Origin of the sequence: Pseudoalteromonas sp. SWN166 (genome assembly GCF_015864485.1) — a bacterium.
Taxonomy (GTDB): domain Bacteria; phylum Pseudomonadota; class Gammaproteobacteria; order Enterobacterales; family Alteromonadaceae; genus Pseudoalteromonas.
This window is the reverse complement of record NZ_JADYXB010000008.1, coordinates 1-115343: the sequence shown is the minus strand read 5'-3', so window position 1 is coordinate 115343 and position 115343 is coordinate 1. Positions and strand designations below refer to the sequence as shown.

At 39.2% G+C, this 115343-nt stretch carries 109 protein-coding genes, 1 tRNA gene and 1 other RNA gene (1 of these 111 running past the window's edge); 65 read left to right on the top strand and 46 right to left on the bottom strand.

Annotated elements, in window-relative coordinates:
* The 5 genes in view from mlaD to murA are tightly spaced (at most 13 nt apart) and all read left to right on the top strand, a layout consistent with a single transcriptional unit that may run on beyond the window.
* Nucleotides 1–317: the 3' portion of an outer membrane lipid asymmetry maintenance protein MlaD gene (mlaD, locus tag I6F49_RS07110; protein ID WP_197179463.1), read on the top strand. 232 nt of this gene lie to the left of the window's left edge; the window shows 317 of its 549 coding nt (coding positions 233–549); its start codon lies beyond the left edge, outside the window; it ends in the stop codon at nt 315–317.
* Between the two features lie 5 nt (nt 318–322).
* On the top strand, nt 323–1003 hold the full coding sequence (locus I6F49_RS07105) for an MlaC/ttg2D family ABC transporter substrate-binding protein (RefSeq protein ID WP_165727694.1): 681 nt from the start codon (nt 323–325) through the stop codon (nt 1001–1003).
* Entirely contained in the window at nt 996–1289 is a 294-nt protein-coding gene (locus tag I6F49_RS07100; protein ID WP_197179461.1) for an STAS domain-containing protein, read from the top strand. Before I6F49_RS07105 ends, I6F49_RS07100 begins: the two co-directional genes overlap by 8 nt.
* Nucleotides 1290–1294: 5 nt before the next feature.
* Nucleotides 1295–1552: a BolA family protein gene (locus tag I6F49_RS07095; protein WP_002957953.1), complete on the top strand. Its 258-nt coding sequence runs from the start codon at nt 1295–1297 to the stop codon at nt 1550–1552.
* 13 nt (nt 1553–1565) lie between these two features.
* Entirely contained in the window at nt 1566–2825 is a 1260-nt protein-coding gene (gene murA / locus I6F49_RS07090; RefSeq protein ID WP_197179459.1) for a UDP-N-acetylglucosamine 1-carboxyvinyltransferase, read from the top strand.
* 98 nt (nt 2826–2923) lie between these two features.
* On the opposite strand, the gene I6F49_RS07085 is transcribed toward murA, so the two are convergent.
* From I6F49_RS07085 to I6F49_RS07075, 3 genes are all read right to left on the bottom strand, one after another.
* Nucleotides 2924–4006: a trypsin-like peptidase domain-containing protein gene (locus I6F49_RS07085; RefSeq protein WP_166419369.1), complete on the bottom strand. Its 1083-nt coding sequence runs from the start codon at nt 4004–4006 to the stop codon at nt 2924–2926.
* A gap of 103 nt (nt 4007–4109) precedes the next feature.
* Nucleotides 4110–5462: a Do family serine endopeptidase gene (locus I6F49_RS07080; RefSeq protein ID WP_165739991.1), complete on the bottom strand. Its 1353-nt coding sequence runs from the start codon at nt 5460–5462 to the stop codon at nt 4110–4112.
* A gap of 131 nt (nt 5463–5593) precedes the next feature.
* Nucleotides 5594–6037, bottom strand: a complete 444-nt coding sequence (locus I6F49_RS07075; RefSeq protein WP_165739989.1) for a YhcB family protein — start codon at nt 6035–6037, stop codon at nt 5594–5596.
* A gap of 135 nt (nt 6038–6172) precedes the next feature.
* Between I6F49_RS07075 and zapE the strand changes: the two genes are divergently transcribed.
* From zapE to I6F49_RS07035, 8 genes are all read left to right on the top strand, one after another.
* On the top strand, nt 6173–7261 hold the full coding sequence (gene zapE / locus I6F49_RS07070; RefSeq protein ID WP_165739987.1) for a cell division protein ZapE: 1089 nt from the start codon (nt 6173–6175) through the stop codon (nt 7259–7261).
* 283 nt (nt 7262–7544) lie between these two features.
* The gene (rplM, locus tag I6F49_RS07065; RefSeq protein WP_007378318.1) at nt 7545–7973 is read left to right on the top strand and encodes a 50S ribosomal protein L13; all 429 of its coding nucleotides are present in this window, start codon (nt 7545–7547) and stop codon (nt 7971–7973) included.
* Nucleotides 7974–7981: 8 nt separating this feature from the next.
* The gene (gene rpsI / locus I6F49_RS07060) at nt 7982–8374 is read left to right on the top strand and encodes a 30S ribosomal protein S9 (protein WP_024595789.1); all 393 of its coding nucleotides are present in this window, start codon (nt 7982–7984) and stop codon (nt 8372–8374) included.
* A gap of 578 nt (nt 8375–8952) precedes the next feature.
* Complete coding sequence (gene petA / locus I6F49_RS07055) at nt 8953–9543, top strand: ubiquinol-cytochrome c reductase iron-sulfur subunit (RefSeq protein WP_007580333.1); 591 nt, start codon at nt 8953–8955, stop codon at nt 9541–9543.
* Entirely contained in the window at nt 9543–10808 is a 1266-nt protein-coding gene (locus tag I6F49_RS07050) for a cytochrome b (RefSeq protein ID WP_165741628.1), read from the top strand. Before petA ends, I6F49_RS07050 begins: the two co-directional genes overlap by 1 nt.
* On the top strand, nt 10805–11554 hold the full coding sequence (locus tag I6F49_RS07045) for a cytochrome c1 (RefSeq protein ID WP_166419367.1): 750 nt from the start codon (nt 10805–10807) through the stop codon (nt 11552–11554). Before I6F49_RS07050 ends, I6F49_RS07045 begins: the two co-directional genes overlap by 4 nt.
* A gap of 80 nt (nt 11555–11634) precedes the next feature.
* Nucleotides 11635–12261, top strand: a complete 627-nt coding sequence (gene sspA, locus I6F49_RS07040; RefSeq protein ID WP_197179451.1) for a stringent starvation protein SspA — start codon at nt 11635–11637, stop codon at nt 12259–12261.
* Complete coding sequence (locus tag I6F49_RS07035; RefSeq protein ID WP_197179444.1) at nt 12261–12698, top strand: ClpXP protease specificity-enhancing factor; 438 nt, start codon at nt 12261–12263, stop codon at nt 12696–12698. Before sspA ends, I6F49_RS07035 begins: the two co-directional genes overlap by 1 nt.
* 59 nt (nt 12699–12757) lie before the next feature.
* Here I6F49_RS07035 and dolP read toward each other — a convergent pair whose 3' ends face one another.
* The 4 genes from dolP to I6F49_RS07015 are packed head-to-tail and all read right to left on the bottom strand — an operon-like array spanning nt 12758 to nt 16216.
* Nucleotides 12758–13324, bottom strand: coding sequence for a division/outer membrane stress-associated lipid-binding lipoprotein (dolP, locus tag I6F49_RS07030; RefSeq protein WP_166419365.1), 567 nt, complete (start codon nt 13322–13324; stop codon nt 12758–12760).
* Nucleotides 13317–13910, bottom strand: a complete 594-nt coding sequence (locus tag I6F49_RS07025) for an SIS domain-containing protein (protein WP_002957968.1) — start codon at nt 13908–13910, stop codon at nt 13317–13319. Before I6F49_RS07025 ends, dolP begins: the two co-directional genes overlap by 8 nt.
* 32 nt (nt 13911–13942) lie before the next feature.
* Nucleotides 13943–14314 (bottom strand): YraN family protein, encoded by a 372-nt coding sequence (locus tag I6F49_RS07020; RefSeq protein ID WP_166419364.1) that lies wholly within the window; start codon nt 14312–14314, stop codon nt 13943–13945.
* A gap of 24 nt (nt 14315–14338) precedes the next feature.
* On the bottom strand, nt 14339–16216 hold the full coding sequence (locus I6F49_RS07015) for a penicillin-binding protein activator (protein WP_197179442.1): 1878 nt from the start codon (nt 16214–16216) through the stop codon (nt 14339–14341).
* A gap of 62 nt (nt 16217–16278) precedes the next feature.
* Here I6F49_RS07015 and rsmI point away from each other — a divergent pair, with 62 nt between their 5' ends.
* Complete coding sequence (gene rsmI, locus I6F49_RS07010; RefSeq protein ID WP_166419362.1) at nt 16279–17136, top strand: 16S rRNA (cytidine(1402)-2'-O)-methyltransferase; 858 nt, start codon at nt 16279–16281, stop codon at nt 17134–17136.
* A gap of 42 nt (nt 17137–17178) precedes the next feature.
* An RNA gene (gene rnpB / locus I6F49_RS07005) (RNase P RNA component class A) lies at nt 17179–17557 on the top strand.
* 284 nt (nt 17558–17841) lie between these two features.
* Here rnpB and I6F49_RS20565 read toward each other — a convergent pair.
* The 3 genes from I6F49_RS20565 to I6F49_RS06990 all read right to left on the bottom strand — a co-directional run bounded on the left by I6F49_RS20565 (nt 17842) and on the right by I6F49_RS06990 (nt 22877).
* Nucleotides 17842–19683 (bottom strand): ATP-dependent helicase, encoded by a 1842-nt coding sequence (locus tag I6F49_RS20565; protein ID WP_197179440.1) that lies wholly within the window; start codon nt 19681–19683, stop codon nt 17842–17844.
* Nucleotides 19684–19685: 2 nt separating this feature from the next.
* Nucleotides 19686–21434, bottom strand: a complete 1749-nt coding sequence (locus tag I6F49_RS06995; RefSeq protein ID WP_197179439.1) for an ATP-dependent nuclease — start codon at nt 21432–21434, stop codon at nt 19686–19688.
* Between the two features lie 363 nt (nt 21435–21797).
* Nucleotides 21798–22877: a mechanosensitive ion channel family protein gene (locus I6F49_RS06990; protein ID WP_197179437.1), complete on the bottom strand. Its 1080-nt coding sequence runs from the start codon at nt 22875–22877 to the stop codon at nt 21798–21800.
* Nucleotides 22878–23004: 127 nt separating this feature from the next.
* Between I6F49_RS06990 and I6F49_RS06985 the strand changes: the two genes are divergently transcribed.
* Nucleotides 23005–23958 carry a YihY/virulence factor BrkB family protein gene (locus I6F49_RS06985; protein ID WP_007582878.1) on the top strand — a complete coding sequence of 318 codons (954 nt, stop codon included), beginning with the start codon at nt 23005–23007 and terminating at the stop codon, nt 23956–23958.
* Nucleotides 23959–23966: 8 nt separating this feature from the next.
* On the opposite strand, the gene I6F49_RS06980 is transcribed toward I6F49_RS06985, so the two are convergent.
* Together I6F49_RS06980 and I6F49_RS06975 are read right to left on the bottom strand one after the other, a co-directional pair.
* Entirely contained in the window at nt 23967–24854 is an 888-nt protein-coding gene (locus I6F49_RS06980) for a LysR family transcriptional regulator (protein ID WP_166419359.1), read from the bottom strand.
* Between the two features lie 73 nt (nt 24855–24927).
* Nucleotides 24928–27942, bottom strand: coding sequence for a bifunctional diguanylate cyclase/phosphodiesterase (locus tag I6F49_RS06975; RefSeq protein ID WP_331461446.1), 3015 nt, complete (start codon nt 27940–27942; stop codon nt 24928–24930).
* Nucleotides 27943–28298: 356 nt separating this feature from the next.
* On the opposite strand from I6F49_RS06975, the gene I6F49_RS06970 reads away from it, so the two are divergent.
* Together I6F49_RS06970 and I6F49_RS06965 are read left to right on the top strand one after the other, a co-directional pair.
* The gene (locus I6F49_RS06970; protein WP_197179433.1) at nt 28299–29141 is read left to right on the top strand and encodes a pirin family protein; all 843 of its coding nucleotides are present in this window, start codon (nt 28299–28301) and stop codon (nt 29139–29141) included.
* Nucleotides 29142–29162: 21 nt separating this feature from the next.
* Nucleotides 29163–30137 (top strand): glutathione S-transferase family protein, encoded by a 975-nt coding sequence (locus I6F49_RS06965; protein WP_197179431.1) that lies wholly within the window; start codon nt 29163–29165, stop codon nt 30135–30137.
* Between the two features lie 3 nt (nt 30138–30140).
* Here the strand turns inward: I6F49_RS06965 and I6F49_RS06960 are convergent, their stop codons facing one another.
* From I6F49_RS06960 to I6F49_RS06950, 3 genes are read right to left on the bottom strand one after another with little or no spacing between them, the layout of a single operon-like run.
* Nucleotides 30141–30383, bottom strand: a complete 243-nt coding sequence (locus I6F49_RS06960) for a hypothetical protein (protein ID WP_197179429.1) — start codon at nt 30381–30383, stop codon at nt 30141–30143.
* Nucleotides 30384–30393: 10 nt separating this feature from the next.
* Entirely contained in the window at nt 30394–30840 is a 447-nt protein-coding gene (locus tag I6F49_RS06955) for a hypothetical protein (protein ID WP_197179427.1), read from the bottom strand.
* A gap of 6 nt (nt 30841–30846) precedes the next feature.
* Nucleotides 30847–31185 (bottom strand): DUF883 domain-containing protein, encoded by a 339-nt coding sequence (locus I6F49_RS06950; protein WP_197179425.1) that lies wholly within the window; start codon nt 31183–31185, stop codon nt 30847–30849.
* 497 nt (nt 31186–31682) lie between these two features.
* Between I6F49_RS06950 and mraZ the strand changes: the two genes are divergently transcribed.
* The 16 genes from mraZ to lpxC all read left to right on the top strand — a co-directional run bounded on the left by mraZ (nt 31683) and on the right by lpxC (nt 49429).
* Nucleotides 31683–32141 carry a division/cell wall cluster transcriptional repressor MraZ gene (mraZ, locus tag I6F49_RS06945; RefSeq protein ID WP_007582904.1) on the top strand — a complete coding sequence of 153 codons (459 nt, stop codon included), beginning with the start codon at nt 31683–31685 and terminating at the stop codon, nt 32139–32141.
* A gap of 28 nt (nt 32142–32169) precedes the next feature.
* Nucleotides 32170–33108 carry a 16S rRNA (cytosine(1402)-N(4))-methyltransferase RsmH gene (gene rsmH, locus I6F49_RS06940; protein WP_197179423.1) on the top strand — a complete coding sequence of 313 codons (939 nt, stop codon included), beginning with the start codon at nt 32170–32172 and terminating at the stop codon, nt 33106–33108.
* Entirely contained in the window at nt 33105–33431 is a 327-nt protein-coding gene (gene ftsL, locus I6F49_RS06935; RefSeq protein ID WP_007582915.1) for a cell division protein FtsL, read from the top strand. Before rsmH ends, ftsL begins: the two co-directional genes overlap by 4 nt.
* A complete protein-coding gene (locus I6F49_RS06930; RefSeq protein ID WP_197179415.1) occupies nt 33428–35245 on the top strand; it encodes a penicillin-binding transpeptidase domain-containing protein in 1818 nt (605 codons plus the stop codon). The genes ftsL and I6F49_RS06930 overlap by 4 nt, the downstream gene beginning before the upstream one ends.
* Nucleotides 35238–36716: a UDP-N-acetylmuramoyl-L-alanyl-D-glutamate--2,6-diaminopimelate ligase gene (gene murE / locus I6F49_RS06925; RefSeq protein WP_197179413.1), complete on the top strand. Its 1479-nt coding sequence runs from the start codon at nt 35238–35240 to the stop codon at nt 36714–36716. The genes I6F49_RS06930 and murE overlap by 8 nt, the downstream gene beginning before the upstream one ends.
* Nucleotides 36713–38095 (top strand): UDP-N-acetylmuramoyl-tripeptide--D-alanyl-D-alanine ligase, encoded by a 1383-nt coding sequence (locus I6F49_RS06920; protein WP_197179411.1) that lies wholly within the window; start codon nt 36713–36715, stop codon nt 38093–38095. The genes murE and I6F49_RS06920 overlap by 4 nt, the downstream gene beginning before the upstream one ends.
* The gene (gene mraY / locus I6F49_RS06915; protein WP_007582922.1) at nt 38095–39177 is read left to right on the top strand and encodes a phospho-N-acetylmuramoyl-pentapeptide-transferase; all 1083 of its coding nucleotides are present in this window, start codon (nt 38095–38097) and stop codon (nt 39175–39177) included. The genes I6F49_RS06920 and mraY overlap by 1 nt, the downstream gene beginning before the upstream one ends.
* Nucleotides 39178–40512 (top strand): UDP-N-acetylmuramoyl-L-alanine--D-glutamate ligase, encoded by a 1335-nt coding sequence (murD, locus tag I6F49_RS06910; protein ID WP_197179409.1) that lies wholly within the window; start codon nt 39178–39180, stop codon nt 40510–40512.
* Nucleotides 40509–41684 (top strand): cell division protein FtsW, encoded by a 1176-nt coding sequence (ftsW, locus tag I6F49_RS06905; protein WP_197179407.1) that lies wholly within the window; start codon nt 40509–40511, stop codon nt 41682–41684. The genes murD and ftsW overlap by 4 nt, the downstream gene beginning before the upstream one ends.
* The gene (gene murG, locus I6F49_RS06900) at nt 41681–42757 is read left to right on the top strand and encodes an undecaprenyldiphospho-muramoylpentapeptide beta-N-acetylglucosaminyltransferase (RefSeq protein ID WP_197139796.1); all 1077 of its coding nucleotides are present in this window, start codon (nt 41681–41683) and stop codon (nt 42755–42757) included. The genes ftsW and murG overlap by 4 nt, the downstream gene beginning before the upstream one ends.
* On the top strand, nt 42758–44209 hold the full coding sequence (murC, locus tag I6F49_RS06895; RefSeq protein WP_197179405.1) for a UDP-N-acetylmuramate--L-alanine ligase: 1452 nt from the start codon (nt 42758–42760) through the stop codon (nt 44207–44209).
* Nucleotides 44206–45126: a D-alanine--D-alanine ligase gene (locus I6F49_RS06890; RefSeq protein ID WP_197179403.1), complete on the top strand. Its 921-nt coding sequence runs from the start codon at nt 44206–44208 to the stop codon at nt 45124–45126. Before murC ends, I6F49_RS06890 begins: the two co-directional genes overlap by 4 nt.
* Before the next feature lies 1 nt (nt 45127).
* Nucleotides 45128–45913, top strand: a complete 786-nt coding sequence (locus I6F49_RS06885) for a cell division protein FtsQ/DivIB (RefSeq protein ID WP_197179401.1) — start codon at nt 45128–45130, stop codon at nt 45911–45913.
* Entirely contained in the window at nt 45910–47142 is a 1233-nt protein-coding gene (gene ftsA / locus I6F49_RS06880; protein ID WP_197118615.1) for a cell division protein FtsA, read from the top strand. The genes I6F49_RS06885 and ftsA overlap by 4 nt, the downstream gene beginning before the upstream one ends.
* Nucleotides 47143–47163: 21 nt before the next feature.
* On the top strand, nt 47164–48411 hold the full coding sequence (gene ftsZ, locus I6F49_RS06875) for a cell division protein FtsZ (protein ID WP_007582938.1): 1248 nt from the start codon (nt 47164–47166) through the stop codon (nt 48409–48411).
* Between the two features lie 106 nt (nt 48412–48517).
* Nucleotides 48518–49429 carry a UDP-3-O-acyl-N-acetylglucosamine deacetylase gene (lpxC, locus tag I6F49_RS06870; RefSeq protein WP_007582940.1) on the top strand — a complete coding sequence of 304 codons (912 nt, stop codon included), beginning with the start codon at nt 48518–48520 and terminating at the stop codon, nt 49427–49429.
* Between the two features lie 92 nt (nt 49430–49521).
* Here lpxC and yjjG read toward each other — a convergent pair whose 3' ends face one another.
* From yjjG to I6F49_RS06855, 3 genes are all read right to left on the bottom strand, one after another.
* Nucleotides 49522–50196: a pyrimidine 5'-nucleotidase gene (gene yjjG / locus I6F49_RS06865; protein ID WP_197179398.1), complete on the bottom strand. Its 675-nt coding sequence runs from the start codon at nt 50194–50196 to the stop codon at nt 49522–49524.
* Between the two features lie 13 nt (nt 50197–50209).
* On the bottom strand, nt 50210–50755 hold the full coding sequence (yjjX, locus tag I6F49_RS06860) for an inosine/xanthosine triphosphatase (protein ID WP_166419349.1): 546 nt from the start codon (nt 50753–50755) through the stop codon (nt 50210–50212).
* Between the two features lie 78 nt (nt 50756–50833).
* Nucleotides 50834–51733 (bottom strand): phosphoribulokinase, encoded by a 900-nt coding sequence (locus I6F49_RS06855; protein WP_166419348.1) that lies wholly within the window; start codon nt 51731–51733, stop codon nt 50834–50836.
* A gap of 157 nt (nt 51734–51890) precedes the next feature.
* On the opposite strand from I6F49_RS06855, the gene I6F49_RS06850 reads away from it, so the two are divergent.
* Complete coding sequence (locus I6F49_RS06850; RefSeq protein ID WP_197179396.1) at nt 51891–52766, top strand: hypothetical protein; 876 nt, start codon at nt 51891–51893, stop codon at nt 52764–52766.
* A gap of 76 nt (nt 52767–52842) precedes the next feature.
* Nucleotides 52843–53208: a hypothetical protein gene (locus tag I6F49_RS06845; RefSeq protein ID WP_007579906.1), complete on the top strand. Its 366-nt coding sequence runs from the start codon at nt 52843–52845 to the stop codon at nt 53206–53208.
* An 80-nt stretch (nt 53209–53288) separates the two neighbouring features.
* Here the strand turns inward: I6F49_RS06845 and I6F49_RS06840 are convergent, their stop codons facing one another.
* From I6F49_RS06840 to I6F49_RS06815, 6 genes are all read right to left on the bottom strand, one after another.
* A complete protein-coding gene (locus I6F49_RS06840) occupies nt 53289–55862 on the bottom strand; it encodes a M1 family metallopeptidase (protein WP_197179394.1) in 2574 nt (857 codons plus the stop codon).
* A gap of 148 nt (nt 55863–56010) precedes the next feature.
* On the bottom strand, nt 56011–56691 hold the full coding sequence (locus I6F49_RS06835) for a hypothetical protein (protein ID WP_166419345.1): 681 nt from the start codon (nt 56689–56691) through the stop codon (nt 56011–56013).
* Nucleotides 56692–56790: 99 nt separating this feature from the next.
* Entirely contained in the window at nt 56791–57141 is a 351-nt protein-coding gene (locus I6F49_RS06830; RefSeq protein ID WP_024599302.1) for a DUF2750 domain-containing protein, read from the bottom strand.
* A 17-nt stretch (nt 57142–57158) separates the two neighbouring features.
* Nucleotides 57159–57737: a glutathione S-transferase family protein gene (locus I6F49_RS06825; protein WP_197179392.1), complete on the bottom strand. Its 579-nt coding sequence runs from the start codon at nt 57735–57737 to the stop codon at nt 57159–57161.
* 64 nt (nt 57738–57801) lie between these two features.
* Nucleotides 57802–58083 carry a peptidylprolyl isomerase gene (locus I6F49_RS06820; RefSeq protein WP_002958009.1) on the bottom strand — a complete coding sequence of 94 codons (282 nt, stop codon included), beginning with the start codon at nt 58081–58083 and terminating at the stop codon, nt 57802–57804.
* 86 nt (nt 58084–58169) lie between these two features.
* Nucleotides 58170–58745: a glutathione peroxidase gene (locus tag I6F49_RS06815; protein ID WP_197179390.1), complete on the bottom strand. Its 576-nt coding sequence runs from the start codon at nt 58743–58745 to the stop codon at nt 58170–58172.
* Between the two features lie 81 nt (nt 58746–58826).
* Here I6F49_RS06815 and I6F49_RS06810 point away from each other — a divergent pair, with 81 nt between their 5' ends.
* The 3 genes from I6F49_RS06810 (at nt 58827) to I6F49_RS06800 (ending at nt 62611) form a co-directional block, all read left to right on the top strand.
* Nucleotides 58827–59315 carry a GNAT family N-acetyltransferase gene (locus tag I6F49_RS06810; protein ID WP_197179388.1) on the top strand — a complete coding sequence of 163 codons (489 nt, stop codon included), beginning with the start codon at nt 58827–58829 and terminating at the stop codon, nt 59313–59315.
* Nucleotides 59316–59434: 119 nt separating this feature from the next.
* On the top strand, nt 59435–61429 hold the full coding sequence (locus tag I6F49_RS06805) for a hybrid sensor histidine kinase/response regulator (protein ID WP_197179386.1): 1995 nt from the start codon (nt 59435–59437) through the stop codon (nt 61427–61429).
* A gap of 54 nt (nt 61430–61483) precedes the next feature.
* The gene (locus I6F49_RS06800; protein ID WP_166419340.1) at nt 61484–62611 is read left to right on the top strand and encodes a response regulator; all 1128 of its coding nucleotides are present in this window, start codon (nt 61484–61486) and stop codon (nt 62609–62611) included.
* Between the two features lie 47 nt (nt 62612–62658).
* Here the strand turns inward: I6F49_RS06800 and queG are convergent, their stop codons facing one another.
* From queG to I6F49_RS06780, 4 genes are all read right to left on the bottom strand, one after another.
* Complete coding sequence (queG, locus tag I6F49_RS06795; RefSeq protein ID WP_166419339.1) at nt 62659–63792, bottom strand: tRNA epoxyqueuosine(34) reductase QueG; 1134 nt, start codon at nt 63790–63792, stop codon at nt 62659–62661.
* Nucleotides 63793–63858: 66 nt separating this feature from the next.
* Nucleotides 63859–65079, bottom strand: coding sequence for a methyl-accepting chemotaxis protein (locus I6F49_RS06790; RefSeq protein WP_166419338.1), 1221 nt, complete (start codon nt 65077–65079; stop codon nt 63859–63861).
* 45 nt (nt 65080–65124) lie between these two features.
* A complete protein-coding gene (locus I6F49_RS06785) occupies nt 65125–65829 on the bottom strand; it encodes a glycerophosphodiester phosphodiesterase (RefSeq protein WP_166419337.1) in 705 nt (234 codons plus the stop codon).
* Nucleotides 65826–66692 carry a DMT family transporter gene (locus I6F49_RS06780; RefSeq protein WP_166419336.1) on the bottom strand — a complete coding sequence of 289 codons (867 nt, stop codon included), beginning with the start codon at nt 66690–66692 and terminating at the stop codon, nt 65826–65828. The genes I6F49_RS06785 and I6F49_RS06780 overlap by 4 nt, the downstream gene beginning before the upstream one ends.
* 324 nt (nt 66693–67016) lie before the next feature.
* On the opposite strand from I6F49_RS06780, the gene I6F49_RS06775 reads away from it, so the two are divergent.
* From I6F49_RS06775 to rlmB, 5 genes are all read left to right on the top strand, one after another.
* Nucleotides 67017–68120, top strand: coding sequence for a sensor histidine kinase (locus I6F49_RS06775; RefSeq protein ID WP_197179384.1), 1104 nt, complete (start codon nt 67017–67019; stop codon nt 68118–68120).
* Complete coding sequence (locus I6F49_RS06770; RefSeq protein ID WP_197179382.1) at nt 68117–68731, top strand: response regulator transcription factor; 615 nt, start codon at nt 68117–68119, stop codon at nt 68729–68731. The genes I6F49_RS06775 and I6F49_RS06770 overlap by 4 nt, the downstream gene beginning before the upstream one ends.
* 100 nt (nt 68732–68831) lie before the next feature.
* Nucleotides 68832–69566, top strand: coding sequence for an enoyl-CoA hydratase/isomerase family protein (locus I6F49_RS06765; RefSeq protein WP_197179380.1), 735 nt, complete (start codon nt 68832–68834; stop codon nt 69564–69566).
* A 409-nt stretch (nt 69567–69975) separates the two neighbouring features.
* Complete coding sequence (gene rnr, locus I6F49_RS06760) at nt 69976–72471, top strand: ribonuclease R (protein ID WP_197179379.1); 2496 nt, start codon at nt 69976–69978, stop codon at nt 72469–72471.
* On the top strand, nt 72468–73211 hold the full coding sequence (gene rlmB / locus I6F49_RS06755; protein WP_007378377.1) for a 23S rRNA (guanosine(2251)-2'-O)-methyltransferase RlmB: 744 nt from the start codon (nt 72468–72470) through the stop codon (nt 73209–73211). The genes rnr and rlmB overlap by 4 nt, the downstream gene beginning before the upstream one ends.
* 203 nt (nt 73212–73414) lie before the next feature.
* Here the strand turns inward: rlmB and I6F49_RS06750 are convergent, their stop codons facing one another.
* Together I6F49_RS06750 and I6F49_RS06745 are read right to left on the bottom strand one after the other, a co-directional pair.
* A complete protein-coding gene (locus tag I6F49_RS06750) occupies nt 73415–75571 on the bottom strand; it encodes a TonB-dependent receptor family protein (protein ID WP_197179377.1) in 2157 nt (718 codons plus the stop codon).
* Nucleotides 75572–75759: 188 nt separating this feature from the next.
* Nucleotides 75760–76611, bottom strand: coding sequence for a LysR family transcriptional regulator (locus I6F49_RS06745; protein ID WP_024607170.1), 852 nt, complete (start codon nt 76609–76611; stop codon nt 75760–75762).
* 126 nt (nt 76612–76737) lie between these two features.
* Between I6F49_RS06745 and I6F49_RS06740 the strand changes: the two genes are divergently transcribed.
* The 9 genes from I6F49_RS06740 to I6F49_RS06700 all read left to right on the top strand — a co-directional run bounded on the left by I6F49_RS06740 (nt 76738) and on the right by I6F49_RS06700 (nt 87527).
* Complete coding sequence (locus I6F49_RS06740; protein ID WP_002958026.1) at nt 76738–77337, top strand: hypothetical protein; 600 nt, start codon at nt 76738–76740, stop codon at nt 77335–77337.
* A 114-nt stretch (nt 77338–77451) separates the two neighbouring features.
* A complete protein-coding gene (gene gcvT, locus I6F49_RS06735; RefSeq protein WP_166419329.1) occupies nt 77452–78534 on the top strand; it encodes a glycine cleavage system aminomethyltransferase GcvT in 1083 nt (360 codons plus the stop codon).
* Nucleotides 78535–78607: 73 nt separating this feature from the next.
* On the top strand, nt 78608–78997 hold the full coding sequence (gene gcvH / locus I6F49_RS06730) for a glycine cleavage system protein GcvH (protein WP_165727660.1): 390 nt from the start codon (nt 78608–78610) through the stop codon (nt 78995–78997).
* 161 nt (nt 78998–79158) lie between these two features.
* Entirely contained in the window at nt 79159–82050 is a 2892-nt protein-coding gene (gene gcvP / locus I6F49_RS06725) for an aminomethyl-transferring glycine dehydrogenase (RefSeq protein ID WP_197179375.1), read from the top strand.
* A 326-nt stretch (nt 82051–82376) separates the two neighbouring features.
* Complete coding sequence (locus tag I6F49_RS06720; RefSeq protein ID WP_007579952.1) at nt 82377–82661, top strand: addiction module antidote protein; 285 nt, start codon at nt 82377–82379, stop codon at nt 82659–82661.
* 843 nt (nt 82662–83504) lie between these two features.
* Nucleotides 83505–84710 carry a metallohydrolase gene (locus tag I6F49_RS06715; protein ID WP_197179374.1) on the top strand — a complete coding sequence of 402 codons (1206 nt, stop codon included), beginning with the start codon at nt 83505–83507 and terminating at the stop codon, nt 84708–84710.
* Nucleotides 84703–86493 carry a ThiF family adenylyltransferase gene (locus I6F49_RS06710; protein ID WP_197179372.1) on the top strand — a complete coding sequence of 597 codons (1791 nt, stop codon included), beginning with the start codon at nt 84703–84705 and terminating at the stop codon, nt 86491–86493. Before I6F49_RS06715 ends, I6F49_RS06710 begins: the two co-directional genes overlap by 8 nt.
* Nucleotides 86465–86968 carry a Mov34/MPN/PAD-1 family protein gene (locus tag I6F49_RS06705; RefSeq protein ID WP_197179370.1) on the top strand — a complete coding sequence of 168 codons (504 nt, stop codon included), beginning with the start codon at nt 86465–86467 and terminating at the stop codon, nt 86966–86968. The genes I6F49_RS06710 and I6F49_RS06705 overlap by 29 nt, the downstream gene beginning before the upstream one ends.
* Entirely contained in the window at nt 86958–87527 is a 570-nt protein-coding gene (locus I6F49_RS06700) for a hypothetical protein (protein ID WP_197179362.1), read from the top strand. Before I6F49_RS06705 ends, I6F49_RS06700 begins: the two co-directional genes overlap by 11 nt.
* 239 nt (nt 87528–87766) lie before the next feature.
* Here I6F49_RS06700 and I6F49_RS06695 read toward each other — a convergent pair whose 3' ends face one another.
* The 4 genes from I6F49_RS06695 to I6F49_RS06680 form a co-directional block, all read right to left on the bottom strand.
* Nucleotides 87767–88915 carry a hypothetical protein gene (locus I6F49_RS06695; RefSeq protein ID WP_197179360.1) on the bottom strand — a complete coding sequence of 383 codons (1149 nt, stop codon included), beginning with the start codon at nt 88913–88915 and terminating at the stop codon, nt 87767–87769.
* 306 nt (nt 88916–89221) lie between these two features.
* A complete protein-coding gene (locus I6F49_RS06690) occupies nt 89222–89530 on the bottom strand; it encodes a hypothetical protein (protein ID WP_197118629.1) in 309 nt (102 codons plus the stop codon).
* 404 nt (nt 89531–89934) lie between these two features.
* A complete protein-coding gene (locus I6F49_RS06685) occupies nt 89935–90180 on the bottom strand; it encodes a DUF4235 domain-containing protein (RefSeq protein ID WP_024593336.1) in 246 nt (81 codons plus the stop codon).
* A 153-nt stretch (nt 90181–90333) separates the two neighbouring features.
* Nucleotides 90334–90717, bottom strand: a complete 384-nt coding sequence (locus tag I6F49_RS06680) for a hypothetical protein (RefSeq protein WP_197179358.1) — start codon at nt 90715–90717, stop codon at nt 90334–90336.
* Between the two features lie 459 nt (nt 90718–91176).
* On the opposite strand from I6F49_RS06680, the gene I6F49_RS06675 reads away from it, so the two are divergent.
* The 6 genes from I6F49_RS06675 to I6F49_RS06650 all read left to right on the top strand — a co-directional run bounded on the left by I6F49_RS06675 (nt 91177) and on the right by I6F49_RS06650 (nt 95697).
* On the top strand, nt 91177–91482 hold the full coding sequence (locus I6F49_RS06675) for a helix-turn-helix domain-containing protein (protein ID WP_166377973.1): 306 nt from the start codon (nt 91177–91179) through the stop codon (nt 91480–91482).
* Nucleotides 91472–92782: a type II toxin-antitoxin system HipA family toxin gene (locus tag I6F49_RS06670; protein ID WP_197179356.1), complete on the top strand. Its 1311-nt coding sequence runs from the start codon at nt 91472–91474 to the stop codon at nt 92780–92782. Before I6F49_RS06675 ends, I6F49_RS06670 begins: the two co-directional genes overlap by 11 nt.
* Nucleotides 92783–93036: 254 nt before the next feature.
* A complete protein-coding gene (locus tag I6F49_RS06665) occupies nt 93037–93531 on the top strand; it encodes a hypothetical protein (RefSeq protein ID WP_197179347.1) in 495 nt (164 codons plus the stop codon).
* Nucleotides 93532–93685: 154 nt separating this feature from the next.
* Nucleotides 93686–94300, top strand: coding sequence for an acyl carrier protein phosphodiesterase (locus I6F49_RS06660; RefSeq protein ID WP_197179346.1), 615 nt, complete (start codon nt 93686–93688; stop codon nt 94298–94300).
* 85 nt (nt 94301–94385) lie between these two features.
* Nucleotides 94386–95318: a hypothetical protein gene (locus I6F49_RS06655; RefSeq protein WP_197179344.1), complete on the top strand. Its 933-nt coding sequence runs from the start codon at nt 94386–94388 to the stop codon at nt 95316–95318.
* A 37-nt stretch (nt 95319–95355) separates the two neighbouring features.
* Complete coding sequence (locus tag I6F49_RS06650) at nt 95356–95697, top strand: YajD family HNH nuclease (RefSeq protein WP_007378464.1); 342 nt, start codon at nt 95356–95358, stop codon at nt 95695–95697.
* A 110-nt stretch (nt 95698–95807) separates the two neighbouring features.
* Here the strand turns inward: I6F49_RS06650 and I6F49_RS06645 are convergent, their stop codons facing one another.
* On the bottom strand, nt 95808–96278 hold the full coding sequence (locus tag I6F49_RS06645) for a YHS domain-containing (seleno)protein (RefSeq protein WP_024599510.1): 471 nt from the start codon (nt 96276–96278) through the stop codon (nt 95808–95810).
* A gap of 126 nt (nt 96279–96404) precedes the next feature.
* Between I6F49_RS06645 and I6F49_RS06640 the strand changes: the two genes are divergently transcribed.
* Nucleotides 96405–97226 carry an AraC family transcriptional regulator gene (locus I6F49_RS06640; protein WP_197179342.1) on the top strand — a complete coding sequence of 274 codons (822 nt, stop codon included), beginning with the start codon at nt 96405–96407 and terminating at the stop codon, nt 97224–97226.
* Nucleotides 97227–97390: 164 nt separating this feature from the next.
* Here I6F49_RS06640 and I6F49_RS06635 read toward each other — a convergent pair whose 3' ends face one another.
* A complete protein-coding gene (locus I6F49_RS06635; protein WP_197179340.1) occupies nt 97391–98749 on the bottom strand; it encodes a serine hydrolase domain-containing protein in 1359 nt (452 codons plus the stop codon).
* A 183-nt stretch (nt 98750–98932) separates the two neighbouring features.
* Here I6F49_RS06635 and I6F49_RS06630 point away from each other — a divergent pair, with 183 nt between their 5' ends.
* Nucleotides 98933–99586 carry a hypothetical protein gene (locus I6F49_RS06630; RefSeq protein WP_197179338.1) on the top strand — a complete coding sequence of 218 codons (654 nt, stop codon included), beginning with the start codon at nt 98933–98935 and terminating at the stop codon, nt 99584–99586.
* 25 nt (nt 99587–99611) lie between these two features.
* Here the strand turns inward: I6F49_RS06630 and I6F49_RS06625 are convergent, their stop codons facing one another.
* On the bottom strand, nt 99612–100382 hold the full coding sequence (locus I6F49_RS06625; RefSeq protein ID WP_197179336.1) for a DUF1223 domain-containing protein: 771 nt from the start codon (nt 100380–100382) through the stop codon (nt 99612–99614).
* 177 nt (nt 100383–100559) lie between these two features.
* On the opposite strand from I6F49_RS06625, the gene I6F49_RS06620 reads away from it, so the two are divergent.
* Nucleotides 100560–101237: a glutathione S-transferase family protein gene (locus I6F49_RS06620; RefSeq protein WP_197179335.1), complete on the top strand. Its 678-nt coding sequence runs from the start codon at nt 100560–100562 to the stop codon at nt 101235–101237.
* A gap of 215 nt (nt 101238–101452) precedes the next feature.
* Here the strand turns inward: I6F49_RS06620 and I6F49_RS06615 are convergent, their stop codons facing one another.
* The 6 genes from I6F49_RS06615 to I6F49_RS06590 all read right to left on the bottom strand — a co-directional run bounded on the left by I6F49_RS06615 (nt 101453) and on the right by I6F49_RS06590 (nt 110851).
* A complete protein-coding gene (locus tag I6F49_RS06615; RefSeq protein WP_197179333.1) occupies nt 101453–103192 on the bottom strand; it encodes a SulP family inorganic anion transporter in 1740 nt (579 codons plus the stop codon).
* 243 nt (nt 103193–103435) lie between these two features.
* Nucleotides 103436–106375 carry a TonB-dependent receptor gene (locus tag I6F49_RS06610; protein ID WP_165727645.1) on the bottom strand — a complete coding sequence of 980 codons (2940 nt, stop codon included), beginning with the start codon at nt 106373–106375 and terminating at the stop codon, nt 103436–103438.
* A gap of 624 nt (nt 106376–106999) precedes the next feature.
* Entirely contained in the window at nt 107000–107524 is a 525-nt protein-coding gene (gene dps, locus I6F49_RS06605) for a DNA starvation/stationary phase protection protein Dps (RefSeq protein WP_010553097.1), read from the bottom strand.
* 236 nt (nt 107525–107760) lie between these two features.
* On the bottom strand, nt 107761–108129 hold the full coding sequence (locus I6F49_RS06600) for a DUF2237 family protein (RefSeq protein ID WP_165727644.1): 369 nt from the start codon (nt 108127–108129) through the stop codon (nt 107761–107763).
* Between the two features lie 136 nt (nt 108130–108265).
* Nucleotides 108266–110134, bottom strand: coding sequence for a bifunctional glutathionylspermidine amidase/synthase (gene gss, locus I6F49_RS06595; protein WP_197179331.1), 1869 nt, complete (start codon nt 110132–110134; stop codon nt 108266–108268).
* Between the two features lie 330 nt (nt 110135–110464).
* On the bottom strand, nt 110465–110851 hold the full coding sequence (locus I6F49_RS06590) for a hypothetical protein (RefSeq protein WP_165741090.1): 387 nt from the start codon (nt 110849–110851) through the stop codon (nt 110465–110467).
* 370 nt (nt 110852–111221) lie between these two features.
* Between I6F49_RS06590 and I6F49_RS06585 the strand changes: the two genes are divergently transcribed.
* Together I6F49_RS06585 and I6F49_RS06580 are read left to right on the top strand one after the other, a co-directional pair.
* Nucleotides 111222–112055, top strand: a complete 834-nt coding sequence (locus I6F49_RS06585) for a mechanosensitive ion channel family protein (RefSeq protein WP_197120322.1) — start codon at nt 111222–111224, stop codon at nt 112053–112055.
* Nucleotides 112056–112204: 149 nt separating this feature from the next.
* The gene (locus tag I6F49_RS06580) at nt 112205–112675 is read left to right on the top strand and encodes a GFA family protein (RefSeq protein ID WP_197179329.1); all 471 of its coding nucleotides are present in this window, start codon (nt 112205–112207) and stop codon (nt 112673–112675) included.
* Between the two features lie 300 nt (nt 112676–112975).
* On the opposite strand, the gene I6F49_RS06575 is transcribed toward I6F49_RS06580, so the two are convergent.
* Nucleotides 112976–113060: transfer RNA gene (locus I6F49_RS06575), tRNA-Leu, on the bottom strand.
* 390 nt (nt 113061–113450) lie between these two features.
* On the opposite strand from I6F49_RS06575, the gene I6F49_RS06570 reads away from it, so the two are divergent.
* Entirely contained in the window at nt 113451–114443 is a 993-nt protein-coding gene (locus I6F49_RS06570; protein ID WP_166421293.1) for a fatty acid desaturase, read from the top strand.
* Between the two features lie 66 nt (nt 114444–114509).
* Here I6F49_RS06570 and I6F49_RS06565 read toward each other — a convergent pair whose 3' ends face one another.
* Entirely contained in the window at nt 114510–114803 is a 294-nt protein-coding gene (locus tag I6F49_RS06565) for a hypothetical protein (RefSeq protein WP_197179327.1), read from the bottom strand.
* The gene (locus tag I6F49_RS06560) at nt 114803–115201 is read right to left on the bottom strand and encodes a DUF4405 domain-containing protein (RefSeq protein ID WP_231615051.1); all 399 of its coding nucleotides are present in this window, start codon (nt 115199–115201) and stop codon (nt 114803–114805) included. Before I6F49_RS06560 ends, I6F49_RS06565 begins: the two co-directional genes overlap by 1 nt.
* Between the last annotated feature and the right edge of the window lie 142 nt (nt 115202–115343).

Here is a 115343-nt window from a genome sequence, read left to right as displayed (position 1 = left end):
TTTTACCCGTGGTTAATATGACTATTGATGCGCAGTACTTATGTCGTTTTTCAGACACAAGTTCAATCTCTATTTTAACATCGGGTATACTAGGTGAACAATATTTAGGCATTCATCCAGTTATTTCACCAGACTCTGCCAAACAGCGTTGTTTAGGCGAAACAGTGACTGAAAATAAGCAAGATGAAGCAATTGACGATTTATTTGGTGTAGAAAGTAAAGCACTAGGTGATGGCGATTCAATCACTGATACTAAGTCTGCCATTGTACTTGAAGAATTAATCGGGCAGTTTTTATTCAACCAAGGTAGTGAGTAATTATTATGTTGAAAAAGTTTTTAGCTATTGTAGCAATTGGCACAATGATGCTAACGCAAAGCGTAAGTGCAGCAGATGTTAAACTGGTGGATCCGAACAAAATGGTACGCCAAGTTGCCGATAATACATTCGCACGCATTAAAAAAGATCAGCCATTAATTGTTAAAAATCAAGAGCATCTTCGCGTAATCGTTGAAGAAGAATTAATGCCTTATATCGACTACAAATATGCAGCACTTCGTGTGTTAGGTAGCGAGGTTTCTAAAGTACGTGCAATTACCGACGAAGCTGAAAAAGCCAAAGCAATTAAAGAAATTCAGCGCTTTATTGGTGTATTCAGAGAGTACTTAGTAGCTACTTATGCCGGTGTGTTTACTCAATATACAAACCAAAAAGTTGAGTTTGGTGCCGAGCAAGCATTTAAAGGTAAAGATGTAGTTGTCGTTAAAACTAAAATTATTGAAGACGGTAAACCTGATATCAGAATCGATTTTAAAGTACGTGAAGACCGTGATGGTGAATGGCGCGCGTACGATATGATTGCTGAAGGCATTAGTTTACTAGATGCAAAACAAAGTGAACTACAAGGTATTTTGCGTCAGCAAGGTATTGATAATGTAAGTAACCTTTTAGAGCAAAAGAGTCAGCTACCAGTTCAGTTTAGAGGCAGTAACTCGAATGACTAAATTGGCAATAAGCCAAGTTGATGGACAACATTTTCGAGTAAGCGGTGAGCTTACTCGAAATTCAATTGGCGATGAACAGCTTCTGAACAACAAGTTATTAACTAAGCATAAAATCATCTATTTCGACCTAAGTCATGTATCTAGGGTTGACACAGCGGGCTTAGCTTGGTTAATTCACTCTTTTGCAGAATTAAAGCAGCAAGGCATTCGCCTTGAGTTGCAAAACCTACCTGAGCAATTGCAAAATTTAATGCAATTAGGCCAGGTTACAACCCTATTTGAGTGAGAGTTATGGAAACTAGCCAAGTCGAAACATTATTACGCGAAGAACTTCAATTAGCTGAAGTACATGTAAAAGCCAATGGTAGTCATTATGAAGTTGTTGCAGTCGGTGAATGCTTTGACGGTTTAAGCCGAGTTAAAAAGCAGCAGCTAGTTTATGGCCCATTAATGAATACAATTTCAGATGGCACAATTCACGCAGTATCTATTCGTGCATTTACTCCTGTAGAGTGGAAGCGTGAACAAAAATTTATTTTACCGCAATAAATAGGGCCTCTTAATGGATCAATTTGTAATTCAAGGTGGCACTTCACTTGCTGGTGAGGTGACTATTTCAGGCGCTAAAAATGCCGCACTTCCTATTTTGTTTGCTTCATTATTAGCTGATGGAAAAAGTACATTTTCTAATGTACCGCGCCTTCGCGATATAGTGACTACTGAAGCATTATTAAAAACGTTAGGTGCTGATGTTAATTGGCACGGCGATACGCTAGTGATTGACGGCGCAACGGTTAATAAAACATTAGCGCCATACGACTTAGTAAAGCAAATGCGCGCCTCAGTGCTTGCGTTGGGTCCTTTGGTTGCACGTTTTGGTGAAGCTCAAGTGTCTTTACCTGGTGGGTGTGCTATTGGTGCTCGCCCTGTTGATATACATATTCAAGGTTTGGAGCGCATGGGCGCACAAATAAACGTTGAAAATGGTTATATTAATGCCAAGGTAAGCGGTCGCTTAAAAGGCGCTGAAATCTTTATGGAAATGGTAAGCGTAGGCGCTACCGAAAACCTATTGATGGCAGCTGCTCTTGCTGATGGTAAAACCATACTTGATAATGCTGCACGTGAACCTGAAATAATCGATTTAGCTAATTGCTTAATTGCTATGGGCGCTAAAATTATGGGTGCTGGCACTAGCCGCATTGAAGTTGAAGGCGTTGAGCGTTTAGCAGGATGCGAGCACAGTATTTTGCCAGATAGAATTGAAACAGGTACGTTTTTAGTCGCAGCAGCAATGGCAGGCGGTGAAGTACTTTGTAATAATACTGACTTTCATTCCCTTGAACCTGTGATTGAAAAATTACGTGCAACTAATGCACACCTAGAGGTGCATAACGACAGTATTTATCTTGATATGCGCGGTCGTGAACTTAGAGCCGTAAATATTAAAACAGCTCCACACCCAGGTTTTCCTACCGATATGCAAGCTCAATTTACAGCATTAAATGTAGTAGCAAATGGTAGTGCGACTATTACAGAAACGATTTTTGAAAACCGTTTTATGCATGTACCTGAGTTGCAGCGCATGGGTGCTAATATTCGTTTAGAAGGACATACCGCAATTTGTGGTGAGACTGAGAGCCTAACAGGTGCGCAAGTGATGGCAACCGATCTACGCGCTTCAGCTAGCTTAATCTTAACGGGTATAGTGGCACAAGGTGAAACGGTTGTTGACCGTATTTATCACGTTGATAGAGGCTATCAACGCATTGAAGATAAGCTAAGTGCGTTGGGCGCAAATATTAAACGTCGAAGTAGTTAAGTAGATATTTAACTAGGCTATTTTTAAAAAGGTCGGATATGCAAATTGCTATCCGACCTTTTTATTGACGATTTATGCAGGTTAATATTATTTTTTAATTAAAGCTTTGTTTCAAGCTCTGCGACAGTCACCATAATCTTTTCTATTTTACCATTGCGGTAAAGCTCAAATTCTATTTCTTTACCGGGCTCTGTATTACCTATTTCTTCAAGCACTTTTTGTGGATTTGCTACCGAAAGCCCTGCAATTTTAATAACAATATCTTGCTCTTCAATACCGGCTTGCCATGCAGGACCTAAAGGGTCTAAGTTCGTAATGCGCATGCCAGTAACCGGGGTTAGACTGTCGTTTACTTCTTTACCTGTGCTATCTACTGCAGTGCCTTCAAAGCCTAAATAGCCACGTACAACGCGACCATGACGAATGAGCTTACCCATTACTTTTTTAGCAAGTGAGTAAGGCACCGCAAAGAATATTCCTTGAATATTTAAGTTTTCACGCGTTTTAAACTGCGCAGAAGTAATACCGACTAAATCACCATTGGAGTTAACTAATGCGCCGCCAGAGTTGCCCACGTTAATAGCCGCATCCATTTGTAATAAGTTATTGTACGGACTGTCAGTAATTTTTTGCTTACCCGTTGCGCTAATGATGCCTTGGGTGATTGTTTGACCTAAGTTAAGCGGGTTACCTATAGCAAGTACCACATCGCCTACGCTCGATACATAGCTATCGTTTACAGGAATTACCGGAAGGTGATCTGCATTTATTTTAAGTAAGGCTAAATCAGTAATGGTATCAAAACCAATTAGCTGCACATCAAAAAAACGTCGACCATCGGTTAAAATAACCATAATTTGATCTGCATTATTAACAACATGGTAGTTAGTAAGAATATAACCGTCTTGCGACATGATGACGCCAGAGCCTAGCTCTTGTACCGTGTTTTTTCTTTTATAACGGGGTTCTTTGGAAATGCTTTCTGAAAAAATAGTAACCACAGAAGGGGCCGCTCGTTTAACAGCGTCAGAAAAGCTCAGATGACTCGCACTCATAGCGCTTGGTAGGGGAACATTTGGAAGTAAAGCTGCTCGCATATTAGGGCTGAAAAAAACCACTAAAAAAGCAATACTTAGGCCTGCAAATAAAGGGGGAAGAATAAATTTTATTAGTTTAAGCACGATTTTCTTATTATGTAAGTGAGCAATCTCTTTATGATGACATAAAAAAAATAACAGCGGCAAGTGCCACTGTTACTTTTATTACACTAAATAGTGCTATTTATTACTGAATTAAAATAAATATAGACTCACGACCACGTTGCACGCCAAGTACGATATTACCTTTTGTACTGTCGATGATTTTATTCATGTCGCGAATCGTTTCTACTCGTTGGCGATTCACTTGCATAATAATATCACCTTCTTCAAGGCCAACACGGGCAGAAGGTGAGCGAGGATCTACTGAAGTAATCTCAACACCTTTGTTACTGTTTTTTTGCACGTTTTCGAGCTCTGCACCTTGGAATGCGGGGTGTAGTTCTTCGCCTGTTGCTGTAACACCAGATGCGCCATCAAGCGTTACTTTTACTGTTTTAATTTTACCATCGCGGTAAATACCTAGTTTTATCTCACGGCCTTCACCTAGCGTAGCAATTTTGCTGCGTAGTTCGTGGAAACCACTAATATCGCCACCGTTAATACTAACAATAACATCACCAGCTTCAATACCAGCTTTACTTGCGGCAGTGTCATCCATTACTTGCATTACATAAGCACCTTGTTTCACATCAAGTTGCTGTGCTTTGGCAAGTCCTGCATCAAGTGGACGACCAGAAATACCCAGCGAGCCACGACGTACTTCACCATGCTCAATAATTTGATCAACTAGATTTTTCATCATATTAGATGGAATGGCAAAACCAATGCCCACGTTACCACCAGAAGCACCTAAAATAGCGGTATTAATACCAATCAACTCACCATTTAAGTTAACGAGTGCACCGCCAGAGTTACCTTGGTTAATAGCAGCATCGGTTTGAATGAAATCTTCGTAACCTTCAATGTTTAAACCACTACGACCAAGCGCACTAACAATACCAGAGGTTACTGTGTGACTAAGTCCAAATGGGTTACCAATCGCAACCGCGAAGTCGCCTACGCGTAAGCTATCGGAGTTTGCGAGTTTTATTTCAGTTAAGTCATCAGCGTCTATTTGTAAAAGAGCGATATCAGACTCTGTATCGGTACCAATTTTAGTTGCTTCAAATTCACGTCCATCTTCAAGGGTAACCACCATTTTTTCGGCGTCTTGAATAACGTGATTATTAGTCACTACATAACCTTCATCGGCATCAATAATAACTCCTGAACCCAGGCCACTAAATTGGCGTTTTTGGCTACGAGGCTGCTGTTGTCCAAAAAAGTATTCGAGTGGATCTGCACGGCGGCGTACTTCTTTAGAGCCTGAAACTTGGATACTGACAACACCAGGAGATATTTTCTCTAGCATAGGGGCTAGAGTGGGTAGTTGTTGACCATTTACTGCAATTGGCATTTTTGCATAAGATGCTACAGGGCTCATTAATAAGCTTGTAGATAAAATAGCTGCGCTGATAAGTGATAATTTCATTTTCATAGTCAGGGATAACTCCACTTAAGATAAAGCAAAAACCAAAAAGGGCTACTTTGCAGCAGCCCTTTTTGGTTTGTTAAGATAAAACAACAAAGCTGTTATATCTAAAGACTATGGGGTCTAAAAAAAGTTCATCAAGATGCTTTAGAATGTTCTGAAACTTTATTTTGACCAGCAAATAAACCAGATTCACCCGATACGTAATCAGCTGGTTGTGCTTCTGCAGAAGAACGGTCTGAACGACGCTCTTTTAAAGATGCTTGTAATTGTTCTGTTGTTTCTTTAGAGAAATAAGGTTCTGCTGGTGCTTTATTTCTATCTTCTAAAAGAAGCTGGTTTGTGTCCTCAACATGACTAAGCAGTTGGTCATAGTTCTCTTTCATCTTATTTACGAGCTTACCTGTATTCGCTAAATGATCAGCGACATCTTGGCGATACTGCTCAAGCGCGCTTTGTGCTTGTTCAGCTTGCTCTTTTAGTTCATCTTGCTTGAATTGTTTTTTAGTAACAAATGCACCAATAAAAAATGCTACAACAGCAACAATAACAATTAAACCTACCCACATAACTGTGCCCATAAAAACTACCCCTTTGGGAAAATAACTAACGAATGCTTGATTCAATTATAAATCATATTAAGTGTAATATACCCCGAGTTAAGATGCGTGTTAATATGCTTTACAAATTAAACTGCGTTTTTACTGTAAATAGATATGACTCCTTGGCAAACATACCAACAAGATTTGAAGCGAGATGACTTTGTACATGACGCAGCGCAAGAAAATGCTGTGCGCCATTTACAACGCCTATACGATGACTTAACTCAGGCAAAGCCAGCACCAAAAGGTTTTTTTGCTAAGTTATTTAACAATGATGAGCCAACGCCTATTAAAGGTTTGTACTTTTGGGGCGGAGTAGGGCGTGGTAAAACCTATTTAGTTGATACTTTTTACGAATCACTGCCGGGCACACGTAAAATGCGAGTGCATTTTCATCGATTTATGCATCGAGTCCATAACGAGCTTAAAAAATTAAACAACACGGCTAATCCATTAGAAAAAATAGCCGACACTTTTAAAGCTGAAACAGACATAATTTGTTTTGATGAATTTTTTGTTCAAGACATTACCGATGCCATGTTACTTGGTGGTTTAATGGAAGCGCTATTTGCTCGCGGTATTGTACTTGTTGCTACCTCTAATATAGTGCCTGATGATCTTTACAGAAATGGCTTGCAGCGCGCACGATTTGTACCTGCTATAGAGCTGGTTAAGCTCAATACAGAAATAGTTAATGTAGATTCAGGTATTGATTACCGGTTACGTACTTTAGAGCAAGCCGAAATTTTTCATAGTCCGTTAGATGAAGATGCAGATAAGAACCTATTTGAATACTTCGATAAGCTATCGCCAGAGCCTGGGCAATTAGATGAGCCTATAGAAGTAGAAGGACGCCTAATCAAAACACGCAAAGTAGCTAAATGCGTTGTAATGTTTGAATTTAGTGAGTTATGTGAAACGGCACGTAGCCAAGTAGATTACATGGAGATTAGCCGTTTATATAATACGGTTATTATTTCTAACGTAAAACAGCTTGGGCAAACTAATGATGACGCAGCTAGGCGTTTTATTGCTTTAGTAGATGAATTTTACGAGCGTCATGTAACTTTAATTATATCGGCCGAAAAGCCTATTACCGAACTTTATACTCAAGGTAATTTAAACTTTGAATTTAAGCGCTGTATAAGCCGCTTGCAAGAAATGCAGTCTTTAGAGTATTTAGCTAGAGAACACTTAGTTTAAATAAGTAGGCAAAAGTGTAATAGGTCGGCCATTAAAAATAAGAAGTTTGTATATAGTACTTCTTATTTTAAAATTTCTTGTGGAAAAAACAACCGAGAGTAGCAATGTGTTTTAAGTGCTGGTATACTCCCGCGTCTGCCACGTTGCGTTCTATGCCCTCATATAGTCTAGCCACTTGTGAGCGGCGCAAAAGTCTAAAACTCGAAGGGGTTATAGCAAACTTAGAGCAGTAGTTAATATTAACTACTTGTGGTTTTAATTGAAAAACATTGGATTTTTATAAATGAAAACGTTTGTTGCTAAACCAGAAACAGTAAAACGTGACTGGTACGTAGTTGACGCTGAAGGTAAAACTTTAGGTCGCATCGCTACTGAAATCGCTCATCGCCTACGCGGTAAGCATAAAGTTGAATATACACCGCACGTAGATACTGGTGATTATATCATCGTTATCAACGCTGAAAAAGTTACTGTAACTGGTAACAAATTCAAAAACAAAGTGTACTATTCACACTCTGGTTTTCCAGGTGGTCTTAAGTCTACTACTTTTGATAAACTTCAAGCTGCAAAGCCTGAAATGATCATCGAGAAGGCTGTTAAGGGCATGTTGCCACGTGGTCCTTTAGGCCGCGCTATGTACCGTAAACTTAAAGTTTACACAGGTACTGAGCACAACCATGCTGCACAACAGCCTCAGGTTCTAGACATTTAAGGAGCACCATCATGGCAAATCAATACTACGGTACAGGTCGTCGTAAAAGTTCAAGTGCTCGCGTATTCTTACGCCCAGGCACTGGTAACATCGTAATCAACAAACGCTCTCTAGAAGAGTATTTTGGTCGCGAAACAGCACGCATGGTTGTTCATCAAGCTCTAGAGCTAGTTGATATGACTGAAAAATTTGACCTTTACATCACCGTTTCTGGTGGTGGTACAACTGGTCAAGCTGGTGCTATCCGTCACGGTATCACTCGTGCACTTATGGAGTTTGACGAGTCATTACGTCCACAACTTCGTAAAGCAGGTTTTGTTACACGTGATGCACGTAAAGTTGAACGTAAGAAAGTGGGTCTTAAGAAAGCGCGTAAGCGTCCACAGTTCTCAAAACGTTAATCTATACGTTATCAAGAATTCAAAAACCCAGCTTATGCTGGGTTTTTTGTTTTTAAATCAAAATATTTACATTTGCAACTTAATGCGATTTTTCAATATCGCTGCCATACTTGGTGATTGCAGCAATTAATGATGATCAAATTAATTAATAACTGCGTATTAATTAAACGAAAGTTAAAAAACACTCAGATAGCTGCAAAAAAGTTAAATAATTATCGTAATTAGTTTAAATCCATCAGTTAATTGGTGGAATTTTTTGCTACAATTGTCCGGTAAGTAAAATGAGCGGTTTAACAACACTATGTACAGTTTTTTACTGTTTCTTCTTAGTGGTGTTGATCTTGGTCAGTATATTGTTTTTACAGAAGCGTTATTATAGTCGTTCGGCTTTATTCTCGAGCTAGCTTAATCAAATTTTTGATCAAGTCAGGTTTATGAGCATGGGGCTTTGAATAACCTTGTTTTAATCAAGGGTTTTAATTATGATCGCTTCTATTTTAAAAATTTCGAATAATTAACCTGCTGTAACTGATGTTCTCAATATAGCAAGTGTTGAGAATCATAGTGGAGATAAGTGGATGAGCAATGCGCCTGTAGACAATGGCCGACGTCGCTTTTTAACCATAGCTACCTCTGTTGTAGGTGGTGTTGGTGCGGCTGGGGCTGCTGTTCCTTTTATTGCGTCTTGGAATCCAAGTGAGCGAGCTAAATCTGCGGGTGCGCCTGTAGAAGTAGATATCAGCAAACTTGAGCCTGGACAATTAATACGTGTCGAGTGGCGTGGTAAACCTGTATGGGTTGTATCACGTACCCCAAAAATGCTTGAGCAAATGAAAGAACATGAAGGTCAACTTCGTGATCCGCATTCGCAAGAGCCACAACAATTAGAATCATCAACAAATGATTACCGTTCATTACGCCCAGAGATCTTTTTGGCTGTAGGTATTTGTACGCATTTAGGGTGTTCACCTGGCTTTTTCCAAGGTAACTTTAGTGAAAAAGTTGAAGGAACCGATGATGGCTTCTATTGCCCGTGTCATGGTTCTAAATTTGATATGGCTGGCCGTGTATTTCAATCGGTACCTGCTCCATTAAACTTAGAAATACCACCTTATACTTTTCTTGATGAGACCACTATTTTAGTGGGCGAAGAAAAAGGGGCAGCCTAATGTTTGGTAAGATTATTGGTTGGATCGACGACCGTATCCCAATGACACGTGTTTGGAACATGCATATTGCACAGTATCCAGCACCTAAAAACTTTAACTTCTGGTACTTTTTTGGCTCATTAGCCATGTTAGTACTAGTAAACCAAATACTAACTGGTATTTGGTTGACGATGAACTTTGTTCCATCTTCTGAGGGCGCATTCGCCTCAGTAGAGTACATCATGCGTGATGTACCTTATGGCTGGTTACTACGTTACTTGCACTCAACAGGTGCATCAGCGTTTTTCATCGTTGTATATATGCATATGTTCCGTGGCATGATCTACGGTTCTTATCAAAAGCCTCGTGAGTTATTGTGGTTATTTGGTATGTTTATTTTCTTAGCGCTAATGGCTGAAGCATTCATGGGGTATTTATTACCATGGGGGCAAATGTCGTTCTGGGGTGCGCAGGTAATCATTTCATTATTCGGGGCGATTCCGGTAATTGGTGATGACTTAACACTTTGGATCCGTGGTGACTATGTAATATCTGGTGCAACGCTTAACCGCTTCTTTGCATTACATGTAATTGCACTACCACTGGTTATTGTAATCTTAGTTTTCTTACACATTGTTGCTCTACACGAAGTGGGTTCAAACAACCCTGAAGGTATTGAGATTAAGCGTAAGAAAGGCTCAGTAGCTGAAGAAGATAAGCCTAAATTTAAATTTCACGAGTATTACACTGACAAGAAAGATATTGTTGATGCGATACCGTTCCACCCTTACTACACAGTTAAAGATATTGTGGGTGTGGTTGGTTTCTTAATATTGTTTTGTTGGGTTGTGTTCTTTATGCCTGCGATGAATGGCTTCTTTTTAGAAGGTCCAAACTTCGAGGCAGCTAACCCACTTAAAACACCTGAGCATATTTTCCCGGTTTGGTACTTTACGCCATTCTATGCAATCTTACGTGCAATCCCTGATAAGTTAATCGGTGTTGCAGCGATGGGTGCATCGATTGTGGTACTTGCGTTACTACCTTGGGTAGACCGTGGTAGAGTTAAATCGGTTCGTTACCGTTGTGGTTTCCATAAATGGAACATTGCAGGTTTTGTTGTAACTTTCGTTCTTCTAGGTTGGGTGGGTGCAACTCCACAGACTGATCTGAAAACGATTATTTCTCAAATCTGTACTGTGACTTACTTTATGTTCTTCGTACTGTTATTTGTATACAGTAAGAACGAAAAAACTAAGCCATTGCCAGAGAGGTTAACGAAATGATGAAAAAGCTTATTATTGGTTTATTTGCTTTATCAGTAAACTTGTTACCTAACATGGTTATGGCAGCAGGTCCGTCGGTTCCTTTAATGGAAGCGAATAACGACCTTACTGATCAGGCATCTTTACAACGCGGTGCAAAGTTGTTCATGAACTACTGCCTTGGTTGTCACCAAATGCAGTATCAACGTTATGAACGTACTTTTCGTGATATTGGTATCCCAACAGAAGTTGGTTTAGAGCAGTTGATTTTTGACGGTTCTAAAGTAGGTAGCCATATTACAAATGCGATTAAAAAAGACGATGCAGCAAAATGGTTTGGTGCGGCTCCGCCGGACTTAACACTAATTGCTCGTGTAAAATCACCAGATTATATTTACACGTACTTAAAATCGTTTTATAAAGATGAATCTCGCCCGTTTGGTGTTAACAATATTGTTTTCCCATCGGTAGGTATGCCTCACGTTCTTCAAGAACTACAAGGTTTACCAACGCCTATCACTAAAGAAGTAGAAGAACATGGCCACACTGTGACCAAAGTTATTGCTACTGAAACAGATGGTTCGGGTGAATTAAGCGTAGATGAATATGACCATGCGGCTCGTGATTTAACGAACTTCCTTGAATACGTGGGTGAACCTTCACGTCTTGAATCGGAAGCGCTAGGTATTAAGGTAATTGGATTTTTAATCATCCTATTTATCTTGGCATTTATGCTTAAGAAAGAATACTGGAGAGATGTTCATTAAGTTGAACATTTTTAAAGGTAATTTTGCAATAGGGGCTTAAGCCCCTTTTGCTGTTTTAGTTATTTAATGGAGGTATAGGCATGGCCGTAGCTGCCAATAAGCGCCCTGTAATGACCCTTTTTTCTGGTGCTAACTGTATGTATAGCCACCAAGTACGTATTGTACTTGCGGAAAAAGGTGTAAGTGTAGATATTCATTTGGCTGAAAAAGATAATTTGCCAGAAGCACTTCACGAAATTAACCCTTACGGTACAGTGCCAACACTGATTGACCGTGAGCTTGGTTTATACCAGGCAAACATCATCATGGAATACCTTGATGAGCGTTTTCCTCATCCTCCACTAATGCCTGTTTACCCGGTAATGCGTGGTCGTAGCCGCTTAATGATGCATCGTATTGATAAAGATTGGTACAGCCTAGCTGACAAAATCAGTAACAACGCATCAGATGCTGCTCAAGCTCGTAAAGAGCTAACAGAAGCATTACTTGCTGTAGCACCTATTTTTAGCGAAGCGCCTTACTTTATGAGTGAAGAGTTTAGCTTAGTAGATTGTTACTTAGCTCCACTATTATGGCGTTTACCAGAGTTTGGTATTGAGCTAAATGGTGCAGGTTCTAAAGAACTTAAAGAGTACATGATCCGTTTATTTGAACGTGAGTCATTCCAGGCCTCTTTAACTGAAGCTGAGCGTGAGATCCGTTTATAATGACGCCTAATCGTCCTTATTTATTACGTGCTTTTTTTGATTGGATAGTCGATAACGAGTGTACACCGCATTTAGTGGTAGACGCTGGATTTGCAAATGTACAAGTGCCAACACAATTTGTTCAAGATGGACAAATTGTTTTAAACATAAGTCCATCAGCGGTCACACAGTTTTCGTTAGACTTAACCCAACTTAGCTTCAATGCGCGCTTTGGTGGTCAGCCAATGCAAGTGTATGTACCTCTAGGTGCTGTGCTTGCAATATACGCGCGTGAAAATGGCGAAGGAACAGTCTTTACCGCAGATGAGTTTTTAGAGGACGAAGACGATTTTGTGCCAGAGCTTGAAAGTGTTGATTCATCAGCTGAGTTTATTAATGAAACACCGCCAGAAAAGCCTGAGAAGAAAAAAGGCTCACATTTACGCGTTATTAAATAATAAGTAAATGCCAAAAAAAAACCGCTTAATAAGCGGTTTTTTTATGTCAGTGTTTAACTTTACATATATTCAAACACTTTAATTACACGCTCTACGCCTGATACATTACGGGCAATATTTACCGCCTGGGTAGATTCAGAGTCAGATACTAAACCCATTAAAAATACTTCAGCGTTTTCTGTAACCACTTTAATATTATTACTGCTAATGTCTTTTGCTGTTAGTAGCTGAGCTTTTACTTTAGAAGTTAACCAAGAGTCGTGAGTTTGTGTAGTAATGCCAATATTTGAGCCAATACGAATTTGGTTATGTATTTTACGAATGCCTGCAACGCCCTCAATGGTGCGCTGGGCTTCGTTTCTCATTTCTTCATTAGCAACTTGGCCAACAAGTAAAACAATACCATTAACGCTTACAGCGCTTATATTGGCAAACTTTTCAAGACGTTCTACTTCGCTAAGTGCAATACTGGCTTTTATTTCAATATTGTTGTCGTCAATTTGAGAGCCAATGGTACGGCGGTCGTTCGCTGCAGTTACTGCACTGGCTGTACCTGCAACAACAGCGGCTGCGCAACCTTGCAGTAATACAACAGTACCTAAAACAATAAGAGAGCGTTTAAACATAATTTTCATCCTGAGGGAAAAGCGTTAAATCAACCAGTTCGCTTAAACAATGTAAGTTAACTAAATGGGATTCGATAATGCGGCTAGGGCGTTTAGATGGCGATCTAATTTCAACATCATTAGGCCCAAGTAGGCCAACCAACTCGCCACCATCATCACCAACCATCACTATGACCTTCATATCTTTAGTTAGTGCAGCTTCAACGGCAGAAATAACATGTTTTTCGTTACCGTTAATAGCCAGTACCAGCAATAAATCGCCTTGCTGGGCAAAAGCGCGGACTTGACGAGCAAATGTATCGTGATCGTCTACCTGAGTACTTTGTCCAAGGTTAACGTTTTCTTGCGATAGAGCAATTGCAGGTAAGCAGGGGCGTTCGGTTTCATAATGATTAACCAATACACCGGCCATATGCTGTGCGAGCATGTGGCAATTTGCAGTACCGCAGCAAATGAGTTTATTTCCGTTGATCAGACTTTGTGCAATAGTAAATGCAGCTGACTCAAGTGCACTCGGTAGTACTTCACCCGCAGCGATTTGAACTTGAATGCTCTCTGTAAAAATTTCTTTAATTGTATCTTGCATAGCCTACCAATAATTTATCTTTGTATTTGTGTTTAAAATACATTTTTCAGCCAATTAATATTAGGAGATGCTTCTCCTGTAATGGCTACATAATCAATTCTTAGTGCTTGGTTAGTCAAATTTTTAGCTGCTAAGTAATGATAAATACTACGTTTTAATCGAGCTTGCTTTTGTGGACTAAGCGCATAGTTGGCGCCGCCCCTTGCATTATTTTTGCGAAACTTAACCTCAATAAATACAAGGGTGTTGCCTTCTTTCATAATGACATCAAGCTCACCAAAGGGGCAGTAATAATTACGTTCAATAGGCGTTAACCCTTGAGTAACTAAGTATTTTTGCGCTTCAAGCTCATAATACTGGCCTTTTTCGCGACTATTGTGCCACAGCTCTTTAAACCACGACATGCCGCCCCCTCAACTTAATTAAGTTTAATTTATAGTTTGCATCTCACTTGCTGATTGCATAAACAATGGCACAGGACGCTGTGTTTTTAATTGCACGGGTTCAATACGGCGATTTGTGTATTGAGCCCAGTCAAGCATACGCTCTATATGACCGCTTGTATTAACTGATAATTTTCCGCTTAAACCACTGTATTGATTACCTGGCATTACGCTTAACTGCCTAATATCAGGTAATATAGAGACTGCATCGTATGCCATAGCAAATAAGCGTTGGCTAATATCTACTTGTTCTGGCCATAACGAATCATATTGCTGGCGTAAATTATGCTGTTTAATTTGCGAATCGAGCATCCACGGCAATTCAGTGAAGTATAGGCCGTCTAAGTCGCCTTTGTCAGTACTGTCAATTTGTTTACTGTGGCTTTTAGAGCTGGCGTAAAGTGGAATGCGATCTGCAAAAGTACTTACGTTTACATCAAGGTAAGGTTTAATTAAGCGTGTTTCTATTGCATCACCTAAAATATAAATAACATCAATATCACTGCGTGAGCGCGTTTCATTTTCTACTTCTTGTTTAAATAATGCCTTAACCGTTTTTATGCGATCTTTTGATTTATCTACTTCCAGCAAGCTGGTAATCGTGTTTGGCATATCTTTTTTATCGTTATAAAAACCTATTTGTGGCTTAGTTTCGCTATAGCGTTGCCACTGCAAGTTAAAGTAATCAACAAGACGTTGCCCGTTAGCGTTATTAGGCGCAAGTAGCATCGGCTTTTGGTAACCCATTGCTAAAAAGTGCTCTAGGGCTTGTTCTACTTCGTGTTCAGGATTTAGTGCAAAGTAATAATGCTGAAGCGAAATGCGTTCACCATCAAAGGTGTTTAAATGTAGTACTGGCGTATCGATAAACGTTTGCGCATTAGCTAGTTTATCTATATTTGCTTTAAGTAGAGGGCCAATTACAAAATCAGGCTTTATTTCTTCAAGTTGTGCTGCAATTTCTTCTGTACTTAAGTTTTCATCAATAAAAATAGTGTCGTTGATATTTTGCGTATCAAGCGCAGCCAATACACCGGCTTTAAGCGCATCACCTAAACGTTCGTTAGGTCCTGATTGCGGGAACAATACAACTAAGCGCTCTATATTCAGAGGCGCAAATTCAGTAAGCATTTCATCTTGTTTAGGTAAAACACTAAAAGCGGGGTGCCCAATATAGCGTCTTCGCCAATTATTGATTGCTTGATCTAACTCTACACCGCTACCTGCATATACTTGATGGTATAACGCTAGGTTAGTCCAGCCTTGCTGAATAACCGAGCCACGGTTAAAGCGCTCAAGCGCATAAGAAGAGAGCTGTTTTAAGTTATCCCATAAACTTTGATTAAGCTGAGGGATTTCTATGTTGTTTTTTGCTGCTGTTTCAGAGGCTCTAAAAAAGTAGGGTGCTGCTTTTTTAGGAAAATTTTGTGATGCGTAAATAGTGGCAGTTAAAAACTGGTGCCATGCAAAATGCTCAGGTTGAGTAAGTTGTCCGTCTAGCGATTGTAAAATCACTAAGGCTTGGTCATTTTTATTTTGTTGTTTTTGTGCAAATGCAATATAAAGACGGTTTTGAATTTGATCAACACTTGCGGTTAATTCAAGCTCATTTCCAATTGTCTCTAATAAAGGCCAGTTTTGCTCACTAATTGCAGCATCACGTGCGCTATACAGTAATTGTATTTTATCGGCACCTTGGCGGTTTTGCGCCAATTGATAGATAGATTGCGCACTGGTTGCCTGATTTTGCAGTGCATTAGTGCGGTTACTTACGTTATCGCTGTTTTTAGTTGGTTTTTCGGTTGTGCTACACGCCGATAACCCTGACAATATAATTAATAGACTAACTAGTTTAAGTCGCACAAATGATTTCCCAATACGTTAACGCGATTTGCTTATATTACTGACTGACGCAGGAGACCTCAATGTTAAATGAGGAGAATTCACAGAAAATTGGCACTCTTTACATTGTTGCCACCCCAATTGGCAATTATGACGACTTAAGTCACCGTGCCATCGCGACATTATCGCAGGTTGACTTAATAGCTGCTGAAGACACTCGCCATACTGGCAAGCTACTTAGCCACTTTGGTATTAAGGCAAAAACGTTTGCATTACATGACCACAACGAAAAGCAAAAAGCACAGCAAATTATCGATCAACTAAATCAAGGTTTAAATATTGCTTTAGTATCCGACGCTGGTACACCGCTTATTAGTGACCCAGGTTATGCCGTTGTAAACTTATGCCGCGAACAAGGCGCTAATGTTACACCCGTACCCGGTGCATGTGCTGCAATTACAGCCGTATGTTGTTCAGGCTTGCCAACCGACCGCTTTCAGTTTATTGGTTTTACGCCCGCTAAAAGTAAAGCTCGCCAAGACTTTTTTACCGAAGCAGTTAACTCGGGCATTACTAGTATAATGTACGAAAGTACGCACCGTATTATGGCAAGCCTTGATGATTTAGCGCTAGCCCTTGGCGATGAGCAACAAGTTGTATTTGCTAAAGAGCTAACTAAAACGTTTGAAACATTTTTTAACGGTAGCGTAAGCGAGCTAAAACAGTTTTTGACGGATGATCCTACTAAGCAGCGCGGCGAAATAGTGCTGATGCTTCCAGGTAAACCAAAGCAGATAGACGATGTTCCGCCTGAAGCGCGCAAAATGCTGGCACTTCTTGAAAGTGAAATGCCAATGAAAAAGGCGTGTGGTGTGGTTGCTGAATACTTTGGTATGAAGAAAAACGCTTTATATAAAACAATTATTGAAGAAAAAGAGTAAATTTTACTGCGCTTGGTATTAGCCTCATGTATACTGCGCGCCGAGTCAGCCAAGATGATCGCTGCCTGTGACGAAAATGATCAGGGGGAGGAAAGTCCGGGCTCCATAGGGCAGAGTGCCAGCTAACGGCTGGGGGGCGTGAGCCCACGACAAGTGCAGCAGAGAGGAGACCGCCAATCTTCGGGTTGGTAAGGGTGAAAGGGTGCGGTAAGAGCGCACCGGGCCGCTAGTAATAGTCGGTTGCAAGGTAAACTCCACTCGGAGCAAGACCAAATAGGGTTCTATCATTTTAAATAATGAACGCGTGGCCCACGTCAGAACCGGGTAGGTTGCTTGAGCCATAGAGCGATTTATGGCCTAGACGAATGATTATCACTTTCTTCGGAAAGGACAAAACCCGGCTTATACGGCTGACTCACTCATTCAATAAAAAGCCCGCAGTTAACACTGCGGGCTTTTTTGTGTTTAAAAATTAAGGTTAGTCATTAGTTTTTGGCTAGCTGTTTGCAGTACTCGTTAAAATTTCAACAAAGAGTGATAACCGGGCAGTGAGAAATTATGATGTATGAAGTCAAGATTTGACCCAATTGGCAGCCCAATGAAATCAGGCCGCCTTTGAGTTTAGGCATGGAAACACCAAACCAAGTACATAAAAAAAGATCAGGAGCAAAAGCTACTGGCCTTCAATAAAACCGTCAAAGTATTTTAGGACGGGACATTTTGTAAAAACCGCGAAAGGTTTCTGAAAGCAACTTTGCCCCACGGCATGGTTCGCTGTTTTGGGTATGAGGCATAAAGTAGCCTTTTTGCTCTGGTATATGCTACATAGAGATTGTTTTTTTCTTGTTTTAGGTCTACCCCACCAGATCTGATAGCTCTGTAATCAGGAAAAGTATCGTCATCTAAACCTATGACAAAAACAATGTCAAACTCTTGGCCTTTCATTGTATGCACAGTACTTAAGGTCACTCCTTTATGATCTTGATTTGGTTGTGTCTGCCCTAAAGCCATTGCATTTTTAAACTTGTGTAAGGATTTCCTATCGTTACTTTTAGCATATGTAACCCAGTGCTCTAGTAACTCATCAAGATCTTTTATTAGCATACTTAGGTCATTATCATCATCTAAGGTAACAGATTCTTTAAACGATTTTACTAACGCTTTAAGATTTGACCCATCTTCCGAAAGCTTTAATACTAACTCAATTACCTCTGAATCGACTTTATTGAGGGTGTAATTGTTTAAGTCTTGTAATGATTTTATACCTTCATGATTATGCAATTTCAGCTTAGATAAAAGACGCCCCAAATGTAGCTCATCATTTTCGTTTAATTTAATACGAAGTGCTAAGTCAAAAATTTTCATTTCGTCAGATTCGAATTTGATACTGCCTTGGCCCATCTTGTAATAATAAGGGATCTGATTCATTTGTAATTTTTCTTCAAGATGAGAAAAAACATATTTATTACGTGCAAGAATCGCTATCTTCTCGTATGTAATATCACCTTCAATATCTCTATGTTTTTTTTGTTGAATAAGTGTTTGTATTCTCCTAATTACACCTTGAGCTTCAGTAAACTCATCCTCATAAGCCGATAATTGATACTCTCCGTTAACGACTAGAGTGCTAAGGTCACCATCAACATTGATTATTTGATTTGCAGCCATAAGTACTTGTAGCGAAGATCTATAATTTTCATTTAACAAAACTATTTCAGGCTTGAAGTCATTAACAAAAGCTTCATTCATATATTTTGGTGATGAACCATTAAAGTGATAAATAGATTGATTGGGATCACCTACCATCAAAATATTGAAAAACTCTCCGTTAGTTAGATGTTTAATAACTTGATATTGGGCGTTGTTTAAGTCTTGTGCTTCATCGATACAAATGGAATGAAAACTTCTTCTATAGAGCCCTGCAACCTTAGGGAAATTCATGAAAAGCTTACAAGCTTGTAAAATAATATCATCGAAATCTATCGCATTTTGGCTTCTCAAAATATCCTGATAATTACGATATAGAAGAACAATATCTTCATTATCAGTGCGGTCAGCAAGGTCATTTTCGTCTAATATTTCACGTTTAACTTTAGATATATAGTCTAAAACCTGATATCGAAACTTTCTTTTCTCATCGGTAGATTGAGCTTGGTAGCCTGAAAAATAGGTCGGTGTTTGTGAAATCGCTTGCTCAATAAGTTCTAGTCGATCGGATTCATCTTCAAAAATATGGGGTAAAGTCGACAATCCAATGAAGTTACCATGATTCTCTAAAACTGATTGGCAAAATCCATGAAACGTTCCTATAAAAACTCTGCTATCTAGTCTCTCGATGTCAGAAAGTCGCTCTCTTATTTCTTCACCTGCTTTATTTGTAAATGTTAGGGCTAATACCTTCTTTTGCGTATTTTGAAGGCAAAATCTGATTCGCTCGGTAAGAACTCTTGTTTTACCACTACCTGCACTAGCTTGAACATACATAGCACTATCTTTAGAAAATACTATCTGCTTTTGCTTTTCAGATAACTCAATTGAATTATTCACTTTTACTCAACCTCTATTGATAGTGTTGCTTTTACGAACTCAAATACTTCTTTTACAGCTCTGGGAAGTTCTTTTGGGGATGCTAACATTTGCTCGGCGACCGCTGGCGCCATTTGGGTTTTAGAGCCAGACATTTTACTATAAAGTTCATCATCATTTAATCGTTGGGTTTCTTGTATGTCATCTGGTTCTTTATTTTCTTTGTGTCGGTCGTTTGTATATACATTAAGTGAAAGAATCGCTTTTTTAATTTCTTTTTGAAAACCATCGTTCAATAATTGTTTTTCATAATCACATCCATGATCTAGGAAAACAAGTTTACTTTCACCTTGTTCATTCCCATAGACTTTATTAAATTGGTATCTTACTTTTTGAACTATTTCGTCGTTATCTGCATCACTTATAATTACACTTGGAATATTGAATTGTTTTGCAAAATTCAAAAAAGGTAGATACCCCTCATATCCACCTACGCCTACAAAATCAATTCCAAGTTCTATAGGGCTATAACCAAAAAACTTTTCAAATAGGATTGGCAAAGCTTGCTCTTCAGTTTCACCTTCAAAAAAGACTATTAACTTAGAGAAGAATATTTCTCCACGAGAACTGATAACTTGCCTTTTTATTTTTCTGATACCTTCAGAGGTTAATTTCAAATTTTCAAAATTACCAACTCTTAAATTCGTCGCTTTGTAAAAGCTTCTAATCTGATGCAATTCAGCACATGCGGCTATATATGGAGAGTGAGTTGAAATTATTTTTTGGCCACTTATTTCATCCATTTGGCGATATAGCTTCTTTTGGGCATTTGGATGAAGATGAGATTCAGGTTCCTCGATAGCAATGATTGGGAAAAAAACTCTTTTTTCCGCTCTTGCATTTTCAACGAGTAAATTAATAAAGGCTCTTAAAGTCAGAATAGATGACCAACTTCGAGTTCCCATTCCGTGGTACTCCATTGAGAAACTTTCATCTGAGTCTGAATAATAAATTGACATACCTTTATTTAGATCTCTGATTTTTTTAGTAAAAGGAGTTATCTCTACACCTTTTCCTTGGTTGTTCATTGCACTATCAAGCCCTTTTAGTGATTCTTTGATTCCGCTAAGAATAGAGCTTTTATCGACAGCTTTCTTATTAAGTCGTTCTATTTCTATTTCAATATCAGTAATTTCTTCATCAGAGTACTTAATTTTTGAGAGCATTTTACCGAGATACGAACTTTTAATCTTTGTATCTTCAGTAATGTCTCTTTGGGCACTTACATAGAAAAAAGGTATTTCGTCAAAATTAAAGCTAGTAATGTTACCGTTTTCTTGTTCATACCAGTCAAGAGTATCTGATTTAAAAGGTGGCCAATCTTGGAGAATATATTGTTCGGTCTTGTAAGAATTTTTTATAGGATCAAAAGCAACAATAGTGCGAAGTGGTATGAATGAATTGGTATCTAAATCTAATCTTATTCTGTCAGTAGTGAAAAGTATTTCCCAGTCCTCGCTAAAGGCATCTCCATCTCTAGGTTTTATTAGAACATCAATAATGATTTTATCTTTTACAATCTTATCTTTTATATTAAAGTCATCAGGAGATAGAAAGTTGCGATTCCCCAAACTTAATTGTAAAGCTTTTAGGAATGAAGTTTTGCTTGAGTTATTTGTCCCTGTAAGTATCGTGTTATCTGTAAGATTCACCTCAGCGTTTTCTATTCCTCGAAAGCCACTTATTCTGACTGTACTAATTTTTAATTCCATTAATGGTTACCTTACATCGATTTGTAAATCTTTACATGATTAGAAACTAAGATTAAGCATTCTAGAGATGTTTGCAACTTTTAACAGTCTGCTTTGTAAGAAAATAAAAACTAGTTGTAGCATATCTTGTGCTAGTAATATCTTTAGTCCACTAAAAATATAGGCTTAAATGCTAGCGCCTTTAGCTTATTTGTTTTTTAAATCATCAATCAATTCAGATATCGTAGTATGTAATACATTGAAATTTTAAACTAACCAACTAACGTTAATACATATTAACGTTAGTTGGTTATTTAATTATTGAGTCGAAAGCGCTACTCATTTTATATTGAAGTAAAAATTAAATAGCAAGCTAAGCCACCCCTAAATAATATTTTTTCCTTGTTCTGGATCGCGAGACTGCTCTGCTTGTTCACGTATTTCGTCGGTATCACTGCTCACATCATCAAGTGTTTTAGCTTGCTCAACTGTTTCACTTTTTTCGCTTTGTATTTGCGCTGGTTGTTTTTGCTCTAAGCTAGAAACGCTTTCATTAGGGTCGGTGAGTATAATTCTTTCTCGTGCGTCATCGGGCATGCTGATATTTTGTGTTGTAAATTCATTGACCAGCTCTCGCATAAGTTGTGAGCCTACTTTTAATGGGCTGTGCTGCTCGCTATTAACCCAAAAATACAAAATAAAGTTAATTGTTGATGAGCCTAAGTTTTTTATTAAAACCTGCGCAGGTGGGTCGCTAAGTACCGCATTTTGTTGATTGGCAATATCTAGGGCGAGGGTTTGTGCGCTGCGTATATCGTTATCATAGCCAATACCAATTTCTACTTTGCCGCGCATTTTTGGATTGGCAGTCAGGTTTTTAATAGTATTTTTATATACAGTCGCATTGGGTATTTGAATATGATTGCCATCGTAATCAACAAGCGTGGTTGCTCTTGCGGTTACTTTTTTAACAATACCTAATCGGCCATCCACTTCAATTACATCGTCAATTTTAAAAGGTCTTTGTACGCTCAGTAATAAACTGGCAATAAAGTTTTCAGCTATGTCTCTAAAAGCAAAGCCGAGTATTAAACCTATTAACCCAGTACCACTCATAATAGCAACAGCGAATTCGGTAAGCCCTGCTAAACGTAAAAATAAATACACGCCAAATAAAATAATTAAAGTGCTTATACTGCGCCTTACAACTAAATGAACCAGTTTACTGTCTGTCATGTAGTCAATGGGCTTTATAAGTAATCGAGAAAGCGGCCCTGCAATTAAGTAGCTTAGTGCTAAAAGTATTATTGCGAGCAACAGTGTGGGTAATATTTGCGCTGTTGCATGAAGTAATTGCACAGCTTGTTCGTGAAAAAAATGCCACGAAAACACATCCCCTTGAAAACTTTGTATGCTGGGGAGCGTATTGTTTAACGCTATATTGTTTGATTGGCTGCTAGGCATGGCTTATCGTCCGTGTTTAGTTTTTATAATCGTTAATAATAGGCAGTAGCAAGTTTAGTACCAAACGCTTTATTTAACTTGGCAAACATTTTGCTGTAGTAACGTAATACAAATATTGAGGTTTAGAATGAAAGAAGCTAAACGAGGACAGCAAGCAGAGCAACCTGCGCACATCCCTTTTATAGGCTGGTGGGATATTGTTAAACGTATTTTTAAGCAAATGAGCGAAGATAATTTATCAATAGTTGCAGCCGGTGTGGCATTTTATGCACTGCTTGCTATTTTTCCAGCCATTGCGGCGATGGTATCTGTGTATGCGTACTTTTCATCCCCAACAGATATTAGTGAGCACTTAAGTAAAATAGTTACTTTGCTTCCACCAAGCACCAGCGAACTGATTTTATCTCAGGTTTCTAGCCTTGCTAAAACATCAAGTGCAAGCTTGAGCTTAAGCGCTATTGGTACACTTATACTTACCATTTGGAGTAGCTCTAAGGGCAGCCAAGCACTTATTACTGCGTGTAACATTAGTTATCGTGAATATGAAAAACGTTCATTTTTTCAGGCTCAACTAGTCCGTTTTTTATTTTCGGTAGGAGCGATTGTAGTCGCAATTTTTGCGCTATTAATTATTGGTATCCTACCTATTGTACTTAATTTAGTGGGGCTAAAAGAAAGTATAGATTTATTAATTAAACTCATTTCTTGGCCATTATTGGCTTTTACCTTTAATTTTGCATTGGTGCTTTTATATCGTTATGCCCCACATCGTAAACCTGCTAAATGGCGTTGGATCACGATGGGATCGTCTATTGCTACCGTGCTTTGGATTTTGGCGTCTATAGGTTTTTCATTTTATGTGTCGCGTTTTTCTAGTTACAACGAAACTTACGGTTCACTAGGTGGTGTAGTGATCATGCTGATGTGGTTGTATATCAGCGCTTACATAATCACATTAGGTGCTGTAATTAATGCAGCTACTGAGCAGCAAACAGGTAAAGATAGCACTGTAGGGCCGGCTAAAGAGCGTGGGCAGCGAGGCGCCTATGTAGCAGATCACCTCGATGTAAAAAACGAATAAATTGCCGATTAATTAGCTAAATTAGTAAGTGCAGTAATTTGCTCTTTAAATTCTTGTGCTGCGGGACCAAGTCTGTCGTTATCGTTGCACATTAAATATAAATTAAGAGTGCGAGTAGTTCCTTGGTCTAAATTAAGTGCAATGAGGGTTTGATCTTCAATTAAATGTGCAATTTGTGTTTTTGGCAGCCAAGCATAACCTAAATTTTGACTAACCATATCAATAGAGTTACGTAAGTGGCTTACTGTCCAGCGCATATCAGCACCTAGCCAGCCTTCATTGTGACTAGTGTGAGTTGCTGAATCGCGCACTACTATTTGCCTGTGCAGCTTTAAATCACGAAAATTGAGTTGTTCAGTATGCTGGTGTAAAACGTGGTCTTTATGCGCAACCGCTATAAACTCTATATTGCACAGCGTACTACAGCTAATTCCATAGATAGGAATTGACGAAATGGCTAAATCAACTACTGAGTTATGTAATAATTCGTTTGCACCTGTTAGCACGCTTTCAACTAAATCAATTTTTAAAAGGGGGTAAAGCTCACTCGTTTTAGCAAGTGCTTGGTATAAAATAGCGTGTGGGAGCACTTCATCAACGGCTATTTTCAATGTGCTTTCTACGCCTTCGCTAAGAGTGCTGGCTACCGATTCTATTTTAGTCGCTTCTTCAATTAAAAATTCAGCTCTGCGTAAAATGAGCTTACCGCTATCGGTTAAAAATGCTTTACGACCTTTTACTTCAAGCAACTTAATTTGCAAGGCGGCTTCAAGCTTCTGCACAGCGTGGTGTACGGTTGACTGACTTTTATGTACAGCTGCGCTTGCGCCTGCAAACCCGCCATGATCCACAACTGCTTTAAACATTCGCCATTGCTCTAATGTTGCTTTTGCCATTTTAAATCCTGCTACTACTTTATATCTGATTGCTTAACTGACCGCATACACAGTATATTTATTGCATAACAGTTTATTTATTGTTTGAAATAACCACTTTTTTACTGCTAAGCAGTGCCATAAACTTATTTTTAGGAAGTGGTTTTGAAAATAAATAACCTTGCCCATAATCGCAACCTGCGTTTAGTAATAGCTCCATTTGCAGTGATGTCTCGATTCCCTCAGCAATCACTTTAAGCCCGAGTTGGTGAGCCATCACTATAATTGCCTCACAAAGGGCAAGCTCTTGACTACCTTGCTGGATGTTATCAACAAAGCGTTTATCTATTTTAAGGTAATCAGCATCCATTTCTTGTAAGTAGGCAAGTGATGAGTAACCAGTGCCGAAATCATCAAGTGCTAATTGCATACCCGACTGAACTAATTTTTTTAATCGGCTCTGCGTGAGTTTCTCTGGATTTACCATAAGGCCTTCAGTAATTTCTGCAACAATAGATGATGCTGGCAATTTTGCGGCACTGAGCATATCGCACCAATCATCTATTCCACTATCGACAGTGGATAGTTGTACAGGCGATACATTAACGCTTATTTGAAATTGCTCACCAGTAGTTGCTTTAATTTCTTTTAGGGTTTGTATTGCTTGAGTAAATACAAACTGACCTAATGAGTTAATTTGTCTTGTTTCCTCAGCAAGCGGAATAAACGAGGCGGGGGTTACTAAACCATTTTTAGGGTGATTCCAACGAATAAGCCCTTCTGCTTTGTGTATATGTAAATCGTCTAAAGCAACAATCGGTTGATAAAATAATTCAAATTGCTCAAGGTCTATGGCTATTCGTAAATCTTTCAATAACTGCATACGCGCTTGTGCGTGAATACGCATATCTTCTGAGAAAAATTCAAAACAGTTACGGCCGTTACTTTTTGCTTTGTACATTGCCTGATCGGCTGCTTTTAAAAGTTGCTCAGTACTTTCACCATCGGTTGGCGCACAGGCAATACCCATACTTGCACTAATAAATTGCTCTTCATTGTCTATGTGTAGTACTGATGAGATACTTTGTAAAATATTACTGGCAATTTGATTTGTATGGCGGGTACTTTTAATCTGATTAAATACAATAACAAATTCATCACCACCAATTCGGGCTACAAATGACGCATTTTTTGCCGACTGCACTATACGTTGCGATACGAGTTTTAATAAGTTGTCGCCATAGTGATGGCCCAATGTGTCATTAATATCTTTAAAGTGATCAATATCTAAAAGCATGACAACCAATTGATTATCAGGGGTACCTATATTTAAAAAGCGTTGATTTAAGCGCTCTTTTAATTCTAAACGATTGGGTAAGCTAGTCAGATGGTCAAAATGAGTTTGTCGCCATATGGTTTCATCAGCTTGTTTTTTTTCTGTTATGTCCGTAAAAATAGCCACGCGACGGGTTGGAATATTTTTCTCATCGTATACGGTATCTATTTTTAGCCACTCAGTATAAATATCACCGTTCTTTTTACGATTTACTATTTCACCTTGCCAACGGCCAGTATTTTTAAGTTCTGCCCACATTTTTTGATAAAATTCTTTAGTGTGCTTGCCGGATGACAAAATATGACTGGTTTTACCAATGACTTCTTCTTTACTGTATTGGGTTGTTGTACAAAAAGCGGGGTTTACATCGTAAATAATGCCGTTAGGGTCGGTTATCGTCATGCCTTCACTACTGTTGTTGTACACAAGCGATGCTAAGTGAAGTGCTTTTTCATTGGTTTTTTTCTGACTAATATCTCTAAGCACAACGATGTATTCATTATTGTTTTTAAGCGCATTAATACGAGCTTCAAAAAAATGCTCTGTTACACCTTCTCTTACCTTAAATTCAATAGTTTGCGAGCTGTCTAAATGTGCAAGGAGTAATTGGGTATTCGCTTTCGATAATAAGTCAGAGAGCTTTGAGGTTGATCCTGCTTCTATTTCAAATAGCGAATTAATATTACCACCGATATAAAGTATTTTTCCAAGCGCGTTTATACGTAAATAGGTGTCAGGTAGTGCATTGAGCAAGCTCATTAATTCATTGTGTTTATTTTTTAATTTAGCTTCTGCCGATAAGCGAGTCACAGCCATTACTTCAAAACGGTCGTAAAGTGTGTGTAATTCGGGGCTATTTGGTTTTTTTACGTGCTTAGGCATTGTGCCGCTAGCAAGTTCGTCGGTTGCATGCGACAAATCAGCGATAGGGTCAAATATGCTTATTTTAATAAGTCGTCTGGCAAGTAATACGAGTAATAGAATCGCGACTAAAAATGCGATGATTGTCTTGGCAAAATTAGCATTAACCTCGTTAATAAAATCGTCTACTGAGACCGCGATGTAGATATCTAAATTATTATTGTGTTTGTCGTTATAGATAACAGATCGGTGAAAAACTTGGTTTTCGCCGCTCGCATTTTTGAAAACAGCTAATGCACTATTGTCGTGAAGTAAATCTGTATCTGTGATTTTTTTACCCAATTCGATTGGGCGCTTAGGGTAATTAGCGAGTATTAAGCCGTTAGAGTCAGCAATAACCGCCTTAGCATTGTTAGGTAGCTCAGCTTGGCTTAACGCAATGTTCCACCAATTTAATGCAATTACAGTAACAAGTGCACCTTGTACTTGGTTATTACTATTTATTATAGGGTACGCAAAGTTAACGCTTTGAGCTTGAATACTTCTATCGTACTGAAAGTACCCAACAGAAAAGTTTTTATTATTAATGGCATTTTGAAAATAGTGTCTATCGCTTATATTAATATTATTACTACGGCCATTTGTTACGCATTTTAGGTCGCCGTTTTTATCAACAATACCTATATTTGCAATATTGCTGTAAAGAGCTTTTATTTCAAAAAAATAGCTAGGGCAGGTGGTCGGTAACTCTTCAGTGTTTGCCGCTTTATTTGCCAGAAAAATAGTTAACCGCTGTACATCATCGACCATTGTTTTTTGATGATGGGTCAAGTGCTTAGCGATGTTAACTATTCTTTTTTCACTTTTTTCAATCGCAGCGTCGCGATCAAACCACAGTGTCAATACAGTCACGACTGCACCGGGGATACTGAGTAAAATTAACAACCTGTAAAGTTGGCTTTTAAGTGATGAAGTAAAAATAAGTTTTTCCCTAAGCTCAATTCCTAAAAAATGATTGTAGTCAATAATGATAAAAATAACCATACAATATATAGGGTTGTATTCAAGAGTTATTAATATTTAAGTGTTTATCTATAAATATGGCATTTTAAAAAAGGTAAATCATTGTCCTAAATACATAAATAATATATGCAGTAACTTTAAATTCTAAAAAATAGAATGGTTAGCTCGATTTAAAGACATAGTTGTTTTGTTTAATGAATGATTTAATAACTCTATCAACTTATTCTTTCGAGTGAATTAAAAAAATGAAAATATCAAAAATACTTACAGCTTATGCAACTCAAGATGGCGATGGCGTAAGCATTAGTCGTATACCAGGGTTTGATGGTAAATATTTAGATCCCTTTTTAATGATTGATGAACTTAAGTCAGACGACAAAAAAGATTATATGGGAGGCTTTCCTGAACATCCGCACCGAGGAATTGAAACGTTTACTTATATTCTACAAGGTGGCTTTGAACATCGTGACCAAATGGGCAACAGAGAGGCAATTAAAGCAGGCGATGTGCAATGGATGAGTACAGGGCGCGGCGTTATGCACAGTGAAATGCCACTCGCGGATGCTGTTGACGGTTTGCATGGCTTTCAAATTTGGATAAACATGCCAAGTGCAGAAAAAATGCGTGATTCACGTTATCAAGATACGACGAAAAATCCAGCTCCGAGTTTTACAAATACGCAAGGTGTGACGTTAAAAGCACTGGCGGGATCGTGGCAGTTTGAAAGCGAAGCGCTTACAAGTAGTTTGCAAGGTTTAGCGGCCAATGCCGCGCTTGCTGATATTACTTTACCAGCCAGTAAAAGCATTTTTTTAGGGCCTCTTAGCCAACAAAAAATAATGCTTTATATTCATAGCGGCTCACTAATAATGAGCGACAATCAAATAATACCAGCGGGTAAGTTACTTATTTTAGAACCAGGCAGTGACATTAATATTAGCTCTGAACACGGCGCTGGTGTTTTGGTTTTAGCAGGCGATCCACTTAATCAACCGATTGCTCATATGGGGCCGTTTGTAATGACGACGCAAGTTGAAGTACAGCAAGCGGTGCGTGATTATCAAAACGGCGAGTTCGGCAAAATTTAACAATATTTTTAGGAGAGTTTCATGGGATTATTAGTTAACGGTCAATGGCAAGATAAATGGTACGACACTGATTCAAGTAATGGTAAGTTTGAGCGCGAGGCGGCGCAGTTACGCCATTGGATTACTGCTGATGGCAGTGCTGGAATAACCGGTGACGCAGGTTTTAAAGCACAAGCGAACAGGTATCATTTATATGTATCGCTGGCATGTCCTTGGGCTCACCGAACACTTATATTTAGAGCATTAAAAGGGTTACAAGACTTAATTACTGTGTCGGTTGTTAGTCCTGATATGCTTGATAGTGGTTGGGAGTTTGATACGAAAAATCACAGTACTGGCGATGCTTTATTTAATAGTAATTACTTACATCAAGTTTATACAAAAAATAACCCTGAGTATTCTGGGCGAGTAACGGTTCCCGTATTGTGGGATAAAAAGCTCAATAAAATTGTTAGTAATGAGTCTGCCGATATTATACGTATGTTCAATAGTGCATTTAATGAATTAACAGGTAATAAAGATGATTACTATCCTGAGGCACTGCAACCAAAAATTGACGAATTAAATGCACTGATTTATCCAAATATAAATAATGGTGTTTATCGTACGGGCTTTGCTACAACTCAAGATGCGTATGAAGAAGCGTTTAACGATTTATTCAAAGCACTCGATTCAGTAGAGAGCATACTGAGCAAACAGCGGTATTTAACGGGGGATAACCTCACAGAGGCAGATTGGCGATTATTCACCACGCTCATTCGATTTGATAGTGTGTATGTTGGTCACTTTAAGTGTAATTTGCGGACAATTGAAAGCTACCCAGCTTTGAGCGGATACCTTAGAGATTTATATCAAGTTGAAGGTGTGGCAGAGACGGTTGATTTTTACCACATTAAACGTCATTACTATTTTAGCCATACAATGATCAATCCAACACAAATTGTGCCAAGTGGCCCAAGTATTGATTACTTATCCGATCATTGTAGAAATGTTTAGCGTTTAAGCCAACAGCCTAACAAGCCAGCCGTATTTTCTTACCAAGCTGGTTTCGCCTTTCCCTGCTTGCACAGCTGCACCAGCTAAAAAGGCACTTGTTAGTCCTACTTTAGTTGCGGCAAAACGCTTAAGTCTATATTGAAACGCCGCATGATGTTGGCGTTTCAATTCGCTGCGCGTGTCCATTTGCTTACTAAGAGCATCAACGTTTTCATTAGGTGCTTTAATTAAGTAATTAACTAACATAGTAATTTCCTTATAAGTTAAACAGTTGTTTTAAGCTTTTAAGCGTTTTACTAAAGCCAATTTTATTGCTTAGGTAAACTGTGTTTTTCCAAAGCCAGGCTAAACAAGCAACTTGCAGCAGAGTAGCTGTCGCAATACTAAGCCATACTGATCCAAAAAGATCGAATACACCGTATCCAACAGCGCCTAATACTCCTGCCCACAACAAAACCAAACCACTGGCAAAACAGCCTAAAAATATAGTGATCAATGCAAGCGATCTAAGCGATAACCGCCATTCAGCTTTAGCTAGCTGATGGGTGATCTTTCCTTGAGTTTGGTAATCATCCTTGAGCTGCTTAGAGTACTCTAAAAGCTTTGCAATATGATCTTGCCAATCGTCCTTTTGGCGCTGCTGCTCAGTAGCTTGGTCTTGTGCATTACCATCCTTGGTTGCGGTTGTTTGTGGGTTATTCATCACTAATTACTTACGACGGAACAATGAAGTAATTAGCATACCCGCAGCAAAAGCAATACCTGCAGTTGCTAGTGGATTTTCAGAAGCAAATGCACGGGTTTTAGCTGTACATTCACTTAACTTTTCGCGTGCAATAAGTTGTTTCTCGCTTAGTGCTTCTGCTGAACTCGAAGCGCCTTTACGAACACTACTTTCAGCTGTTGCTGCTTTGCTAGAAAGTGCATCTACAGCGTCGTGCGCCGCTGATGTTGCTTTCTCCGTAAGAGGTGATTCAGTATTTGTTAGTTTAACGTCAGGCTTAACATCTGAAGTTGTATTTGATTTCGTATTTGTTGCAGTAGCCATAATCAATCCTTAATAAGTTAAAAAATTTAAATAGTCATTTAGATGATGCAATGATTAAACCAAGCTTGTTATTTAATTTAAGCTACTGAATTTTTTGGTTTTTATTTTACTTCTTTATTTTTTGATAGTTGGCAATTTAAATCAAACAGTAACTATTACTACATCGTTAGGTAAATTTTACAAAGAAGATAAAAACGCTTAAAAAATTGTAAATATTCATTGGCTATTCAGTAATCAAAGCGTGTAAACAAAAAGTTATAAAAAATAGAATAGATATTTTATTCATCACAATCCCATTTTTTCCCACATAATTCAAACGCTTCACCTGAGCCCTTATTTTTTCTAGCTTTGGGGCTCACTAAAGCTGGTCAGCTTACTTGACAAAATGGCTTGTCAAACCCTAAACTGGAGTACTGTGGTAAAAAGTGGTTTTTAGTGGATCACACTGGATAAAAATAAACAAAAGTTGAATAAAATAATTTTAAAGTAGGTTTTTTATGTTTCGTGGTGCGAGTTCACTGAGTTTGGATGATAAAGGGCGTTTTGCGGTACCGACCAAGTACCGAGAATCTCTATTGTCTGAAGATCAGGGAACGGTTATTTGTACCGTCGCATTAAATGAGCCGTGTTTATGGTTGTATCCGCTGGCTGAGTGGCTCGAAATAGAAAGCCGTTTAGCTAAAATCTCCAATATGAACCCACGAGCCCGTCGAATGCAGCGTATGTTGCTCGGGAATGCTACTGAATATCAACTTGATAAAAACGGTCGAATTTTGCTTGCGCCATCATTACGGGCTCATGCATCACTTGGCAAAAAAATCATGCTAGTTGGTTTGATGAATAAATTTGAAATTTGGGATGAGGCGCGTTGGCATGAGCAAATGCAACAAGATACTGAGCTTGAAAGGCTTGGCGATTTTGAACCTAACCAAGATTTAGATAACTTCACACTTTAACGGCACAAAAAAAGGCAAATAATAGCTAATGACAGCGCAATTTGAACACGTATCCGTATTAATGGACGAAACCATCGATGCCCTTGCAATTAAGCCAGACGGTATATACATGGATGGAACTTTTGGACGTGGCGGCCACTCTGGACAAATTTTAGCACGCCTTGGTGATGAGGGTCGTTTGCAAGCAATTGACCAAGATCCACAAGCGATACAATCAGCCGAGAAATTTGCAGATGATCCACGTTTTGCAATTGCACATACTCGTTTTTCAAATTTATACGAAGTAGCAGAGCAAAACGATCTGATTGGTAAAGTGGACGGCATTTTATTAGACATTGGTGTCTCGTCGCCACAACTTGATGATGCTGCGCGTGGTTTTAGTTTCATGAAAGATGGGCCACTCGATATGCGTATGGACCCAACAACAGGTCGCAGTGCTGCACAGTGGTTAGCAGAAGCCGAGTTAGATGACATTACTCACGTAATTAAAAAGCTGGGTGAAGAAAAGTTTGGTAAACGCATTGCGCACAAAGTGCTTGAAGTTCGAGAGCACACGCCAATTACAACTACAAAGCAACTTGCTGACCTTGTTGATGAAGCCGTGCCTGTAAAAGATAAGTTTAAGCACCCTGCAACACGTACTTTTCAGGCTATTCGTATTTACATTAATAGCGAGCTTGAAGAGATTCAAACAGCGTTGCAGTCAGCAGTTAAAGTGTTAAAACCTGGTGGTCGTTTAGTGGTGATTTCGTTTCACTCACTAGAGGATCGTATTGTAAAACAGTTTATTAGAAAACAGAGTCGGGGAGAAGTGTTACCCAGAGGTCTGCCTTTAACTGATGCACAAATAAATAAAAATCTGACGTTAAAAGCAGTGGGTAAGGCTATTAAGCCAAGTGCTGTAGAAGTAGAGCGTAATCCACGTTCTCGTAGTTCTGTACTTAGGATTGCACAGAGGTTGGGATGAGTAAAAAAGCGAGCTATCGGCAACCTAATTTATTCTTTGAAATATTAAAAGGCCTAGGAGCTAACAAGCTAACCTCGGCCTTGTTGGTTGTGATATTCGCTTCTAGCTTAGCAGTTGTGCAAACAACTCACTTAGCTCGTGGACAACTTATAAAGCAAGATCAGTTATTACAAGAACGAGATGAGCTCGATTTAGAGTGGCGCTACTTACTTGTTGAAGAAGAATTTTATTCGCAACATGCACGCATTGAAGAAGTAGCTATATCACAATTAAAAATGAAACGACCTACGAGTCAAGATGAGCAGGTAATAATAGTACAATGAGAAATAGAGGCAAAAAACCAGTCACAAATTTAATCACATGGCGCTTTATGCTCGTGTGCACTGTTGTGTTTATGGTGTTTGTTACACTCGTATCTCGGGCCGCTTATTTGCAAGTAATAGAACCTGATAAAGCACGTTCAGAAAGTGATAAACGTACAGTGCGTGTTGAAAAGCTTCATGTGCAGCGCGGAATGATTTTTGACCGTAATGGTAAAGAACTAGCGGTAAGTGTACCGGTTGTGAGTGTATATGCAGACCCGAAAGCATTGCATAAGTCGCTTGTCTCTAAAGTAATCAAACAAGCACGTAAAAGCGGCGAAGATCACTTATCTTTAACTGAAAACACGGCTGAACTTGATAAGCGTACTGCTCTTTATTATAAAAACGATTTACGCTGGCGCGAGCTTGCCGATGTGCTGCGTATTGATCCTAAAAAGATTAACTCTCGACTTTTAAACGATCCTTCACGTCGTTTTGTGTATTTAAAGCGACAAGTTACCCCTGCTGTAGCAAATTATATTGGCGATTTGCGTTTGCCTGGCATCCATTTACTAGATGAATCTAAACGCTACTACCCTGCAGGTGAAGTTACCGCACATGTTATTGGTTTTACCAATATTGATGGTAAAGGCATTGAAGGCATTGAAAAGCTATACGAAAATGCGTTAACGGGTGAAGAAGGCCGCCGTACTATTCGTAAAGATGCACAAGGGCGTGAAGTAGAAGTACTTGATGAGCGCGAGCGTGTAGAACCTGAAAGCATAGAACTAAGCATTGACCAACGTATTCAAGCCATTGCTTACAAAGCAGTTAAATCAGCTGTACTGACTTATAAAGCCACATCGGGATCGGCTATGGTGGTTGATGTTAAAACCGGTGAAGTACTGGCAATGGTAAACAGTCCTTCATTTAATCCAAATAATTTAAGCGATGCAGCCCCTCATAAACGTCGTAATCGTGCAATTACCGATTTGTTTGAACCTGGCTCAACTGTTAAGCCTCTAGCCATTTTGGCTGGGCTAGACTACGGCGCCATTAAGGCAGATGACACAATTGATACTTACCCAGGCTGGATGCGTTTAGGTGGTAGTTTAGTTAGAGATACTCGTAATCACGGCGTACTAACATTGCGTGAAATACTAAAGTATTCCTCAAATATGGGGGTTGCGAAAGTTACTCAATTAGTGCCTAAAGATTACCTTGTTGGGTTATACCAAAAAGTAGGCTTTGGCAGTGACACTGGCACAGGGATGGTAGGTGAAAGCAGCGGCTTGTTTTATCCAAACCGCCGTTGGTCTGACTTTGAAATTGCCACTTTATCATTTGGTTATGCAATTTCGGTAAGTACTGCGCAAATGGCGCGCTTTTATACCATGTTAGGCGCTGGTGGAGTTAACCGACCTCTGACTATTTTAAAGCAAGATAATATACCTGAAGGCGAACGTATTTTTAAACAAAAAGACGTAGAAGCCGTAGTGCACATGATGGAAAGTGTATTTGAAAAAGACGGTACTGCTCGCAACATAAAAGTTGATGGGTATCGTGCAGCTGGTAAAACAGGTACATCTAAAAAAGCCGTAGCAGGTGGTTATGGTGATGAATATGTAGGTTATTTTGCAGGTGTAGCACCGGCAAGTAATCCTCGTTTAGCCGTGGTAGTTATGATTAATGAACCAGGTGGTGATGTGTACTATGGAGGTGCCACCGCTGGCCCTGCATTTGCAGAAATCATCTCTAACGCATTAAGAATATTAAACGTAGCGCCTGACAAGGAAGAGGTTGCGTACGTAAAAGGTAAGGACAACGATGCGTGATTTAAAGGATATCTTAAAATACATCGAAATAGATGCGCCCTCGCAGTTGGTAAAACATTTACGCCTTGATAGTCGTGAAGTGACGCCAGGCGATGTATTTGTTGCTATTAAAGGCCATGCACTTGATGGCGGACAATTTATTAATAAAGCAATTGAAAATGGCGCAACAGCTATTATTACTGACAGATTATGTGAATTTGAAACAAGTTTTGAACCGCTTTATTTAGTCTCGGAGCTTGATAAAAAGCTTCCAGAATTAGCAAGTCGCTTTTATAACCAACCAAGTCAGACTCTTGATTTAATTGGTGTGACAGGTACAAATGGTAAATCGACCACCACAGCAATGATTGCTCACTTGGCGCAATTTTGCAGTACTGATTCGGCTATTATTGGCACTTTAGGTTACGGCCACCCTGATAATTTAATTCCACTGATTAATACCACGCCTTCTGCGGTTGATTTACAACATATTTTGAGCGATTTAAATTCGCAGCATAAAAAGCTGGTAGCCATGGAAGTGTCATCTCATGGGTTAGTACAACAGCGTGTTGCTAAATGCGCGTTTAAAGCGGCTGTGTTTACTAATCTTTCGCGCGATCACTTAGATTACCATGGTGATATGGCAAGTTACGGTGATGCGAAACTAATGCTTTTCCGTGATTTTGAACCGCAAGTTGTAGTGCTTAATCAAGATGATTCTCAAGCTGAGCAATGGCTCGAAAAGTATGATTTTAATAACCTAATTTGTTATGGGCGTAAAAACTTAGCCCCTAAAAACAGTCAATATGTTCACTTTTCTGATGTGAAATATTCCAGTGAAGGTATTTCGGCGCAGTTGTCGACAAGTTGGGGTGATATTTCAATTAAATCGCCTCTGTTTGGCGAATTCAACTTATATAACTTAACGGCAGCGCTCGCTACATTACTAGGGCTTGGTTATCCGCTTGAGCAATTAGTTGCAGGTTGTGCGCAATTACAGCCAGTAGCAGGGCGAATGCAAGCATTTAGTCAAGCAGGCATGCCAACGTGTGTTGTTGATTACGCCCATACGCCCGATGCACTTGCCCTTGCGTTACAAGCATTGCAGCTGCATGTGCCAGGTGGTGTAAGTTGTGTATTTGGTTGCGGTGGTGACAGAGATAAAGGCAAGCGCGTATTAATGGCGCAAGCTGCAGAGCAAAATGCTAATAAAGTGATTATTACCAGTGATAATCCTCGCTCAGAAAATCCTGATGACATTATTGCAGATGTGGCAGCGGGTTTAACCCATCCTCAAAATGCCCATTTAGAGGTTGATAGAGCAACTGCAATTCGTTTTGCTATAGAAAACGCGACTGCTGATGATGTTATTTTGATTGCAGGCAAAGGCCACGAAGATTATCAAATTATAGGCGATAAGCGCATCGACTTTTGCGATCGCCGTTATGTACAAGAACAACTAAAAAAAGCAGTAAGAGGGATAATACAATGATCCCAATGGATTTTGATTGGTTAGCTAATGTGCTAACAACCGATTATCAAGGTGATAATCAACACGTGCTTAATATAAATACTGATACTCGCACAGTGTGCGATGGCGAAGTGTTTTTAGCACTGAAAGGGCCAAATTTTGATGGGCATAAATTTATAGCTGAGGCTAAACAAAAAGGCGCTATTGGCGTTATTGTTCAGCACAAAGTTGATGTCGATATTCCACAATTTATAGTAAGCGATACACGTATTGCGCTAGGTGTAATTGGTACTGCTGTTATGGCGCAAGTGGCGCCTAAAACAATTGCAATTACAGGGAGTGTAGGCAAAACCACCGTAAAAGAAATGTGTGCAGCAATTTTGTCGGTTCACGGTGATGTATTAGCTACTAAAGGTAATTTTAATAACGATATTGGCGTACCGCTTACGTTATTGCGCTTAGAGCCTCAACATCGCTTTGCGGTGATTGAGCTAGGTGCAAATCACTTAGGTGAAATTGCTTACACCACTGCAATGACAAAACCAGATGTAGCCGTTGTATGTAATGTTGCAGCAGCCCACTTAGAAGGTTTTGGTAGTTTAATGGGCGTCGCAAAAGCTAAAGGTGAGATTTTTGACGGCCTTAAAGATGACGGTGTTGCCATTGTTAACTGCGATAGTGAATTTAGCCAGTATTGGCTAGATAAGCTTGAAGGGCGCAAAGTTAAACGCTTTTCAACAACCGAAAAACTCGATATTTGGGCAGAGAACATCACGCTTGATGCCAATGCGCGTGCAAGCTTTACGCTTTGCACTCAAAACAAGCAAGTACCTGTTACTTTGTCGTTGCCTGGTAAACACAATATTAGCAATGCGCTTATTGCAGCAGCGCTTACTAGTGAATTTGATGTAACTCTTGAAGAAATAGCCAACGCACTTGCCACAATGGGTGATGTAAAAGGGCGCGTTAATTTAATTGAAGTGTCTGATTTACTCACCGTGGTTGATGATACCTATAATGCCAATGTTAAGTCGGTAAAGGCTGCGATTGACTTGTTAAGTGATATGCAAGGTCACCGCATTTTAGCGCTGGGAGACATGGGTGAGCTAGGTGAAGATGCACGTACGTACCATCAAGAAGTTGGCGAGTATGCACTTGAGCAAGGGATTGATGAGTTATTTACATTAGGTGTGTTAAGTAAATACGCAAGTGATGTGTTTGAACTACCTAATCGCCACTTTTCGAGCCGCGAACAGATGCAGCAAAAAATTCAAGAAAGTATTAATAAAGTGAATACTAAAACAACAATAGTAGTGAAAGGATCGCGCAGTTCTCGCATGGAATTATTAGTAACCGATTTAGTTAATGGCCAGCAACAAGCCATCAATGGAGTATCATAATGTTAGTTTGGCTGGCAGAGTATTTAACACAGTATTTTAGTGGTTTTCATGTTTTTTCGTATTTAACGCTACGTGCCATTTTAGGTATTTTAACTGCGCTAATTATGTCTCTTTATTTAGGACCTAAGTTAATTCGTGGTTTGCAACGTATGCAAATAGGCCAAACAGTTCGAGACGATGGTCCGCAATCGCATTTGTCTAAGTCGGGTACGCCGACTATGGGCGGCTTACTTATTTTAGCGGCCATTTTTACCAGCACGCTACTTTGGGCCGATTTATCAAATAAATACGTATGGGCAACACTGTTTGTAATTGGCTCTTTAGGTATTGTTGGCTTTGTTGATGATTACCGTAAAGTTATTCGTAAAGATCCAAAAGGCTTAATTGCTAAGTGGAAGTACTTTTGGCAGTCAGTCATTGCATTAGTTGTAGCTACTGCTTTGTATTTTACCAGTGCACAAGCATCTGAAACATCACTTGTTGTTCCATTTTTTAAAGACGTGTTACCGCAATTAGGTTTGTTTTATATCGTGCTTACGTATTTTGCCATAGTAGGTACATCAAACGCGGTAAACCTGACCGATGGTTTAGATGGCTTGGCGATTGTGCCAATTATTTTAGTGGCTTCAGCACTGGCAATTATTGCTTACTTAACAGGTAATATTAACTTTTCGGCTTACTTACATATTCCACATTTACCGCTGGCGAGTGAGCTTGTGGTTGTATGTACTGCCATTGTGGGCGCAGGGCTTGGCTTTTTATGGTTTAACACTTACCCAGCACAAGTATTTATGGGCGATGTTGGCTCATTAGCACTTGGTGGCGCATTAGGTATTATTGCTGTTTTAGTACGCCAAGAGTTACTGCTTATTATTATGGGCGGTGTATTTGTAATGGAAGCACTATCGGTAATATTACAAGTGGGGTCGTATAAATTACGCGGACAACGCATTTTTAGAATGGCGCCGATTCATCATCATTATGAATTAAAAGGTTGGCCAGAGCCTCGCGTTATTGTGCGCTTTTGGATTATTTCTGTTGTGCTAGTGCTTGCTGGCTTAGCTACTTTAAAGATTCGATAAATGCAGTATTTAAACGAGATAAAAAACAAACAAATAACAGTGCTCGGACTCGGTGTAACCGGTCTGGGCATTGTGCGTTTTCTATTATCTCATGGCCTCACACCAAAGGTCATTGATAGCCGAGTAACCCCGCCGGGGATTGATTGGTTAAAAGAGCACGCGCCAACTCTAGATACCCACTTTGGTAATTTGGATGACGCAGAGCTTTGTTCAAGCGATATGATTATTATAAGCCCTGGGCTTAGCTTAAAAATAAAAGCTGTTGCAAATGCAATTAACGCAGGTGTTGAAGTGATTGGCGACGTTGAGTTATTTTCACGTATTAATTCAAAACCGGTTGTTGCAGTAACGGGCTCTAATGGTAAATCAACCGTGGTTACGCTCGCTTATGAAGTATTAAAACAAGCCGGCTATAAAGTTGCTTTGGGTGGAAATATTGGCACAGCGGTGCTTGATTTGCTCAGTGATGATTTTGACGTGTATGTACTTGAGTTATCTAGTTTTCAGCTAGATACCACAACGAGTTTAAAACCTGTGAGTGCAACGGTATTAAATGTGTCTGAAGATCACCTTGATCGCTACGACAGTTACCAAGCTTATATAGACTCAAAGCTAAGTATTTATGACAGTGCAGAGCTTATTGTTGTCAATGCAGACGATATGCAAACACATCCAGTTGAGCGCGGTACCCCCCCCCTAATCAGCTTTGGTGCTCAACAAGGTGATTACCATTTAGCGCAACATAATGGCGAAACTCACTTTATGGTTAAAGGCGATGCCTTTTTACCTGTTGATACGCTTGCGGTAGTGGGTAAGCACAATTATTTAAATACGCTTGCAGTAATGGCGCTCTTAAGTCCGTTTGAAGTAAGCAAAGAGCAATATAAAAATGCATTAGGTCAATTTAATGGGTTGGCTCATCGCTGCCAATTTGTAGCTGAGCTTAACGGTGTAAAGTATTTTAACGATTCAAAGGCAACTAATGTTGGAGCGACCATTGCTGCAATAGATAGTTTAGCTAGTGGCGGTGAAAATCTGATTGTTATTGCTGGTGGCGATGCCAAAGGCGCTGATTTAAATGCGCTTAAACCTTACATAGAACAGCATGTAAAAGCATTAATTTGTTTTGGTAAAGATGCAAGTGACTTAGCTGCGATTACCAATAAGAGTTATTTAACTAACAATATGGAAGAAGCCGTTACTTTGGCCAAAGTACTTAGTAGTACAGGCAATATTGTTTTATTAGCACCCGCATGTGCCAGTATTGATATGTATAACAACTATATGCAACGCGGTGATGACTTTGTTCAGTGTGTAATGGCAGGGGCGTTATGATTGCTTTTGCCGATATAAGAGACGCATTAACACCTAAGCCTTCGGCGCAGTTATACGATGTACCGCTATTGTACTGCGTAATAATGCTCATTGGTGTTGGTTTTATCATGGTGACCAGCGCATCAATGCCTACCGCAGAGCGGTTATTTGATGACCCGTACCATATTACCATTCGCCACAGCATGTTTTTGGCAATGGCTTTTGTGCTTTTTTGGATAAGTGTTTGTGTGCCAATGGAGTGGTGGAAACGATCAAACCCTTATCTATTAATACTAGGTATGGTGCTATTAATAGCGGTATTGATTATTGGGCGTGAAGTAAACGGCGCTAAACGATGGATACCTATTGGACCTGTTGGTTTTCAGGTGGCTGAGGCCGCTAAGTTGTACTTTTTTAGTTATATTGCGGGTTATTTGGTAAGAAAACGCGAAGAAGTACAAGAAAATATTAAAGGCTTTGCAAAGCCAATTGCTGTATTTGCAGTGTATGCACTGCTTATTCTGCTGCAGCCAGATTTAGGCACAGTGGTTGTTATGTTTGTAACAACGGTTGGTTTGCTGTTTTTAGCGGGCGCTAAGTTATGGCAATTTTTTGTACTTATTTTAACGGGCGTTGGCTTAGTTGTATTACTGATTATTGTTGAACCCTACCGTATGGCGCGCGTTGTAGGCTTTTTAGACCCTTGGGATGATCCTTTTGGTAAGGGTTATCAGTTGGTGCAATCACTAATGGCGTATAGCCAAGGCGGTTGGTTTGGCCAAGGCTTAGGTAACAGCGTACAAAAGCTACAGTATTTACCTGAAGCGCATAACGATTTTATTTTTGCTGTAATAGGCGAAGAGCTTGGTTTAATAGGCGTTGTAAGTATTTTAACGGTGCTTGGTACCTTGGTATTTAGAGCATTATTAATAGGCCAACAAGCGCTTAAGTGCGGCAAGGAATACGAAGGCTACTTTTCATTTGCCATTGGTATTTGGTTTGCATTTCAAACCATGGTGAATGTAGGTGCGAGTGCGGGTATTTTACCGACGAAGGGTTTAACCCTGCCGTTTATTTCTTATGGCGGCTCAAGCTTATTAATTATGACGATTGCCACGGGTATTTTATTACGCGTAGATTTTGAAACCAAAATGGCAACCAAACAAGCCACCTCTCGCGGAGGTAAGCGATGAGTAAAAAATTAGTAGTAGTGGCTGGTGGAACTGGCGGACACATTTTTCCCGGTATTGCAGTAGCCGATTATTTAAAACAGCAGGGCTGGCAAGTTAGCTGGATCGGCACACCAGATCGAATGGAAGCGAGCGTTGTACCTAAGCACAATATAGATATTGATTTTATTAACGTTAAAGGTGTTCGTGGTAACGGATTAAAGCGTCTTATTAAAGCCCCATTCATGGTAATTAATGCAGTATTGCAGGCGCGTAAGGTATTGAAAGAACAGCGTCCTGATGTAGTACTTGCAATGGGCGGTTATGTTACGGGGCCAACGGGAATTGCCGCAAAAAGTTTAGGTATCCCGCTGGTTATTCACGAGCAAAACGCTGTAGCGGGTATGAGCAATAAACTGCTAGCTAAGGTGGCTACACGAGTATTAGCTGCATTTCCAAGTGCTTTTGCACAGGGTCAAGCCGAGCTAGTAGGTAACCCAGTTCGCCAAAGCGTTATGAATATAGCCAAACGCGATGTATCAAGCCCTATTAATATTTTAGTAGTGGGCGGCTCGCTTGGTGCACAAGTGCTTAATCAAACATTACCAGAAGCATTTAAAGCACTAAATAATACAGCTCCAATAAGTGTATGGCATCAAACAGGTAAGGGTCATTTAACTACTGTAGAAGCCGCTTATAAAATGCATGCTTTTACAGGCAGTAATGCAAAAATAGCTGAATTTATTGATGATATGGACGCAGCGTATAGCTGGGCCGACATTGTTGTTTGCCGTGCTGGTGCGTTAACTGTTAGCGAAATTGCAGCGGCAGGTAAAATGGCCGTTTTTGTTCCGTTTCCACATGCTGTGGACGACCATCAAACAGCGAACGCACAATATTTAGTGATGGCTAATGGCGCATTATTAATGCCACAAGGGCAGTTTAATAAACAATCAATTGTTGAACTATTAAGCCCGTATTTAGCCCAACCTTCATTAATTACTGAAATGGCTACAAATGCAAAAAAACAAGCCATTTTAGATGCCACAGCAAGCGTAGCAACGCACTGTGAGCAAGTAACAAATAAGAGAAAATAAGTGAAAGAAACGTCAGTACAAGAAAAACACACACGCCCTGCAATGCGCCGAATAGAAACCATTCACTTTATTGGTATTGGTGGAGCAGGTATGGGCGGTATTGCTGAAGTACTCGCTTTTGAAGGCTACCGTATTACAGGTTCTGACATTGCCCATAGCGCTATGACAGATCGTTTAATTAAAGCCGGTGCAGAAGTATTTATAGGCCATCATGAAAATAACGTGAAAGATGCCAATGTAGTCGTTGTTTCAAGTGCGATTGATGAAACAAATCCTGAAATTATTGCAGCCAAAGCCGCAAGAGTTCCTGTTGTTCGCCGCGCAGAAATGTTGGCTGAGTTAATGCGTTTTCGCCACGGTATAGCCATTGCGGGTACGCATGGTAAAACAACGACAACAAGCTTAATTGCGAGTATTTATGGACAAGCAGGGCTTGATCCAACCTTTATTATTGGTGGCTTGCTAAATAGCGCAGGTAGTAACGCAAAAGTAGGTAAAAGTGATTTTTTAATTGCCGAAGCTGATGAAAGCGACGCGTCGTTTTTACACTTACAGCCAATGGTCTCGGTGATCACTAATATTGAAGAAGATCACATGGATACTTATGGCGGCAGTCTTGAAAAGATGAAAGACACATATGTAGATTTCATTCATAACTTGCCGTTTTATGGTTTAGCTGTTGTATGTATTGATTCTGAAGTTGCTGCTGAACTTATCCCGCGTTTTGGTCGCCCAGTTATCACGTATGGCGAATCGAAGGATGCTGATTACCGCATGAGCGACTTTAGCCAATCAGCTAATACATGCACATTTACAGTAACTAACAAACAAGGTGAGTGTTTAACTGCCACGTTGAATATGCCAGGTAGACACAACGCACTTAATGCAACCGCTGCCATTGCGGTGGCAAAAGATCAAAACATTGCGAACCATGCAATTTTAGAAGCGCTGCAGAAGTTTGAAGGTATTGGTCGTCGTTTTCAGCACTATGGTGAATTTGAAAACGAGCGTGGCAATGTGATGTTAGTTGATGATTATGGGCATCATCCTTCTGAAGTTGCAGCAACAATTGCAGCAGTACGTGAAGGTTGGCCTGATAAACGTTTAGTTATGGTGTATCAACCTCATAGATTTTCTCGCACACGCGACTTATACGAAGATTTTGTAAGAGTGCTTGCTGATGTAGATCAGTTGCTACTGCTTGATGTGTATAGCGCTGGTGAAGAGCCAATTGTTGGCGCAGACAGTAAAAGCCTATGTCGTAGCCTTCGCCAGCGTGGTAAAGAGCCGCTACACGTAGCAACAAATGCAGAGCTTGCAGGTGTTCTGGCCGCAAATTTACAAAATAATGATTTAGTATTAACCCAAGGCGCTGGTAATATAGGTCAGTTAGTTAAAACATTAGCTGCAACGGGTATGTCGATAGAAAAACTTAAACAAGGTGAAGTATGACTCAGGTAAATACACAATTTGGTAAAGTAGCGGTACTGCTAGGTGGTAACTCAGCAGAACGTGAAGTGTCTTTACGATCGGGTCAGGCTGTTTTAAATGCGCTGCAAAATAGTGGCATTGATGCAATTGCATTTGACCCGCAAAGTCGTTCTTTGTGGGAGTTAAAAGAATTAAATGTAGAGCGTGTTTTTATCGCTTTACATGGTCGTGGTGGCGAGGATGGTACCGTACAAGGTGCACTTGAATTTATGAACCTGCCTTACACGGGTAGTAATGTACTGGGTTCAGCACTTGCTATGGATAAAGTACGTTGTAAACACTTATTTAAATCAGCGGGATTAAGCACCGCACCGTATGCCGTAGTTGATGCTAAAAAAGGCTTTGACGCTGCAGCTATTATGGATGAGTTTAAAAAAGTAATGGTTAAGCCATCGCATGAAGGCTCAAGCATAGGTATGGCGCAAGCAAGTACAGCACAAGAACTTGAAGACGCATTAGCCAATGCATTTAAGTTTGATAACCAAGTGCTTGTAGAGCAGTGGATCACAGGGCGTGAATTTACAATTACAGTGCTTGGCGACGAAGTACAACCTGTTATTGAAATGACTACGCCAAATGGCTTTTACGATTACCAAGCTAAGTATCAATCAAATACAACGCAGTATCATTGCCCGGCAGATTTATCAGAGCAAGATACTAAGTACTTACAAGCTATATCGCTAGATGCATTTGATTTAGTGGGCGCAAGTGGTTGGGGTCGTGTTGATGCTATGCAGGATGAACAAGGTAACTTTTACCTGCTTGAAGTAAATACAGTACCAGGCATGACTGAAAAGTCGTTAGTGCCAATGGCGGCAAAAGCGAATGGGGCAACTTTTGAACAATTAGTTGTTCGCATTTTAGAGCAAACGCTTTAATATGCATCCCCTTTTAGAAAAAGCTCAGCAATTAAAACAGCAACTTAACTTTAATTGGTCGCTGATTTTTGGAGTGAGTTTTTTTCTGGTTGTGGTTATTGGCTTAATACAAATAACCACAGGTGTTTCGGATTGGTTAGTTGAAAATAAAGATGCTCAAATTAAGCACCTTACAGTGCAAGGGCATCCTAAGTACACAGATGAAACGGCAATTATAAAAGCAATTAAAAAAGCCGATTTAAGTAGTTTTTTTAAACTTGATGTTAAGCACGTACAACAGTTAGTTCAAGACTTACCTTGGGTTGCTACCGCTTCGGTACGTAAACAATGGCCTGACATTATACAGGTGTATGTAGTTGAACATGAAGTTGTAGCCCACTGGAATAGCGACTTATTGCTTAATCAGAGTGGCCAAGCATTTCAAGCAAATAGCGATAAGTTAGATGATGACTTACCGCAGTTATATGGCCCAGAAGGTAGCGAAGAAGAGGCGTGGGTTGCTTTTAAGCAATTTGATGAAATGCTAAAAGTTAATGGTTTAACATTAACAAGTTTGGCATTGTCGGAGCGCTTTTCGTGGCAATTATGGCTAGATAACGGAATACGTTTAAATTTAGGGCGTAAAGATAAAGCCAAGCGTGTACAACGTTTTATAGACGTTTACCCACGAATGGAACAACGTGCAGATGCACAAGTAGATACAATCGATTTACGGTATGATACCGGCCTTGCAGTAAGCTTTAAGCCAGTGCAAGAAGAACAATTACAAAATAAGAGTAAGGCATGACTAAGTCAGCAGAAAGAAACCTAGTAATAGGATTAGACGTTGGCACCTCGAAAGTGGTTGCCACGGTAGGTGAAATCACCGCAGATAACAAGCTCAGCATTGTTGGTGTGGGCAGCCAAGTATCTCATGGTATGGATAAAGGCGGCGTTAACGATTTAAACTTAGTGTCTGAGTCTATTCGCCGAGCAATAGATGAAGCCGAGTTAATGGCTGATTGTCGTATTAGCTCTGTGTATTTGGGTATTTCTGGCAAGCATATACAGTGTCAAAACGAAAGTGGTGTTGTCGCTATTAATAACACTGAAGTCACTGAAGAAGACATTGAAAATGTAATTCATATTGCGCGTTCTGTGCCTATTTCGGCAGAGCGTAAAATGCTGCATGCATTGCCGCAAGAATACAGTATCGACATGCAAGAGGGCATTAAAAACCCATTGGGCATGAGTGGTGTTCGTATGGAAGCGCGAGCACACATTATTACGTGCTCAAACGATATGGCAAAAAATATCGAGAAATGCGTAGAGCGCTGTGGTCTTGAAGTTGATCAGCTTATCTTTACTGCGTTGGCATCATGTTATTCTGTGCTTACGCCAGATGAAAAAGAGCTTGGTGTTGCAGTACTTGATATTGGCGGCGGTACTATGGATATCACCATTTATATTAATGGTGCGCTTCGTCACTCTGCCGTTATACCTGTGGCTGGTAACCAAGTTACTGGTGATATTGCAAAAATATTTCGTACACCTATATCACATGCAGAGTCACTCAAAGTACAATACGCATGTGCTAGTAGTCAAATGGCTAGTAGTGAAGACACGATTGAAGTACCTAGTGTAGGCGGGCGACCAGCAAGATTGATGTCGCGCCATACATTATCTGAGGTGGTAGAGCCTCGTTTTAGAGAATTATTTGAGCTTGCGATGGAAGAAATTCGTCGTTCAGGCTTAGAAGACCAAATTGCGGCAGGTCTCGTTATTACAGGCGGAACTGCTAAAATGACTGGCGCGATGGAAGTGGCAGAAGACATCTTCCAAATGCCAGTAAGAATAGGCAAACCAATCGGGATGGTTGGTTTGACAGACTACGTAGACGATCCTTCGTACGCAACCGCTGTTGGTTTGTTACAATACGGACGTACCATGCAATCGATGAATGCACAAAAGTCGAAAGCAGAGGATAACAATAATTGGTGGAACCGCATTACTAAATGGTTCCAAGGCGAGTTTTAAGACTCAAGTCGGAGAGTAAACATGTTTGATATAATGGAACAACACAGCGAAGAAGCTGTAATAAAAGTAATCGGCGTGGGCGGTGGTGGCGGTAACGCTGTTGAGCACATGGTTAAACAACAAATAGAAGGCGTGCGTTTTATAGCCGCTAATACGGATGCGCAAGCATTACGTAACTCTGCTGCCGATATTACAGTTCAGCTAGGCACGCAAATAACCTCTGGGTTGGGTGCGGGCGCAAACCCTGAAGTAGGCCGTAAGTCGGCTGAAGAAGATGCAGATACAATTCGTGCCAGCCTTGAAGGCGCCGATATGGTATTTATTGCAGCCGGTATGGGCGGCGGTACAGGTACTGGTGCAGCACCGGTAGTTGCTAAAATTGCTAAAGAACTCGGTATTTTAACCGTTGCAGTTGTAACACGTCCTTTTGATTTTGAAGGTAAAAAACGTGCAGCAGCCGCTGAACAAGGCATTAACGAATTGTCAGAAATTGTAGATTCACTTATTACAATTCCGAACAATAAATTGCTTAAAGTTTTAGGAAAAGGGACTACACTTCTAGATGCCTTCGCTAAAGCTAATGACGTATTATTTGGTGCGGTACAAGGTATAGCAGAGCTAATTACACGTTCTGGTTTAATTAACGTGGATTTCGCCGATGTTAGAACTGTAATGTCTGCAATGGGTACTGCAATGATGGGAACTGCGTCTGCGTCAGGCCCTGATCGTGCACAAGAAGCAGCAGAAGCGGCTATCTCAAGCCCACTACTAGAAGACGTTGATTTAACAGGTGCTAAAGGTATCTTAGTTAATATCACCGCAGGTATGGACATTGCGATTGAAGAATTTGAAATTGTTGGTAATCACGTTAAAGCACTTGCGTCAGAAAACGCAACGGTTGTTGTTGGTGCGGTAATCGACCCAGAAATGACTGATGAGCTACGTGTAACGGTTGTTGCAACTGGGTTAGGCGGCGATCGTCGTCCACAGTTTGGTATTGTTGATAACGGCTTTAAAAAAGCATCAGGTTCTGATGTTGCAAGCACATCAAACCAAACGAGCAGTATGTACGTACCAAGCTTTGCAAGCCAAGATACAAACACTGAAGAAAACACTGCTAAAGCGCAAACGCAAAGCAAAGAAAAAGCGCCTACAACTAGTTCAAGCAGTGCATCAAGCTCTTCAGCACAAAATAGTAAAAAAGCGGATAAATCAGAAGGTGGTGATTATTTTGATATCCCCGCTTTTTTACGTAAGCAGGCTGATTAACATTTAATAATACTTTTGTTTGAAATATGTACGAATATTGAAAGGCAAAAGGATTTATGTTAAACTCCGCCATATAACTGTAACTGATTTAAAAGTGAGCATACCTATGATTAAACAGCGTACGATTGCAGAAGTAGTCAAAGCCATAGGAATTGGACTTCATAAAGGTGAGAAGGTCACAATAACTCTCCGACCTGCGAGCGCAAATACTGGGATTGTATTTCGTCGTGTCGACCTTGATCCGGTTGTTGATTTTGAAACAACACCTGAAGCCGTTGGTGATACGCAGTTGTGTACCTGTTTAATTAACAAAGATGGTGTTCGCTTATCGACTACTGAGCATCTTATTGCAGCTGTTGCTGCAATGGGCATTGATAATCTAATTGTAGAATTAGATAGCTCAGAAGTGCCGATTATGGATGGTAGTGCATTACCATTCATATATCTGTTACAAAAAGGCGGAATTGAAGAGCAAAACGTTGCTAAACGCTTTATCCGTATTAAAGAAAAAGTACGCATTGAAGAAGGTGATAAGTGGGCTGAAGTTGAACCATATGATGGTTTTCATATCGACTTTGAGATTGCATTTAACCACCCAGCTATCAATGAAAGTCGCCAACGTATTGGGTTGGATATAACAACGCAAAGCTTTATTGAAGAAATTAGCCGTGCGCGTACTTTTGGATTTATGAAAGATATTGAATACATGCATGCAAACAACTTAGCGCTAGGTGGTAGCATGGATAGTGCTGTGGTACTTGATGAGTTCAAAGTGTTAAATCCTAACGGTTTACGTTATAGCGACGAGTTTGTTAAGCACAAGATATTAGACTGTGTTGGTGATATGTTTATGACAGGCCATAACCTTTTAGGTAAAGTAACTGCATTTAAATCGGGTCATGATTTAAATAATAAATTACTTCGTAAAATTATGGCTACAGAGTCAGCATGGGAGTGGGCAACATTTGAAACGCCTGTGACGATGCCTGCACCCGGTCTTGAGTTAGCTCCAGCCTAAAAGCAGTAAAAGAGCAGCTCGAAAATCAGTTATAAAAAATGACGCTAATTAGCGTCATTTTTTTGTGTGAAATCTAATAGCTTTATACTTTATTATAACTCTAAAAGAGCTTGTAACTGATTTAAACTAGTTACGGTATAAGTTGGCTTTATTCCGTCGGCTAATTGCTCACCAGGATGCTGTAACCAGCAAGTATCAATACCTACATTGTTGCCGCCAAGTATGTCACTTGCAGCAGTATCACCTACCATAAGTATTTCGCTTTTATCTGGGTTACCCATTAGCTCAAATGTGTGCTCAAAAATAGCTTTATTCGGTTTTGCTATACCTACAAGTTCAGATATAACTAACCATTCAAACATATCTTTTAAGCCAGTGTGCTCAAGGCGTACGGTTTGTAATCGCGCAAATCCATTAGTAATAATACCTAACTTAGCATTTGGCTTAAGCTTATTTAAAAGCTCAATCGCACCAGGTAATGGCTCGCAAATTTGTGCCATAGCATCTAAAAATGCATCGTTTAGCTCTTTTGCTGGCACATTTAGTTTTGCAGCCCATTCATTAAAACGAGTTACTTGTAAATAATCAGCAGTTATAGAACCGTTTTGATAATCCACCCACAGTTGCTTATTGGTCTTTTGATAATGAATATAATCGTCTTGGCTAAAATTGACACCATAAGCTTTAAACATGCGAGTCATGCCCGCTAAAATATCAAACCTAAATAAGGTCTCGTCTGCATCAAACAATACATAATTGTATTTCATTAAACTTCCTAAATTAATTTGTTTGGCTGTAAAGCTCTGCGTGTAGAAAAGGTGACATTGCTAAAGTAAGTGCTTGTGTGTAAGTGCTTTCGCGCGTGGCATGATTGTTTGTAAGTAGACCAATAGCGCCCCCTTTTTGCTTAACGTTGATGGTATTAAATGCTTTATCCATTACATCACCAAGCTCTTCTCCTTTGAGTAATGCGTTATAGAGAACTTGGGGGAGGGGAAGATTGCTGCTGCGTCCTACAACTTGATTTAAGGCGTTATCAATAACAACATAAGCAAATGTTGCAGGCCCATAGCTAAATTGCTCTGCACCGCCCTCCATGGCTACATAATAGTCAGCCTGATGGTGAGTTTTACAGTAATTCACTCGATTTTGAGCGCCAGTTCGGGTTTCGTCTTCACCAATAGGTTGATCAGGAACATTAGAAGGGGCGTTAACACCCTCACAATCAATAATATGATCTGGAAAATACATGGTAAAAATATGCTTAGCTGCATTTATTTTTACAGGATTTTTAGAACCGACAATAATTTTTAATTGTTGTGGCATGCTGATCTCACCTTGAGCAAAATCAGCAGTGTACGTGAGTTAGCTTTAACAAAAAAGAGCAATACGACTAACTTAATATTAAATAGGCAAATCAAGCGGGGCTAAGTTTTCAAGTGCACGCTTTTTTAAAATAATATCTTTAATTAGTGGAGTGAGTACAAGCTCCATAGCTAAACCCATTTTACCGCCGGGTACAACAAGCGTATTAATACGTGACATGAAACTGCCTTCAATCATGCGCAAATAATAAGGAAAATCAACATCTTCAATTCCCCTAAAGCGGATAACAACAAAGCTTTCATCAAGCGATGGAATGTCTTTTGCGCTAAACGGATTTGATGTATCAACAGTCGGCACGCGTTGAAAATTAATATGGGTGCGGGAAAACTGCGGGGTAATATGATTTATATAATCATCCATACTGCGAACAATAGAGCCCATAACGGCTTCGCGAGAATGTCCGCGCTCTGAGGTGTCACGTATTAGTTTTTGTATCCACTCCAGATTAATAATAGGCACCATTCCTATTAATAAATCAACATGCTTTGCCACGTCCACATCTTGATCAACTACGCCACCATGCAGCCCTTCATAAAACAAAATATCGGTATTGTGATCAAGATCTTGCCAAGGGGTAAAGGTGCCAGGTAATTGATTGTAAGGTACGGCTTCATCAAAGGTGTGTAAGTATCGGCGTAACTTACCTTGGCCTGTTTCACTATAGTTTTCAAACAATGCTTTTAATGCACCAAAGTCATTGGCTTCTCGGCCAAAGTAACTAATGTGTTTACTTTCTTGTTGTGCTTCTCGTACTTTTTTATCCATTTCGGGGCGAGTGTAACGATGAAAGCTATCTCCTTCGACGAAAGCCGCTTGAATATTAAGGCTACGGAAAATATGTTTAATTGCATTCGTTGTCGTTGTTGTACCTGCACCAGACGAACCCGTAATTGCAATAATAGGATTTTTAGCTGACATGTTAATTCTCTTTTTTAGGACCCGATTTTATAACCAGACTAAACTTAACATTATTTTAAGTCGTTTGGGTATCTTAAGAGTTGACTGATTTAGCTCAAGTGACGCCATCAGCAAATAACGTTATCATGAGGTGCTTAAAATTAAAATGAGAGAAAGCATGAAACTTTTTAAACCATTACTTGGATTATTTTCTATAGCAGCGCTTAGCCCAATTATGGCGCAGGCTAGCATGCCAAAAAGCCAAGTATTACTTGCTGATTTAAATACGCCTTATGGGGTACAAGTTAGTATAGTGAGTGATAAAAACAGTTATAACAACCAACCGCACTTAACAAGTACAGGTTTATACTTTACTCATGAAATGATTACTGATGGGCAAAGCCAAACCGATATTGCTTATTATGACTTAACATCAAAGCAAGTTACCAATATAAGTAATTCTCCTGTAAGCGAATATTCACCAACGGTTATGCCAAGTGGTAATGCGATATCAGCTATTGTGGTTGAAGCGGACGGCAAGCAAAAATTGTGGCAATACCCACTTAACAGTGAAGATGCGCCAAGCCGTATTTTTGATTGGATTGAACCTGTTGGGTACCATGCATGGGGTGTTCAAAATGATTTAGTAATGTTTATTTTAGGCCAGCCACATACCCTACAATATACTTCTGTAGAAGCTGCTAAAGGGCAAGTGGTCGCAAGTAATATTGGCCGTACGCTTATTTATAATAGCTCAACAGCAACATTTTTATTTAGTTACACTAAAAACGATCAACACATTTTAGCGAGTTTTAATCCACAAAATAAACAAGTTGAAGACTTACTAAGATTACCGGTTCAAGTTCAAGATTTTATTTTGAAAGATGATGCAACTATCGCTTATGCTATTAAAAACCGCGTTTATCAGCGTAAACTTGATAGAAGTGATGAAGTATCGCAATGGCTTGATTTAAGCACCTACTGCGAAACAAATATAACAAGAATGAGCTACAACAATGAAAAGCTCGCTTTTGTATGTGATATAAAGAACTAAAGCAGACAAATAAATTCAGATTTTATTGTGTGTATACGTTAATCTAATGCGTAAATTTAACTAATAGGGATTACACGTGGCTTATAGTGCAGACGAGCTGACAGAGCAGCTTATTAAATTACAATGTAGAAGTAATTTTAAAATTAAAAACATTGCAGAGTACATGTTAGTAAACTCTAAAGAAGCATTTTATACCCATAGCGAAAGCGGCAAGGGTAAAATAGTTATTCGCCCGGCATTTGAAGTGTTTAGTGATGATTTTAGTGATATTGATGGCGTAACTCGTGCTCAAGGGTACTTTCATAGCAGCGAGATGACACGCTTTCCTACGCGCATTTTTAAAAGCGCCCAACCTATTCACTATGGTGTGGCATTTAAAATAAATTCTGAGCAAGCTGCAAAAGACTTTATAGCCAAACTTACAATGATTATTGGTAACTAATAAAGTAAAGCAAAACGTAAAAAGCCGCTGAATTTATATTCAGCGGCTTTTGTATTTTTATAGCTTAATAAACCTAAGGGTTACTTACTTTTTAAGAAGCTATTAACCGATTCTAGTTCACGTGTTTTAAGCGCGATACAATCATTAGTACTTTCTTCAAGCTTACTTAATGTACGAGCATAACCGGCTACATCAGCTACTTTTTCGTTAAAAAAGTCTTTTGTTTTAGCTAGGCTTTCTGCATTACAGCTTGCAGTTGTAAAGTACGGTAAGTTAGGAATAAAGAACGGCGGTAAGCTTGCGGTTACTTTATCGTAGTTACTGTAAACCCAATCAATAAATAACGCTTGGCGCTCGTCGGTGTAACTTTGACCAGATAAAATAGTGCGCATATCAGAGGCCGTTACTTCATCCGTTAAGCTATAAGCGAGTACGGCTTTTTGTAACTCAGGCTTACCAAAAAAGCCCATTGCAGCAAGCATGTTAGTGCGTACTTGTGGATCTTTAGTCGTTTTAAACGTAGTCATGAATTGATCAAGCAGTGCTTTATCACCATGATAAGCGGCAAGTGTTAAGTATGTTCCTGCTAAGTAAGGGTCTACTTTTTGTGGATCATTTAAATAAGCTTGTGTTTGTTCTTTCGCTTTTTTGATTACGTTTTGATCTTCACCATCAAAACCTAAGCGTGACACAACGGCCGCACGAAGTTGTGCAATAGCTCCGTCTTCTCCCGCTTTAGCTTCTAGTCCATATTTTTTAGCCGCAGGCGTTACCGCATTACGAATAAATTCAGGCCATAAATCTTTATTGCTATCGTCTTTAAAAGTACGTTGTTGCGATACTAAGTAACCAAGTGCGGTATTTGCTACGCGAGGGTGGCTATCGCTTACGAACACTTCAAGTGTTTGCATTAATTTAGCCGCAGATATAACACCTGCATCAAGTAGTGCATCAGTAGCCGATAATAACGCTAAGCGTTCACGGTCACTCAGTACGCTAGGCGCCTTTTTAACAAGCGCGCTAAATTGTGCATCATCCATTACCCAGCGGTAGTAGCCTAGTGCACCTTGGTCAGGATAAATCCATTCTGGTTCAAAGTCTAAGTCTAGCGTTTGGCTTTGTTTATTAAGCAATACGTTTGCTGTTTTTACTTTATCGCCAGCACCATATTTAATTGCAACCGGTACATTCCATAACTGCTCTGGCGCATCAACGCCTGCATTTACAAAACGGCTTTGTGAAATTGTTACTTTACTACCTTGTTGGGCTACTTTAACTAGCGGGAAAGAAGACTGTTCAATAAACGATTTTAAAACACTCGCAACATCTTTGTTTGATGCTTTGCCAAGTGCTTCCCATAAATCTGCCGCTTCAGCATTTTTATACGAAAACTCTTTTAAGTAGCTTTGAATACCTTTTTGGAAAGCGTCTTCGCCAATCCAATTTTCGACCATAGCTAGTACTGAGCTACCTTTACTGTAAGCAAGACCTAAACCGTCCATAATGTCGGCTTCGGTTTTAATTGGCTTACGAATAGGCTTGGTGCTTAAACGTGCATCAAGTGCCATTACGTTGTTTTGTGGTAAGTCTAAGTGCGATTCAAACTCAGGGTTAAGCTGCTTAGTGATTTTTGCAGCCATCCAGCTAGCAAACGCTTCGTTTAACCATAAGTCGTTCCACCATTTCATGGTTACTAAGTTACCGTACCATTGGTGAGCCAGTTCGTGGGCAATAATAGATACATTACGCTGTTTTTTACTGCGTGTAGCGGCAGCTAAATCAACTAATAAAATATCTTCTCTGTAGGTTACTAAGCCTGAATTTTCCATTGCGCCGAATGGAAACTCTGGCACTGCTACTGAGTCTAATTTTTTGTAAACGTAAGGAATACCAAAATACGCTTCAAGTGCGCCCAGTACTTTTGGAATGTTTTCTTTTGCGTATTGGGCTAAGTGAATTTTACCTTGAGGGGTAATTACACGACCAGGAATTGGCATGCCTTTAATTTCTAATTCTTCAAACGGGCCAACAGCCATCGCTACTAGGTATGAAGGGATTGGCGGTGTTTTATCAAAAAAGTGTGTGGTCATATCGCCATTAACTGTTGTTTTTAACTCTGGCGTATTTGAATATACTTTTTGTGATGTAGGCGCAGTAATCGTTAACTGAAATGGAATTTTGTAACTTGGCTCGTCAAAAACAGGAAATGCACGGCGTGCATCACTCATTTCAAATTGAGTAAATAAGTAAGGAGTGCCTTGGTCTAATGTTTTGTATAAACCAACGCTTTGACGGTTATACGGCGCTGAAAAATCAACTTTAAGTGTGTATTTACCCGGTTGAATTTGCTCATCACAACTAAATTTAACTTTGCCCGTTTTAAGCATTTCGTTGTTTAAATCACAGTTTTCTTCACCAAGCAGTTGCGCCATTTTAACAGCGTAAGCTACGCCATTTAACTCAATGTATTTTGTTGGTTTTAGTACTTCTAGGGAAATCTCTGTCATCCCTGTAAATGTATCTTGGCTGGGGTCGAGTGTTAACGACACCTGTTGTGAACTTGGTTTTGCGAGTTTTTCAATAACGAATTCGTTAGCGTTTGCAGCACCCATTGCCAAAGCAACGCTCACTGTTAAGAGGCTTTTAAGAAACATAGTGATCCCTAGATTGTTGTTGTTAGAAACGACCCTAAATAGGCTTTTTTATGCTCATATAATTAGGGGGTTAGATATCCTAACAGTTTTTTTAAATAGAGTAATTGATTATAACGGTGACTTTAAGGGGAAATAGTAACAAAGTTTGTCAGTGGCTTTCGCGTGCTATAAAGCGTTGCCAATGCAAGTGTGAGTTAATAATACGTATTTGTTGGACAACGGTATTTAATAAGTGGGTATCGTTAAATACATCGTGTGGATACTCGTTAAAACCCATCAAGTAATTAAATGCGTCTTTAGAGTTGGCTTGTATGGCGTATATACGAACTTGTTGCTCAAAGTTAAGACGAAGACTGCTTATTGCTGTTTTCATACCGAGTTGATCTACGTTTGGTATATCACATTTTTGCAGATAACCGGCTCGCTCACCTTCCCCTGAAAACCAAATACGGACTTTTTCACTGTATCTGCCAGTTTTAGCAGGTAAGTCGAACATTAATCTGTATTGATTTTTTGATTTTATAAACGCTATATATTCATTAAATCCAGCATTTATAAGTGCCTGATGTACAGGGACTAAACGAGGTTTTATTTTACCGTGGGTATGAAAATTAAAACATAATACATTTTTTTCAAAAGACAGATCATCAAGCGTTAAGTAACCAACCTCATCGCTATAAGCACCACTGTAATAAGCAATTAACGGAAGCCAAAAATGCCAGTGTTTTGGTTGCTCTCGTGCAACTTTAAAATCACCGTATATATATCCATTATAAAGAGTATGCAGTTCCATGGCTGAAAAGGGCCGGCGACCAAGATGGGTTTTCAACGTAATACCTTGAAAATAATGATGTGTTTTATTTTATACCCAACTAGCAGTAGATGCTAGTCGGGTTTTATCCGCTTTTAGAGTAAAGCGTATAAAGTATTATTCACTTAATGCGCGAGCTAAACCTGTAGGTTCAATCTCTGCACATACTTGGTCGTCATTCCAATTGATGCCAACAAGTGCGTTATCTTCGTTTAAATCTTCAACCCATGCATCTAAAAATTCATCTAGGTTTATTTCTACTGGGCTGTAATCTTTCCACTCTTCTTTACACTGTGCTTTAGCTGCTGCTTCACTTTCCCACAGCAGTAACACGTCAGTTTCGTCAAATTGGTTAGAATCGCACACTACAAAGCCATTATCTTCTGCACCAAGTGCCCAAATTACTTCGCTAACACGTACTTTTTCTACGAAGCTAACTAGTTGTGATTCAATTTCGATATCGCTCATGTGTTTACCCTTTTAAATTAGTGACGAGGATTAGTGTCTATTGCTGCTTGACGCTCACCATATTGCTTATGAAAAGCAACAAGCTCTGAATACTGACTAAAGTCAGCTAATTCACGAAAGCAAATCCAATCAAGCAGGCAGTATAAACTGATGTTGAGGTATTCACAGCTTTTAAATTCTTCATCGCTTAAATGGGCATTTAAAAAGCTTAATGTTTGCTCAATACGTTCGTTTTGCAGGTTAAAAAATAATTTGTCGCTTTTGGTGTCAAACCCTGAGCGTTTACATAACACCATTTCTACTAGCGAATCGTTACAGGCATTTATAGTCGTAAGTAAGTGCTCTTGAGGCCAAGTCAGTTTTGGCTGACCTGTTTTTTCAAGTAAATAGCGTAATATGGAATTAGAGTCACTAAGTGTTAAGTCGCCATCTACCAAAATCGGGATTTTTCGGGCTGGGTTTTTACTGGCCATAGTAGGGCGGTCTAGATCAGAAAATATGTCTAAATTTACAAGTTCTAGCTTGCAGTCGTTTTCTTGCGCCCAAATTCTAATTCGACGTACGTAAGGTGAAGGTACAGAACCAATTAATTGCATAATTACTCCATAAAAAAGCCGCATAAGCGGCTTTTATCAAATGTTACTTACAGTACAGTTAAATTTATTCTGAACGGCTAGTAACTTCAAGTAAATGATAACCAAATTGAGTTTGTACAGGGCCTTGAACTTGGTTAATTGGCGCAGAAAACACAACTTTATCAAACTCTGGAACCATCATACCAGGGCCAAACTCACCAAGAGCACCGCCATCCTGACCTGAAGGACAATTAGAATGTGCTTTTGCTAATTCAGCAAAGTCTTCGCCTTGCTCAATTTTTGTTTTTAAGTCTAAGCATTGTGCTTCACTGTCTACAAGTATATGTCGTGCGCTTGCTACTGTCATAAAATCTCCCAAATATAGTGTGGTGTTTTTTTAACCGAATTGAAATGTCATTCTAGTTAGTTTCAACTAATTGTACCAGTATAAACTTATTTTTCAGAAAGCGCAGTTTCAATTGCTGCAATCATTTGCTCTGAATTAGGTGCCACTTTGCTGTTAAACCGTAAAACTGTTTTACGATCAGCAGACACTAAGTATTTATAAAAGTTCCAATTTGGAGAACTAGTTTGCTCGTTCAAATATTTAAAAATTGGGTTTGCTTCATTTCCACGAACTTCGCTTGTGGCAAACATGGGAAAAGTTACACCATAATTAACAAAGCATATTTTTGCAGTTTCTTTTTCACTATCTTCTTCTTGAAAAAAGTCATCAGAAGGGAACCCCAATACGACTAAACCTTGGTTTTTGTATTGTTGATATAACGATTCAAGGCCTTTAAATTGAGGCGTAAAGCCACAATTACTCGCCGTGTTTACTATTAATAAAGGCTTATTTTTGAATTTGCACAAGTTAATAGATTCTTTTGAACGAAGCTTTCGTATATCTACATTAGTAAAATCTTGACAGTCTTGGGCAGAGGTTTGGTTAATAGTTGATGATGTTTCAGCTTGGAGTGGAGCATTAATAAATAAAGCCGTTAATCCTATTATAATTTTTTTTAGCATTACATTACCTAAACTTTACGATTGTTTGATTGGATAATCATACGCTAATATGGAACAAATTGATCAACCTTCTAATGACCTATGACAACGCGTTTAGCAACTATTAATGATCTTAATGAAATTGTAGCCATTTATAACGAAACCATTGCAGGGCGAATGGTCACTGCAGATACCGAAGAGGTAACCGTTGACGAAAAGCGTGACTGGTTTAATAGCCACACTGATAAAAGACCCATTTACGTATACTGTGAGAATAACCAAGTACTTGCTTGGGTCAGTTATAAGTCGTTTTATGGGCGCCCAGCTTACGACGGCACAGTAGAAATGAGCATTTACATTACTAGTAAAGCGCAAGGTAAAGGGCTTGGTAAAAAGCTAATGATATTTGCTCAAACACAAGCTAAGCAATTAAATATTAAAGTATTACTCGGCTTTATTTTTAGTCATAACTTACCGAGTGTTAAATTGTTTAAGCATTTTGATTTTGCAATATGGGGTGAGTTGCCAAGCGTTGCCATAATGGATGATAAGGCGTATAGCCTTACTATTTTTGGAAAACATCTGGAATAAATTATTTTTCATAATGTTGTAATATTTTTTTACAAAATAAGACGAAGGGTTTATGCCAATTAAATAAAAATAGTCTACGCTATTAACATATTAAGTTTATTAATTTGAAGTGTAGCTTGATGATTCGAAAAATATTAATTGTTGATAGTAGCAGTGTCATCGCAATGCGTGTGAAAGTGCTTTTAGAATTAATAGGATGTGAAGTCGAATTAATTCATTTCAGCATGCTAGACATGTATACCAATATAGGCGACTACGACTTAGTTGTTGTTTCCCATGGTGTGCCTGTTGATTCTATAAAACCGCTTGTTAGCCAAGTAGCACAAGAGCGTTTTATGCTACTTGCTCCAAAAGCACAAAGCGGTGAGCAACTAACAGCATTTAGTGAGCTAAATCACATTGCGCCTAACGCGACCGTGATCTATCCGTTTTTTTCTAATAAAGAAATTACTTCTCTTTTAGAGAGCCTACTAGAGTTAGGCTCTAATCATATTTTGCAATTACCCACTATTTTACTCGTCGATCATGTTCCTGAGCGCCTCGAAAAAATGAAAAACAGCTTGATCGGTGCTCATATCGAGACCCATACAGCAACAACCTCCTCAGAAGCTTTAGAAATTAGTAAAGAGCAAAAAATAGATATACTGATAAGTGATTTTGTTTTAGACGACGGCACAGGCTTAGAAATTTTTTCAAACTTAAAAATAATGCAACCACATTGCCGTTGCTTATTATTTACCTCACGGCCTGATCAAGTTTCAATGATTGACGCAATTCGTCAAGGCGTAGAAGACGTACTCATAAAACCACTAAACGATAGCTCACTATTACAATCAATACATAAACTGTGGCAAACAGAGTTATTAAAACGTCATAACGCAGAGCTTGTAGAAAGGCTACAAGATACGGTTGATGCTCTAATTGAAAAAGACAGTCTACTTCAGGTTATTTATAAGCATACGCCCGATGCAATTATGTTGTTTGAGAAGTGCGGTAGAGTGATAGAAGCTAATGATGCTTGTTTAAAACTATTTAATTTACCGTTTAACGAGCTCGAGGGTAAATCAGTATTTAACTTTTTAGATGATGATTCAACGTTAGGTATTAAAGATAAAATTTCGACACTAAACAGCAATCGCCAATTTAGCTGCGACTTACGTTTATCTAAAACAGCAGGGGGTTATATACCGCTAGTGGGATCTTTTAATGAGATAGATCACCATGGCGAAATAGCACTTGCCGTCATATTTAAAAATGTAACCCATCTTAAGCAAAAAGAAGATTTACTACTTGAAGCAAAAGATGTCCTTGAAGAGCAAGTTAGAGCACGTACTTCACAGCTCGAGCACGCTAAAAACGTGGCTGAGGCTGCCAATCTCAGTAAGTCAGAATTTTTAGCAAACATGTCGCATGAACTTCGCACGCCTATGCACTCTATTTTAAGCTTTTCGCGTTTTGGTTTAAGCAAACTAGAAACTGGAGATTTTGCAAAAGAAAAACTCATTAAATACCTATCTCGCATAGAGAGTAGTGGTGAGCGTTTACTTTCGTTACTTAATAATTTACTCGATCTGTCTAAGTTAGATGTAGGTAAGTTTCCATTTAATCCTCGTCCGTATAATTTAGCGAACATTATAAAAACAAGTATTGATGATGTGTCTGGTACGGCAATGGAAAAAGAAATTGAGATTGTATTCACCGCGCAGCCGTTACCTGTAATTGCGCAATGTGATGAAGAGCAAATAAATCAGTTACTTCGAAACGTACTGGGTAATGCACTTAAATTTAGTGAACCCAAAAGTAAAATACAGGTAAATTTAGAGTCAGATAATAAACTTGCCACCATGAAGGTTATCGATAATGGGATCGGTATACCAGAAGATGAGCTGGAACATATTTTTACTAAGTTTGTACAAAGCAGCAAAACAAATAGCGGCGCCGGTGGTACAGGATTAGGCCTTGCATTGTGTAGAGAGTTTGTGTCTTTACATCAAGGTGAGATCACTGCACGTAACAACGAAAATGGTGGTGCGACTATATCTATACAAGTGCCATTAGAAATAAATCTAGACGAGCATTTGGCTGAAGATCAATTAATACAGCATAGTAATTAATTGCTAACTAGCATACCAAGTAACTTTTTTGAGAATTTGAATGGATGATAAATTATGGCCTTAACTAAAATACTCGCCGTTGATGACGAACCCTTTAACCTTGAAATTATTGAGGAGATTTTAGAGGAGCTTGATTTTGAATTACAAGTAGCGGCGAGTGGGCCTGAATGTTTAAGCATGGTTGAAGGCTATATGCCTCAGGTTATATTACTCGACGTAAGTATGCCGCAAATGAACGGCTATGAAGTATGTAAGGCACTTAAAGCAAACCCAAATACGGCACATATAATTGTTATGTTTGTATCTGCTCGTGGCACTGTTGAGGAGCGCATGGAAGGCTACTCAGTTGGCGCAGAAGACTACATTGTAAAACCCTTTGGCCATGATGAACTTAAATCAAAGCTTAAAAATTTAAATCAAGTACTCGTTGAAAAACAAAGCCTTGAAAAGCAAGTTGAAGATGCAACATCAACTGCATTTAATGCCATGGCTAACAGCAGCGAAATGGGGCAAATAGTTAACTACGTTGAAAACATAGGTTTTATTAATGACCCTCAAGAACTAGGTAAAGCGCTTATAGATTGTCTGCAGTCTTTTGATTTACAAAGTAATGTAGAGTTTAGAGAAAGCGATGAAATTAGCCACTTTGCACTAAACGGCGTGTGTTCACCTATTGTGGTGGAACTATTCGAAATGCTTAAAAACAAAGGGCGCTTACATGAATTTTCGCACCGAATTTTAGTTAACTATGAATTGATTAGCTTACTTATTTTAAATATGCCTGATCACGATCCAGATAAACACGGGCGTATACGCGACCACGTATGTTTTATTGTCAGTGTTACCGAGCAGCAGCTACGCGCCATCATGACTAAGAAAATGCTTGAATCGCAACAAGCAAAACTTAATGCCGTAGCAAGTACGGTTCACAGTAAGTTTCATGGCTTAATTAGCTTGTTGAATGACAACCGTCAAAACAACGAAAAAGTTTTTAAACAGTTACAAGAAGAGCTTGAAGAGCGTATCCCAACAATGGGGTTAGATGAAGATCAGGAGGTGTTTATTTATAAAAAAGTAGATGAAACTATCCAAAAATCAGTAGCAAGAGAGGAGTCTGTTAAACAAGTGAAAGCAGCCTTTACAGAAATAGAGCAAGATCTATCGTTACTTTTGAAAAGTTAAATATATTTAACTAAATAATGTTACTTCAAAGGCTTACACCAATCGCATTATGCGTCTCTGGGTAAGCCTTTTTCTACAATTCTGATTAACCTAGCCGTTTTACGAATTTGTAATCGTTGCTTATCGTTTTGTTGAGCAAGGGCCCATTCAATATGTTCTAAAACAAGCTCGCTGCATACTTGAGATTTATCTTCTAGGGCATGAATAATAGCGGGGCTAAATTCTGCATTACCTAAACCGACCGCTATATTACGTAACCAACGTTCGTGACCAATGCGGCGAATAGGGCTGCCTTCGGTATTTTTTAAAAATGTAGTCTCATCCCAAGCAAATAGCTCAAGTAAGTCTTTATCTTTTAATTGAGTACGAGGATGAAAATCATTTTCGTCAGTTATTTGCCCATAACGATTCCAAGGGCATACTAACTGGCAATCATCGCAGCCATAAATGCGGTTGCCTAATAAAGTTCGGTACTGCTCTGGAATAGGACCTTGGTGCTCTATTGTTAAGTACGATATACATTTACGTGCATCAACAACGTAAGGCTCTACAATTGCTCCTGTTGGGCAAAGCGTAATACAAGCAACACATTTTCCACAGCCTTCAAACGTGTTTTCTGTATCTATTGGCAGGGGTAAATCAATAAATAGCTCGCCTAAAAAAAACCACGATCCTGCTTCTTGATTAATTAATAACGAATGCTTACCACGCCACCCTAAACCGGCTTTTTCTGCGAGTTGACGCTCAAGTACCGGGGCTGAATCTACAAAGGGCCTAAAGCCATACTCGCCAATTTCTTGCTCTATTTTTTGGCCAAGTTTTTTTAAACGATTACGCATTAATTTATGGTAATCACGACCCAGTGCATAACGACTTATGTATGCTTTTTCTTTATTTTTTAAGGTTTTTGCAAAGCCTGCATCAGGTGGGAGGTAGTTCATTTTTACAGATATAACACGTTGTGTACCAGGTACTAATTCAGCAGGGCGAGCACGTTTCATGCCATGCGCAGCCATATAATCCATCGAGCCGTGATAGCCCGCATCAAGCCAGCGTTGTAATTGGGCTTCGTGCTTAGATAGGTCAATATCAGTAATACCTACTTCGCTAAAGCCAAGCTCTTGCCCCCAGGTTTTTATTTGCAGGGCTAATTTTTCATAGTCTGGGGTAGGGTTGCTCACACGCTTTACACACTTAAATTAATAGCTGCGTAATTTACCATATTTCTCTAAGCCCGAAAACGCTTCTTAGTGCACAAAGCGTTTTAACTGTTGTTGAGTTTGTATACTTAGCTGCTGGGATTGTTGGCAATCACTAAGGGCTGTATCTATTTGCTGTTTAGCGTGCTCACCTAGCGCTACAATTTGTTCTACCGATTGGTGAGTATGGGTTTGAGTATCCTCGAGCATATGCACCGCGTTGGCTATTTGTTGTAACTGCTGTTGGTTGTGCTCAAATTCACTCAGCATTTTAGTAAAACCATCTGAGGTGGCGCTAATTGAGCTTTGTGCATTATTAGAGTGAGTTATTAATTGCTCTGACTCTTCATTTGTTTCGTTCACCAAATCATTCATTTGATTTATGAAGTCGCTTATTTGCCTGGTTGCGCCACTGACCTTTATTGAAAGCGTGCGTACTTCATCTGCAACTACGGCAAACCCTCTGCCAGCTTCACCCGCTCTAGCTGCTTCTATTGCGGCGTTAAGGGCTAACAAATTAGTTTGATCAGAAAACTCTTCAACCATTTTTAAAATACTACGAATATTTTCACTGTTCTCTTTCAATCCCGCAATTGTATTTGAAAAGCTACCCAGCATATTAGTAATTAGCTTAACTTGTTCCACTAAAGCAGCGAGCTCGGATGCAGAGAGTTTTACAAAGTTAAGATGTTCATTATTAACGTTATGCACGCTATCTGTATTATTTACTATGTTTTGTAGGCTTTGGGTTATTTGCATACTGGCATTAATAATACTGTGGCTTAACTGTATTTGTTGCTCGCTAGATTGCTCAGTGTTTTGCATTGATTGAGTGACTTGCGTATTACTGTGTGCACTAGCTTGAGCACTATTATATGTTGTGCTGAGTAATTCACTTAAATGAGCAGTAAACATATTGTACTGGGTACTTAAATCTTTAAATTCGTCATACGAAAAGTGGGGAAGTTTTGCTGCTAAATTTGCATCTTGTTGGTTTATTTGTATCAAAGTATCGCGCATAGCAGTAACAGGGCGAACAATTAAAAAGCGCATATAAAAAAGAGTAAAAATAAAACCAGATATAATAACAAGCGTAAGCAGCCAAAATAGCCCTGTACTTTGCTGTTGTTCGCTTAAGCTCTGATGCAGCCAAAATAACGTAATTGCTTGCAACAATAATACAAAGCTTAAGTTGCCAACTATTTTACGCGTTAACGTAAAAAAGAATGTTTGCTCTATATAGTTATAAATTTTCATAAAACCACTCATTATGCTTAAGCCCTGTAATTATAATTTTAGTTAGGGAGGTGTAAGTTAGCTTTTTTGTAACGATAACAAGTAAGCTTTAGTTCGCGCTGGGTAATTTGTAAAAATTCCGTCTATACCGTACTCAAGCATTAACGCTATATCTTGTTCTCTATCGACCGTATAAGCATAAATCTTTAGACCTCTTTTTTTTGCATCATCTGCAAAAGCCTTATTTATAAAGGTTTTATCTACATGCACGCTAAAAGCGTTTAAATCACTTGCAAACTTTGCATAGTTAATTGGAATAGAAGACGTCAGGGCACCTATTTTAAGCCATGGTAGTCTGTTTTTGAGCCACTGTAGTTGATGATGATCAAACGATGACACTAAAATATTTGCTTTCGATATTTTGTTAGCCTCAATATTTTTTTCAAGTTGAGCCACAAACCTTTCCAGCTCAAAAGTATGTTTAAGCTCAATATTTAATAAAGATTTATTATTATTCCAATCAAATAACTGCTGAAGAGTGGGAATTTTCTCGCCATTTCCAGCATCAAGTTTAGAGAGTTCATGTGCAGTAAAATCACTCACCCGACCTTTACCGCTGGTGGTTCTATCGAGCCACGAGTCGTGTATTAACATGTAATCATCGAAGGAACTTTGAATATCTACTTCAATACCATCAACACCTACTTTTAACGCTTCTAAAATAGCGCTTTTGGTGTTTTCAGGAAAATCCCCACTGGCACCACGGTGTGCAAATACTTTCATTGTTGAGCCTTTTTAGTGATTGACCACGTTTCAAAACAAGCGGCACTAACAATAAGTGCTCCACCAACTAACGTCATAACAGTAGGACGTTCATGAATAATTACTATAGCCAGTATGGTGCCATAAAGTGGTTGTAAGCAAGAAATTAACCCCGCAGTTGCCGCCGATAAATGCTTTAAACTTGCTGCAAATAACGAGTGCGGTGTAGCTGTAAATATAACACCCGCTACAGCAATTAAAATTAGGTCGTGATTACTAACTTCATATACCGGCACTTCTATAAATGCGCACAGCATAATGCTTGCCACTAAGGTTTGATAAAACATCGTTTGCGGGCCACCATATTGGCTAAAGTAGCGTTTATGGGTAATGTTTCTGATTGAAAAAAACAATGCCGATATAACACCTGTTATTACACCGAGGGTCACATCGTCGCCTAAATTTGCACTTGGGACTAATAAGTAAATACCTAAAACAACCACGGCCGCACTTATTATATCTTTTGCTTTTGGCCTACTTTTATTAAATAAGGGCTCTAAAAATACCGTCATAACGGGGTAGCTAAAAAATGCCAACATTCCAATTGTTATACCGGCCATTTGCATACCTGCAAAATAGGTTACCCAGTGTATACCCACCGCAACACCTAAAAATAACGCAATAAAGTAGTCTTTAGGTTTATTTAGCTTAATTTGTTTTTTTTGAAAATACAGCATGGCTAAAATAGCCATTCCTGCAATTGCAGTTCTGTAAACGGTAATATCTAAAGCATTTAAACCAATAAGCTTGGCAAATAGAGCGGTTCCGCCAAAAAGTAATACAGCTATGTGTAAGTAAATCAGGCTTTGCTGTTGTGGTTGCATTAAAACGTTATCTCCTTTTTTCAATATCTTATCATTGAGGCCACGTTTACAAGATGAAATTTTCCTAATATGACAAATGTCATTAAAGTTAATGACACTTCACACTCTTATTATTTTTGTACGCAGGCATAGTTATCTTACTCAACAGGAGATAATTATGAATTCTTTAATTCTAATCAGCTTAGCTATTAATGAAGTACTAGAGACGTTAAGTTTCACGATCACTTATGCAGATTGCTTTATGCTGCTCTGCATTTTTGTGTTATTTATATTTACCAATAAAAATAGTGCTATAAATAAAAATAATATGGCAGAGGTATTAATATGAGTTCGCTCAACACCTTCTCTCAACAAAGTGATAAAGGTTTTTGGAAATACGGTCATTTAATTTTTACCGGCTTTTATTTACTCCCTCTCATAATTAATTATTCTAGTTTTACGGCTAACCAAATCACGATGTCTTTAGCTTTTTATATTGCCTTTATTCTTTTGTATGTAAAAGCAATAAACTGCAAAAGCACAGGTGTGACCAAGTTGTTTGTAGCCATGCTATTAATTTGTTTCTGCGCTACTTTTTACAGCTCGGGCACTCCTACTTTATTTGGCTTTACAGCTTATGTAGCGGGCTACGCATATAGCTATCATCAAAGAATTTATGCTGCACTCGCGATTATATCTACGGTTTTATTAAGCGCATATATTGGTGATATAGGGAAGATTCAATACTTTTTAGCTGTTGCTTTGATTTTATGCGCCGCGTTATTTAGTTACGGTATTGCAGCAAAAAGAGAAAGCTTATATAAAAAGCGTGAGCAAGAAAGTGCTAACCAATTAGAGCAACTAGCTGCTATTGCTGAGCGCGAGCGCATTGCCCGCGATTTACATGACATTTTAGGGCATTCATTGTCATCTATTGCTTTAAAGGCTGAGCTTGCTAATAAATTAAACCAAGGTGAGCGTTACGCTCAAGCAAATAACGAAATTGCACAAGTAGCAGAGCTTGCAAGGCAATTGCTTAGCGATGTAAGAAACGCAGTAAGTGATTTAAAACAGCTTAACCTTGTCAGTCAAATAGCACAGCTAAAACAAAGATTAATAGAGCAAGGTTTTAACGTAAAAGTGAGCGTAAATTTAGATACTCTGCCCGCTAAGGTAGAAGGGTTCGCTGGGTTAATAATTAAAGAGGCTGTGACTAATTTATTACGTCATAGCAGCACAAAAAATTGCGAAATAAGCATAGAGCAAACAGCGCAACAGCTTCTTATTAAAGTGATTGATAACGCGCCATGCAATACATTAAAAGTAGGTAATGGTTTAAATGGCATTACAGAGCGAGCAGAGCAATTAAAGGGCAGTGCTAAATTTACCTGTGGTGATACTTTTACGCTAAATGTGATATTGCCAATCACAGCTAAGGATTTACAATGATTAAAGTTTATTTAGTGGAAGATCAAGCGCTTGTTCGTGATGCAATCGCAGCACTATTAAGTCTCGATTTTAATATAGAGATAATTGGGCAAGCAAGTAACGGGCAAGATGCACTTAATGCAATTGAGGCGCTTGATAGTGATTTACTGCCAGATATAATTTTAACCGATATAGAAATGCCAACCATGAATGGTATAGAGCTCAGCGAAAAAATAGCTGCTAAGTTTCCCGCTATAAAAATGGTTATTATGACCACATTTTCTCGTGCGGGTTATATTAGGCGAGCGCTTACGGCAGGCGTTAAAGGGTTTATACTAAAAGAAGCACCCAGTGAAGATCTAATAAATGCCCTTAAAAAAGTAATGCAGGGGCAAAAGGTAATTGATCCAGAGCTTGCTATTAATGCATTAGACGACGCAGATCCACTTACCGATAAAGAACGCAAAGCACTTAAACTTGCAAGCGATGGCCTTAAAACAAGCGAAATAGCCAAGCAGTTATTTATAAGCGAAGGCACCACACGTAATTATCTATCAGACGCCATTGCAAAATTAAACGCCACTAACCGCATAGATGCTGCGCGTATAGCTAAACAAAAAGGATGGCTTTAAATAGTGGGTTTATAAATTATAAGCAAAGTATTACTATGTTACTTATAAAAGTAACGAACGGCGCTTAAAATTAGCTTAAAAAGCGTTAAAAGAGGGTTTAATGGCAAATTTAATAGAACTAACAACTAAAAATAGTACTGCAATACTCACTATGAATACCGCTGAAAACCGCCACAACCCAGCATTTTTGGCTGAGTTTAATTTACATCTTGACCATATTGAAGCAGATCAAAATATTAAGTCTGTTATTTTAACCTCTTCGAGTGATAAAAACTGGTCATTGGGTATCGACCTTCAGTGGATGTCTAATCCAAGTATTTTACCTGCTGCAATTTCTGACTTTATGATTCAAATAAGTGACTTGTTTAAGCGCATAGTTATTTTTCCTATGCCGATTATTGCAGCGTTAAACGGCCATACTTACGGTAATGGTTCTGTGCTTGCATGTGCGTGCGATTTTAGATTTATGAAGTCAGACAAAGGCTTCTTTTGTTTTCCTGAAGTGGATGTAATGGTGCCGTTTGTACCGTCGATGTTTCCTATAATTAATAAAGCTATTTCGCAAACATTCTTTAATCGTTTAGCTATGTCAGGAGAGCGTGTTGGTGCACAGCAGTTGCTAGACAATAAAGTGGTTGAAGCTGTGTTTGCAAATAACGACGAACTACAAGCGGGTGCACTTGAGTTTGCCCAGCAGTTTAATAAAAACCGCTGGATTTACGCTCAAAATAAATCACAAATGAATAAGCAAATTTTGCTTACAATGAAAGAAGAAGACCCAAGCTTTATTGATAATATAAGCAAACTGCTCTGGAAAAACCTACAAAAAAAATAAATAACCTGAACTCTGGTTAAGAGATTTACTAACGTATTGAATCATGTTGATATTTAAATTTATTTTCTCTAGCCAGAGATTTTCAGTGAAAACAAGGCGAATTTACGCGTCAATAGCTGGCCTATTGCAAGTATATTCAACGCTGTTAGCGCTGAAAATAGCTGCTCGAGATAGATTTATTAGCCAGAGCTCAGGTTATAATAGCGCGATAGGGTTTTAGCATTGCTACGATATGACTTAATACTTTGCAGTTAAGGGGTCGTTAAGCCCCATTGCGCTAGATTTTTAAACTATACAGCAAGATAAACAGCAAGGTAAAAGTGCTTTCTTAAAAGTTTAATCGCTTTTACCTGTCTCATTATAACTATATGGGTTAAAATACCTACATAACCAACTAACAAGATAGTGAATGTCAAACCAAGATCCAAATCTCAGTCGAGAACAAGAAAAGTACGAAAACCCAGTCCCTAGTCGTGAGTTTATACTTACTCACCTTCAAGAGCGTTCAAAACCTGCTAACTACGCGCAATTATGTGAAGAACTAGCAGTAAACGATGACGAACGCCAAATAGCATTTAAACGCCGCCTTCGCGCTATGGAGCGTGACGGACAGCTGTATTTTAATAAATTTAAATGCTATGCCCTAATTGACGAAGCCGGTTTAACCAAAGGCAAAGTAATAGGCCACAGAGACGGTTTTGGCTTTTTAGAAGTTGAAGGCGAGAGTAAAGATTGGTTCATTGCTAAGCACCAAATGAATATGGTGTTACATGGCGACATTGTACTAGCTAAAGGCACTAAACGTGGCTCTGGCTCAAAATGCGATGCACGTATTATAAAAGTGCTTACTAACGAGCGCGCGCCAATTGTTGGCCGTTACTTTGTAGAGCATGGTGTTGCCGTTGTGGTAGCTGAAGACCCGCGCATAACGCAAGATATAATGATTTTACCAGGCAACGAAAACGGTGCCCGCCATAACCAAATGGTGCAGGTTAAAATCACTCAAAATCCAAGCCGCAACATGAACGCGGTAGGTAAAATTATTGATGTACTTGGTGAGCATTTAGCCCCAGGTATGGAAATTGAAGTCGCACTGCGCAATCACGATATTCCACATGTATGGCCTGAAGAAGTTGAAGCACAAGTTGCTCACCTAGGTGAGTTCGTTGAAGACGCTGACAAAAAAGGCCGCGTAGATTTACGTGACTTACCACTTGTAACTATTGATGGCGAAGACGCTCGCGACTTTGATGACGCCGTATACTGTGAACCTAAAAAATCGGGTGGCTGGCGCTTATGGGTTGCCATTGCCGATGTATCGCATTACGTAGGAATGAACACGGCGCTTAACAAAGAAGCAATTTTGCGTGGTAACTCAGTGTATTTTCCTGAGCAAGTAATTCCGATGCTACCAAAAGTGCTTTCTAACGGATTATGTTCGCTTAATCCAAAAGTAGATCGCTTATGTATGGTTGCCGAAATGACCGTATCGAGCGCGGGTAAACTTTCGGGCTATAAGTTTTACGAAGCGATAATGAACTCGCATGCGCGTTTAACTTACACCAAAGTAAATGCCATTTTACAAAACGACGAAAAACTACGCGAAGAATACTCAGCCGTAGTGCCACATTTAACTGACTTACAGCAAATGTATATGGCACTTAAAGCAGCACGCCAAGACCGTGGTGCCATTGAGTTTGAAACCCTAGAAACACGTTTTGTATTTAACGCTCAGCGTAAAATAGAATCAATAGTGCCTGTTATTCGTAACGATGCGCACAAACTCATTGAAGAATGTATGATTTTAGCCAACGTATCGGCGGCTAAAATTCTTGAAAAGCACGAAGCAAGCGCGCTTTATCGTGTACATGACGAACCAGACAGTGAAAAACTAGGTAACTTTACTAAGTTTTTAGGCGAGTTAGGTATCGAAAGCACATTAAGCGACGAGCCAACACCAAAAGAAATAACGCAAGTACTAGCGCGACTAGGTGACCGCCCAGAAGCTGAACTTATTCAAACTATGCTACTGCGTTCAATGAAACAAGCTGTATATCAGCCAGATAACATAGGTCACTTTGGTTTAGCGTTATCGGCTTATGCGCACTTTACATCGCCTATACGTCGTTACCCAGATTTAGTAGTACATCGTGCTATTAAAGCAGTTATAAAAGCACAAGGTCAGCAAACGTCTGGCGAATACGCTTATACCGACGACGAAGTTGATCAACTTGGTGAGCAGTGTTCTACCACAGAGCGCCGCGCCGATGATGCAACTCGCGAAGTAGCGGATTGGCTTAAATGTGAGTTTATGCAAGATCACGTAGGTGACGAGTTTGACGGTGTTATTTCATCGGTCACTAACTTTGGTTTGTTTATTCGTTTAGACGATTTACAAATTGATGGGCTTATTCATGTTACTAATTTAGGCGACGAGTTTTTTGCGCATGATGCTGCAAAACACACCCTAATAGGTGAGCACTCTCACAAAGTTTATCGCCTTGGCGATAAAGTAACAGTAAAAGTTGCGTCGGTTAGTTTAGACGATCGCCGTATCAACTTAACGCTTAAAGGCGATGTTGCACAAGACAGATACTCACGTCGTCGTGCGCCAAAAAAAGGTTCAGGTAAATCTGAGCATGCGCCAGCAAGTGTGCGTTCGCAATTAAAAGCAGGCAAAGTACCGGGTAAAAAGTCGCACAGCGATGACAAGCCAAAAGGTAAAAAAAAGCCAGCGAATAAAGACAAAGGTAAACCGGCAAATAAGTCTGCAACTAAACCCGCAGATAAAAAAGCAGCAGACACTGCCGTAAAGAAAAAGCCGAAAAAGAAGGCAGTTAAAAAGCCTAAAAGAGCTGGCAAAAATGCCCGTAAAAGTACTAGCCCAGGAGCAGATAATACGTGAGTAATGAATTAATTTTTGGCTTTCACTCTGTTGAAGCAATTTTAGAAAGCGAGCCAGAGCGCTTTGTAGAAATTTACGCCCTTAAAGGTCGTGACGACAAACGCTCAACTCCGATTATTGATGAAGCACGTAAGTTTGGTATTTCAGTACAGTTTATGCAGCGTAAAGCCCTTGATAGCAAATCAAAGGGTGAGCAGCATCAAGGTATTATTGCTAACGTAAAAGCAGCGCCTACGTTTAACGAAAAAGATCTTGATGCGATAATCGCTCGTGAAGACACACCGTTTTTACTTGTACTTGATGGTATTACCGATCCGCATAACTTAGGCGCATGTCTACGTAGTGCAGATGCTGCCGGTGTTCACGCTATAATTGTACCTAAAGATCGCTCTGCCAAGCTTAACGGCACAGCACGTAAAGTAGCTTGTGGCGCAGCCGAAACAGTACCGCTTATTCAAGTTACTAACCTTGCACGCACGCTTCGCGAAATTAAAGATGCAGGCGTATGGGTTGTAGGCACTGCTGGTGAAACTGATAACCACGTATTTGATGCAAGCTTAACGGGCCCAATGGCTATTGTTATGGGCGCAGAAGGCGAGGGCATGCGACGCTTAACGCGTGAGCATTGCGATATGCTCGTTAAAATTCCAATGGCGGGTACTGTTTCAAGCTTAAACGTATCGGTAGCCACGGGTATTTGTTTGTTTGAAGTATTACGCCAACGTAACGCAAATAACTAATACCTAATATATAAAACGATAAGTTTTATGTATTAAAAAGCCGAGATTGAAATTCAATCTCGGCTTTTTTGTATCTGTAACTTACGCTTTAACTTTGTAAGCTTTGGTAAACGGTTTAATAACAAGGCAATAATTTAGATGTGTAGTGCTTTTACATAAAAAATTATTAACGCTGTTAGTGAACCGTTTAACCAGCTTTCAATTTAGAATGAGTAAGTGTAGCCCATCTGTACAGTACGCGGCTTACCTGGTTGAATGCCACCGTTTGAACGGTTAGCAACGTATGTTTTATCAAACAAGTTATCAACGCTTAGGTATACTTTTTGATTTTCATCGATTAAGTATTTAGCAGCTAAATCCCATACTACGCGGCTATCAATTGCGTTTAAGCCCGACTGCGTTAAGTTAGCGTGCGCATCAGATACGTAACGTATTTGGCTGTTAACTACAAACGCAGAAAACTCAGCACCTAACGATAACGCTACTTGGTTTTCTGGTACGTAAGGCATTGCATCGCCTTTTTCTACCGTGCCCCAAATTTCTGAATCAAAATCGTTTTTAAACTCAGAGTCTGTGTAGGTGTATGTTAATTTAACTGGGAACATAGCTGTATCAGTTGCAAAAGTACGGCCTGCACTAAATTCAAAGCCCGCTACTTCTACTTCACCGTAGTTGTATTGGTCGCCAATGTTGTCGTCGCTACAGCCAACCGCTGCAGTACAGTTACCGTGCATGTTGCTGTAGTCAGAGTAAAAGCCAATTACTTCACCGCTAAAGCCATCCATATTAAAGCGAGAGCCAAACTCAATATTTACACTTTCTTCTTCTTCTTGGTCAGCATTACCAGGTGCTGCTGGTGCATACCCTTTTTGAATGCCCGCAAGTAGCGTTACGTTTTCGTTAAGTGTGTAAGTAGCACCTAGTGACGGAACTAAAATTTCAGTGTCGTTCGACACATCTTTAGTTAAACCGTTGCTGCGCGTTGGATCTGATTTAGACCACTCTTCACGCGTAATAGTAATGTCTTCATAACGAAGACCTGCACTTACTACTAATGCATCAATTGTCCACTCGTCTTGGATAAACAAGGTACTTGCTTCTGCGCTATCTACACGGTTGCTGTCAGAGCCCGGAACGCCTTGCTCTGTAAGCGTTAAGCTTAGGTCTTGATTGAGTGTGTATTTGTCTTCCCATTGAAAACGATCCATTTCGTCTTCGTGGTAACGTACGCCAACAGTTACATAGTGATCGCCTGCAGGAATATGTAATTCAGACTGAATACCTTTAGCTTGATAATCGCGGTTATTAGCTTTAATACCAATACCTTCAATACCTTCGCTTGTCGGGTTTGCTTCAAATTCACTGTATTGCTCAAGGTAGCTTTCGCTTACTTTACTGGCTTTATACCAGTTACGATGAAAATCGTTTAAGTAAGCCGTAGCTAAAAACTCATAGCCATCACCAAAACGGTACGCGTAGTTAAGTTGGTATGCGTTGTGGCGGGTGTTCATTTCATCGTTTTGCGATGCAGCATAACGACGGTAAGGACTTTCTTGATAGTCTTCGTCAGTTAAGCCCATGTATGTTTCGTCTGATGTTTCGTCAGAGTACTTAATTTTTAGCTCTAAATTATGCGCATCGTTTTGACCAAACGTATGACCAAACTTTAATAGTAAATCTGTTTTTTCAAAGCCGGTGTTGTCATTACCTACTGGCAGTTCTTTAAAGCCGTCTGCGCCGTAAGTAAATACTTCAATTAAGCCTGCTGTGTTGTTTTTTTCTTTACCAAAGTAAGCGTGACCTTTGTAGTAACCATCACCACCAAGGGCTGCATCTACCATACCTTTTGAGCTATTTGACTCAGTAGGTAAGCTGCGCGAAAGTAAGTTTAAAACACCACCCGTAGTACGCGGGCCATACTTAACTGATGCCGCGCCTTTTAATACTTCAATAGACTCCATACGACCCGTAGTAGGGAAGTAGTAAGCAGAAGGTGCTGAGTATGGTGCTGGTGCAACTAATACACCGTCTTCCATTACTGATATTTTATCGTTACGGCCAGTACCTGTGCCGCGCATACCAATATTAGGGCGAAGGCCGTAGCCGTCTTCTTCTTGCACGTAAACGCCCGGAACAGACGCTAAAACGCGAGAAATATCAGTAAATTTGAATTTTTGAAGTTCTTCATCAGAAATAAACGTAGCCGAACCAGGAATATCGTTAATTGCCTGCTGAGAGCCAATAACGGTAATTTGCTCAAAGCGTTGTTCTTTATCGCTGGTGTCTTTTGCTATTGCAGTAGCACTAAAAGACAAAGCAACCGCAGTTGCCAAGGTAGATACTAAAAACTTAGGGTTCATTGTGTTCCTAATCATGTCAATTATCTTAATTGGCGTAATTTGAACACGTTAACGAATACGAATCAATGTTATTAAGTATTTAATTATTCAGTTTAATAGAACTAAAAATACCTACTTATGCAACTTTGTTAACTAAATCGTTACTTTTGTATTGCTTCATAACTTATAAACTAGTTATAAAGTTTTGATTAGCTATAACCTAAGCGTAGCGCTATAAACTCCGCGAGTTTATCTACTGCATGGTCAGATTCACCCGAACTTTTAATTAAACTAATACCAATATTGCCAAGAGTGGGTAAATGTTTGGTTTGAACTTGATAATTAAGCTCGCTAGGTACTGTGCTTTTAGCAAGTACCGTAATACCTAAGCCTTCTTTTAATGCAGCAATAAGGCCGGTTAAATCGGCGTTGCTATATACAATTCGGTATTTTATGCCTGCATTTTTTAATGCATCAATTGCACGACGACGATAAATACACCCCTCTGGTGCGGTAACTAGCGTAACCACGTCGTTTTGCGCAAGTGACAGGTCGCCCACCCACACCAGTTCGTCTTGCATAAAAATAGGAAACTTATCAGAGTTAAGTCGCTCATTTAGCGCAAGTACTAAATCGAACTGATCTTGGCGAGAAGCCGAAAGTAAATGTTTACTTAAACGCGACTTAACTTCTAACGACACCTCAGGGTAGAGCGCCACAAAGTCGCCAATAATAGAAGGTAAAATACGCGCTGCAAATTCGCTCGGAATACCCAAGCGCACTTTACCTGCGATGTTTTCTGATGTGAACTGCTGCAAAATAGCATCGTTGTGTTGCATCATTTGTTTTGCCATAGGCAATAATAGCTCGCCGTACTGGTTTAATACTTGGCGCTGTCCTTGTTTTTTAAATAGTTTATAGCCAAGCACGTCTTCTAAGCGCTTTATTTGCAAACTGACAGCAGGTTGCGACAAGCCAAGTAAATCGCCTGCTTTAGCAAAGCCACCTATTTCAACTACCATCACAAAAGTACGTAAACCGTCGGTTGATATGTTTTTCATATTTAAAATTACAATTTATATGGCTATATATATAAGTATTATTTATCAATTGATAAAAAATTACAATTTGTTGTTGGTAGGCGTGGGCAATATACTTTTGTAATCGAAAATACACAGGTGTTTGTTATGACTTTTAACCCAATAATGTTTGCCCGCCACAGCAACGCAAGTAGTGCGGTTACTAACGCTTTGCAAACTAACAACAATCACGTTGTAATGGATTTTAGCGGCACCGAAACCAGTGTATTTTTAAGCACTATTTTAGGCCTTGATTTAACGAAGCTTACCGCCAGCGGTTTAGGCTTAAAAGGCACGCTTGATGGCGACTATAATTCTGACTACAGCTTTGCTGTTTATTACTTTAGCGAAACCGCCTTTAGATTTGTACTGCCACACAACGCAAGCCTTCAACTACAAGCACTTATAAACGAGCAACAGCTACGTTTTGATATTGATTATGTAGTACGCACCGACCTAGCAAGCTTTATTTTAAGTGGCGACAACGCGTTTGATACTCTAGTAAATGCTTTTAAATTAACACCAGGTTTGCGCCTTTCTGACGCGCAACTATGCTACGGTGCGCAAAGTGGTGATGTATTTATTACCGCCATTGATAAAAACGACGAACAACACTTTGTATTAGTAGCTAAACAACAAGAATTACAAAAATGGCAAAGCTACATGCAAGCGCAAGGTTTTGCACTTATGCATAGTGAAGCCGCATAACGAATACAAACAACAGGTGAACATAACAATGTTTACCTGTTTTTAGTTACGGTTAAGTAAAAACTAATTTAAGCCACGCCCTAAACAGGGTTAATTTAAACGTGAAGGAATGTTATGACTTCTAAAACTGTACTACATGCTAAGCACCTAGAAGCGGGCGCAAAAATGGTTGATTTTCATGGCTGGGAAATGCCAATCAACTACGGCTCACAAATAGAAGAACACAATGCCGTTCGCACCGACGCAGGCATGTTTGATGTATCACACATGACTATTGTTGATATTGAAGGGCCTCAAGCACAAGCATTTTTACGTAAGCTAGTAGCTAACGACGTTGCAAAATTAACCGTACCAGGTAAAGCGCTTTACACAGGCATGCTTAACGAGCAAGGCGGTGTAATAGACGACTTAATTATTTATTTCTTTAGCGAAACTTTTTACCGCCTGGTTGTTAACTCAGCAACGCGCGAAAAAGACCTAGCACATTTAGCTAACGTATCGAGCGACTTTGACGTAACAGTTACAGAGCGCCCAGAGTTTGCAATGATTGCAGTACAAGGCCCTAACGCTAAAGCAAAAACAGCCACACTTTTAAATGCTGAGCAACAAGCAGCCGTTGAAGGTATGAAGCCGTTTTTTGGCGTTCAAGTAGGTGATTTATTTATTGCCACAACGGGTTATACTGGCGAAGACGGTTACGAAATAGTAGTACCGAACGACCAAGCAGCCGATTTATGGCAACAACTGCTAGATGCAGGTGTAGCGCCAGCTGGTTTAGGTGCACGCGACACGCTACGTTTAGAAGCAGGTATGAACCTTTACGGCCTAGATATGGACGAAAGTGTATCACCACTTGCTGCTAACATGGCATGGACCATTGCATGGGAACCAGAAGATCGCGACTTTATTGGTCGTGACGTACTTGTTAAGCAACGCGCAGAAAAAAGCACTGACAAACTAGTTGGCTTAGTGTTTGAAGAAAAAGGCGTTTTGCGTAGCGGTTCTAAAGTAATTGTTGACGGTGGGATAGGTATTATTACATCAGGTACTTTTTCACCAACACTTGGTTTTAGTGTAGCCCTTGCACGTGTACCACGTTCAACAGGCGATACAGCTCAAGTAGAAATGCGTAAAAAATTAGTAAACGTTAAAGTAGTAAAGCCTAGCTTTGTACGTAACGGTAAATCAATAATTTAAATAATTTGGTTATACCAATCACAATAATCATTGTGATTGGTATCCACCCAATATAAACCAAAGGACAAATAAAATGAGCAACATTCCTAGCGAGTTAAAATACGCACCTTCACACGAGTGGGTTCGCAGTGAAGGTGACGGTACATTTACTGTTGGTATTTCTGAGCATGCACAAGAGCTTCTTGGCGACATGGTATTTGTTGAATTACCAGAAGTTGGCGACGAAGTAGACGCTGGCGAAGACTGTGCAGTAGCAGAGTCGGTTAAAGCAGCATCAGACATTTACGCACCTATCAGTGGCGAAATTGTTGCTATTAACGAAGAGCTTGAAGATTCACCAGAAACGGTAAATAGTGACGCTTACGGCGACGGTTGGTTATTCCGTATTAAAGCATCTGACGAGTCTGAGCTAGACAACTTATTAGACGCTGAAGGTTACTCGCACACTATCGACGAAGAATAATAATTTTTTGTAGATAACTAAAAGCCCCGTTTAATGTATAAAAATGGGGCTTTTATGATTTTACAGCGCACAACCCCATACTGAGTGAACTGTTAAATCGTCAAATATTTTAATTAATGCTAGTTACCCATTAGCATTTAGGATCATAGGAATCTGGATTCATGTCAAACGCCAAATCTCTTGAAGAACTAGAGCAAAAGCAAGATTTTATTCGCCGCCATATTGGGCCAAGCCCAGCACAAGTAAGCGATATGCTAAGTGCTTTAGAAGTATCGAGTGTGCAAGAGCTCATTGACCAAACTGTACCTGCAAGCATTCGTCTAGAACAACCGCTAACAGTTGGCGAAAGCCGTACTGAAGTTGAAACACTAAGCTACCTAAAATCAGTAGCCAGCAAAAATAAAGTTTTCAAATCGTACATTGGCCAAGGCTACCACCCAACTAACGTACCGCACGTAATTTTACGTAACGTACTAGAAAATCCAGGTTGGTATACAGCGTACACACCGTATCAGCCAGAGATTGCACAAGGGCGTTTAGAATCATTATTAAACTTCCAAACTATGACCCTAGATTTAACTGGTCTTGATTTAGCAAGTGCATCACTACTTGACGAATCAACAGCGGCTGCAGAGGCTATGGGCCTTGCAAAACGCGTATCAAAAGCTAAAAAAGCCAATGCCTTTTTTATCGCCGACGACGTACACACACAAACAATCGACGTAGTAACAACGCGTGCAGAGCAGTTTGGTTTTGAAATAATTGTAGGTAAAGCAGAAGATGCCGTTAACCACGACATTTTTGGCGCATTGTTCCAATACCCAACTACATCAGGCGAAGTGGTAGACATAACTGACCTAATTGCTGGCGTACAAAGCAAAAAGGCCATTGCCTGTGTTGCTGCCGACATAATGAGTTTATTACTATTAAAAGCACCGGGTAAGCTAGGCGCAGACGTAGTACTTGGTTCGGCTCAACGTTTTGGCGTACCTATGGGTTACGGCGGTCCACACGCTGCATTTTTTGCAACACGTGACGCATACAAACGTTCATTACCAGGGCGTATTATTGGTGTATCTAAAGACCGTTTAGGTAACGACGCACTACGTATGGCAATGCAAACGCGCGAACAACACATTCGCCGCGACAAAGCCAACTCAAACATTTGTACAGCGCAAGTATTACTTGCCAATATGGCAGCGTTTTACGCGGTGTACCACGGCCCACAAGGCTTAAAAACTATCGCGCAGCGTATACATCGCTTTGCTGATATTTTAGCAAGTGGCCTAAAAGCTAAAGGCATAGCACTTAAGCACAGCACTTGGTTTGATACGTTAACAGTAGTAAGCGACAGCAAAGCAGACGTAACAGCGTGTGCAATTGCACACGGCGTTAACTTTGCAACAAACCACGACGGCGAGTACTCAATTTCGGTATCAGAAACAACAACACGTGCCGATGTAGCTGAGTTATTCGATATTATTTTAGGCGAAGGCCATGGCCTAAGTGTTGACGCTATTGCAGCCGACGTTGAAACAAATGGCAGCGAGTCAATCCCTGCAAGTTTAGTACGTGACGACGAAGTACTAACGCATCCAAACTTTAACAGCTATCACAGCGAAACAGACATGCTTCGCTACATTAAGCGACTAGAAAGCAAAGACTTATCGCTTAATCACTCAATGATCTCGTTAGGCTCATGTACCATGAAACTAAACGCGACTGCTGAGATGATCCCAATTACATGGCCTGAGTTTGCAAACCTTCACCCATTCTGCCCGCTAGATCAAGCAGAAGGTTACCAAATAATGATTGGCGAGCTACACGACTGGCTTGTAAACATTACTGGTTACGATGCTGTATCACTTCAGCCAAACTCTGGTGCGCAAGGTGAATACGCAGGCTTAATCGCGATTCGTAAATACCACGAGTCACGCGGCGATGCACACCGTAATGTATGTTTGATCCCAAGCTCTGCGCACGGTACTAACCCTGCATCAGCGCAAATGGCGAGCATGAAAATTGTCGTGGTTAACTGCGACAAAAACGGTAACGTAGACATGGCAGATTTAAAAGCGAAAGCTGAAGAAGTGTCTGAAAACTTATCGTGCATTATGATCACATACCCGTCTACGCACGGCGTATACGAAGAAACAATTCGCGAAATTTGTGACATTATTCATGAGCACGGCGGCCAAGTTTACATGGACGGCGCAAACATGAACGCACAAGTTGGCGTAACAAGCCCAGGCTTTATTGGCTCAGACGTATCGCACTTAAACTTGCATAAAACGTTTTGTATTCCACACGGTGGCGGTGGTCCAGGTGTTGGCCCAATTGGTGTTAAATCGCACCTTGCGCCATTTATGCCAAACCACAGCGTAATTAACGTGCCAGGTACTAGCATCGGTAACGGTGCAGTATCGGCAGCGCCTTACGGCTCAGCCGCTATTTTACCTATTTCATGGGCTTACATTACCATGATGGGGAGCGAGGGCTTAAAACAAGCCACTGAAATGGCAATCGTTAATGCTAACTACTTAACGCATGAGCTAAGCAAGCACTTCCCAATTTTATACCGTGGTCGTAACAACCGTGTTGCTCACGAATGTATTGTTGACCTGCGCCCGCTTAAAGAGCTATCAGGCATTACTGAAATGGACGTAGCTAAGCGTTTGCAAGATTACGGCTTCCATTCACCAACTATGTCGTTCCCAGTAGCTGGCACATTAATGATTGAGCCAACTGAGTCTGAATCAAAAGGTGAGATTGACCGCTTTATCGAAGCAATGGTGTCAATTAAAGGCGAAATTGAAAAAGTAATTTCTGGCGAATGGTCAATAGAAAACAACCCGCTAGTGTTTGCACCGCATACACAAGGCGACGTGTTAGGTAACGAATGGGACCGTGCATACGACCGTTTTTATGCTGCATTCCCAGTGCCTGCAGTGGCTAAAAACAAGTTTTGGCCAACCGTTACACGTATTGATGACGTATACGGCGACCGTAACTTAGTATGTTCATGCCCACCGGTTGAGACATACCGCGATTAATTTTTTGAAAAAATTCCATGGTAAGTAAGTCCCATTATAGTTTGGGAATTTATAAAAATTAAAAAAGCCGTTGCAGCAATGCAACGGCTTTTTTGTGTGTGGTGATAAGCCATAAATTATATGGGCGTAGGTTGGGAAGAGTGAAACGAAACCCAACGAATCACAAATATACATACTCGCTCAAAAGCCAATAGTATGTGCTATTTATTGTAGGCGTACAGCTTGCTGACGCACGGGCGGCAGCCCAAAAGTTATAAATAACATTGTACGCTTGTAGCTTTTAGGCTACATTTGTTCAGCAAGTTGAATAAATTAGAGTAATTATTATGGCGCTACAAACATCAGATTTTAACCCGTTTGACTATATGGAAACACAGCAAGAAATTAATACATTTTTAGAAGAGTGTTTAGCTGATGATGATCCAAATACCTTTATTGAAGCACTTGGCTTATTAGTTAAAAAGCATGGCGTGAGTGATATTGCTAAAGCAACGGGATTAAACCGTGAAAGCTTATATAAAGCAGTTAACGGTAAAACCAAACCACGTTGGGAAACTATTTTTAAAGTGATGAAAGCACTTAACTTTCGCCTTACAACACAAGTAGCGTAAGCTGGGTAGAGTGAAATGAAATCCTACGAGGTTGATTTAAATTGTAGGTCGTCCTTTAGGGCGAAACAGTGAATTTAACTTGCAGAGCTTATTTGAAATTCTGTATTATTGCGTGTAAATATGTTGTTTTCAAATTTGCTAACTTACATATATTGTCGGGATAAATCCGCGACCTACATTAAAAAACCTTATTCAAGGTTTTGTCGCGCTGGCGACGGCAGCCAAAGAGGGGCTGCCGCTGGTCCCTCTCTGGACACTCTCAGCGTCACCCGAGCATCACGCTTAATCCTTCAAACCACAATTGATGTGAACGTAAACGGCGAAGATAGGCCATCCATGGCCTAGTTTCGCCTTATCGCGCATCCGTGCGCGACATTACTCATCAATTGCTTATTTTCAGGGCGTGATGACGGGGAAGGGTGTCAAACGTGAGTTTGGCGTTTGGTCTTAGCAAGAAGCAAGACCTGACCCTCTGTACGTGTAGTGGTCAATAAGATTTGGCCACAATTTTGAATTTAACCTCACATTCATTTTCCGCTAAACTAGCATTACAGCAACGCTATCTTTATCATCTTTAAAGTTTTCATCTTCAACCACTGGGATCAATTCCGCTTTAAATCTTATAAACAGGTTCATTAGCTCAATATTTTATCCGCCTGCTAATACCTTTCCTAATTTTACAACTAAATAAACGTTGGGGATTCTTTTATTCATAAGCTTGTAATTCAATAAAATACATTAACAAAATCAGTACCTATTAAGAGTTATATTTCATTTTGACTAACGATCTGATATAAATCGTCATTCATTCAATCTCTATTCATCTACTTTATGGACGAACTTATGGAAGCACCATCAATGGAAGTTTTCCCCGTTGGCAACGGGGACATGACTCTAATTACCACCAAAAATAACAAAAAAATCTTGATTGATTGCTATCGAAAATCTGGCTCTGACTACGACTACTTAGAAGAGCGCCTAAGAGATCGTTTGAACACTGACAAAGAAGGTCGCCTTTATGTGGATGTGTTTGTTCTTACCCACCCTGATGCGGATCACATAACTGGATTCGACACCATGTTCCATACTGGTAATCCGGATGACTGGAGCGATAAATCTAAAAAAATTATTATCAACGAAATCTGGTCATCACCTCGTGTATTCCGTCGTGCGTCAGTAAAAGGAGCGAACGGCAATAACTCCCTTTGCTCTGATGCTAAAATATTCAATAAAGAAGCAAAGCGTCGAGTTGAACTCTATCGAGAGACTGGGTCTATTAATGATGTAGGAAACCGCATCATTATCCTTTCGTCTGATGAAGATGGAAAAACTGATGATATTAAACCGATTGTTGCCGACCTATACACATCATTTACTGATATGTCCGGTATAGGCGACAATTCACTCAATACATTTTTGCTTGCACCTGCCGATAAACAGGATGTGGCTGAAAATGAAGAAGAGCTTACAAAGAATAATTCTAGCGCAATTATCCGCTTTGATTTGGATAACACTATTTACGACGAAGAGCACTGCTACAATTTGCCCTATACGCACCCTGTTATCATTAGTGGTGATGCAGAAGTTAAGTGTTGGGAAGTGCTTCACGACAAACTTAAGGCTACTACTCAGCTTGAAGAACTTGCCTATGACGTTCTTCTCGCTCCTCATCACTGTTCCTGGCGTTCACTCTCTAATGACAGTGAGTCTAAATGCGACGATCCGAAACTGAATGAATCTGCTCATACTGCTTTAAGTTTTGCAAACAAAAATGCATTAATCTTGTGCAGCAGTCAAGATTTTGGTGAAGTAACCCCACCATCTCAATTGGCAAGAGGTGAGTACGAAAAAATCCTCAAGAACAACAATGGTGGCAAGTTTTTAGCCGTGGCGGAACAAGGTAAAGATGCTGACGGTAATCCGAATTCACTGATAATCACTTTTACTGAAGGCAAGCCTAGCAAAGCAACAAAAGCTCAAATAAATGGCTTTTCGAAGGTTTCTAACCCTGAGGCGGTTAAGAAGGACGGAAAAAGAACGTATGCTTGATGATCGCTCAGCTTCGATTAAAGATTTAGGTAAGTTTCTTTCTGACAGGTATCTAGCTAAGCGGTTAACTGAAGGTGAAATGCAGGGCATTGGAATTTCCCCTAGCTCGTATACTGCCAGTTGGCGTATCCTAACCGATATCAAACACCCTGAAAACGGTAAGGCAATTGAACTGATTGTGGCGGCCAAACCTTCTTTCCCCTTCAAAGTCCCCCACATCTTTACTCTTCCCATGTTAGAAGTGTTAAAGCACCCTCACGTTGAAAAACAGGGCAGGCTTTGTATATGGGGCGAAGATGTTATGTTTGATCCTCAAGTCATTACCTATGTCGAGCACTTAATTAACGACAGTTACTCGCTGGTAGAAAAAACAGTTTCAGGAGGACTAGATGAGGATTTCAGTGCTGGGATGCTTAGCTACTGGGAGCGCTCTTTTACTGCCCCAGCAAAAGAAAAAAAAGCTACTAGTTTATGTAACGTTAAAAACCTTACATCTCGACGTATCCATGTAGCTTATACTAGTACCAATGGTGTTATATTTGCTGATACCAAAGGTGAACTCATTAGCTGGCTTACTAACATTGGCTTGAAGCCGAGCCAGAAAATTTTATCTACCACACTCCTTATTAATCTGTCTGACGCCTGGAAACCATCGGAATACCCAACGACACTTGGCGAAATTTTAGAAATACTGGAAACACAGAGTACTGTCAAAAATGATGCAATAACTTCAATCTCATATATTTTAAGGTCTAACCTCACAAGTCCAGCATTCCTAGTACAGACAAATACCACTAATGGAGCAATTATAACTGCGATGAGGTGCGTCAGTGGAATCCGCACAAGAGGTAATGCTGGGCAACACAACCTGCCGCCAGTAAAAATTGGCAACGGCTTCAGGGATGATCGTATACCTTTACGAGACCTCAAAATTAGGTGTTCACAAGCAGGTATTAGAGGAATGAAGGTAGAACGTAGAGACCCATCATGGGTTCTAGGTCGAGACTCCAACCCCTTTCTATCAACAATCAGCGGAACTACCATCGGCATTATCGGACTAGGCTCAGTAGGGGCGAGTCTGCTTCCCCTGCTCATTAAAGCAGGGTTCAGTAGGTTCGTATTGTGCGACGGGGAGTCACTTGAAGCTGCTAATGTCGGTAGACACCTTCTTGGTATAAATTACGTAGGTACAAATAAGGCCGAAGCTTGCAAAAGCTATATACAGAGTAACTATCCATGGGTAGAAATATTACATACTGGGAATCTTGATTGGTTCTTAGACAATGAAGCTATAGAAGTATTGACAACAAAGTGTGATTTGGTCATTAGCGCAACAGCGGATTGGGCATCAGATAAGGCTATAGAAGAAATAATAAATAACAATAGCCTATCTTGCAGCGTTGTTTTCTGTTTTACAGAAGCACACGCTGTAGCTACTCATTGTTATGTAAATAAGGCTGGTAGCTTTAGCTATGGCTCTTTATTTGATAATACGGGTAGTCTATTAAATAGTTGTGCCAAATTTGAGCGCCGAACCATTAAGAAAACACATTTTTGTGGGGGCATATTTCAGCCATACGGCGCTGTAGAACTTAGCTTCGGTCATAGCATGATAGTTGAGGTTGTCACAGAGCTCGCCTGTGAGGGCGTTAGTGATAGTAGTTATCATGTGTGGGTAGGGAGTCAAAAGCTTCTGCAATCAGTAGATGGACAATGGAATCAGGATTGGGTAAAAAAATATGGAGAGATCGGAGATGGCTCTAAAATCCTTAGAGTGTTCTAGTCAGGCTGCACCGATTGAATTTACTTCGCTATCCTTAGGTGGGTTATCAGTGTGTTTTTCGAGAAATTCTATCAATCAGTTACATCACTTTAAGCAAACTGGTAACAAAGATGAGGCCGGTGGTTTTTTGTTTGGAGAAATCAGTTCAAATGTGGTGACGGTTTTATCAGTATCTTCCCCCAGCCGAGCTGACAAGAGATCTCGTTTCGGTTTTTCATGGAATAAGTCTGAAGCAAATAGGACTATACAGAAAAATTTTAAAAACGGGCTGCACTACTTAGGTGATTGGCATACACATCCTTGCAGCAACCCAAACCCCTCTAATGAAGATACGCAAGCGATTCGAAGTACCTTCCTAGATTCTAAGCATCAGCTTAATTACTTCATCATGGTTATACTTGGAACGGCAGGAATTTTACAAAGCTATGTCGCTCTAACTGACGGTAACAAGGAATATCGATTTAATGCAAAGTAAAATTCAACAGAAGCAACTGGTCGTTGAGAAAAAGCAGATTGAGACAGAACAAAAGCAGCCAGTTCAACCTAAAATCTATAAAGGAAGGGACTTGTTCGGTGCTATTGCTGTAGGTATGTACCTTCTTTTACTGCTATGTGCATCTATAACGTTCTGGTGCATGATTGTCACTAACACTGTCCCTCCTTGGATTGTATCTATAAAGCAAATCATCGGGTGTGTATTGGTCGCCGTTAGTGGTGGTGTCCTCTATTGCTTGCGTGCGGTTTACCTGAACTACAGTGTAAAAAAACAGTGGGACGAAGTCTGGATAGTTTGGTATTTATTTCGGCCTTTCGCATCCGGGCTTATGGGTTATGTCACCTATCTGCTTATCTCTGCGGGCCTTGTTGCTGTTGGTTCAACTTCAGTTGAGCACCCAGAGACGTTGCTATATGCACTATCATTTTTTGCAGGTCTGAATGTTGATGGCTTTTTAAAGAAATTTGAAGGGCAGGTATCCAGCTCGGTAAAAGTTAAAGAAAGCCGGCAAACACAAAGTACGAACGACAATGTTTAGGGTGGGCTGCTTCAGCGTGCTTCTCATTTTTCACTAGAAGGCCAAAGGCGCCAAATTTTGACTACACATCAAGTACCTAGCTTTTCGTTTATTGCTAATTAATTTAATTATTATGCCTAGATCACGGCAAGCAGAGTTTAAGAATGCATTTACCATGTTATTAACCGTGGGAAATTGCGTGAGAAAATAAAGGGCAATATTATTGCCCTTTTTTATGCGCTTAAATTTGTTTTTATAAACTATAGCGCTGCTAAGCTTTGCTCTAGCATTGCCTTTATTTGTTTTACTATTTTAGCTTCTGTTTCAGGTTCGAATTGTTGTATACGTGGGGTATGAATATGCCCTGTAGGTATACTTGAATTAAGCGCATCGCGTAGGCGAATACTTCGGTACGATATTTCGTTAGACAAGTAACCACCGCCGCCGCCATTTACCGCAATACTATTTTTAAGCTCGCCGTACGAACCCGCTTTATAGGTTTTTTCAAGCGTAGTGACTTCGTGATTGTCGATAACTTTATAAGGGCCTTTGGCATTTTGCATGTAATTTACAGGCAAGCTAAATTTTACAAACTCGTTGCCCGGGAGTGGTCGGCCATTAAGTTTTGGTATTACTGGGCTTGTTTGCGTGCCGCCATATACAATATTGGCATTATCGGGTGCGGTTACACTGCGACGTTTACCCGGGAAGTGCTCTAAATCAAATTCTGTTCTGCCCATACTTACGGTTACTACCATGTCTACATTATTAAGTGCGTAGTAGGGGGCAAGTAGTGATTCTATTATGCCTTGATCAAAGTCTTCGTAGCGTACAGGCACCATAACGGTGTTAATTTCTGCGTTGATGCCGTTGTAATTAATAACTTGGCCGTCGAGTAATAACGCTGCAACACCAGAGGGGTTACTTTGGTTTATGTTTTTATCGAGTAAAAAAGGGTCAAAGCCTGTAAGTAATATTTTTTTAGTGCTGCCTGATGAAAAAGCAAGATCGGTACGTCCTCTGCTGCCTTCCTCAAGTATGGTTAGTAAAGTATTTAGTTGAGCCTGCGTAATTGAAAATTTAGGCGATGTTGTGCGTATTACTTTGCTTGAAAGCAGGCGTGCCCAGTAAAGCTCACGGTCGTCGTAATTATTAGTTTTTATAATGCGTTGTTTGGCGTTTTCCCACAGTTCAAAGCTAAAGCTTTGTACTAATGTTTTTGCACTTTTAAAGTTGTTTAATTCTTTAAATTGTTGCTCAAAACTTGATACTTGTGGGGTAAATGCATTTAAAACATTTGGCATTGCTGATTGTGCTTTGTTGATACGCTGTTCTTCAACAGTTAAAGGATTACTTAAAGCAGCGAATGAAGAGGCAATTAAGCTGGTCGCTAATAATACTTTGATCATAATATTCCTAATATAAGGCTATTGTTTTATATGTAATTTACTATCCTACTATTGCTAACTTAGAGCAACCAATTAACGTTGAATCGACTGATATTTGCTTTTGCAGAGTATTGGTATTGTTTAACAGGCCAATTAGCATTATCGGCTAATAAAAATCCCAGAGTCTAAATTGATCTTTATGAGTTCTACTTTAAGTTTTAATAAAAAGTAAAAAGCCGTTGCAGCAATGCAACGGCTTTTCATTATGGTTTAATGCGCTTGCGGCAACACGAGCGTAAGCCAAAATATAGTTTTAAACCTTCCTAATTAATCATCAGGCCCTTTGAGCGTAAATTTTAAATGTTTACGCATATCTTTTAAAATAACGCCTTTTTTAAGCATTGCGCCGCTTAAACGCTTTTGCCATTTTAATAAATCAGGCTCTGCGGCTGCTAAGGCTTGCTCGTTTTCAAACTGAAAGCACAGCAGTAGTGTACTTGGAAATAAGTGATATTGAACATCAAACCAGCATTGCAGCATGCCTGGGAGCTCAGCGCGGCCTTGTTCTTCTAATTTTTCAGCAGTATTAAGTACAAGTGCTTGCTGCTTTATTTGCACTGCAGAGAGTTTTTTCATTATTAAAATCCAAGTTAGCGGCTAAAAAATGCAGCCGGAATACGGGCATTATACGCAAGCTTGTAGGCAGGCAACAACTTTGAAAGGGAGTTAATGCTTAATAGAGTGTATCAGTTTAAAATTTAGGAGCGCATGTTGCAGGGCGCCTTTGGCTTTTACAACTTGCGTAGGTCGGATAAGCGGCGCAGCCGTGCCATCCGACATTTCAAATTTTATTACAGAACCTTAATTTGGACATTAATATTAATGTGTTTTTTCAACTCAATAGTTAAATAACCTTAACTAGGGTTTTGCTAAGTTGCTTGCGACAACTAACGGAGTTTTTCAAGTTAGCTGTCGCAAGCCGTCTTTAAAGCCTCACCGTATTACGCTTAATACTTATAAGAGGTATCAATAGGGACGGTTTATTTAGATCGGCGTTTGTCTAGTACATAACGTACGGCCATTCTTGCAGCGCCCGCACCAATGCCCGAAACTACCGCCCATGTAACGGCCTCTTTAAGATCTGTTTCTTCGCTTGGTCTATCTTTTGGGGCTGGTTCGTTGGTAACCTTTTCCCACGATTTTTGTAAAGTTTTCCTTGTTAACATACCTGCAGATGCAGCGGCGAGCCCTATACCTATCGTCGTAATTAACTGTTTATTACTCATAATGTTCTCCTTTTTATAAATAACGGCAGCGTTATTTATGTGTAACTCTTTAAGTAAGAATATTAATAACAGCAAGTTACGTACCGATAGACGTTTGGGTAATAAGCACATGTATTAACTAAAAGGTTATTTTACTTATGCTTAGCAATAATATTAAGGTTGTGCTTCAGTACCTAGTAAGTCGCCAATGTAGGCGAGTTCTTCGCTAAAAATACCGTTCAAAAGAGCATTTTGCTCAATGATTAAAGCGTCATTAGGTTGGGCTTTGTATTCTTGTTGGCATCTTGCAAGCTCTATGGATAACCATTGGCAGGCGTTGCTAGCTGTGTTTATTGCTGTTTTTAAAAATGATGACCATTTTATTTTTTGTAAATTAAAGCGATAAAGCGCGACAGCAATAATACTATAAGCCTGCTGCTCAGGTGTTGGCATGTTGTCAGAATTTATTGAAGTGCTGTTTAAAAGCTTGGTATTGACCATCGCTTGTTGCAGTGCAGCTTGCTGTGATTGACTTAAAAAGTAGTTTTCGTAATCCATGGGTGGCCTATATCTGCTAATAGCAGGGCAATATAAAAAGGAAATTTAGCACAGTTTTTTACGATTCATGCGCACCGAAAAATGAGCCGTAGTGATAACAAAATTAGACTGACTCTTTACTGAATTAATAAAACACAATTGTAACTGGGTAGGGGGTTGAAGAGGGCAAGCGTCTTTGTTTTAACCTTTAAAGCACATGAAAAATAATGCTCTGTTGGTGTTTTTAATTTTTAGCCTTATTTTTAATGTTAGTTTGCTTTGGCATACTTTTTTTGATTAAGTTTGCTATTGTATACTTTAATTGAGGTTTTAATAGCTGACTTTACATTTGCATACTTTTTCTCATTTAAGTTTACTACAGTGTACTTTTTTGGTTTTTTATTTACTCTAGTGTATTATAATATACTTATTGTTATTTTAGTTCGCTTTAGCGAACTTATGATTTAAGAGCTGAGTATAATGAGCAACTTATATAATTTGAAACAACAGGTTTTAACACTCTTAAAAGAAATAGAGCGGATAGAGTCCTTACAATCGAGCGATAGTGAAACCTTTCCTTTATCTGAGTTAAAGCAGCGCGTACATCAATATTGCAAAGAGAATGGCATCACTATAGATACTTTTTGTGAGCTTGCCACTATTAGTAAAGCGACGCTTTATAAAGCATATAACAGTCCAAAGTCGGCCAAGCGATCAACTATTGAATCTATTCTTAGCGTATTAGGAGACTATCAGTTACTGGTAGCAAGATGTAATGGAAATTAATCGTAGGGCGACAGTTTTTGCAAACAGTATTAGGGCAGGAGATCTGATTGAATATAGAGATCAGAGCCTATCGGGTAAAGAAGAATATATTTTTATTTACGATAGAAACTACCTAATTAGTGGCGATCCAATAGGGCATCACTTTCCACTAAAAAGTGAACCATTTAGTTTTGATATTTTGCCTCCATTTTTTACAAACTTATTATCTGAAGGCTGGCTGCGTAAACATCATGTAGAAAAATCAAGGCTAGATAAAAATGATGAATTTGGTTTATTGTGCGCTAATGGTAACGAGTTAATAGGAGCTATTTCCGTTGTTGCAGGCAAAGTAGCTACTTTAACAGGCCGTCAACCGGTTGGCGTTCCTATCCCTGACTCTAAAACGCTGGAACAACAAGGGGTGACTATTATTGGCTCCCCTGATGACTTTAACGAATACGCTGTTGATCATGCTAATGGACAGTCTATATCGGGTGTGCAGCGTAAGCTACTCATGAAGTTAGAAGGTAAGCAGCTCATTCCTACTGGATCTGGAGGACAATATATTGTTAAACCAGCGCCAGAAGTTGCTCCTCATCTACCAGAAAACGAGTTTTTTATTATGCAATTAGCTAAAAAAGTTGGCTTTGATGTTGCCGATTGCGGACTTATTCCTTTTGAGTCTGGAGAGCTTGCGTATATAACTAAACGCTTTGATATTATTGATGAACAGCAGCGTTATTTTATTGAAGATGGGGCGTCGCTATGTCAAGTTCATCCGAAAAACAAAGATAGTGATGCATTGAGTTACGAGAACGTACTATTGAAGTTATCTCGTTGTGCAGGTAACAGTAAAGCCGTCACGCTCAAATTGTTTCTACAAGTTGTATTCAGTCACATTGTCGGTAACAACGATTTGCATTTAAAAAACTTTTCTATGCAAAGAAAACTTCATAAAAGAAATCGCATTATGGACTTAGTTGCACCCATGTACGATATGCTGAGCTTAGCACCTTACTCTACATTTGACAGAGCATGTTTTATGTCTTTTGGGGTACTTGCTATAGAGGAGGGTGACGAAGGTGACTTTAGTGATGCTTATAATATATTTGGATTTTATACTAAAGAAGATTTCGTTCAGCTTGGTGTAAATATAGGCTTACCTAAATTAATGGTTGAAAAGCAGATACAAGTACTTAAAAGTAAAGTGCTTAAGGTAATCGAAGATGGCTTTCGTACGCAGATGCCTGAGCATATATATGAAGCTATTGTTAAACGCATTCGCGAGCGTTGTCGTACGTTAGAGTTGAGCTACCCTTAACTATTATTTTTAATTTTTTTGGTAAACACGGTAATAACCATTAACAAGAAGGTGATAAAAATCTCCCTTTATTTCGCAAGGGATTTTGTTTATGTAGATAGGAGTTTTTTACAAAATTTAGCAGTTTTTACTCTAATAATAAGAGTGCTAGTACAGGGGTTTTGTTTTATCTTATTGATTTAATTTAATAATTTTTTTGGTTTGAGTTTTGCTTAGTAGTAAGTGTATTTTCTTAAATAAATAAAGGAGTTATTATGAGTACCGTTATTACTGGGTTATTCGAAAGTGCATCACAAGCAACACTCGCAATTTATAGATTAGAAGCTTTAGGTATTAATGAAGCTGATATTAGTATTGTAGCCAACGACTCATACGCAAAGGAAGATTTTGCTGTAGACGAAGGTACTAAAGCTGCCGAAGGCGGCCTTATTGGCGCGGCTTCGGGTGGTATTCTTGCTGCAATTATTGGCGGTTTCACTGCCGTAGGGACTGTAGCAACAGGTGGTACGGGCTTATTAGTTGCCGGTCCATTAGTCGCTGCATTTGCCGCTGGTGGCGCAGGCGCTGCAGTAGGTGGTACTTTAGGTGCTGCGGTTGGTGCGTTTATCCCTGAGCACGAAATTAAGTATTATGAAGATGCCATTGAAAAAGGCTCTATATTAGTTGGTGTTAAGTACGATAGTGATAATAAAAACGCTATTGAAGAAATACTTAACAATGCAGGCGCAAGTAACGTATCTACAGCGTAATGCTAGCTAATTAGTTTCAAAATTAATATGAAAGGTGAAACTTAGTTTCACCTTTTTTATGCTATTTTTTTGATTAGGCATAAAATCTAACTTTAAGTAGCGCTTACAATTAAGTTATTATTTTAACTGTATTAATACTAAGCCCGAGAACACTTTGAATTATTTAGCTCACCTTTATTTAGCACAGCCTACAGCCGATTCTCACTTTGGGAACTTGTTGGGCGACTTTGGTGGTAAAAGGCATGTAGAACACTTACCAAATACGGTTATAAACGGGCTCGATAACCACTATTTAGTCGATAAATTTACCGACTCTCACCGCGCAGTTAAACATGCTAAACAGTATTTTTCACCCGAGCGTAAACGCTTTGCTGCTGTGGCTATAGATGTGGTGTTTGATCATTTTTTAATTGTGCATTGGCAACGATTTAGCAAGCAATCTTTGAGTGATTTTAAGTACACCAGTTATCAGCTTTTGAATAACCGCATACCTGTTATGCCACAACGAATGCAACATGTTGTAACAAGCATGACTAAAAATGATTGGTTTAAAGAGTACGAAACCGTTGAGGGAATAGGGTTAGCACTGGATAACATTGCCAAGCGCATTCGCTTTGCTAACACTTTTGCGGGCGCTGCTGACGATATAACGCGTAACTACGACGAATTAGAGGCTACTTTTTTAGAGTTCTTCCCAGAGCTAATTAATCATGTAAGTGAGTTTGACCTTGAAAGCACCCCAAAAAATGACATAAAGCGCTTTATTTAATGTCTTCATTAATTGTTAACTTTTTGTGATTATTTAATGTAAAAAAAGCGCTACTCTAATACAAATTAATTTTTGAGTGTTTTTAATGAATCGCAATTACTTGGTTATTGTGAGCTTTGCCATTTTATCGGCATTACAATCTGGCGTAGTATTGGCTTTTGACTTTGACCTAAAATCAGTACGAACCACTATTTCAAACCCAAATACTAGCCATGCGTTAATATACGATGACTTGGCTGGTAATCAAAAAACACTGTTTTCGTTAGCGCCCATAAACAACCAACGTGTGGGTGTGTTTTTTGATATTAACGACATTGAAATTGGCTATTCAGCCGATATTTTTGAAGATAATGTTGAAACAAAAACACAAGATGTACTGCTTTCATACAGAAAATTTAAAAACTCTAAAATCACTTTTAACTACCAAACCCTTGAAGGGCTGCAAAGCACGGCTAGCAATTTAAGCGGCAATCAAACGGATAAAATTTTCTCGCAAAATACACGTTCAACTAAGTTTGAGCTATCTGGGCAACACAACTTTTATACCTTCAATAATAAAGAGTCTTTGTTTGAGCATTTTTTTCTTAATAGACCAAAGCTAAGCAGCAAATTTGACGTGGCATTAAGTGTTGTTGGCGCGTGGTCTTTCAAGCATGTATCTCTTGAGGATAAAGATAATATAGTGTTTCAGGCTGACTTTTTAAATTCGTCTGCACCACAGGTCACTAAGCTAATTTCTAATTCGTATGGGGCGAGTATTGGCTCGCTTTTATCATTTTCGTTACCACATAATGTTCATGTATTTGCTGAGTACAAAGTAGGTAAAGGGCATATTCAAAACATAGACCCTGGGCTGGGATTAAAAGATTCGGGCGCCGAAAAAGTTGAGGCATACGGTGGTGGAATTTCTTGGACTTCCGACAATAAAAAACTTATGGTCGTACTACGCGCGTGGGAACAAACAGGCCGGCATATAGATACTTCTTTTGGTGACTTGTCAGTCATTAAGTTTTTTTAGTATTGAGCACCGAAATAACAAATTTAACTGGAATATTATGAGTAAGAATAACGATGTACCTCAGGCTTATGTTAAGCAAGAGGAAGGTTACCGAATAAAAGCCTTAAGACTGTACCCTTGGGTGTGTGGGCGTTGTGCTCGTGAGTTTGAGTACTCTAATTTACGTGAATTAACGGTGCACCATGTTGATCATAACCACAGTAATAACCCTGAGGATGGCAGTAACTGGGAGTTATTGTGTATTTATTGCCACGATAATGAGCACAATAAATATCACGAACATATTATGTATGGCGGGTCGACTACAGAGCGCAAAGTAGAGGCTGCAACGCATTCCCCATTTGCCGATTTAAAAGCAATGCTTAATAAATCAAAGTAATATTAGTTAAATTAAGAGCCTAAACCTAATTTTTATTAATTTAAATGGCATTTTGAGGGTGAACGGTTATAAACCAAAGCAACCTCAAAATTAACTTTAAATTGGTTTTATTAAAGCTCTTTTGCTGTTTTGTCTTTTATGTCAAACCAGTTTGAATCGGCTGAAGTAATAAAGCCAGGTACGTCTTTTAGCCATTGTTTTTGAACTGATTTATCAAGATTTAAATAAAGTTTATTTTCAACAATTTTGAAAGCTTCAGGATCTACGTCAAACTTTTTCTCCATTGATACACCAAACGCACAAAAGCCACCAAATTGTGGTGCGTACTTTTCTGGGTTAGCTCTAAATAAGTCGCGGTGCTTAGCTGAGGTAAATTTATAAATGGCATTTTTATGCGTTGCGGTATATTCAGAACTGCCTGTTACCGCTTTGTTTTGGGTAAAGTAAGCAACAGTATCGTAGCCACTAATTGCAATGTCGTTAACGTCGGCATTTGCGTCTATATCTGCTGCAAAGCTTAGTGAACTTGCAAGGACTGATGCTGCAAAAAAAGCTGATTTAGTGAGTGTCGAAAATTTCATGTGTATCTCCAAAGGGTAATTTAATTAGTGTGTTTGTTTAAAACTCAACTGTACTTTATCGTTATTGCTTGGTTAATATGCGTCTATTAGTCTGTATTTTCATACCAATAATCCAAAGAGGCGTTTATGGATGTGCTTTCGAGTGTTCTGAGTCATTTTTCACTTAACGCTAATGTGTTTTTTAGTGGGAACATGTGCGGTACTAGCGATTTTAGTAACGACCAAGGTGTTGGGCATTTACATTTATTGCGTTCAGGTACGTTAAAAGTGCGCAGTAACAGTGGTTTTGAAGTGGTTTTGTCTAAGCCTTCGGTTATATTTTTTCCTCACTCTACTGGGCATTGTTTGTTTTCGGATAAGGACGATGGTGCTGATTTAGTGTGTGCGCAAATTAGCTATCAAAGTGGAGGGCATAGCCCTTTATTACAGGCGTTGCCTTTTTGTTTAAATTACGAATTAAAAGGTGATGGATTATTAGATCAAAGCGCTTTTTGGATTTTTGAAGAGGCATTTAAAGACGCCAGCGGTAAGGATTTAATTATAGATCGCTTATGCGATGTGTTTTTAATTAGTGTTTTGCGCAAGGTATTAGAAGAGGGCGCAATTAAAACCGGGATGATGGCAGGGCTTGCCCATCCTCAGTTGGCTAAAGTATTAATAAAAATACACCAAACCCCAGAGCAAAACTGGTCGCTTAGTGTTATGGCTGAGGCGTGTGGTATGTCGCGCTCTAAATTTGCCGATACGTTTAAGCGAATTATAGAGCAAACACCAGCTGACTATTTAGCTGATTGGCGTTTGTCGGTCGCTAAAAAGCTTATTTTAAAAAATCAAAATATGGATTTAGTGGCTAATCAGGTTGGGTACGAAAATGGCTCTGCACTTGCTCGTGTATTTAGAAAAAAAACAGGGCAAGCGCCAAAGGAGTGGTTATTGAGCCAGCAGTAAATTTTTAGTTTCTTTGAGTAAGCTGCGTTTTCGAATCTGGTAAAGCTTTTTGTAATATCAAATTAATAGGGTCTTAATTTACCTCAGAATCACGATAAAACCAGTCATGCCCGAGGTTACGACTTGAGTGAACTTCGGGCATTGCTATTTGGATAATCTTGAAATTAAATTTTAATCGCCTTGGTAGGAGTTATTGATAACCCACTAAAATGTTTCATCACTAATTGCCCTTGGCTGTTTTTTTCTATTACTAAGTAATTGTTTGAATTAGGATAGTAAAAGCTATTGTCAGACATGGTAATAAGTTTTATTTTATCGCCGCCAGTGCGCTGTGAGTACAAAGTATTATTTTCAAAAATGAGGCTGCGTAAAGTGTTTTTATCAATTCGGTAATCACCTAATACAGGCGCTAGTTGTTGCGCTGTTATATCGGCTTTTTTAAACTCGGGCAGTACGATACCAAGCGCTTTAGCGGTGAGTTTTTCGTTCATAAAAATAGGGTTTATGTGGTTTGAATTAGCCAGTACGGCTACATATAACTTTTGCTCTGGTATGTAGCGTGCGTGCGCTAAAAAGCCATTTATTCCGCCAGTGTGTTTAATTACGGTGTATTCATTCAAGGGCTTAATAATTAATCCATAACCGTAGGATGAAAAGCTGCCGTTGTTGAGCTTGAAGGGGCTGATCATTTTTTCATAACTTGGTTTACTAATTAGCTTGCCAGATGATAACGCACTAAACCAAATGTTTAAGTCGGTAGGGGTCGATATAAGCGCCCCTGCGGCATATGGCCAGTCCATATTAATGTAACTTGTGTTTATAAAACCTTGCTCTGTTTGCTCATACCCAGCTGCACGATGGGCAATAATTTCTTGTCCTTCGTAGCTGCTTTGAGTCATTCCTAGTTTTTTAAATATATTTTGTTCAATAAAGTCTTTATAAGATTGCCCACTCGCTACTTCAATTATTTTCCCAAGGAGCGAATAGCCGGTATTTGAATAAGCCATCGCTTCGCCGGGTTTAAATACCATTGGGTGCTTGGCAAAACGCGCTAGTGTATCGTCAACGCTGGTGGGTACTTGTATTTCTTTATCGAATAGGTCGTCGTCATCTGTGTAGTTGGCAATGCCCGATGTATGAGTTAACAAATTTTCGATAGTGACGAGGTTGCCCTCAGTAGGAAAGCTTGCAACATATTTATGAATATCATCTGAGGTTGATAACTTACCTTGCTCTTGTAGCATCATAATTGCAGCGGCAGTAAATTGCTTTGAAATAGAACCTAAACGTAAAACGCTGTGCTCGTTAAGTGCAATGTTGTGCTCAAGGTTAGCAAGCCCGCGCGATCCTTTAAAAAGTACTTTGCCATTTTTGCTAATAATTACCGATACCCCTGGCTCGTTTTCAGCAAGGTTATCGTTAAGAATTTGCTGATACTGCAAAGCTGTTGGCTCTGCTTTTACAAAGTTAGGTATTAATAGCGAGAAGGCTAACAAACAGCTAGCGTAAAATGGCTTAATCATATTCATCCTTTTAATTTTTATACCAAACCTTCGGGTAGGCTTAGCGATCCTTGTGCTTATTAGTGAATTAATATTGCATAGCTAAAAAGTAAACACAATTATCGGATTTTATAGGGGCTCAGTAATAGGTATAATCGCTGCGTTTATTGGTTTTTATTATATTTTTACAAGGAAGTTGTTGATATGCCTGATGTAACGGCTCTATTTTATATTGCCATAATGGCCTTTTATTTATTGCGCTCAAATGATGGAAGTAAGTTAATTATAACTACGATCGTTTTAGCTGCTATTCCGCTATTTACGAGCGATTATTGGCAGTGGTTACAATTAAGTGGGCTGTTAAGTGTCATTATTCTAATTATAGAAAAAGAGAAAGCAGGAGCTACCGCAGGTGGTGCAATTGTGGTGTTAGTCGCTCTATTTATAGGGGCTTTTATTGTAAGTATAATTATTAATACGGTATTGACCTTTACGAGTAATTTTAAGCTTTCTACTTTTGAAGTTGTATCCCCCTTAAGTCACGAATGGTCTACTCATATAATTTGGTTATATGGTCTTACTTTTGTTATACCGCTGTTTGCCATTTTACGAGGCATTAAAAAGCCCGTAGCATTCTTTGGAACTAATTTAATCGCACTCGCTTTAGCTGTATTACCACATTATTGCGGCTCATTTATTTATGGGCTTATGCTAAGCGTAGCTATTATTACTACTCTTTACTTAGTCGCTTTCGTGTTTAAAACAGATTCTGAGCAACGCTTTATGTTTACGTATATGGCCATGAGTGGACTACTAACTAGCTGTATAGTTAAAGGTATTATAGTGGCTTACTTTTAAACTTCAGCGGTTTATTTTATCCGTATTAAAGCCAATCAGCAGCAACTTGTAGTGGCGTCGGGTCGCCTTTTTTAGATACCCAAAATACTAAGGCTTGCTTAATTGGCATTACATTATTAGCGCTAGGCAGGGCTAAATTAGCGGATGTTAATTGTTGCTTGATTTGCATGTCACTTTGCTCGTAACCAATAACAACAAAGTCGTGTTTTAACTTATGACCCGCGTTTTCACCATTGTGTATTTGTGTTTCTATCCCAAATCCTAGCAAGGCAACATGGGCTATTAAGTTTTGATTGGCACTGGACTTAATATCAGTTGCATTATAGTTAATCTTAATTTTGTTATTGTTTATAGTGGCGCGTAAATTACCTAAATGAGGTGTGCTTGCTTTAGGGATAGCTTGCTTATAAAACCAACCTTGCCACCCGCTACCGTTAACCATAAATCCTGGGGTTGCTACAATCCTACTTTTACCGAGTGCCTTATACGTACGTTGTCTTTTACTAAAAACAGCAGAGGCAAACGGGTCTTTCCATCCTAAATAATCCCAATAAGTAACATGAAAATTAATAGGGATTAAATCAGTCCATAGTTTTTCATCATCTGTAAATTTTGAAATCCACTTTTCAGCTGGTGGGCAGCTACTGCAACCTTGCGATGTGTAAAGTTCTAAAAAGGTAGTGGGATTAGCTGTACTAGAAATAGTTACTTGCTCAGCCGCTTGGCTTTGAAAGCAAAAAATTATTAACCCAACAAGTGAGATAAAAAATGGACGGGATAGTGCTTTAAAAGGCATGTTGCTTCTCGCAAAGGCTGATATTGCATTCAGCTTAAATGATATTTACGAATGAAGTATCACGAAATACTCACAATTAAATCACGTTTTAATTGTATATTTTACTTATTAAAAACTTAATTTGAACACTCGCTCAAGTTGTGTTTTAATCGTTGCTCAATTATTGAGGAACTTTACATGATTAAATTTTATTTTCACCATACTCCTAACCCAATGAAGGTTGCACTCTTTTTAGAAGAAACAGGCTTACCGTTTGAACTTGTTCCTCTTGATACTTTAAAAGGTGAGCAACATACACCTGAATTTAAAGCAATTAATCCAAACGCTAAAGCACCAGCAATTGTTGATGGTGAAACGCGTGTGTTCGATTCGAATGCTATTTTAATGTACCTTTCTGAAAAATATGGAAAGCTAGAAGGCAAGAGCGATGACCGCGCTGAAATGCTGTCGTGGTTAATGTTTATCGCATCTGGCTTGGGTCCGTATTCAGGGCAATGTGTACACTTTAGACATATGGCGCCAGAAGGGCTTGATTACGCGGTTAATCGCTATTTACGTGAAGCGCAGCGCCATTACGAAGTGCTTGATACGCACCTTGAAGGGCGCGACTTTATTGTGGGTGATACGTATACTATTGCTGATGTATCTGCATGGGGCTGGATTGATAAAGCGCGAGTTGTACTGGGCGAAGAGGGCTTAGCACCGTACCCAAATCTTAAGCGCTGGTTTGAAAGCATTAATAACCGCCCAGCGGTTGCACGCGCACGCGCAATTGGCACTGACATCGAATTTAAAAAAGAGTTTGATGAAGACGCTAAAAAAGCGTTTTTCCCTTCAAACTACCCAAAAGTATAAAAGCACTCAATACTAATACCAATTCCATTAAGTATGTGATCTAAATTTTACGCCGAAAAAATAATTCAGTTCTAGGCGTAAATTGATGTAAATGGTTGTTCCCTTTGCGAAATTTACAACAAAGAAATGGGTTGTTTTAGCAAGTAAAATAGATCAGCTATTTATTGGAATTGGTATAAACAGCAGATCAGTTAGCTGATCTGCTGTTTAGTATTTTATGGTTGTGTCAGCACCTCTTTATTTTCATCTGCCACGAATAAATTAACTTCCTCGGTGTGCTGGCTTACGCTATTTCTTTTTAGGGCGATGTATAGGTCTGAGTGAATGTATATACCTTCTGTTCCTGACTTCATTCCTGCAATATCAAACCATGAGAGCAGCTGGCGTTTTCTGCCTGCAAGTTCAAGCCTTATATCGCGCTTTTTAAATATAACGTCGAGATCGGCAAGCATGGCCATTACACTCAAATCTAAGTGAGTAAAGCAGGGCACTGCGTCAATTATTACGCATTGTGTATCGTCTTTTTGTCTTGCGTATTGTTCTAGTAATCTGCGTTTAAAATAGCTGGCATTAAAGTAAGTTAAAGGTGAATTAAAGCGATAAATAAATACGCCTTGCACTGCTTTTGCTTTATCAGTGGCATCTAAACTTCTTACTACGCCGTTGATATCTACGCCGAGTATATTGTCGGTTGGGCGCATAACAGTGCGAATAAATTGAAATAACCCCAGTAATACAGCAAGTGTGATCCCTGGTATAACGCCAATAAATAACACCGCAAGTAAGGTGGCTGAGGCGAGATAAAATGCCTGTTTATCTTTTCGTTTTAATTGCCAAACGGCTTTTAAATCGAGTAAATGTACAGAGGCAATAATAAGGACAACACCTAGCGCTGCGCTTGGAATAAATTCAAGTGGGGCTGTTAAAAATACGGCTATGACAGCAATAATGGCCGCTGCAATTATCGATACTAACTGCGTTTTACCTCCTGTTGCATCGTTAACAGCGGTGCGCGAGTCGGCGCCACTGACTGCAAAACCTTGCGAAAGAGCTGATGCTATATTTGCTATACCTAACGCTCTAAATTCTTTATCTGCGTCTATGTCGTAGCCGTTTTTAGCGGCAAAACTGCGCGCTGTTAGCATCATACTTACAAAGCTAACAATGGCTAAGTTAAGTGCGGGTACTACTAGCTCACGAATAATCCCTAAGTCAAAAACAGGGGTATTAAAAACAGGAAGCCCGCCAGTTACGGTGCCAATGGTTTTTATATCAAATTGTTTTAAATCAAAAATCCATACCAAAAGCGCACCAAAAGCTATGGCGAACATAGACGCAGGCCACGTGGGTCTTATGCGTTTCATGGCAAAATAGACCGCCAGTGTAAACAAAGCCATTAGTAAGGTGGGAACATGTGTTTGCGCTAGATATGTGGGCACACCACCTAGGCGTTCAAGTAAGTAGCGCTCGTCAAAAGTAAAGCCAAATACTTTAGAAAACTGACCCACAATAATAGTGATGGCTACGCCGTTTAGTAACCCCATTAAAATAGGTTTAGATAAAAAGTCGGCTAATACACCTAGCTTAAATTTACTGGCTATAAAGCACCAAAAGCCGGTCATAGCGGTCATGGTGACAACAAGTTGCCAATGCTTAAAGCTGTCGCCTGCAGCAAGAGGTGTTACTACGGCGGCAATAACGGCGCAGGTAGCAGCATCAGGACCGACTATTAACTGTTTTGAAGTGCCAAAAAGTGCATATAGCATCATTGGCAGTATGCAAGAATATAACCCGACGGCGGCGTTAACACCGGTTAGTTGCGCATAGGCTATGGCAACAGGTAAAGCTACGGCAGCTACCGATAGCGCTGCTCTTACATCATCAGCAAACCATTGTCGCTCGTAGTGCAGCAATGTATCTAAACCCGGCATAAAATTATATAAACGCGACAGCACTTCAGTATCCTTGCTAATAGTTACAACGTTTTGATAGTAAATTTAATATTCAAATAAGTATAGCTAGGTGGGAGTGTTTTTTACGTAATACCCACTGTATTGAATTAGTTATTTACTATAGCGATGGAGGGTTATTTAACTCGGTAGAATAATCATGTTTTTAATAAGGTTGTATAATATAAAGCCACTTTTTTATAGACGTAAAAAAGCCTGCATAAAGCAGGCTTTAGTTTCCAGGGAAAATTAAAATTTAGCGCGAATACCAAAGCTGTAACGACGATCCGCTTCAGTGTACTTCCAAGCACCACCTAGTTCAGATAGGTAGATTGAAGGCTCACCCGTTAAGTTAGTCGCATTACCTACTAGCGTAATATTTTCGTTAATATCCCAGCTTGCAGAGAAATCTAACTGGCCTCTGTCGTCACGGTAGTTATTACCGTAAACAGTGCCTTCTGCTGAAATACTGCCATCTGAGTTAATATTTTCTACGCGTTTTTCGTTTTCAGTATCTAAGAAACTGTCACGGTAGTTATAAGCGATACGAGTAGAGAACCCTTCGTATTCCCAAAATACTTGTAAGTTATATGTATTTTTAGAAATATCTAATAATGGGTTGCCGTTTGGTTGTTCGCTGTCTGCATACGTGTAGTTTGCATTAACACCTAAGCCAGAAAATGCACCAGGTAAGCTTGTAAAGAACTGTTGGTAACCCACTTCAAAACCTTGTACTGAGCCGTTTTCACCATTTACATTTTTAACTGTATCGATACCCGTTAGTCCTGCATCACGCAGACCTGCAACATGGTTAAAGCCATCTGCATCTACAGGGAAATCAGTTGCGTCAGAGTATACTAGGTTGTCTTGTGAAACACCTGCAACGTCAAGCTGACATACTTGGTTCCATTGAGTTACGTTTTGACCAGTTGAAGTGCTTGAAGAAGCCTGACAGCTGCTTTCGTTACTTAAGAAAGACTCAACATCTTTATAAAATACAGCGAAAGATAGTACGTTACCTTCATCAAAGTAATGCTCTACTGATAAGTCGTACTGCGTTGCACGGTATGGTTCTAAATCAATAGATCCTTGCGTTGCACCCGTAATATCGTTATTAACGTCAAATGCAGGGCTTAGCTCGCTAAAGTCAGCGCGGCGCATAACTTTTGCAGCAGCAAAGCGGAATAATGTTTCGTCTGAGTAGTTATACGTAACGTTTAAGCTTGGTAAAAAGTCGCTGTAGTCATTGTCGCCAGTTACTTTTTCGCCATTAAGAAATACGCTTGATTCTAAATCTGTAGTCACATAACGACCACCCACAATCGCAGTGATGTTATCAAAGTCTAAGTACGCTGATATGTACACAGCTGCTGTATCTTCAACTACGTTACGGTATGCGCTTTCTTGGAACTCTTGGTTATCTGAAAGACTCCCTGTTGACGCTAGGTTAGTACCTGCAAGTAACTGCTGAAGTTGAGCATAAGTATTTGCTGGGTTAGATAAACCGTTGTAGCTTAAAAACGTTAGTAGGTCGTTTTGACCAGAATTACCTAATTGGTCAAAAGAGTTGTCGTGGCTAACTGTTGTGAAGCTATTTGAAAAAGCAGCGTTGTAGTCATCAACCCATAAAGTAGCTAATGAACCATCTGAGTCGTTAAATGCATTTTTGTAAATGTCTTTAATTTCTACTTTGTATTGCTCATATTCGTAATCGCGGTTAGTAACACGTACACCTGCTTTTACTTTAGACACCCAGCTTAAGCTGCTGAGAGGTTCAAACATTTCAACATCAAAACGAATAGCTGTTTCGTCATTGTCTGTTCTTCTATCTTCACTTTTAAACGTACGCAGTGCTAAGTTTTGTGGGTCAGTAAATGCATTTGGATCTGAATGAATGATGCTTGGTAATTTATTACCGTCTTGAGAAAATGCACCATCATATAAATGATTTGTTAGCTGAGTTCCGCCACTTGCTTCAAATGTTGATTTTTCGATTGGGCGAAGTGTAAATTCAGAATCAGGTCTTACGCTTTCTGATGATGCTACTGCAATTTCACCAGAGATTTTTATACTGTCAGTAAGGTTCCACTCTGCACCAAGTGCATTTGAAAACGAGTCAGTTTCACGAAAGTCACTGTATGTTTTAGGGATACCAAATTCGTTTGTTAGCGTGTAATTATTTACGCCGTTAGCATCTTGAGTTGTATTTGCATCTGTTGATAACGAACCCGCAACACCTAATATAGAGTTACCACTTTGCTCACCAGAGCGTTTAGTGCCACTTAAATCTAGATACACCATGCCATTACCAGATTGCGGTGCCCACTGAAGTGATAAATTTACAGCAGTACGTTTACGTTGTTCTACATATTGTTCAACACTGTGCTCGTCTCGTACGATAGCGTTGCCACTTGGTGTATTACCTTCTTGGCCATTAATATCAATGTCTTGAGGTTTAACACGGCTAGACGTTTCATCTTGACGAATTTCACGATCTTGATACGAAAACATAGCAATAGCACCAAAGGTACCCATTTCGTCAAAGTCCCAGTTGTTACCAAGTGAACCACTAAAAATAGGTGCTACTTTTTCTGTTTTATCTGCATATTCACCATCTAATGAAACTGCGCCAGTTAGTTTATCTAACTCTAATGGGCGAACTGTTTTTAAGCTAACTGTTCCGCCTAATGCACCTTCAATCATATCGGCAGTAGGAGACTTAACTACTTCTACTGTTTTTAAGAAACTTGATGGGTAATCTTGTAAGCTAATACCGTCACGAGAGTCGCCAATAGTAGAGCGACCGTTTAATTCAACACGGTTTTGAGGTAAGCCACGAATCGAAACACTGTCACCCACACCAAAATCGGTATTAATAGATACACCAGTAATACGTTGCAGTGCTTCTGCAATATTATTATCAGGTAACTTACCAATGTCTTCAGCAACAATCGCATCTACAATACGTCCGTCAGTACGCTTAAGCATAGCGGCGGCTTTCATACTACCTAGCATGCCTTTTACTTCAATAACTTCAATATCTGCAGCTGCCGTTTCTGAAGCTGCCGGAGCCTCTTGCGCTGCAATAGTAGAAGAAGCCATTAATAAAAGGGCTGCTGCACTGATTGTTGTAGAGCTACTTCTTTTATGTTTATTAATTAATGTTGAAGTAATTTGATTGAGTTTCATGTATCTCTCCCGTTTGGGTACGACTTACGTCATTGTGTGTGTTGTTACTTGGTTTGGTTAACCAATTTAACTGCTATTTCCCTGTAGTGTGTCATACAGGTGGTATGGTTGAAATTAGTCCAATTCAGCTTTTATTACAACCTTTGTTTACCAAAAATTCACAAGGTGTATTACAAAGTGTTCTTTTATTTTGCTTATATTTAATAAATTTAATGGCTTATGGTGTATTTTTATTTTTTATATTTTGAGTGAATTTTATTGAAGTATGTTTACCAAAGGCGTTTTTTTATATTATTTGTACTATTAAATACATTTTTTAGTGCTATTTTTAAATTTTATGCCGTACTTTTATACGTATTTAGTTTGTTTTTTAAGTGATGTTAAAATAATGAGATGTTCATTAAAGGTTGGGTATGGCTTATAAATTTGCGAAATAGTAAGGAGTATAAAATCATTCAATTTTATTTTGGTTATTTGTTTTGGTAATACCAATTTTCTATTGTTTTTATATGAATTTTGTATTAGAGCTTACTGATATATATCTATATATTATTATAAATAGAGTGATTTTTACGCAAAAAAAAGCCCAGCATATTAATGCTGGGCTTTCTTAGATTAAATATATTAGCTTTTTAACTCGCCTGTAGATGATTCTAAATGGGCTCTAATAAACCACTGAAATTGCTCTAGGTCAGCTAGTTGGCTGGTGATCATATCTTCAGACACCGGATCTAATTCAGAAAGAGTCTCAATTGCTTTGCGGTGATCGCCATTAACGCCGTTGTATACTTTATCAAGTGCGGCTAAATGCTCGGTTACTAACCCTTTACCTACTGAGTATTCGTTCCATGTACGACGATCTACAATTGATTTAGGCGTACCAACGGGCACTCCACCAAGAGTCGCAATTCGCTCTGCAATTGTATCTGTCATTTCGCGCACAATGTCTACTTGTGGGTCTATCATTTCGTGTACGCCAATAAAGTTAGGTCCCACTACGTTCCAGTGAATATGCTTTAAAGTAAGCTGTAAATCTATCAATGCAACCATGCGGTTATCTAGCGTAGCTATTGTTTTTTGAGCTGATTCGTCACTCATACCTGGCGCGGTAAATTTAGTTGTTTTGTTTGATTCGTTATTGTTACTCATAATTTCTCCTACATTAAGTAATGTGTTGCTCATATAATATGTTGCGTTATGAGCATGACTTAAACTTAATGAAGCAACTGTTATGCCGTAAGCTGATTGTTTTTAAAAGTAATTTAAAAACATGGGGTTATGTTTTTATTTAAGGTTTTAGAGGCTGGAGGGGTGATTGAATTTTTGAAAAGCCTGCATACATTTGTAAAATCTGCAGACTTTAATTTAATAACGCTTAAGTGTATTTAAACTTTGGCTATATATTCGTGCGCTTTTAAAACATCGAGCGGCACTATTTCTAATGATTTTTTATTTGTGGCTTCAAGTACCACTGGTGGCGCTACGCTCGCTGCAATAGCATGAAGCCATCTTACTGCACACAAGCACCATTTATCACCGGCTTTTAAACCTTCGAAATCGTAAAGAGGGTTCGGGCTTATTAAATCGTTACCTTGTGATTTTGAAAACTGTAAAAACTCATCAGTCATAATTGCACATACACTGTGATTACCAAGATCTGATTCTGGTACATAACAAAACCCTTCACGTGTGTAGCCACCATTACCGCAACATAGTTTTAAGCGTGTGCCGAGTACATTAAATTGATTCGCCATGAAATACCTTAATTTGTGGTGTTTAATAAATTTACTCTATCAGGAGTAACTCGCTTGAGATAGCTATAAAACTTAAAAGAGGAAAGGGGGTCTACACAAACTTAAGCCCGCAGCAAAATTGCGGGCTTAGTATTATTTATTTAATACGCAGTGCCATACAATCGCTATGGCCGTTTATGATCATGCTTTTATCAACACGTACGCCACCACCAGAGTATTTTCCGGCGGCTGTAAAACTACATATTTGTACAAAGTAGTCATCTACTTTAGGCAGTGCAAATAGTTGTTGGTATATTTGGTCTTGCTCGGCAAAGTGCCCCATTGTTTTTTCTATAACTTGCTGCTGTTCATCAACAAGTTGAATATTAGCACCACAACGTCCTACTATTGGTTTAACTACATAACCGGTTTGTAATAACTCGTCGTTAAGTTCAAACGCGGTATTAAGTAAATATTTATGATTAGGGAATAAACTCCACAGTATTGGTAAAATAGCCTTGTTACTTGGGATCAATGTCCACAGCGGTTCAAATACCATGACGTTTTTACGCAGCAGTACATCGACTAAGCGTGGCGTTTCACCAATTTTGAATTGTGGTTCAAAGTTATCACCTAATGATTGGTCGGCTTCACATTCTTCACGAATTTGATCAAGTGCGGTTTCCCACGACCACGTTTTCCACACGTAACTCAGTTGTGCGCCGTCTTCATCTACTATGTTGCCTGATTCATTCCAGCGAAGTGTGCTTAAGCCAATTACTAACTTACACTCAAAGCCCGCGGCTTCAATGGCTTCTTTCATAAATAATGCGTGGTAATGCTCTTCTGGTTCATCATCTTGCAGAATATGAACAAGACCTTTCACCTCACTTTTACGCCATGCTTTTACGAGATCTTTAAATAAATTTTGGCCTGCATCTACACCTTTTTTAACACCAAAGTGTTTTGCCCATTTACCCTGAACTTTGCCGCTTTCCATGTAACACGATGCCGAATCGCAATTGTATTCGTAAACTTTTAAACCGGCTGCTGTTAAAGCAAAGTCAAGCCGACTGGTAATTAATTGGTTTAAGCGGTTATCCCACGATTGGCGAATTTTATTAATCACAACATCGGGTAAATTAAACTTTTTTAATAACTCAGGGTGCTGCAGTACATAGTCGGTTGCATGCATAAATAAGCCATGCAGCTCATTTGTTGCATGCTCAATGCTTTGCTGCGCCGTTTGAGATATCGCAAAGTAATTATGTTGATCCGCAGCTACTGATGTAAGTTTATGGCCTTGCATCATTTCTACGTAGGCAGCTTCATCGTCATTCGCAATATTTAACCATGACTTGTCTGCTTGGCCTGTATCTACTGCTTTATGGGCTTCTATAATAAATAAATCAGTGTTTAGCTCAGACGTTGGCTCAGCATATTCTGTTTCATCAGTTTGTGTCATCCAGCCTAAAATAGTGGCGTCGCTGTAAGAGCACTCAATCCAATAGTCGCCATCTTTAGTTACTTTTGCTTTTAGTTCACGGCACCAGCTTTGATCTTTTGGCCATATTTGATGTCCTACATTTTGCTCAGCAAGGCGTATTTTATCTTCGTGCACTTCAACAACGACAGCAACATGGCCTGTTTCTTCAAACTCGCCGCCTTCCTCCCAAATAAGTAAACTACCTACTTGCGGATGATGTTTAGCACCATTTTTAAACGCGTTTAGTGGCAGTCTGTTTTGGCTATTTACATCGCGTACAGAACGCAGCTCAAAAATATCGTAAGCCATAGCAATATCATCAAAAATATAACTATGGTTGAGATACATCCATCGCCGTGCAAACTCAACACATTGCCATTTATAGCCCATGTAAATGCCATCAAGGTAACTACGGTAGGCGCTACGATTAGGATAAATACTTTCGTCAGCCGTATCATAATCAGATGAGTACACAGCAACATTACCAGGTGCATAACCTAATAAGGTACCAAAATCACTAGCAGGAGCAGAAGATTTCATAAACAAAGATGTTCAAAATAAAGGTGTGATAATTTGCTGACTATATGAGCGAAACTGCGTTATAGCAAGATATAAAATATGTTTTTACGAAGGGGGATAAGTAAAAAATCACTCATTCATTAAAGAGTGAAAATACGGGAGAGTACTTTTACTAAGAATGTTAGGTTTGGTGCTTATTTTGCTTGTAACTAGTTGAAATTTATTAATATTTTGGCATGATTATTACTGTTTAAATCTCAATTAAAAAATAGAGAAGCTATAGGTAACTTCTCCACTTTTATTATTCATATTTAGTGATTTTTATAATATGTAAAGCAGGTTAACGCGCTGCTAAATCATTTCAGCATCTATATGGCGTATTAGGTTTGATACCCAATTAACATATTGGCGGTGAATTTTTTTGCCGTTGTAGTTTAAGTTAATAGAGTCTTTATAGTTGATTGAGTATGCCGTTTTGTTATACGCAATATCGATAGTTAATTGGTGTGTGCGAATATCCAGTACACCTTTTATTTTACCTTCACTCATAGGCGTACACTTCCAACCAAGCTGAATACATGCCTTTAGAATGCCTTTTTCTACGTCAGCTTCACTGTTGGTAATTGTTGATGTTTGTGGAATAGGGTTTTGTTCAAAGTCTCTTACTGCAACAGATGTTGAACAACCAGCAAGTACAGTAAGTGTTGCCGCTGTAAGTAAAATTGAGTACTTTTTCATAATAATCCTTTGTTTTAATTTCATCCAATTGTGTTGTCTCGCCAATATATGCGCGCTTAGGTGAGATTATCGGTAAATTTATAGATGAGTGCCAGCAGTAATTAGAAAATTAAGAGAGTTAACCGAGATTTATTTCGGGTATTAGCTTTATTTATGAACAAGTTAAAGTTGAATTATTTAAGCTGTAGACCAAGGGTTAAAGCAAAATTATGTGTTGAAAGATTTACGTGAGCGATGACATGTTTTGAGGGAACGCTCTTTCTTTATGTTTTAAATTACTCCTATAGTCGTACTTTAGTTAATTTTTTGTTAAACTATTGCGCTTAGTATGAATTGAAGTCAGTTAAAAGTTTTTAAAACAGGAAAAAAAATGGAAGATATAATAAACAACATTGATATTAATCAATATTTACCCGCTGCAATTACGTGGGCAACCAACATATTACTAGCGATTGCAATCTTACTTGCGGGCTTATGGCTGGCAGGCAAAGTACGCAATTTAATTATTGGCTTATGCCATAAATACACTCATCTTGATGATACGCTTTTTCGCTTTTTAGGCAGTATGGCTCGCTACATCATATTAGCGTTCGTTATTATTGCTGTGTTAAATCGCTTTGGTGTACAAACGGCCTCTATTATTGCTTTGCTAGGTGCTGCGGGACTTGCTATAGGCTTGGCGTTACAAGGTGCAATGTCGAACCTTGCCGCAGGCGTTATGCTACTTGTTTTCAGACCTTATAAAGTAAATGACTTTATTGAGGCCGCAGGGCGTTTTGGTAAAGTAACAGAAGTAGATATGTTTACTACTATTTTACAAACGTTCGATAACCAACAGGTTATTATCCCAAATAGTCAAATTTGGGGTGCGCAAATTATTAACCATTCACATCATCCAATTCGTGGTGTTGATATGCATTTTGGTGTTGCTTACGGTGAAGATACAACGGCTGTACGTAAAGTTATTGATGCAGTACTTGAAGCGCATCCGCATATATTAAAAGATCCCGCTCCTTTTGTTGAAGTGGAAACGCTTAACAACAGCTCAGTAGACTTTTTAGTGAGACCTTTTTGTAAAGGTGAGCATTACTTCGATATTCTTTATACGGTGCCAGAATTAATTAAAAAAGCACTTGATGAAAACAACATCGAAATACCTTTCCCACATCGTAAAGTTATTTTAGTTAACGAAAGCAAAGATTAATTTTATATATTTAAGTTTAAACAAAAAGAGTGACTCTTAAAGTTTAAACTAATTAGATATTAAAAAACCACAGCGTATAATTGTTGTGGTTTTTTTATGCGTATCTAGTTAATGTATTAATTCAAGCCAGCTACAAAATTGGATTTATTATGAAGTTAAACGGCTCTTGCCACTGTGGCAAAGTAGAATTTACCGTCAACTCAAAGCACCCTTATCCTTACAATTTATGTTATTGCTCTGTATGCAGAAAAACCGCAGGTAGCGGAGGTTTTGTTATTAATTTAAGCGCAGAGTATAAAACGCTTGAAGTGCAGGGGCGTGAACACATTACCATTTATCATGCAAAAATAGGTGATAAAACCAGCCCGGCAGAGCGCCATTTTTGTAAGCATTGCAGTACAAACTTGTGGCTATACGATGCACGTTGGCCTGAGCAAGTTCATCCGTTTGCAGGTGCTATTGATAGTGAGTTACCCATACCGCCAGAGCGCACTCATTTAATGCTTGGTAGTAAAGCAAATTGGGTAAATGCGGCCATTAACGAAGGTGATAAGCAATTTGAAGAGTACCCTGATGAAAGTATCGCTGCTTGGCATCAGCGCTTAAACTTAGAACAATAAAATAGGTATGACCTAAAAGGCTGCGCTTTTAGCTTTGTAGTCATGAGTTATTGGATTGATAGTTATACCAATTCCAATAAATAGCTAATCTATTTTACTTGCTAAAACAACCCATTTCTTTGTTGTCAATTTCACAAAGGGAACAACCATTTACATCAATTTACGCCTAGAACTGAATTGTTTTTTCGGCGTAAAATTAAGATCACATACTTAATGGAATTGGTATAAGCAGATTGGTATTACTAGCCAAATTTTAGACATAAAAAAACCTCAGCCAATAATTAGCTGAGGTTCAAAAAGTGGTACCAGCGGCCGGACTCGAACCGGCACTCCTTTCGGAAGGGGATTTTGAATCCCCCATGTCTACCAATTTCATCACGCTGGCATAATTTTTCTTTAATCTTTTAAATATAAAAAATAAAGAAAAACCACTTAAAATAAAAAGGATACTTATATACCTCTTATTCTGTATCCGCATTATACAAACAATAGAGGGAGCAGCAAGCATTTTCTTTTGTTTGTAATAACAACTGGTTGATAATTAATCGTTTGTAGCAAGGAGACTCCACTGGTAAATTTTTTAAGTCTTTTTGGCTGATATATAAAGCGAATATTTTGGGTTATGAGTGCTATTAAATTTGTTATGCGATTGAATAAATAAACAATTGAACTATTGGTAATAGCTCAATACATTATGATAATTATTCCCGCTTTATTCCGATGTTGCGCTTAATTCAGGTATTATTTGCGCAACAAGGTTTTTAAGACATTATATATGACCCAATTAAGTGCCAAACAGAACATTCAAGCGATTGTTAAAGCAATTAAGGCAGAGGAAGCATTACTTCGTCAAAAGCATCCATTACTTGCACATCAAAATACCTTAGGGTTAATCATTTTATTGCTGTCGCTGAGTGCTCTTATTGGCGTTGGGGTTTTATATTATTTAGCCATAATACCTGCTTGGGTGTGCATAGTGCTTGCGGCTATTGCTGCGTCTATTTCCCATGAGTTAGAACACGATCTTATACATAAACAATACTTTAGTAACCAGCCGTTTATGCATAATTTTATGATGCTAACAGTATGGTTAATGCGGCCAAATACTATTAGCCCGTGGTACCGACGTAAAATGCATTTACACCATCACAAAACCTCAGGCACACAACAAGACTTAGAAGAACGCTTGGTGGGCAATGGTATTAAAAATCCATTTATGCGTGCGCTAGTTATTATGGATGGGTTATTAGGGTTAGTTATTTCTACTAAACGTTTTAGAAAAGAAATTAATGGCTTTAGTTTTTCGAGTGTTTTTAATGCGGGGTTTCCGATAGCGACTGCGTATTTTACTGTTTTATACAGCGTTATTGTGTTTCATATCGTGGATTTATTTATACCACTTTCGCTAAATTCACCTAGCTGGGTACTAAGCACAATGAACGTGTTTGAATTTTTAATGGTCGTGCTTATTGTGCCTAATATTATTCGCTCAAGCTCGCTTAATTTTGTTACCTCAAGCATGCATTACTATGGCGGCGTTAATAATATGCTTGAGCAAACTCATGTACTAACGAGTCGTTTATTTATGCCGTTTCACTTGTTTTGTTTTAATTTTGGTAAAACGCATACCATTCATCACTTTGTACCAAATCAGCCGTTTTATTTACGCCAAATGCTAAGTGAAAAAATACTTAAAGTGATGCAACAGCATAACGTGCGCTTTAACGATTTTGACAGCATTAAAAATGCGAATGCTTACAAGGCATAACCTAAACCTGGGTAATAACGGATGATTGCTTTAGTTGGATATAAAACTAAAGTAATCATCTATAAATTAATCCGCTCTTTTAAATCGCTTTTTTATCAATCCAAATAACTTTATTATTCCAAGCGTTAATAACATCGGCACGCCAATTAAAACGAGTTCTTTTACAAACGGTAAAATATACATCAATATCGGCGCTATATTTGGCTTTTCTCCTTCAGGTGAGCCGTGGCTATAACCTTGTAGGTTTATTTGCATTGCCCAATCTGTTCGCTCCAAAGTCACCAATATAAGGCTCACTAAAACAGATACAATTAAAACGATGCTGGTGCGGGTTTTCCACTGTTGTTTTAAGTGCTTCATTATTTAGCCTCCTTTGCAAACATGCGTTTTGTTAGCTTTAATATCCATCCTAAATTAAGCGCTAAATGAACACCTAACATTGGCATAATAAAAGTGGCCGAATCGTGATGTATTTTTGACCAAAAGTCTTGAATGTTTAAACTAATATCAAGCGCAGGTAGTAGAGCAACCGACACTAAAAAGCCACTCACAAATACCAGTAACATCATTATATAAAGTAGGTAGTCCCATATAATATTAAACCGTTCACGCGCTGTTATGTTTGCTAATAAACGGCTAAAGCTACGTTGAATCCAATCCCAATGAAGTAATAAATGAATTGCAAAAGGCACTATAAAAAAGATGCTAAACCATTCGTGTAAAGGGACGCCTGTTGCTTGTGGTGCACTTACTAACATAAAGCTAATAAGCAGTAAGGTGGGTAGTGTTTAGAAATCTGTGTCATTTCAGTATTATTAAGAAAACAGGAGTGACACATGACTCAATCTTTCGATTTCAACAAAGCATTAGCTGAACTTCAAGCTGGTAAAGGTCTTACTG

Bases quoted from the DNA above. Each gene is read 5' to 3' on its own strand.
- I6F49_RS06680 (WP_197179358.1), bottom strand. From the start codon at position 90,717: ATGGATTACGAAAACTACTTTTTAAGTCAATCACAGCAAGCTGCACTG.
- I6F49_RS06620 (WP_197179335.1), top strand. From the start codon at position 100,560: ATGATTAAATTTTATTTTCACCATACTCCTAACCCAATGAAGGTTGCA.
- I6F49_RS06785 (WP_166419337.1), bottom strand. From the start codon at position 65,829: ATGAAAGTATTTGCACACCGTGGTGCCAGTGGGGATTTTCCTGAAAAC.
- I6F49_RS06585 (WP_197120322.1), top strand. From the start codon at position 111,222: ATGGAAGATATAATAAACAACATTGATATTAATCAATATTTACCCGCT.
- I6F49_RS06695 (WP_197179360.1), bottom strand. From the start codon at position 88,915: ATGATCAAAGTATTATTAGCGACCAGCTTAATTGCCTCTTCATTCGCT.
- lpxC (WP_007582940.1), top strand. From the start codon at position 48,518: ATGATTAAACAGCGTACGATTGCAGAAGTAGTCAAAGCCATAGGAATT.
- I6F49_RS06960 (WP_197179429.1), bottom strand. From the start codon at position 30,383: ATGTTAGTTAATTACTTAATTAAAGCACCTAATGAAAACGTTGATGCT.
- I6F49_RS06955 (WP_197179427.1), bottom strand. From the start codon at position 30,840: ATGAATAACCCACAAACAACCGCAACCAAGGATGGTAATGCACAAGAC.
- I6F49_RS06825 (WP_197179392.1), bottom strand. From the start codon at position 57,737: ATGCAATTAATTGGTTCTGTACCTTCACCTTACGTACGTCGAATTAGA.
- gcvP (WP_197179375.1), top strand. From the start codon at position 79,159: ATGTCAAACGCCAAATCTCTTGAAGAACTAGAGCAAAAGCAAGATTTT.
- I6F49_RS06685 (WP_024593336.1), bottom strand. From the start codon at position 90,180: ATGAGTAATAAACAGTTAATTACGACGATAGGTATAGGGCTCGCCGCT.
- I6F49_RS06590 (WP_165741090.1), bottom strand. From the start codon at position 110,851: ATGAAAAAGTACTCAATTTTACTTACAGCGGCAACACTTACTGTACTT.
- I6F49_RS06885 (WP_197179401.1), top strand. From the start codon at position 45,128: ATGCATCCCCTTTTAGAAAAAGCTCAGCAATTAAAACAGCAACTTAAC.
- I6F49_RS06630 (WP_197179338.1), top strand. From the start codon at position 98,933: ATGCCTGATGTAACGGCTCTATTTTATATTGCCATAATGGCCTTTTAT.
- I6F49_RS07095 (WP_002957953.1), top strand. From the start codon at position 1,295: ATGGAAACTAGCCAAGTCGAAACATTATTACGCGAAGAACTTCAATTA.
- I6F49_RS06985 (WP_007582878.1), top strand. From the start codon at position 23,005: ATGAAAGAAGCTAAACGAGGACAGCAAGCAGAGCAACCTGCGCACATC.
- I6F49_RS06710 (WP_197179372.1), top strand. From the start codon at position 84,703: ATGCTTGATGATCGCTCAGCTTCGATTAAAGATTTAGGTAAGTTTCTT.
- I6F49_RS06610 (WP_165727645.1), bottom strand. From the start codon at position 106,375: ATGAAACTCAATCAAATTACTTCAACATTAATTAATAAACATAAAAGA.
- I6F49_RS07045 (WP_166419367.1), top strand. From the start codon at position 10,805: ATGATGAAAAAGCTTATTATTGGTTTATTTGCTTTATCAGTAAACTTG.
- ftsA (WP_197118615.1), top strand. From the start codon at position 45,910: ATGACTAAGTCAGCAGAAAGAAACCTAGTAATAGGATTAGACGTTGGC.
- I6F49_RS06675 (WP_166377973.1), top strand. From the start codon at position 91,177: ATGAGCAACTTATATAATTTGAAACAACAGGTTTTAACACTCTTAAAA.
- petA (WP_007580333.1), top strand. From the start codon at position 8,953: ATGAGCAATGCGCCTGTAGACAATGGCCGACGTCGCTTTTTAACCATA.
- murA (WP_197179459.1), top strand. From the start codon at position 1,566: ATGGATCAATTTGTAATTCAAGGTGGCACTTCACTTGCTGGTGAGGTG.
- ftsW (WP_197179407.1), top strand. From the start codon at position 40,509: ATGATTGCTTTTGCCGATATAAGAGACGCATTAACACCTAAGCCTTCG.
- I6F49_RS06740 (WP_002958026.1), top strand. From the start codon at position 76,738: ATGACTTTTAACCCAATAATGTTTGCCCGCCACAGCAACGCAAGTAGT.
- sspA (WP_197179451.1), top strand. From the start codon at position 11,635: ATGGCCGTAGCTGCCAATAAGCGCCCTGTAATGACCCTTTTTTCTGGT.
- I6F49_RS06765 (WP_197179380.1), top strand. From the start codon at position 68,832: ATGGCAAATTTAATAGAACTAACAACTAAAAATAGTACTGCAATACTC.
- I6F49_RS06600 (WP_165727644.1), bottom strand. From the start codon at position 108,129: ATGGCGAATCAATTTAATGTACTCGGCACACGCTTAAAACTATGTTGC.
- murG (WP_197139796.1), top strand. From the start codon at position 41,681: ATGAGTAAAAAATTAGTAGTAGTGGCTGGTGGAACTGGCGGACACATT.
- I6F49_RS06980 (WP_166419359.1), bottom strand. From the start codon at position 24,854: ATGGCAAAAGCAACATTAGAGCAATGGCGAATGTTTAAAGCAGTTGTG.
- rsmH (WP_197179423.1), top strand. From the start codon at position 32,170: ATGACAGCGCAATTTGAACACGTATCCGTATTAATGGACGAAACCATC.
- I6F49_RS06690 (WP_197118629.1), bottom strand. From the start codon at position 89,530: ATGAAAAAACTCTCTGCAGTGCAAATAAAGCAGCAAGCACTTGTACTT.
- I6F49_RS06570 (WP_166421293.1), top strand. From the start codon at position 113,451: ATGACCCAATTAAGTGCCAAACAGAACATTCAAGCGATTGTTAAAGCA.
- I6F49_RS06950 (WP_197179425.1), bottom strand. From the start codon at position 31,185: ATGGCTACTGCAACAAATACGAAATCAAATACAACTTCAGATGTTAAG.
- dps (WP_010553097.1), bottom strand. From the start codon at position 107,524: ATGAGTAACAATAACGAATCAAACAAAACAACTAAATTTACCGCGCCA.
- I6F49_RS06700 (WP_197179362.1), top strand. From the start codon at position 86,958: ATGCAAAGTAAAATTCAACAGAAGCAACTGGTCGTTGAGAAAAAGCAG.
- I6F49_RS07035 (WP_197179444.1), top strand. From the start codon at position 12,261: ATGACGCCTAATCGTCCTTATTTATTACGTGCTTTTTTTGATTGGATA.
- I6F49_RS06780 (WP_166419336.1), bottom strand. From the start codon at position 66,692: ATGCAACCACAACAGCAAAGCCTGATTTACTTACACATAGCTGTATTA.
- I6F49_RS06720 (WP_007579952.1), top strand. From the start codon at position 82,377: ATGGCGCTACAAACATCAGATTTTAACCCGTTTGACTATATGGAAACA.
- I6F49_RS06670 (WP_197179356.1), top strand. From the start codon at position 91,472: ATGGAAATTAATCGTAGGGCGACAGTTTTTGCAAACAGTATTAGGGCA.
- I6F49_RS06650 (WP_007378464.1), top strand. From the start codon at position 95,356: ATGAGTAAGAATAACGATGTACCTCAGGCTTATGTTAAGCAAGAGGAA.
- I6F49_RS06580 (WP_197179329.1), top strand. From the start codon at position 112,205: ATGAAGTTAAACGGCTCTTGCCACTGTGGCAAAGTAGAATTTACCGTC.
- murE (WP_197179413.1), top strand. From the start codon at position 35,238: ATGCGTGATTTAAAGGATATCTTAAAATACATCGAAATAGATGCGCCC.
- murD (WP_197179409.1), top strand. From the start codon at position 39,178: ATGCAGTATTTAAACGAGATAAAAAACAAACAAATAACAGTGCTCGGA.
- I6F49_RS06565 (WP_197179327.1), bottom strand. From the start codon at position 114,803: ATGAAGCACTTAAAACAACAGTGGAAAACCCGCACCAGCATCGTTTTA.
- gss (WP_197179331.1), bottom strand. From the start codon at position 110,134: ATGAAATCTTCTGCTCCTGCTAGTGATTTTGGTACCTTATTAGGTTAT.
- I6F49_RS06810 (WP_197179388.1), top strand. From the start codon at position 58,827: ATGACAACGCGTTTAGCAACTATTAATGATCTTAATGAAATTGTAGCC.
- I6F49_RS06625 (WP_197179336.1), bottom strand. From the start codon at position 100,382: ATGCCTTTTAAAGCACTATCCCGTCCATTTTTTATCTCACTTGTTGGG.
- mraY (WP_007582922.1), top strand. From the start codon at position 38,095: ATGTTAGTTTGGCTGGCAGAGTATTTAACACAGTATTTTAGTGGTTTT.
- I6F49_RS06715 (WP_197179374.1), top strand. From the start codon at position 83,505: ATGGAAGCACCATCAATGGAAGTTTTCCCCGTTGGCAACGGGGACATG.
- mraZ (WP_007582904.1), top strand. From the start codon at position 31,683: ATGTTTCGTGGTGCGAGTTCACTGAGTTTGGATGATAAAGGGCGTTTT.
- I6F49_RS07105 (WP_165727694.1), top strand. From the start codon at position 323: ATGTTGAAAAAGTTTTTAGCTATTGTAGCAATTGGCACAATGATGCTA.
- rplM (WP_007378318.1), top strand. From the start codon at position 7,545: ATGAAAACGTTTGTTGCTAAACCAGAAACAGTAAAACGTGACTGGTAC.
- I6F49_RS06705 (WP_197179370.1), top strand. From the start codon at position 86,465: ATGGCTCTAAAATCCTTAGAGTGTTCTAGTCAGGCTGCACCGATTGAA.
- zapE (WP_165739987.1), top strand. From the start codon at position 6,173: ATGACTCCTTGGCAAACATACCAACAAGATTTGAAGCGAGATGACTTT.
- gcvT (WP_166419329.1), top strand. From the start codon at position 77,452: ATGACTTCTAAAACTGTACTACATGCTAAGCACCTAGAAGCGGGCGCA.
- I6F49_RS06920 (WP_197179411.1), top strand. From the start codon at position 36,713: ATGATCCCAATGGATTTTGATTGGTTAGCTAATGTGCTAACAACCGAT.
- I6F49_RS06665 (WP_197179347.1), top strand. From the start codon at position 93,037: ATGAGTACCGTTATTACTGGGTTATTCGAAAGTGCATCACAAGCAACA.
- I6F49_RS06560 (WP_231615051.1), bottom strand. From the start codon at position 115,201: ATGTTAGTAAGTGCACCACAAGCAACAGGCGTCCCTTTACACGAATGG.
- I6F49_RS07025 (WP_002957968.1), bottom strand. From the start codon at position 13,910: ATGCAAGATACAATTAAAGAAATTTTTACAGAGAGCATTCAAGTTCAA.
- yjjX (WP_166419349.1), bottom strand. From the start codon at position 50,755: ATGCCACAACAATTAAAAATTATTGTCGGTTCTAAAAATCCTGTAAAA.
- I6F49_RS06840 (WP_197179394.1), bottom strand. From the start codon at position 55,862: ATGTTTCTTAAAAGCCTCTTAACAGTGAGCGTTGCTTTGGCAATGGGT.
- ftsZ (WP_007582938.1), top strand. From the start codon at position 47,164: ATGTTTGATATAATGGAACAACACAGCGAAGAAGCTGTAATAAAAGTA.
- ftsL (WP_007582915.1), top strand. From the start codon at position 33,105: ATGAGTAAAAAAGCGAGCTATCGGCAACCTAATTTATTCTTTGAAATA.
- I6F49_RS07050 (WP_165741628.1), top strand. From the start codon at position 9,543: ATGTTTGGTAAGATTATTGGTTGGATCGACGACCGTATCCCAATGACA.
- I6F49_RS06820 (WP_002958009.1), bottom strand. From the start codon at position 58,083: ATGACAGTAGCAAGCGCACGACATATACTTGTAGACAGTGAAGCACAA.
- I6F49_RS06815 (WP_197179390.1), bottom strand. From the start codon at position 58,745: ATGCTAAAAAAAATTATAATAGGATTAACGGCTTTATTTATTAATGCT.
- yjjG (WP_197179398.1), bottom strand. From the start codon at position 50,196: ATGAAATACAATTATGTATTGTTTGATGCAGACGAGACCTTATTTAGG.
- I6F49_RS06645 (WP_024599510.1), bottom strand. From the start codon at position 96,278: ATGAAATTTTCGACACTCACTAAATCAGCTTTTTTTGCAGCATCAGTC.
- I6F49_RS06770 (WP_197179382.1), top strand. From the start codon at position 68,117: ATGATTAAAGTTTATTTAGTGGAAGATCAAGCGCTTGTTCGTGATGCA.
- I6F49_RS06930 (WP_197179415.1), top strand. From the start codon at position 33,428: ATGAGAAATAGAGGCAAAAAACCAGTCACAAATTTAATCACATGGCGC.
- gcvH (WP_165727660.1), top strand. From the start codon at position 78,608: ATGAGCAACATTCCTAGCGAGTTAAAATACGCACCTTCACACGAGTGG.
- rsmI (WP_166419362.1), top strand. From the start codon at position 16,279: ATGTTAAATGAGGAGAATTCACAGAAAATTGGCACTCTTTACATTGTT.
- I6F49_RS06800 (WP_166419340.1), top strand. From the start codon at position 61,484: ATGGCCTTAACTAAAATACTCGCCGTTGATGACGAACCCTTTAACCTT.
- I6F49_RS06890 (WP_197179403.1), top strand. From the start codon at position 44,206: ATGACTCAGGTAAATACACAATTTGGTAAAGTAGCGGTACTGCTAGGT.
- I6F49_RS07020 (WP_166419364.1), bottom strand. From the start codon at position 14,314: ATGTCGTGGTTTAAAGAGCTGTGGCACAATAGTCGCGAAAAAGGCCAG.
- I6F49_RS06635 (WP_197179340.1), bottom strand. From the start codon at position 98,749: ATGATTAAGCCATTTTACGCTAGCTGTTTGTTAGCCTTCTCGCTATTA.
- I6F49_RS06850 (WP_197179396.1), top strand. From the start codon at position 51,891: ATGAAACTTTTTAAACCATTACTTGGATTATTTTCTATAGCAGCGCTT.
- I6F49_RS06745 (WP_024607170.1), bottom strand. From the start codon at position 76,611: ATGAAAAACATATCAACCGACGGTTTACGTACTTTTGTGATGGTAGTT.
- I6F49_RS06750 (WP_197179377.1), bottom strand. From the start codon at position 75,571: ATGAACCCTAAGTTTTTAGTATCTACCTTGGCAACTGCGGTTGCTTTG.
- I6F49_RS06970 (WP_197179433.1), top strand. From the start codon at position 28,299: ATGAAAATATCAAAAATACTTACAGCTTATGCAACTCAAGATGGCGAT.
- I6F49_RS06855 (WP_166419348.1), bottom strand. From the start codon at position 51,733: ATGTCAGCTAAAAATCCTATTATTGCAATTACGGGTTCGTCTGGTGCA.
- I6F49_RS06965 (WP_197179431.1), top strand. From the start codon at position 29,163: ATGGGATTATTAGTTAACGGTCAATGGCAAGATAAATGGTACGACACT.
- dolP (WP_166419365.1), bottom strand. From the start codon at position 13,324: ATGTTTAAACGCTCTCTTATTGTTTTAGGTACTGTTGTATTACTGCAA.
- I6F49_RS06805 (WP_197179386.1), top strand. From the start codon at position 59,435: ATGATTCGAAAAATATTAATTGTTGATAGTAGCAGTGTCATCGCAATG.
- I6F49_RS06995 (WP_197179439.1), bottom strand. From the start codon at position 21,434: ATGGAATTAAAAATTAGTACAGTCAGAATAAGTGGCTTTCGAGGAATA.
- I6F49_RS06990 (WP_197179437.1), bottom strand. From the start codon at position 22,877: ATGCCTAGCAGCCAATCAAACAATATAGCGTTAAACAATACGCTCCCC.
- I6F49_RS06775 (WP_197179384.1), top strand. From the start codon at position 67,017: ATGAGTTCGCTCAACACCTTCTCTCAACAAAGTGATAAAGGTTTTTGG.
- I6F49_RS07075 (WP_165739989.1), bottom strand. From the start codon at position 6,037: ATGGGCACAGTTATGTGGGTAGGTTTAATTGTTATTGTTGCTGTTGTA.
- rnr (WP_197179379.1), top strand. From the start codon at position 69,976: ATGTCAAACCAAGATCCAAATCTCAGTCGAGAACAAGAAAAGTACGAA.
- I6F49_RS06655 (WP_197179344.1), top strand. From the start codon at position 94,386: ATGAATCGCAATTACTTGGTTATTGTGAGCTTTGCCATTTTATCGGCA.
- I6F49_RS06790 (WP_166419338.1), bottom strand. From the start codon at position 65,079: ATGAGTGGTTTTATGAAAATTTATAACTATATAGAGCAAACATTCTTT.
- I6F49_RS06830 (WP_024599302.1), bottom strand. From the start codon at position 57,141: ATGAGCGATATCGAAATTGAATCACAACTAGTTAGCTTCGTAGAAAAA.
- I6F49_RS06640 (WP_197179342.1), top strand. From the start codon at position 96,405: ATGGATGTGCTTTCGAGTGTTCTGAGTCATTTTTCACTTAACGCTAAT.
- I6F49_RS07100 (WP_197179461.1), top strand. From the start codon at position 996: ATGACTAAATTGGCAATAAGCCAAGTTGATGGACAACATTTTCGAGTA.
- I6F49_RS07080 (WP_165739991.1), bottom strand. From the start codon at position 5,462: ATGAAAATGAAATTATCACTTATCAGCGCAGCTATTTTATCTACAAGC.